This window comes from Priestia sp. P1_B12_1 (genome assembly GCF_056406695.1).
Genome location: NZ_JBFTZR010000001.1, coordinates 167,151 through 281,558, shown reverse-complemented (window position 1 = coordinate 281,558; position 114,408 = coordinate 167,151). Strand labels below are relative to the sequence as shown.

General features: G+C 38.4%; 122 protein-coding genes and 2 riboswitches (2 of these 124 running past the window's edge). Of the genes, 93 read left to right on the top strand and 29 right to left on the bottom strand.

Annotation, left to right across the window (positions count from 1 at the left end; genetic code table 11):
• On the top strand, positions 1-420 hold the 3' portion of the coding sequence (locus tag AC1D0Y_RS01530) for a CcdC family protein (protein ID WP_013058766.1). 72 nt of this gene lie to the left of the window's left edge; 420 of the gene's 492 nt are visible here — the last part of the coding sequence; the start codon falls outside the window, past its left edge; the stop codon is at positions 418-420.
• Positions 421-451: 31 nt separating this feature from the next.
• On the opposite strand, the gene AC1D0Y_RS01525 is transcribed toward AC1D0Y_RS01530, so the two are convergent.
• A complete protein-coding gene (locus AC1D0Y_RS01525) occupies positions 452-877 on the bottom strand; it encodes a DUF2621 domain-containing protein (protein ID WP_477707309.1) in 426 nt (141 codons plus the stop codon).
• Between the two features lie 276 nt (positions 878-1,153).
• Between AC1D0Y_RS01525 and gabT the strand changes: the two genes are divergently transcribed.
• The 3 genes from gabT to AC1D0Y_RS01510 all read left to right on the top strand — a co-directional run bounded on the left by gabT (position 1,154) and on the right by AC1D0Y_RS01510 (position 5,484).
• Positions 1,154-2,509, top strand: a complete 1,356-nt coding sequence (gabT, locus tag AC1D0Y_RS01520; protein ID WP_014458523.1) for a 4-aminobutyrate--2-oxoglutarate transaminase — start codon at positions 1,154-1,156, stop codon at positions 2,507-2,509.
• Between the two features lie 148 nt (positions 2,510-2,657).
• The gene (locus tag AC1D0Y_RS01515; protein WP_060746012.1) at positions 2,658-4,028 is read left to right on the top strand and encodes a sigma-54 interaction domain-containing protein; all 1,371 of its coding nucleotides are present in this window, start codon (positions 2,658-2,660) and stop codon (positions 4,026-4,028) included.
• A gap of 31 nt (positions 4,029-4,059) precedes the next feature.
• A complete protein-coding gene (locus tag AC1D0Y_RS01510) occupies positions 4,060-5,484 on the top strand; it encodes an NAD-dependent succinate-semialdehyde dehydrogenase (RefSeq protein WP_060746013.1) in 1,425 nt (474 codons plus the stop codon).
• Between the two features lie 37 nt (positions 5,485-5,521).
• On the opposite strand, the gene AC1D0Y_RS01505 is transcribed toward AC1D0Y_RS01510, so the two are convergent.
• On the bottom strand, positions 5,522-5,764 hold the full coding sequence (locus AC1D0Y_RS01505) for a hypothetical protein (protein WP_028410878.1): 243 nt from the start codon (positions 5,762-5,764) through the stop codon (positions 5,522-5,524).
• Positions 5,765-5,887: 123 nt separating this feature from the next.
• Here AC1D0Y_RS01505 and AC1D0Y_RS01500 point away from each other — a divergent pair, with 123 nt between their 5' ends.
• The 3 genes from AC1D0Y_RS01500 (at position 5,888) to AC1D0Y_RS01490 (ending at position 6,940) form a co-directional block, all read left to right on the top strand.
• Entirely contained in the window at positions 5,888-6,055 is a 168-nt protein-coding gene (locus tag AC1D0Y_RS01500; RefSeq protein ID WP_014458527.1) for a hypothetical protein, read from the top strand.
• Positions 6,056-6,171: 116 nt separating this feature from the next.
• On the top strand, positions 6,172-6,657 hold the full coding sequence (locus tag AC1D0Y_RS01495; protein WP_025750238.1) for a metal-dependent hydrolase: 486 nt from the start codon (positions 6,172-6,174) through the stop codon (positions 6,655-6,657).
• A 133-nt stretch (positions 6,658-6,790) separates the two neighbouring features.
• Complete coding sequence (locus AC1D0Y_RS01490; RefSeq protein ID WP_477707308.1) at positions 6,791-6,940, top strand: hypothetical protein; 150 nt, start codon at positions 6,791-6,793, stop codon at positions 6,938-6,940.
• 19 nt (positions 6,941-6,959) lie between these two features.
• Here the strand turns inward: AC1D0Y_RS01490 and AC1D0Y_RS01485 are convergent, their stop codons facing one another.
• Positions 6,960-8,165 (bottom strand): ATP-binding protein, encoded by a 1,206-nt coding sequence (locus AC1D0Y_RS01485; protein ID WP_028410879.1) that lies wholly within the window; start codon positions 8,163-8,165, stop codon positions 6,960-6,962.
• 240 nt (positions 8,166-8,405) lie between these two features.
• Positions 8,406-9,833 carry a cryptochrome/photolyase family protein gene (locus AC1D0Y_RS01480; protein ID WP_098331931.1) on the bottom strand — a complete coding sequence of 476 codons (1,428 nt, stop codon included), beginning with the start codon at positions 9,831-9,833 and terminating at the stop codon, positions 8,406-8,408.
• A gap of 165 nt (positions 9,834-9,998) precedes the next feature.
• Between AC1D0Y_RS01480 and AC1D0Y_RS01475 the strand changes: the two genes are divergently transcribed.
• The 12 genes from AC1D0Y_RS01475 to AC1D0Y_RS01420 all read left to right on the top strand — a co-directional run bounded on the left by AC1D0Y_RS01475 (position 9,999) and on the right by AC1D0Y_RS01420 (position 24,019).
• Entirely contained in the window at positions 9,999-10,721 is a 723-nt protein-coding gene (locus tag AC1D0Y_RS01475; RefSeq protein WP_477707307.1) for a hypothetical protein, read from the top strand.
• A gap of 251 nt (positions 10,722-10,972) precedes the next feature.
• Positions 10,973-11,665, top strand: coding sequence for a copper homeostasis protein CutC (locus AC1D0Y_RS01470; protein ID WP_014458532.1), 693 nt, complete (start codon positions 10,973-10,975; stop codon positions 11,663-11,665).
• 262 nt (positions 11,666-11,927) lie between these two features.
• Positions 11,928-13,292 carry an aspartate aminotransferase family protein gene (locus AC1D0Y_RS01465; protein ID WP_028410883.1) on the top strand — a complete coding sequence of 455 codons (1,365 nt, stop codon included), beginning with the start codon at positions 11,928-11,930 and terminating at the stop codon, positions 13,290-13,292.
• Position 13,293: 1 nt separating this feature from the next.
• Positions 13,294-14,814, top strand: coding sequence for a pyridoxal phosphate-dependent decarboxylase family protein (locus AC1D0Y_RS01460; protein ID WP_028410884.1), 1,521 nt, complete (start codon positions 13,294-13,296; stop codon positions 14,812-14,814).
• Positions 14,792-16,546 carry an IucA/IucC family protein gene (locus AC1D0Y_RS01455; protein ID WP_477707306.1) on the top strand — a complete coding sequence of 585 codons (1,755 nt, stop codon included), beginning with the start codon at positions 14,792-14,794 and terminating at the stop codon, positions 16,544-16,546. The genes AC1D0Y_RS01460 and AC1D0Y_RS01455 overlap by 23 nt, the downstream gene beginning before the upstream one ends.
• Positions 16,543-17,136 carry a GNAT family N-acetyltransferase gene (locus AC1D0Y_RS01450; RefSeq protein ID WP_253351797.1) on the top strand — a complete coding sequence of 198 codons (594 nt, stop codon included), beginning with the start codon at positions 16,543-16,545 and terminating at the stop codon, positions 17,134-17,136. The genes AC1D0Y_RS01455 and AC1D0Y_RS01450 overlap by 4 nt, the downstream gene beginning before the upstream one ends.
• Positions 17,115-18,404: a lysine N(6)-hydroxylase/L-ornithine N(5)-oxygenase family protein gene (locus AC1D0Y_RS01445; RefSeq protein ID WP_272766977.1), complete on the top strand. Its 1,290-nt coding sequence runs from the start codon at positions 17,115-17,117 to the stop codon at positions 18,402-18,404. The genes AC1D0Y_RS01450 and AC1D0Y_RS01445 overlap by 22 nt, the downstream gene beginning before the upstream one ends.
• A gap of 3 nt (positions 18,405-18,407) precedes the next feature.
• On the top strand, positions 18,408-19,565 hold the full coding sequence (locus tag AC1D0Y_RS01440) for an MFS transporter (protein ID WP_098249166.1): 1,158 nt from the start codon (positions 18,408-18,410) through the stop codon (positions 19,563-19,565).
• On the top strand, positions 19,562-21,367 hold the full coding sequence (locus AC1D0Y_RS01435) for an IucA/IucC family protein (RefSeq protein ID WP_477707305.1): 1,806 nt from the start codon (positions 19,562-19,564) through the stop codon (positions 21,365-21,367). Before AC1D0Y_RS01440 ends, AC1D0Y_RS01435 begins: the two co-directional genes overlap by 4 nt.
• Positions 21,368-21,652: 285 nt before the next feature.
• Entirely contained in the window at positions 21,653-22,555 is a 903-nt protein-coding gene (purU, locus tag AC1D0Y_RS01430; protein ID WP_060746815.1) for a formyltetrahydrofolate deformylase, read from the top strand.
• A 187-nt stretch (positions 22,556-22,742) separates the two neighbouring features.
• Entirely contained in the window at positions 22,743-23,537 is a 795-nt protein-coding gene (locus AC1D0Y_RS01425; RefSeq protein ID WP_013058746.1) for a thymidylate synthase, read from the top strand.
• Complete coding sequence (locus tag AC1D0Y_RS01420) at positions 23,534-24,019, top strand: dihydrofolate reductase (RefSeq protein WP_050691566.1); 486 nt, start codon at positions 23,534-23,536, stop codon at positions 24,017-24,019. The genes AC1D0Y_RS01425 and AC1D0Y_RS01420 overlap by 4 nt, the downstream gene beginning before the upstream one ends.
• A 277-nt stretch (positions 24,020-24,296) precedes the next feature.
• Here AC1D0Y_RS01420 and AC1D0Y_RS01415 read toward each other — a convergent pair whose 3' ends face one another.
• Complete coding sequence (locus tag AC1D0Y_RS01415; RefSeq protein WP_028410891.1) at positions 24,297-24,515, bottom strand: hypothetical protein; 219 nt, start codon at positions 24,513-24,515, stop codon at positions 24,297-24,299.
• A 231-nt stretch (positions 24,516-24,746) separates the two neighbouring features.
• Here AC1D0Y_RS01415 and ilvA point away from each other — a divergent pair, with 231 nt between their 5' ends.
• The 7 genes from ilvA to AC1D0Y_RS01380 all read left to right on the top strand — a co-directional run bounded on the left by ilvA (position 24,747) and on the right by AC1D0Y_RS01380 (position 31,520).
• Positions 24,747-26,018 carry a threonine ammonia-lyase IlvA gene (gene ilvA / locus AC1D0Y_RS01410; RefSeq protein ID WP_013084697.1) on the top strand — a complete coding sequence of 424 codons (1,272 nt, stop codon included), beginning with the start codon at positions 24,747-24,749 and terminating at the stop codon, positions 26,016-26,018.
• A 160-nt stretch (positions 26,019-26,178) separates the two neighbouring features.
• On the top strand, positions 26,179-26,430 hold the full coding sequence (locus AC1D0Y_RS01405) for a YpmP family protein (protein ID WP_013058743.1): 252 nt from the start codon (positions 26,179-26,181) through the stop codon (positions 26,428-26,430).
• 171 nt (positions 26,431-26,601) lie between these two features.
• A complete protein-coding gene (locus AC1D0Y_RS01400) occupies positions 26,602-27,444 on the top strand; it encodes a DegV family protein (protein ID WP_098249163.1) in 843 nt (280 codons plus the stop codon).
• A gap of 150 nt (positions 27,445-27,594) precedes the next feature.
• Positions 27,595-29,211: an ATP-binding protein gene (locus AC1D0Y_RS01395; RefSeq protein ID WP_253351793.1), complete on the top strand. Its 1,617-nt coding sequence runs from the start codon at positions 27,595-27,597 to the stop codon at positions 29,209-29,211.
• Between the two features lie 24 nt (positions 29,212-29,235).
• Complete coding sequence (locus tag AC1D0Y_RS01390) at positions 29,236-29,814, top strand: SCO family protein (protein WP_028410894.1); 579 nt, start codon at positions 29,236-29,238, stop codon at positions 29,812-29,814.
• A 236-nt stretch (positions 29,815-30,050) separates the two neighbouring features.
• The gene (locus tag AC1D0Y_RS01385; protein ID WP_028410895.1) at positions 30,051-30,935 is read left to right on the top strand and encodes an SGNH/GDSL hydrolase family protein; all 885 of its coding nucleotides are present in this window, start codon (positions 30,051-30,053) and stop codon (positions 30,933-30,935) included.
• Between the two features lie 12 nt (positions 30,936-30,947).
• Complete coding sequence (locus tag AC1D0Y_RS01380) at positions 30,948-31,520, top strand: YpmS family protein (protein WP_013058738.1); 573 nt, start codon at positions 30,948-30,950, stop codon at positions 31,518-31,520.
• Positions 31,521-31,551: 31 nt separating this feature from the next.
• Here AC1D0Y_RS01380 and AC1D0Y_RS01375 read toward each other — a convergent pair whose 3' ends face one another.
• Positions 31,552-32,307, bottom strand: coding sequence for a DUF4397 domain-containing protein (locus tag AC1D0Y_RS01375; protein WP_014458542.1), 756 nt, complete (start codon positions 32,305-32,307; stop codon positions 31,552-31,554).
• 214 nt (positions 32,308-32,521) lie between these two features.
• Here AC1D0Y_RS01375 and AC1D0Y_RS01370 point away from each other — a divergent pair, with 214 nt between their 5' ends.
• The 13 genes from AC1D0Y_RS01370 (at position 32,522) to AC1D0Y_RS01310 (ending at position 45,526) form a co-directional block, all read left to right on the top strand.
• Positions 32,522-32,683 carry a hypothetical protein gene (locus AC1D0Y_RS01370; protein WP_169305181.1) on the top strand — a complete coding sequence of 54 codons (162 nt, stop codon included), beginning with the start codon at positions 32,522-32,524 and terminating at the stop codon, positions 32,681-32,683.
• Positions 32,673-33,098, top strand: coding sequence for a hypothetical protein (locus AC1D0Y_RS01365; RefSeq protein ID WP_251626428.1), 426 nt, complete (start codon positions 32,673-32,675; stop codon positions 33,096-33,098). Before AC1D0Y_RS01370 ends, AC1D0Y_RS01365 begins: the two co-directional genes overlap by 11 nt.
• An 87-nt stretch (positions 33,099-33,185) precedes the next feature.
• Positions 33,186-33,371 carry a YjcZ family sporulation protein gene (locus AC1D0Y_RS01360; protein WP_075419415.1) on the top strand — a complete coding sequence of 62 codons (186 nt, stop codon included), beginning with the start codon at positions 33,186-33,188 and terminating at the stop codon, positions 33,369-33,371.
• A 153-nt stretch (positions 33,372-33,524) separates the two neighbouring features.
• Entirely contained in the window at positions 33,525-34,925 is a 1,401-nt protein-coding gene (locus AC1D0Y_RS01355; protein WP_013058734.1) for an ATP-binding protein, read from the top strand.
• A 217-nt stretch (positions 34,926-35,142) separates the two neighbouring features.
• Positions 35,143-36,612: an NAD(P)/FAD-dependent oxidoreductase gene (locus AC1D0Y_RS01350; protein WP_013084690.1), complete on the top strand. Its 1,470-nt coding sequence runs from the start codon at positions 35,143-35,145 to the stop codon at positions 36,610-36,612.
• Positions 36,613-37,221: 609 nt separating this feature from the next.
• Positions 37,222-37,376, top strand: a riboswitch (cyclic di-AMP (ydaO/yuaA leader).
• A 180-nt stretch (positions 37,377-37,556) separates the two neighbouring features.
• Complete coding sequence (locus AC1D0Y_RS01345) at positions 37,557-38,792, top strand: dicarboxylate/amino acid:cation symporter (RefSeq protein ID WP_028410897.1); 1,236 nt, start codon at positions 37,557-37,559, stop codon at positions 38,790-38,792.
• Between the two features lie 108 nt (positions 38,793-38,900).
• Positions 38,901-40,250 (top strand): aspartate aminotransferase family protein, encoded by a 1,350-nt coding sequence (locus AC1D0Y_RS01340; RefSeq protein WP_060746810.1) that lies wholly within the window; start codon positions 38,901-38,903, stop codon positions 40,248-40,250.
• The gene (locus AC1D0Y_RS01335) at positions 40,251-40,952 is read left to right on the top strand and encodes a CoA transferase subunit A (RefSeq protein ID WP_477707304.1); all 702 of its coding nucleotides are present in this window, start codon (positions 40,251-40,253) and stop codon (positions 40,950-40,952) included.
• On the top strand, positions 40,937-41,599 hold the full coding sequence (locus AC1D0Y_RS01330) for a 3-oxoacid CoA-transferase subunit B (RefSeq protein WP_028410899.1): 663 nt from the start codon (positions 40,937-40,939) through the stop codon (positions 41,597-41,599). The genes AC1D0Y_RS01335 and AC1D0Y_RS01330 overlap by 16 nt, the downstream gene beginning before the upstream one ends.
• A 13-nt stretch (positions 41,600-41,612) precedes the next feature.
• Complete coding sequence (locus AC1D0Y_RS01325; protein ID WP_060746809.1) at positions 41,613-42,878, top strand: peptidase; 1,266 nt, start codon at positions 41,613-41,615, stop codon at positions 42,876-42,878.
• A 26-nt stretch (positions 42,879-42,904) separates the two neighbouring features.
• Positions 42,905-43,753, top strand: coding sequence for a putative beta-lysine N-acetyltransferase (ablB, locus tag AC1D0Y_RS01320; protein ID WP_253351789.1), 849 nt, complete (start codon positions 42,905-42,907; stop codon positions 43,751-43,753).
• 67 nt (positions 43,754-43,820) lie between these two features.
• Positions 43,821-45,233 carry a lysine 2,3-aminomutase gene (kamA, locus tag AC1D0Y_RS01315; RefSeq protein ID WP_028410902.1) on the top strand — a complete coding sequence of 471 codons (1,413 nt, stop codon included), beginning with the start codon at positions 43,821-43,823 and terminating at the stop codon, positions 45,231-45,233.
• Positions 45,234-45,247: 14 nt separating this feature from the next.
• A complete protein-coding gene (locus AC1D0Y_RS01310) occupies positions 45,248-45,526 on the top strand; it encodes a YokU family protein (protein ID WP_013058725.1) in 279 nt (92 codons plus the stop codon).
• Positions 45,527-45,561: 35 nt separating this feature from the next.
• Here the strand turns inward: AC1D0Y_RS01310 and dat are convergent, their stop codons facing one another.
• Both dat and AC1D0Y_RS01300 read right to left on the bottom strand, forming a co-directional pair.
• Positions 45,562-46,407, bottom strand: coding sequence for a D-amino-acid transaminase (gene dat / locus AC1D0Y_RS01305; protein WP_013084681.1), 846 nt, complete (start codon positions 46,405-46,407; stop codon positions 45,562-45,564).
• 121 nt (positions 46,408-46,528) lie between these two features.
• Positions 46,529-47,566 carry an acyltransferase family protein gene (locus AC1D0Y_RS01300; protein ID WP_013058723.1) on the bottom strand — a complete coding sequence of 346 codons (1,038 nt, stop codon included), beginning with the start codon at positions 47,564-47,566 and terminating at the stop codon, positions 46,529-46,531.
• Positions 47,567-47,974: 408 nt separating this feature from the next.
• Here AC1D0Y_RS01300 and AC1D0Y_RS01295 point away from each other — a divergent pair, with 408 nt between their 5' ends.
• The 3 genes from AC1D0Y_RS01295 (at position 47,975) to AC1D0Y_RS01285 (ending at position 49,516) form a co-directional block, all read left to right on the top strand.
• Positions 47,975-48,190 carry a YozE family protein gene (locus AC1D0Y_RS01295; protein ID WP_013058722.1) on the top strand — a complete coding sequence of 72 codons (216 nt, stop codon included), beginning with the start codon at positions 47,975-47,977 and terminating at the stop codon, positions 48,188-48,190.
• A 203-nt stretch (positions 48,191-48,393) separates the two neighbouring features.
• Positions 48,394-49,080, top strand: a complete 687-nt coding sequence (locus tag AC1D0Y_RS01290) for a hypothetical protein (RefSeq protein WP_013058721.1) — start codon at positions 48,394-48,396, stop codon at positions 49,078-49,080.
• A gap of 265 nt (positions 49,081-49,345) precedes the next feature.
• Positions 49,346-49,516 (top strand): YozD family protein, encoded by a 171-nt coding sequence (locus AC1D0Y_RS01285; RefSeq protein WP_013058720.1) that lies wholly within the window; start codon positions 49,346-49,348, stop codon positions 49,514-49,516.
• 58 nt (positions 49,517-49,574) lie between these two features.
• Here AC1D0Y_RS01285 and AC1D0Y_RS01280 read toward each other — a convergent pair whose 3' ends face one another.
• Positions 49,575-50,636 (bottom strand): DUF2515 family protein, encoded by a 1,062-nt coding sequence (locus AC1D0Y_RS01280; protein WP_098249159.1) that lies wholly within the window; start codon positions 50,634-50,636, stop codon positions 49,575-49,577.
• A 117-nt stretch (positions 50,637-50,753) separates the two neighbouring features.
• On the opposite strand from AC1D0Y_RS01280, the gene AC1D0Y_RS01275 reads away from it, so the two are divergent.
• From AC1D0Y_RS01275 to AC1D0Y_RS01255, 5 genes are all read left to right on the top strand, one after another.
• Positions 50,754-51,008, top strand: a complete 255-nt coding sequence (locus AC1D0Y_RS01275) for a hypothetical protein (protein ID WP_114324454.1) — start codon at positions 50,754-50,756, stop codon at positions 51,006-51,008.
• Between the two features lie 3 nt (positions 51,009-51,011).
• Positions 51,012-51,848, top strand: coding sequence for a serine/threonine protein kinase (locus tag AC1D0Y_RS01270; RefSeq protein ID WP_272801109.1), 837 nt, complete (start codon positions 51,012-51,014; stop codon positions 51,846-51,848).
• The gene (locus AC1D0Y_RS01265) at positions 51,835-52,605 is read left to right on the top strand and encodes a sporulation protein (protein WP_028410906.1); all 771 of its coding nucleotides are present in this window, start codon (positions 51,835-51,837) and stop codon (positions 52,603-52,605) included. The genes AC1D0Y_RS01270 and AC1D0Y_RS01265 overlap by 14 nt, the downstream gene beginning before the upstream one ends.
• Before the next feature lie 235 nt (positions 52,606-52,840).
• A complete protein-coding gene (locus AC1D0Y_RS01260) occupies positions 52,841-53,467 on the top strand; it encodes a phosphatase PAP2 family protein (RefSeq protein ID WP_098249157.1) in 627 nt (208 codons plus the stop codon).
• Between the two features lie 246 nt (positions 53,468-53,713).
• Positions 53,714-54,037 (top strand): hypothetical protein, encoded by a 324-nt coding sequence (locus tag AC1D0Y_RS01255; protein WP_013058713.1) that lies wholly within the window; start codon positions 53,714-53,716, stop codon positions 54,035-54,037.
• 51 nt (positions 54,038-54,088) lie between these two features.
• Here AC1D0Y_RS01255 and AC1D0Y_RS01250 read toward each other — a convergent pair whose 3' ends face one another.
• On the bottom strand, positions 54,089-54,241 hold the full coding sequence (locus tag AC1D0Y_RS01250) for a hypothetical protein (protein ID WP_013058712.1): 153 nt from the start codon (positions 54,239-54,241) through the stop codon (positions 54,089-54,091).
• Positions 54,242-54,435: 194 nt separating this feature from the next.
• Between AC1D0Y_RS01250 and deoD the strand changes: the two genes are divergently transcribed.
• Both deoD and AC1D0Y_RS01240 read left to right on the top strand, forming a co-directional pair.
• The gene (gene deoD, locus AC1D0Y_RS01245; RefSeq protein WP_013058711.1) at positions 54,436-55,140 is read left to right on the top strand and encodes a purine-nucleoside phosphorylase; all 705 of its coding nucleotides are present in this window, start codon (positions 54,436-54,438) and stop codon (positions 55,138-55,140) included.
• Positions 55,141-55,359: 219 nt separating this feature from the next.
• Entirely contained in the window at positions 55,360-56,808 is a 1,449-nt protein-coding gene (locus tag AC1D0Y_RS01240) for a SulP family inorganic anion transporter (protein WP_028410908.1), read from the top strand.
• A gap of 243 nt (positions 56,809-57,051) precedes the next feature.
• On the opposite strand, the gene AC1D0Y_RS01235 is transcribed toward AC1D0Y_RS01240, so the two are convergent.
• The gene (locus tag AC1D0Y_RS01235; RefSeq protein ID WP_013084672.1) at positions 57,052-58,218 is read right to left on the bottom strand and encodes an FtsW/RodA/SpoVE family cell cycle protein; all 1,167 of its coding nucleotides are present in this window, start codon (positions 58,216-58,218) and stop codon (positions 57,052-57,054) included.
• A gap of 688 nt (positions 58,219-58,906) precedes the next feature.
• On the opposite strand from AC1D0Y_RS01235, the gene AC1D0Y_RS01230 reads away from it, so the two are divergent.
• The 12 genes from AC1D0Y_RS01230 to AC1D0Y_RS01175 all read left to right on the top strand — a co-directional run bounded on the left by AC1D0Y_RS01230 (position 58,907) and on the right by AC1D0Y_RS01175 (position 69,148).
• Positions 58,907-59,452 (top strand): hypothetical protein, encoded by a 546-nt coding sequence (locus AC1D0Y_RS01230; RefSeq protein ID WP_028410909.1) that lies wholly within the window; start codon positions 58,907-58,909, stop codon positions 59,450-59,452.
• 160 nt (positions 59,453-59,612) lie between these two features.
• Positions 59,613-60,068 (top strand): hypothetical protein, encoded by a 456-nt coding sequence (locus AC1D0Y_RS01225; RefSeq protein WP_028410910.1) that lies wholly within the window; start codon positions 59,613-59,615, stop codon positions 60,066-60,068.
• 141 nt (positions 60,069-60,209) lie between these two features.
• Positions 60,210-60,836 carry an FMN-dependent NADH-azoreductase gene (locus AC1D0Y_RS01220; RefSeq protein ID WP_014458563.1) on the top strand — a complete coding sequence of 209 codons (627 nt, stop codon included), beginning with the start codon at positions 60,210-60,212 and terminating at the stop codon, positions 60,834-60,836.
• Positions 60,837-60,966: 130 nt separating this feature from the next.
• Positions 60,967-61,179, top strand: a complete 213-nt coding sequence (locus AC1D0Y_RS01215) for a hypothetical protein (RefSeq protein WP_081085303.1) — start codon at positions 60,967-60,969, stop codon at positions 61,177-61,179.
• A 222-nt stretch (positions 61,180-61,401) separates the two neighbouring features.
• Positions 61,402-61,899 (top strand): PTS sugar transporter subunit IIA, encoded by a 498-nt coding sequence (locus AC1D0Y_RS01210; RefSeq protein WP_013084668.1) that lies wholly within the window; start codon positions 61,402-61,404, stop codon positions 61,897-61,899.
• A gap of 37 nt (positions 61,900-61,936) precedes the next feature.
• Positions 61,937-62,764 carry a PRD domain-containing protein gene (locus AC1D0Y_RS01205; RefSeq protein WP_028410911.1) on the top strand — a complete coding sequence of 276 codons (828 nt, stop codon included), beginning with the start codon at positions 61,937-61,939 and terminating at the stop codon, positions 62,762-62,764.
• A gap of 178 nt (positions 62,765-62,942) precedes the next feature.
• Positions 62,943-64,322, top strand: a complete 1,380-nt coding sequence (locus AC1D0Y_RS01200; RefSeq protein WP_060746804.1) for a sucrose-specific PTS transporter subunit IIBC — start codon at positions 62,943-62,945, stop codon at positions 64,320-64,322.
• 505 nt (positions 64,323-64,827) lie between these two features.
• Positions 64,828-65,646, top strand: coding sequence for a membrane protein insertase YidC (gene yidC, locus AC1D0Y_RS01195; protein WP_013058701.1), 819 nt, complete (start codon positions 64,828-64,830; stop codon positions 65,644-65,646).
• A 101-nt stretch (positions 65,647-65,747) separates the two neighbouring features.
• Complete coding sequence (locus AC1D0Y_RS01190) at positions 65,748-66,953, top strand: TolB family protein (protein WP_060746803.1); 1,206 nt, start codon at positions 65,748-65,750, stop codon at positions 66,951-66,953.
• 35 nt (positions 66,954-66,988) lie between these two features.
• On the top strand, positions 66,989-67,498 hold the full coding sequence (locus tag AC1D0Y_RS01185; RefSeq protein WP_098249151.1) for a GNAT family N-acetyltransferase: 510 nt from the start codon (positions 66,989-66,991) through the stop codon (positions 67,496-67,498).
• 119 nt (positions 67,499-67,617) lie between these two features.
• On the top strand, positions 67,618-68,460 hold the full coding sequence (locus AC1D0Y_RS01180; RefSeq protein ID WP_028410915.1) for an ATP-binding cassette domain-containing protein: 843 nt from the start codon (positions 67,618-67,620) through the stop codon (positions 68,458-68,460).
• 1 nt (position 68,461) lies between these two features.
• On the top strand, positions 68,462-69,148 hold the full coding sequence (locus AC1D0Y_RS01175) for a hypothetical protein (RefSeq protein ID WP_014458572.1): 687 nt from the start codon (positions 68,462-68,464) through the stop codon (positions 69,146-69,148).
• A 27-nt stretch (positions 69,149-69,175) separates the two neighbouring features.
• Here AC1D0Y_RS01175 and AC1D0Y_RS01170 read toward each other — a convergent pair whose 3' ends face one another.
• The 3 genes from AC1D0Y_RS01170 to AC1D0Y_RS01160 form a co-directional block, all read right to left on the bottom strand.
• The gene (locus AC1D0Y_RS01170; protein WP_098579852.1) at positions 69,176-69,994 is read right to left on the bottom strand and encodes a glycerophosphodiester phosphodiesterase family protein; all 819 of its coding nucleotides are present in this window, start codon (positions 69,992-69,994) and stop codon (positions 69,176-69,178) included.
• A 128-nt stretch (positions 69,995-70,122) separates the two neighbouring features.
• Entirely contained in the window at positions 70,123-70,746 is a 624-nt protein-coding gene (locus AC1D0Y_RS01165) for a class F sortase (RefSeq protein ID WP_028410918.1), read from the bottom strand.
• Positions 70,743-71,552, bottom strand: coding sequence for a DUF4397 domain-containing protein (locus AC1D0Y_RS01160; RefSeq protein ID WP_028410919.1), 810 nt, complete (start codon positions 71,550-71,552; stop codon positions 70,743-70,745). Before AC1D0Y_RS01160 ends, AC1D0Y_RS01165 begins: the two co-directional genes overlap by 4 nt.
• A 258-nt stretch (positions 71,553-71,810) precedes the next feature.
• On the opposite strand from AC1D0Y_RS01160, the gene AC1D0Y_RS01155 reads away from it, so the two are divergent.
• The 5 genes from AC1D0Y_RS01155 (at position 71,811) to AC1D0Y_RS01135 (ending at position 75,716) form a co-directional block, all read left to right on the top strand.
• Positions 71,811-72,701, top strand: coding sequence for a YitT family protein (locus AC1D0Y_RS01155; protein ID WP_013058693.1), 891 nt, complete (start codon positions 71,811-71,813; stop codon positions 72,699-72,701).
• 224 nt (positions 72,702-72,925) lie between these two features.
• The gene (locus AC1D0Y_RS01150) at positions 72,926-73,681 is read left to right on the top strand and encodes an alpha/beta family hydrolase (RefSeq protein WP_098331947.1); all 756 of its coding nucleotides are present in this window, start codon (positions 72,926-72,928) and stop codon (positions 73,679-73,681) included.
• A gap of 105 nt (positions 73,682-73,786) precedes the next feature.
• Positions 73,787-74,155 carry a GntR family transcriptional regulator gene (locus tag AC1D0Y_RS01145; RefSeq protein ID WP_013058691.1) on the top strand — a complete coding sequence of 123 codons (369 nt, stop codon included), beginning with the start codon at positions 73,787-73,789 and terminating at the stop codon, positions 74,153-74,155.
• Entirely contained in the window at positions 74,152-75,021 is an 870-nt protein-coding gene (locus AC1D0Y_RS01140) for an ABC transporter ATP-binding protein (protein ID WP_098331948.1), read from the top strand. The genes AC1D0Y_RS01145 and AC1D0Y_RS01140 overlap by 4 nt, the downstream gene beginning before the upstream one ends.
• Positions 75,021-75,716, top strand: coding sequence for a hypothetical protein (locus tag AC1D0Y_RS01135; RefSeq protein WP_028410924.1), 696 nt, complete (start codon positions 75,021-75,023; stop codon positions 75,714-75,716). The genes AC1D0Y_RS01140 and AC1D0Y_RS01135 overlap by 1 nt, the downstream gene beginning before the upstream one ends.
• 38 nt (positions 75,717-75,754) lie before the next feature.
• Here AC1D0Y_RS01135 and AC1D0Y_RS01130 read toward each other — a convergent pair whose 3' ends face one another.
• The gene (locus AC1D0Y_RS01130) at positions 75,755-76,357 is read right to left on the bottom strand and encodes a DUF3885 domain-containing protein (RefSeq protein WP_013058688.1); all 603 of its coding nucleotides are present in this window, start codon (positions 76,355-76,357) and stop codon (positions 75,755-75,757) included.
• Between the two features lie 231 nt (positions 76,358-76,588).
• Here AC1D0Y_RS01130 and AC1D0Y_RS01125 point away from each other — a divergent pair, with 231 nt between their 5' ends.
• Positions 76,589-76,957: a hypothetical protein gene (locus AC1D0Y_RS01125; protein WP_060747116.1), complete on the top strand. Its 369-nt coding sequence runs from the start codon at positions 76,589-76,591 to the stop codon at positions 76,955-76,957.
• A 6-nt stretch (positions 76,958-76,963) separates the two neighbouring features.
• Here AC1D0Y_RS01125 and AC1D0Y_RS01120 read toward each other — a convergent pair whose 3' ends face one another.
• From AC1D0Y_RS01120 to AC1D0Y_RS01110, 3 genes are read right to left on the bottom strand one after another with little or no spacing between them, the layout of a single operon-like run.
• A complete protein-coding gene (locus AC1D0Y_RS01120) occupies positions 76,964-78,091 on the bottom strand; it encodes a Ger(x)C family spore germination protein (RefSeq protein WP_477707303.1) in 1,128 nt (375 codons plus the stop codon).
• The gene (locus AC1D0Y_RS01115) at positions 78,088-79,191 is read right to left on the bottom strand and encodes a GerAB/ArcD/ProY family transporter (RefSeq protein WP_477707302.1); all 1,104 of its coding nucleotides are present in this window, start codon (positions 79,189-79,191) and stop codon (positions 78,088-78,090) included. The genes AC1D0Y_RS01120 and AC1D0Y_RS01115 overlap by 4 nt, the downstream gene beginning before the upstream one ends.
• A gap of 21 nt (positions 79,192-79,212) precedes the next feature.
• Complete coding sequence (locus tag AC1D0Y_RS01110; RefSeq protein WP_016765285.1) at positions 79,213-80,643, bottom strand: spore germination protein; 1,431 nt, start codon at positions 80,641-80,643, stop codon at positions 79,213-79,215.
• Positions 80,644-80,761: 118 nt separating this feature from the next.
• Here AC1D0Y_RS01110 and AC1D0Y_RS01105 point away from each other — a divergent pair, with 118 nt between their 5' ends.
• The 3 genes from AC1D0Y_RS01105 to AC1D0Y_RS01095 all read left to right on the top strand — a co-directional run bounded on the left by AC1D0Y_RS01105 (position 80,762) and on the right by AC1D0Y_RS01095 (position 82,106).
• Positions 80,762-81,166, top strand: a complete 405-nt coding sequence (locus AC1D0Y_RS01105; protein WP_028410928.1) for a secondary thiamine-phosphate synthase enzyme YjbQ — start codon at positions 80,762-80,764, stop codon at positions 81,164-81,166.
• Positions 81,167-81,268: 102 nt separating this feature from the next.
• Positions 81,269-81,394, top strand: coding sequence for a hypothetical protein (locus AC1D0Y_RS01100; RefSeq protein ID WP_016765283.1), 126 nt, complete (start codon positions 81,269-81,271; stop codon positions 81,392-81,394).
• Between the two features lie 586 nt (positions 81,395-81,980).
• Positions 81,981-82,106, top strand: a complete 126-nt coding sequence (locus tag AC1D0Y_RS01095) for a hypothetical protein (protein ID WP_013058681.1) — start codon at positions 81,981-81,983, stop codon at positions 82,104-82,106.
• 148 nt (positions 82,107-82,254) lie between these two features.
• On the opposite strand, the gene AC1D0Y_RS01090 is transcribed toward AC1D0Y_RS01095, so the two are convergent.
• Together AC1D0Y_RS01090 and AC1D0Y_RS01085 are read right to left on the bottom strand one after the other, a co-directional pair.
• The gene (locus AC1D0Y_RS01090) at positions 82,255-82,797 is read right to left on the bottom strand and encodes a 5' nucleotidase, NT5C type (protein ID WP_028410929.1); all 543 of its coding nucleotides are present in this window, start codon (positions 82,795-82,797) and stop codon (positions 82,255-82,257) included.
• A gap of 139 nt (positions 82,798-82,936) precedes the next feature.
• Positions 82,937-83,614 carry a C40 family peptidase gene (locus AC1D0Y_RS01085; protein ID WP_016765281.1) on the bottom strand — a complete coding sequence of 226 codons (678 nt, stop codon included), beginning with the start codon at positions 83,612-83,614 and terminating at the stop codon, positions 82,937-82,939.
• A 345-nt stretch (positions 83,615-83,959) separates the two neighbouring features.
• Between AC1D0Y_RS01085 and pfkA the strand changes: the two genes are divergently transcribed.
• Entirely contained in the window at positions 83,960-84,919 is a 960-nt protein-coding gene (gene pfkA, locus AC1D0Y_RS01080; RefSeq protein ID WP_013058678.1) for a 6-phosphofructokinase, read from the top strand.
• Positions 84,920-84,945: 26 nt separating this feature from the next.
• On the opposite strand, the gene AC1D0Y_RS01075 is transcribed toward pfkA, so the two are convergent.
• Complete coding sequence (locus tag AC1D0Y_RS01075; protein ID WP_013058677.1) at positions 84,946-85,089, bottom strand: hypothetical protein; 144 nt, start codon at positions 85,087-85,089, stop codon at positions 84,946-84,948.
• A 158-nt stretch (positions 85,090-85,247) separates the two neighbouring features.
• On the opposite strand from AC1D0Y_RS01075, the gene AC1D0Y_RS01070 reads away from it, so the two are divergent.
• The 5 genes from AC1D0Y_RS01070 to safA all read left to right on the top strand — a co-directional run bounded on the left by AC1D0Y_RS01070 (position 85,248) and on the right by safA (position 89,462).
• On the top strand, positions 85,248-85,646 hold the full coding sequence (locus AC1D0Y_RS01070; protein ID WP_013058676.1) for a universal stress protein: 399 nt from the start codon (positions 85,248-85,250) through the stop codon (positions 85,644-85,646).
• A gap of 12 nt (positions 85,647-85,658) precedes the next feature.
• The gene (locus AC1D0Y_RS01065; protein WP_098965829.1) at positions 85,659-86,378 is read left to right on the top strand and encodes an NAD-dependent protein deacylase; all 720 of its coding nucleotides are present in this window, start codon (positions 85,659-85,661) and stop codon (positions 86,376-86,378) included.
• Positions 86,379-86,492: 114 nt separating this feature from the next.
• Entirely contained in the window at positions 86,493-86,723 is a 231-nt protein-coding gene (locus AC1D0Y_RS01060) for a YuzI family membrane protein (protein WP_098965831.1), read from the top strand.
• 612 nt (positions 86,724-87,335) lie between these two features.
• Positions 87,336-88,700, top strand: coding sequence for a hemolysin family protein (locus tag AC1D0Y_RS01055; RefSeq protein WP_028410931.1), 1,365 nt, complete (start codon positions 87,336-87,338; stop codon positions 88,698-88,700).
• Positions 88,701-88,838: 138 nt separating this feature from the next.
• A complete protein-coding gene (safA, locus tag AC1D0Y_RS01050; RefSeq protein ID WP_074677042.1) occupies positions 88,839-89,462 on the top strand; it encodes a SafA/ExsA family spore coat assembly protein in 624 nt (207 codons plus the stop codon).
• A gap of 40 nt (positions 89,463-89,502) precedes the next feature.
• On the opposite strand, the gene AC1D0Y_RS01045 is transcribed toward safA, so the two are convergent.
• On the bottom strand, positions 89,503-90,609 hold the full coding sequence (locus tag AC1D0Y_RS01045) for a mechanosensitive ion channel family protein (protein WP_025750169.1): 1,107 nt from the start codon (positions 90,607-90,609) through the stop codon (positions 89,503-89,505).
• 291 nt (positions 90,610-90,900) lie between these two features.
• Here AC1D0Y_RS01045 and AC1D0Y_RS01040 point away from each other — a divergent pair, with 291 nt between their 5' ends.
• Positions 90,901-91,866 (top strand): bile acid:sodium symporter family protein, encoded by a 966-nt coding sequence (locus AC1D0Y_RS01040; protein ID WP_098965836.1) that lies wholly within the window; start codon positions 90,901-90,903, stop codon positions 91,864-91,866.
• Positions 91,867-92,008: 142 nt separating this feature from the next.
• Positions 92,009-92,461 carry a CBO0543 family protein gene (locus AC1D0Y_RS01035; protein WP_028410934.1) on the top strand — a complete coding sequence of 151 codons (453 nt, stop codon included), beginning with the start codon at positions 92,009-92,011 and terminating at the stop codon, positions 92,459-92,461.
• A gap of 63 nt (positions 92,462-92,524) precedes the next feature.
• Here the strand turns inward: AC1D0Y_RS01035 and AC1D0Y_RS01030 are convergent, their stop codons facing one another.
• Both AC1D0Y_RS01030 and AC1D0Y_RS01025 read right to left on the bottom strand, forming a co-directional pair.
• A complete protein-coding gene (locus AC1D0Y_RS01030) occupies positions 92,525-93,958 on the bottom strand; it encodes an alanine/glycine:cation symporter family protein (protein ID WP_060747121.1) in 1,434 nt (477 codons plus the stop codon).
• A 277-nt stretch (positions 93,959-94,235) separates the two neighbouring features.
• Complete coding sequence (locus tag AC1D0Y_RS01025) at positions 94,236-94,856, bottom strand: LysE family translocator (protein ID WP_013058667.1); 621 nt, start codon at positions 94,854-94,856, stop codon at positions 94,236-94,238.
• A 221-nt stretch (positions 94,857-95,077) separates the two neighbouring features.
• Between AC1D0Y_RS01025 and AC1D0Y_RS01020 the strand changes: the two genes are divergently transcribed.
• The 4 genes from AC1D0Y_RS01020 (at position 95,078) to AC1D0Y_RS01005 (ending at position 98,500) form a co-directional block, all read left to right on the top strand.
• Positions 95,078-95,560: a GNAT family N-acetyltransferase gene (locus tag AC1D0Y_RS01020; protein ID WP_098526120.1), complete on the top strand. Its 483-nt coding sequence runs from the start codon at positions 95,078-95,080 to the stop codon at positions 95,558-95,560.
• Positions 95,557-96,483 (top strand): DMT family transporter, encoded by a 927-nt coding sequence (locus tag AC1D0Y_RS01015; protein WP_098433268.1) that lies wholly within the window; start codon positions 95,557-95,559, stop codon positions 96,481-96,483. The genes AC1D0Y_RS01020 and AC1D0Y_RS01015 overlap by 4 nt, the downstream gene beginning before the upstream one ends.
• Before the next feature lie 24 nt (positions 96,484-96,507).
• The gene (locus AC1D0Y_RS01010) at positions 96,508-97,446 is read left to right on the top strand and encodes an MBL fold metallo-hydrolase (RefSeq protein ID WP_334037223.1); all 939 of its coding nucleotides are present in this window, start codon (positions 96,508-96,510) and stop codon (positions 97,444-97,446) included.
• 202 nt (positions 97,447-97,648) lie between these two features.
• Positions 97,649-98,500 carry a VOC family protein gene (locus AC1D0Y_RS01005; protein ID WP_286127689.1) on the top strand — a complete coding sequence of 284 codons (852 nt, stop codon included), beginning with the start codon at positions 97,649-97,651 and terminating at the stop codon, positions 98,498-98,500.
• A 474-nt stretch (positions 98,501-98,974) separates the two neighbouring features.
• Here the strand turns inward: AC1D0Y_RS01005 and AC1D0Y_RS01000 are convergent, their stop codons facing one another.
• Positions 98,975-100,360 (bottom strand): protoporphyrinogen oxidase, encoded by a 1,386-nt coding sequence (locus AC1D0Y_RS01000; RefSeq protein ID WP_477707301.1) that lies wholly within the window; start codon positions 100,358-100,360, stop codon positions 98,975-98,977.
• A gap of 221 nt (positions 100,361-100,581) precedes the next feature.
• On the opposite strand from AC1D0Y_RS01000, the gene AC1D0Y_RS00995 reads away from it, so the two are divergent.
• The 6 genes from AC1D0Y_RS00995 (at position 100,582) to AC1D0Y_RS00970 (ending at position 106,289) form a co-directional block, all read left to right on the top strand.
• Complete coding sequence (locus AC1D0Y_RS00995) at positions 100,582-101,907, top strand: metallophosphoesterase (RefSeq protein WP_060747126.1); 1,326 nt, start codon at positions 100,582-100,584, stop codon at positions 101,905-101,907.
• Positions 101,908-102,065: 158 nt separating this feature from the next.
• Positions 102,066-102,488, top strand: a complete 423-nt coding sequence (locus AC1D0Y_RS00990; protein WP_060747127.1) for a GtrA family protein — start codon at positions 102,066-102,068, stop codon at positions 102,486-102,488.
• A 37-nt stretch (positions 102,489-102,525) separates the two neighbouring features.
• Positions 102,526-104,211 (top strand): DUF6044 family protein, encoded by a 1,686-nt coding sequence (locus AC1D0Y_RS00985; protein ID WP_477707300.1) that lies wholly within the window; start codon positions 102,526-102,528, stop codon positions 104,209-104,211.
• Between the two features lie 12 nt (positions 104,212-104,223).
• Positions 104,224-105,213, top strand: a complete 990-nt coding sequence (locus tag AC1D0Y_RS00980) for a glycosyltransferase family 2 protein (protein ID WP_098965845.1) — start codon at positions 104,224-104,226, stop codon at positions 105,211-105,213.
• A 108-nt stretch (positions 105,214-105,321) separates the two neighbouring features.
• Complete coding sequence (locus AC1D0Y_RS00975) at positions 105,322-105,762, top strand: hypothetical protein (RefSeq protein ID WP_098331956.1); 441 nt, start codon at positions 105,322-105,324, stop codon at positions 105,760-105,762.
• Positions 105,763-105,842: 80 nt separating this feature from the next.
• Positions 105,843-106,289 (top strand): GNAT family N-acetyltransferase, encoded by a 447-nt coding sequence (locus tag AC1D0Y_RS00970; RefSeq protein ID WP_098334035.1) that lies wholly within the window; start codon positions 105,843-105,845, stop codon positions 106,287-106,289.
• Between the two features lie 12 nt (positions 106,290-106,301).
• On the opposite strand, the gene AC1D0Y_RS00965 is transcribed toward AC1D0Y_RS00970, so the two are convergent.
• The gene (locus AC1D0Y_RS00965) at positions 106,302-106,598 is read right to left on the bottom strand and encodes a hypothetical protein (protein WP_028410946.1); all 297 of its coding nucleotides are present in this window, start codon (positions 106,596-106,598) and stop codon (positions 106,302-106,304) included.
• Between the two features lie 121 nt (positions 106,599-106,719).
• Positions 106,720-106,821, top strand: a riboswitch (SAM riboswitch).
• A gap of 69 nt (positions 106,822-106,890) precedes the next feature.
• On the opposite strand from AC1D0Y_RS00965, the gene AC1D0Y_RS00960 reads away from it, so the two are divergent.
• The 3 genes from AC1D0Y_RS00960 to alaP all read left to right on the top strand — a co-directional run bounded on the left by AC1D0Y_RS00960 (position 106,891) and on the right by alaP (position 109,208).
• The gene (locus tag AC1D0Y_RS00960; RefSeq protein ID WP_028410947.1) at positions 106,891-107,229 is read left to right on the top strand and encodes a hypothetical protein; all 339 of its coding nucleotides are present in this window, start codon (positions 106,891-106,893) and stop codon (positions 107,227-107,229) included.
• Between the two features lie 100 nt (positions 107,230-107,329).
• Positions 107,330-107,488: a DUF1540 domain-containing protein gene (locus AC1D0Y_RS00955; RefSeq protein ID WP_081085322.1), complete on the top strand. Its 159-nt coding sequence runs from the start codon at positions 107,330-107,332 to the stop codon at positions 107,486-107,488.
• A 316-nt stretch (positions 107,489-107,804) separates the two neighbouring features.
• Positions 107,805-109,208 carry an alanine permease AlaP gene (alaP, locus tag AC1D0Y_RS00950; RefSeq protein WP_025750149.1) on the top strand — a complete coding sequence of 468 codons (1,404 nt, stop codon included), beginning with the start codon at positions 107,805-107,807 and terminating at the stop codon, positions 109,206-109,208.
• 70 nt (positions 109,209-109,278) lie between these two features.
• Here the strand turns inward: alaP and AC1D0Y_RS00945 are convergent, their stop codons facing one another.
• Together AC1D0Y_RS00945 and AC1D0Y_RS00940 are read right to left on the bottom strand one after the other, a co-directional pair.
• The gene (locus AC1D0Y_RS00945) at positions 109,279-111,372 is read right to left on the bottom strand and encodes a TerD family protein (protein WP_477707299.1); all 2,094 of its coding nucleotides are present in this window, start codon (positions 111,370-111,372) and stop codon (positions 109,279-109,281) included.
• 244 nt (positions 111,373-111,616) lie between these two features.
• A complete protein-coding gene (locus AC1D0Y_RS00940) occupies positions 111,617-112,015 on the bottom strand; it encodes a GNAT family N-acetyltransferase (protein WP_477707298.1) in 399 nt (132 codons plus the stop codon).
• Between the two features lie 112 nt (positions 112,016-112,127).
• On the opposite strand from AC1D0Y_RS00940, the gene pdxR reads away from it, so the two are divergent.
• Both pdxR and AC1D0Y_RS00930 read left to right on the top strand, forming a co-directional pair.
• Positions 112,128-113,537 carry a MocR-like pyridoxine biosynthesis transcription factor PdxR gene (pdxR, locus tag AC1D0Y_RS00935; protein ID WP_477707297.1) on the top strand — a complete coding sequence of 470 codons (1,410 nt, stop codon included), beginning with the start codon at positions 112,128-112,130 and terminating at the stop codon, positions 113,535-113,537.
• Between the two features lie 22 nt (positions 113,538-113,559).
• Positions 113,560-114,069 carry a hypothetical protein gene (locus tag AC1D0Y_RS00930; RefSeq protein ID WP_336063493.1) on the top strand — a complete coding sequence of 170 codons (510 nt, stop codon included), beginning with the start codon at positions 113,560-113,562 and terminating at the stop codon, positions 114,067-114,069.
• A gap of 60 nt (positions 114,070-114,129) precedes the next feature.
• On the opposite strand, the gene AC1D0Y_RS00925 is transcribed toward AC1D0Y_RS00930, so the two are convergent.
• A protein-coding gene (locus AC1D0Y_RS00925; RefSeq protein ID WP_477707296.1) for a poly-gamma-glutamate hydrolase family protein crosses the window boundary here: on the bottom strand, positions 114,130-114,408 show its end. 441 nt of this gene lie beyond the right edge of the window; only the last 279 of its 720 coding nucleotides appear in the window; its start codon lies off the right edge, out of view — the gene reads right to left on this strand; its stop codon occupies positions 114,130-114,132.

The following is a 114,408-nucleotide window of genomic DNA, read 5'->3' as shown; positions in this document are numbered from 1 at the left end:
GATAAACCAACGAATGCAAAAAAAATTATACTTCCGCCTTTTTTTATGAGTACGGGAGCGTTAATGTTTATTTTTCCAATGTTTCGAGTAACGGGTGCAGAACTGCTTGAGGCGTTAATAGCAGGCATGATTTTCTCAATCCTGTTAATTAAAACGTCTAAATTTGAAATTCGTGACGATCATATTTACTTGAAGCGTTCAAAAGCTTTTGCATTCATTATTATTGGTTTGCTTATTATTCGAATTGCAATGAAAATATATTTAAGTTCTTCAATTGATGTTGGCCAGCTTGGCGGTATGTTCTGGATTTTAGCATTTGGTATGATTGTACCTTGGCGCATTGCGATGTACACATCGTACAAAAAGCTCGAACGAAAGCTGCATAATGATCGTCTTGCTAATACAACAATATTAAACTAAAAAAGGTGGCTACGCAGCCACCTTTTTTGATTTAAAATAAATGCTGATAGGGGACGGCATCTATTTTTTGTTTTTTTAATGTTTTTAATAAAAATTTATGATCACGTTTAGGCGTAGCTAAAATGTATCCACGTACGATTAAGTCTTCCGTTATAGAGGCTGCTTGTTCCTCAATTGCGAGTTCCCCAATTTTCCCCGCGATTTTTTGTTTGGCTACATCGCGAAACAGTTCAGGTACTGGTTCAACAAGAACGGTTAATAGCTGCTTTTGATCAGCTGACCAAAGGTGGACGGTTTTGGAAAGATAGTGATCTTGCCAATCAAGCTCAGACATGCCGTCTTCTTTTGGTAAGCGCTTTAAAAACTTCCTGAACATAAAAAATCCGCCGATAGCAAACATGCTCATTAAAAAGACTACCCAAAATAAAATAACCCATAAAAACCAGCCCTCTAGCATATTTTTCACTCCTTTATAAAGAGGTCACTCCTAATATTACTATATTTATACATTTATTATAAAAGTCTTGTTCCTTTTATGGCAATATAAAATTCCTGTACTTTGTGCGAGAGGGAAGTCGTTTTTGACTCATCGATAAGTTTATATAGACTCATTAATGAGTGAATTATCGTTAGAATTGTCTAAAAATGCTTATTTTTCAGCTTTTTAAAAGTTGGCACGTTTTTTGCATATAAACTAATTGAAGAATTATTTAATATGAGAGGAAGATAAAAAATGAGTCAAACTTTTAGCAAAGTAGCAACAAATTTACCGGGAGAAAATGCAAAGCAATTATTAGATAGAAGACACCGTGCCATTCCGAAAGGTGTAAGTTATGGCATTCCGACATTTGCTGATACGGCTGAAGGGGCGATCGTTAAAGATGTCGATGGCAATACGTTTATTGATTTCGTAGGCGCAATTGGCACAATCAATGTAGGACACAGTCATCCAAAAGTAAAAGAAGCGCTTCACAAACAAGTAGACCGCTTTATTCACACAGGATTTAACGTAATGATGTATGAGTCATACGTAGAGCTTGCAGAAAGATTAGCAGCAATTGCGCCTGGTGAATTTGACAAGAAGGTATTACTTTTAAATAGCGGAGCAGAAGCTGTAGAAAACGCAGTGAAAATTGCTCGTAAATATACAAAGCGTCAAGGAATTATTTCCTTTAACCGCGGTTTCCATGGCCGTACATTAATGACAATGACAATGACAAGTAAAGTAAAACCATATAAATATGAATTTGGACCGTTTGCTCCTGAAGTATACAAAGCTCCATATCCTTATGAGTATCGCCGTCCACAAGGATTATCAGTTGAAGCATACGAAGATTTCATGATTACAGAATTTAAAAACTTCTTAAATACAGAAGTAGCACCGGAAACGATTGCAGCTGTTGTAATGGAGCCGATTCAAGGTGAAGGTGGCTTCATCGTTCCAGGTAAACGTTTTGTGCAAGAAGTGTATCAATTATGTAAAGAACACGGAATTTTATTTGTATCAGATGAAATTCAAGCAGGATTTGCACGTACGGGCCGCTACTTCGGTATTGAACATTTTGACGTTGAGCCTGATTTAATTACGGTATCAAAATCACTAGGAGCTGGCGTACCAATCAGCGGTGTCATTGGCCGTGCTGAAATCATGGATGAATCTAATCCTGGTGAGCTTGGCGGAACGTACTGCGGAAGTCCTCTTGGATGTGAAGCAGCCTTAGCTGTACTCGATATCATTGAAGAAGAAAAGCTAAACGAACGCGGTGAGTACCTTGGAAAAGTAGTAACATCACGATTTGAAAAACTAGCAGAAAAATATGACTGTATCGGTGATATTCGCGGATTAGGTGCTATGTCTGCTATCGAGCTTGTAAAAGATCGTGAAACAAAAGAAGCGGACAAGGAGCTTACACAGCGTATCGTAAAAGAAGCAAACAAGCGTGGATTATTACTGCTTAGCGCAGGAGTATTTGGAAACGTTCTTCGTATCTTAATGCCAATTGTTATTACGGATGAGCAGCTGGAAGAAGGCTTAGCTATTTTTGAAGCAGCACTAGAAGCAAGCGTGCAGCAAACGGTTGAAGTATAAGAGAAATTGAGGCATGAGTGAAGAGAGGGCTCTTCACTCATTCTTCATGAATCACAAAGAATGGGTATGTTTGGACACTCTATTTATAGATTTTTCATTTTCTGATAAAATAAAATAATAATTATTTTTTGACGAAAAGGTGATTCAAATGACCATTCATAAAAAGCATATTCAGCAAATTAACGACGAACTTTACGATATATTTGAGTCATCATTTGATGAAATCTTTGTAACTGATGCGAATGGATATGTGTTAGTTGTAAATTCAGAGTGTGAAAAAAACTATGCTTTGAAAGTGGAAGATTTTATTGGAAAGCACGTAAAAGAACTGCAGGAAATGGGTATTTTTTATCCTTCGGCCACGTTAAAAGTGATTGAATCCAATCAAGCGATTGAATTGGTTCAAAAAACAAACTCCGGCAGGTATCTTCATGTGCGGACAAGGCCGGTATTTACAAACGACGGTCATTTAAAAAGCGTTATTAGCTATTCACGAGATCTCACAGACTTGATGGAATTAAAACGAAAAGTAGAAGAGATGGAAGAACAGCTTGAAAACTATAAAAAAGAGTTAAACGAAGCCGTCGATTTAGAAGGCATCGTGACAAAAAGCGAAGCGATGAAAAAAGTTTTTTCAACCATTCAACGAGTTGCTTCTGTAAATACAACCGTTCTTTTACTTGGAGAAACAGGAGTAGGAAAAAGCAGAGTAGCAAAACTGCTTCACCAGCTTAGTACAAGAAAACAGCAGCCGTATCATGAACTTAACTGTGCAGCGCTACCTGAACAGCTTATTGAATCAGAGCTATTTGGCTATGAAGGCGGCACGTTCACTGGAGCATTTCGAGAAGGCAAAAAAGGGATCATTGAGCTTTCCAACGAAGGCACGCTTTTTCTAGATGAGATTGGTGAACTTTCTCTTTCAGCACAAAGTAAGTTGCTCCACGTGTTGCAAGACCGTACAATTCGTCCCGTGGGCTCAACAAGAGCAGTATCAATAGACGTACGAATCATTGCTGCTACGAATCAAAATCTAGAACAAATGGTGGAAGAAGGAAAGTTTAGACGTGATTTGTACTATCGGCTGAACGTAGTGCCGATCACCATTCCTCCTTTACGAGAGCGAAAAGAAGATATTCTGCCGCTTGTCTATCAGTTTCTTCACCATTTTAATACAGTATACGAACGTAATGTACGTTTATCACCAAAGGCGTTAGATGCGTTTTTAGGACAAGAATGGAAAGGAAACGTTCGTGAAGTGGAAAATATCATTGAGCGTCTGGTTGTTACAGGGGAAGAAATGATTACGCTTAAAGATTTGCCTTTTGCAAAAGAGTTTGCTATCGATCCACCTGTCCATACGCTTCCTGAAATGATTGAACATGTGGAAAAAGAGATGGTCATAAAGGCGTTTGAACAACATAGGTCGTCTTACAAAGTAGCGGAACAGCTTGGTATTAGCCAATCACAAGCGAGTCGTAAAATTCGAAAGTACGTTTCGGACAGCACAGAACACTGAGTAGATAAATTTAAGCAGGGAGTGAAGAAATATGAAGCAAGCAAACTTATATATTAACGGAGAATTTGTTTCAGCAAATGATACATACGAAGTGGTAAATCCAGCAACAAATGAAGTAGTGGCTACTGTTGCAAAAGGTGGAGAAAAAGAAGCGAAGCTAGCAGCAGATGCTGCCTATGAAGCGTTTCAAACATGGTCTAAAAAAACAGCAGAAGAGCGCGGTAAATTATTATTTAAATGGCATCAGCTGATCGAAGAACACACCGACGAACTTGCTGAAATAATGACAGTCGAGCAAGGCAAGCCTCTTAAAGAAGCAAAAGGTGAAATTGGCTATGCCAACGGATTCGTTTCATGGTACGCAGAAGAAGGAAAACGCATTTACGGAGAAACAATCCCAGCTTCTTCTCCTAATAAACGATTATTTGCTCATAAGCAGCCTGTGGGAGTCATGGCAGCTATTACACCTTGGAACTTCCCGGCAGCTATGATTACGCGTAAAGTAGCGCCAGCTTTAGCAGCTGGATGTACAGCGGTTATTAAACCGGCAGAACAAACGCCACTAACGGCTCTTCGACTAGCAGAGCTGGCACAGGAAGCGGGTATTCCAAAAGGCGTAATTAATGTAGTTACGGGAGATGCAAAAGCGATTGGAGAAGCGTGGCTTCAAGATGGACGCGTACGTAAACTATCGTTTACGGGCTCTACAGAAGTAGGTAAACTGCTAATGCGCGGAGCAGCTGATACGGTTAAAAAAGTGTCTTTAGAATTAGGCGGACACGCTCCGTTTATCGTAACAGCAAATGCTGATTTAGATAAAGCAGTAACAAATGCAATTGCTTCTAAATTCCGTAACGCTGGTCAAACATGCGTATGTACAAACCGCATCTACGTGCACGAATCTGTTGCTAAATCGTTCGCAGAGCAGTTTGCAGCGGCTGTTAGTCAGCTGAAAGTCGGAAACGGCTTAGAAGAAGGTACGGATATCGGACCTCTAATCGATGAAAAAGCGTTAGAAAAAGTAAAGCGCCACTTAGATGATGTTGTAGCAAAAGGAGGAAACGTCTTAACTGGAGGGGCTGTACGCGAAGAAGGAAGCGGACTTTTTGTTGAACCTACGGTTGTAGATGGTGCAACGGACGATATGCTTTGTATGTACGAAGAAACATTCGGGCCAATTGCTCCAATTGCGACGTATCAAACAGAAGAAGAAGTTATTCGCCGTGCAAATAACTCGCCTTATGGATTAGCAGCTTACGTGTTTACTGAAAATATTTCAGAAGCTATTCGTATTGCTGAAGCTTTAGAATATGGTATTGTAGGACTAAATGATGGACTACCTTCTACACCACAAGCGCCGTTTGGCGGCTTTAAAGAAAGTGGACTTGGACGTGAAGGCGGACATTACGGAATTGAAGAATATTTAGAAGTAAAATATATTTCTTTAGGCTTTTAACAAAAAGTGATTTCGCTTTCCTGCGAAATCACTTTTTTTAGTAATAGTACACGTGGGGAATTTGTGCATGGATTGATTGGAAATTCATGAATAAAAAACAAAATTCTTCTAGAGTACAGCATTCAAGATCTTCGCAATCGTGAGAGTTAAAAAAATCTTCAAGTATAGTTGCCTCAACGTCTTTAAATAACCAGTGGTGTTCAACATCCTCAAAATTGCCGCGATAAACCTCACTTAACCCATAGAAGTCGAATATATCTTCCAACTGCTTCTGTTGCATAGCCATCCCTCCTCTTCCTAGTATAAGAAAAAGAAAGAGATATTAAACAAGCCGTCATACTACTTTGTTTTTTTCATAAAATCTCGTATAGTTAATAGTAATGACAAGCAAAGGAGTTTCGGTATGTTTACATATATCACGTTATTTGGTTTTCTTGGATTCGCTGTGTATTCGAGTACGTGGATTTATTCTATTGTCAAAAAAGATGGAAGAGCAAAGAAAAATGGAAAGGGTACTCTTATTAGTTTTCTTGTGATGCTTATTGGGTTAGTCGGTCTGCAGCTTACGTAATCATAGATTATTTTGACATTTTTACCACCTTCACTTATAGTTAACGTTGGGCGAACATATGTGTGATTTTGTTCACAGTGCTTGCCTTAAGTTGAAAAAGAAAGAAGGTGGCATATTTGAGATATCACACACATATTGCAACATCGATTGCTGCCGGTGCCGGCGTGGCTATAACAGGAGACGCTTCGTTTACATTTCCTTATGTTGTAGGCATCGCGATTGGAGCACTGCTTCCTGATATTGATGAACCAAATTCATATATTGGTAGAAGATCTCTTGGTCTCGCAAAAATAATTAAATCTATTTTTGGACACCGAGGTATTACGCATTCTATTCTTGCAAGCGGACTTATTTTTTATTTACATACGATGTATGACAACGACTTTACATTAGGAATAGCCTATGGATACGCTTTTCATATTCTTGGAGATTTCTTTTCTAAACGAGGGGTACCTTTTTTCTCACCTCTTAGCAAGAAGAAGTTTAAGCCTCCTTTAACATATGAAACAGGTAGCGGAGCAGAGACGCTCATCTTTTACCTGGCAGTAATAGGAAGTTTCTATATGCTTTATAAGTATCAGCTGTACACTCAGCTGTTTTAAAGGAAGAAGAGGCTGGGACAACAGTATGTTAGCTGAGGTGAATGACGAACCATTGATCAAAATATTTGATCGGTGGTTCGTTTTTTATTGGAATGGTGAACGTAGGTCTTATCTGTTTAGTTGCTTCTAGCGGTTGATTGGAGGGCAAGGCGAAGACTCCTGCGGGAAAAGCAGACTAGATGAGACCCCGCAGGAGCCTAGCGGCGAGAAGGCTGATGGCCGCCCGCTGAAAGCGAAGCCTCGTACGGGTATCAGCAGTGGTGTAAAAAGCCATTTATACTAGAGCATTTATCTAATTTGTTTTAGACTTCCACTACGTAAAGTTCAGTCGTTTTTATAGGAAGGGTAATGGTAATACTTGTGCCGTCATTTTTTTCACTGGCTACATGAAAAAAACCATTATGTTCGTTAATAATTTTGTTGCAAATTGTTAGTCCTAGGCCTATTCCTCGTTCTTTTGTTGTATAAAAAGGCTCTCCTATATGAGGGATACGCTTTGAATCAATTCCACATCCATTGTCTTTTATCACAATACACAGCGTTTCTCTCGCTGATTTTTCAATCGATACCGCCAGCTTGCCGCCGCTTTCCATCGAATCAATGGCATTTTGTATAACATGAATAAATACTTGGGTTAGCTGTGTTTTTTGTCCACTAACGAGCAGGGGATGTTCTTTTGGATAATGACGAATGATGTGGATGTTTTTGACTCCAGTAGCCGGTTCAAATTGTTTTAATACCTCATCTAACAAGTCGGTAATAACAAGGTTGTCTGTATATACGTACTCTTGTTTAGCTAAACTCATAAACTCTGAGATGATATGTTCAATTTGTGAAAGTTCATGCTGAATGAGATCTCGATAAATCATTGTTTTTTTCGGCTGCTGTGTCTCACTGAACAGTTGTATAAACCCTTTAATGGTTGTTAAAGGATTTCTAACCTCGTGTGCGATACTTGCAGCAAGGTGACCAATGACAGAAAGTTTTTCTGAATTTCGGATCTTTTTCTCTGCTTGTCTTTTTTCTGTTACGTCTCGTGAGACAAATACAAATCCTTCGATTTCTCCGGTGGATGTAATAATTGGAGCGCCTTTACATTCTAATAAAACGATGGTGCCGTTCACGTGAAACTTTCGATATTCAAATGTGGAAGCATCTTTTGTTTTGCTCATGTTAGCTAAAATAGTCGAGATTATGTGTTTATCTTCGGGATACGCATTGATAAGCACATGTTGTCCAATAAGCTCATCAGGATAAACGCCTAACGTTTTAGCGTAAGAAGGAGAAGCGTATTCATAAATGCCATCTTCAGTAATAGCACATACTAAATCATGGGTATGAGATAAAATAGCTTGATGCTTTGGTTCATTGTCATCCGTAATGATTCGATCTTTTAATGGATAAAAAAGCTGATCTTCTTGGTTCGTGAAGGTGTGCCGAACTTGAGTGCCGCACATTCTGCAAAAATTATAATCTTCCTTATAGTTACAAGAAGGACAAACGGGCATCGAATCACTCCAATCAGATCTATGCAATGAGAGAGTTCTCAAGCATATATAATCATTATTATATATTCAAATTATAGGAAAAAATATGAAAAATCAAATGTGCTATATGGAGGGGAATAGGGCTTGAAAACCCTATAAAAAGATTTCAAATACATGTTTTTAGTTGTAAATAGATGAGAAAGGGAATTTTTTACACGTTTAAAAAATTCAGCACATCAAATAAGAGGCGTGATTTACCTCTTATTTGATATGCTGATAATGCTCTAGCGCTCGCTCTCTAGCTGCTTTATGATCGACAATTGGAGTCGGGTATGTTTTATTAAGTGTAACGTTTGCTTTTTCTAATACGTCTGCTGGGGCCTCCCAAGGTTTATGAATATAAGAAGAAGGAATATCCTTAAGCTCTGGAAGCCACTTTTTAATATATTCTCCTTCTTTATCAAATTTTTCTGATTGAGTAATTGGATTAAAAATACGAAAATATGGCGCGGCGTCTGCTCCTGAGCCTGCAACCCACTGCCAGCCCATTGTGTTATTAGCTAAATCTGCGTCTACTAAGGTATCAAAAAACCAATTGGCTCCGTGTTTCCAATGAATTAAAAGGTGCTTTACTAAAAAGGAAGCAGCTACCATTCGAACTCGATTGTGCATAAACCCTGTTTCCCACAGTTCCCGCATTCCGGCATCGACAAGGGGATAGCCGGTTTTTCCATTTTTCCAAGCTTGAAGCTCTTCATTGCCCTCAGCCCACTGAAATTGCTTGAATTTTTCATTAAGCGGTTCACTTATAGTGTGCGGGAAATGATAAAGCAGCTGATAAGCAAAATCTCTCCATATAAGTTGACGAATAAACATTTCAGCTTGCTGTTCAAAAGCATCGGAACCCACTTTTTCAGCTTTAGTTCTCAAATAATGATAAAGGACTCGAGCTGAGAGCTGTCCTGTAGCAAAATAAGGAGATAGAAACGAATTTAATGCTTCAGCAGGAAAATCTCGTCCTTTTTCATAATGAAGCATCTTATTCTTTAAAAACGTTTTGAAGACATCAATAGCGCCTTTTTCCGTAGCTTCCCACGTCGACTTAATCGTTTCATCCCACGGTATGCTTGGAAGCAAATCGAGATCTGAGACTGAAAGGGATTCAACCGGTTTAGAGGAGGCCTGTATAGAAGTAACTTTTTTTACAGAAGAAGATACGGAATGTTTTTGAGAAGCTTTATAATAAGCTGTAAATACTTTATAAGGATCTCCATTTTCTTTTGTGATTTTCCAAGGTTCATGAAGGAGAAATCCCTCAAATGTGCGAATATTTATTTGTTGCTTTGAAAAAAAAGCTTGAAGCTCTTTATCTCTTTTTAGCGCATGTGGTTCATAGCGTCTATTCCAATAAATATCTTGTGCATTTGTTTCATGGAGTAATTTTTGCAACACATCTTTAGGGTTTCCTTTTTGTACAACCAGCGTTCCTTTTATTTTTTCGATTGAGGTTTTAAAGTCATTCAGCGCATGGTGAAGCCACCATTTACTTGCACTTCCCATTGAGCTTTCTTCATAGTCGTCATGGATATAAACAGGTACAACCATTCCTTCTTTAGCTGCTTGAAATAGAGCTGGGTTATCAACCAGCCGAAAATCTTTTCGAATCCATACGATAATGGTTTTATTCATCATGTGCCACCTTTCTATCTGCAATTTGCCTCGATTATAGCTTTTTTCTTATACGTTCTACAATTTTGAATGTGTAGAAGGCCTATTTTCTTATGGACGAATTTCAGATTGATGGTAAAAAGAATAACGTAAACAGAGTAAGAGAATGGGAAGGAGCCCTTAAAAATGAGAAATTCGTATGGAATGAAACAAACCGGACAACCGATATCCAATCCATATATGCAAGCAGCACCTAAACCTGCTAAAATGCCGCCTATGCCTTCTGCAAAAGAAATGCAGGCAATGCCAATGCCGGTGCAAGAAGGCGCAAATCAAATGCCAATGCACGGAGAAATGCCGCAGATGAAAGATGCAATGCCTTCGATGCATGGAGGAATGAATCAAATGCCAATGCAAGGCGGAATGCCGCCGATGGAAAAAGAAATGAATCAAATGCCAATGTACGGAGAGCTACCGCCAATGCATGAAGGAATGGGTCAAATGCCGATGCACGGAGGAATGCCGCCAATGCATGGAGGAATGGGTCAAATGCCGATGCAAGGAGGGATGCCGCCAATGCACGGAGGAATGTGCCAAATGCCGATGCACGGGGGAATGGGTCAAATGCCGATGCAAGGTGGAATGGCGCCAATGCACGGAGGAATGGGTCAAATGCCAATGCACGGAGGAATGGGTCAAATGCCGATGCACGGAGGAATGGCGCCAATGTACGGAGGAATGGGTCAAATGCCGATGCAAGGTGGAATGGCGCCAATGCACGGGGGAATGGGGCAGATGCCGATGCATGATTGCGGATGCCGCGATTTCTCAGCACCGGTTGGTCACCAGCCGCCTCATTCTTTAAATGATTGGATGTTCATGCAACAACCAAATCCACGTTCTTTTTAATAAACCCTTTACCCTAGATAAAAGGGATGTATTTTTGAATCTTTAGTATAAATATAGAATTTTATTAATTGAAACGTCATGAGAAAAAGAATAGTTCTTACTCTTTTTCCATGACATTCAATTTTTTGAAAATATTAATCACATCTTTTGGGTGTTTTCTTACATAAGAGAGTTTGGTAGAGTTTTTTAAGTATAAATACAGGGAAAAGAAGGCAAAAGCTCTATATTAAAGGGGAAAGGGTGTTTTTAGAATGATATTAGAAGTCACAGCTGCAACCTTACATGATGCTAAAGTTGCCCAGGAACATGGTGCCGATCGTATAAGCCTTGTAACTGGAATCGGTGAAGGCGGCTTAACCCCAAGCTACGGTTTGATGAAAAAAGTGAAAGAAACGATACATATTCCAATATTTGTGATGATTCGTCCACATAATCAATCTTTTCAATATGATGAAGACGATTTGCAAACAATGATTGAAGATATTCACTATGCAAGAGAAATTGGCATTGATGGAATTGAAATTGGCTGTTTAACGGAAGACAAAATTATTGATGAGCAAGCTTTAAAGCGACTGCTGGATGCGGCAGGAGAAATGAATGTAACGTTCCACTTGGCATTTGATGAAATCAGTGATCAAGAAAAGGCGCTTGAAACGCTTTTAAGCTATAAGCAAATTCAGCGTGTCATGACTTCAGGAGCGGATAAAAGTGCACTAAACGGTATTCCTCATATTAAAAAACTGTTACGAAGAATGAAAGATAAAGATATCATTTTAATCGGGACAAAAGGGCTGAAACCTGAAAATCTTCAAGCGTTCTTATCCGTTACTCCCGTGAAAGAAATTCGTATTGGTTCAGGGGTTCGAGTGAATTGTCAATATACGAAACCGCTTGACCCAAGGAGTGTAAAAGCTGCAAAAGAAACGATGAATAAGCAAAAGTAACAGAAGTGCTACAAGAAATTGTAGCACTTTTTTATTTGGAAATAGAAAGGGACTTATTACATAGTTTTCCCTAATTGGAAAACATCATAAAAACCTTTGAATCCTTGATACATAAGAGAAATGCTGTGTTTTCCCGACTTTAGAGTGAAGTAGGAATAATTTCATATTTTCAGAATAATCATTGACAGTGATAATCATTATCATTTATTGTTGTAATTGTTAATGAAAATCATTATCAATTGAAAAAACAGGAGGATATGATATGTCAACGTCAACGAAACAACTTACATCAAACGAAATGCTGCTTGCTATGCAAAATGAACGTGAATCCAATGCAAGGTCTTATCCTAGACGCCTTCCTATTGCAATTAAACAAGCAAAAGGCGCTGTGATTACGGATATGGATGGAAAAGAGTATATTGATTGTTTAGCCGGAGCCGGTACACTTGCTCTAGGTCATAACCATCCCGTAGTTCATGAAGCAATTCAAGACGTTTTAGCAAAATCTATTCCTTTACATACATTAGATTTAACAACGCCTGTGAAAGAAGCTTTTATCGATGAAGTATTCGCTAGTTTACCAGAAAACTTTGCAAATAAAGCGAAAATCCAATTTTGCGGTCCAACTGGAGGAGACGCGATTGAAGCGGCTTTGAAGCTTGTAAAAACAGCAACAGGCAACCGAACGATTTTATCTTTTCAAGGGGGATATCACGGCTCCACGCACGGCACGTTAAGCATCAGCGGTACAACGAGTCCCAAAAAACACATTCATGCGCTAGTACCCGATACACATTTTCTACCTTATCCATATGAATACCGCTGCCCATTTGGGGTAGGTGCTGAAGGTCACACGTACATTAGTACATACATTGAAAATATGCTGGATGATCCTGAAAGCGGAATTGTTACTCCGGCGGGTGTTGTAGTAGAAATTGTACAAGGAGAAGGAGGCTCTGTTCCGGCGCCGATTCCATGGTTAAAAGAGCTTCGCAGAATCACAAAAGAACGAAACATTCCACTTATTGTAGATGAAGTTCAAACTGGAATTGGACGAACAGGAAAGCTGTATGCATTTGAGCACGCTGATATTGAACCGGATGTATTAGTACTATCTAAAGCAATTGGAGGCAGCCTTCCTTTATCAGTCGTTCTGTATGATAAAAGGCTGGATCAATGGGAAGCGGGTGCACATATCGGCACCTTTAGAGGAAATCAGCTTGCGATGGCTACAGGACAAGCCACTCTGCAATTTATAAAACAAGAAAACTTACCTGCACATGCTCATGAATTAGGAGCTTATATTCAGAGTCAGCTAAAACATATTCAAAAGCAAGTACTTTCAATTGGCGATGTACGCGGAAGAGGTTTAATGCTGGGCGTTGAAATCATAGACGCAACAAAGCCGGCTAATAAAATCGGCAGTCATCCTGCAAACGGTGAGTTAGCTAAGCTGATTCAAAAAGAATGTTTCGACAGAGGCGTCATTTTAGAAGTGGGCGGAAGACATGGTGCTGTTATTCGTCTGCTTCCTCCATTAATTTTAACGAAACAACAAACCGATGAAGTGTTAACGAGATTTGAAGAAGCGATAAAAGCAGCAGAAGAGAAGTGGGTGAATAAATAAAATGGCGCCGTTTGAAAAGTGGTTTTTATCATCATCCAAAGAAAGCCTCGAGAATTATGAAGCGATGATAGGCGGAATGACAGAGATGATTAAACGTCACTACCATACACTAAAAGCCCCTTATACTCACATAGACATTCACGAACTATCGAACTTAGTCAATCGCTCGGTCTATTTTAGCGAACACGAACAGCCGCTAGAAGATCTGTTTGATGACGTACAAGCTGTAGTGATGGATCATTCGCTTCATATTTCGCATCCCGGGGCAATGGCACACTTGCATTGCCCTCCGATTATACCGGCCCTTGCTGCGGAAGTGATGATTTCTGCTTTGAATCAATCTATGGACTCGTGGGATCAAAGTCCGGCAGCTACGTATATAGAAGATCAAGTGATTGATGAATTAACACAACAAATTGGTTATCCAAGCTCTGCTTCCGGCGCTTTTACAAGCGGAGGGACTCAGTCGAATTATATGGGACTTCTGCTTGCTCGTAATGAGTATTGTCATGCTGCATTTTCAATTGATGTTAGTGAAGAAGGTTTACCGCTCCAAGCTAAAAAACTGCGGATTTTCTGCTCGGAAAAAGCCCACTTTACGGTGCAGCAATCTGCAGCTCAGCTTGGACTGGGCATGAATGCAGTGGTGAGTGTAAAGTGCAATGAAAGGCACGAGATGGATATAGAAAATTTAGAAGAAGCAATACGGGAAGTCAAAGCACAGGGAAACCTTCCTTTTGCTGTTGTAGCAACGGCAGGTACGACGGATTTTGGAAGCGTAGACCCTCTTTTTGAAATAAGTGCATTAGCTAAAAAAGAAGGGCTTTGGCTTCATGCTGACGCCGCTTATGGAGGAGCGCTGCTGTTTTCACATAAATATCGTAAACGCTTAAAAGCTCTTGAACGAGCAGATTCTATTACGATGGATTTTCATAAGTGGTTTTATCAGCCGGTAAGCTGCGGGGCATTTTTGCTGAAGAATTCAGCTATGTTCAAACACATTCAGCTTCATGCCGATTATCTAAATCCTGAAGAAGATGAGCATGTACATTTGGTAGATCGCAGTATTCAAACGACCAAACGATTTGACGCCTTGAAGCTATGGCTGACTTTCCGTGCAGTAGGTACAAATGAGTATGGGAAAATGGTTGATCATACGATTGAAACGGCTAAGCAAACAGCTGAACATTTACGAAAGCAAAGGAATATTGCGGTGTTAAATGATCCTTATCTGAACGCGGTTGTATTTCGCTATGTGCCAGATACTTTATATGGTGATTGTCAAAAACAGCAGCATTATGAAAATAAGTTGAATCAGCGTATTCAGCAGCACTTATACGAAAAAGGCACTTTTATCATGGCAAAAACCAAGCACAAAGAGCAGGCATATTTAAAGCTAACGATGTTAAATCCTATGATTACAGTTGATTCTGTTGCCACTCAGTTAGAGGAAGTCGTGGCTTTAGGAAAAGAGTTGGAGAAAAAGGAGGAACGATTACGTGAACGCTCAGTTATCGGCTAATTTTATTACGATGCAAAATATTATTAATTGCTATATTCGAGAAACAGGTAAGGGAGTATGGCAGTCCGTTTCAGAAATAAAAAGCGAGGAAACGCTCGTTCTTAGACTAGAAAAACAGCCGGTAACTCTTTACTTTCCAGTAAAGTACCGTTCAGCTACCGGACGTCACTTGTTCTTTCCGGTCTTTTATTATCGCATTCAGAAAGAGGAGCTCAAGGAGTTAGATGTCGTCACTCTTTTGGCCTTTCTTTTAAAAGAAGTAACAGATCATTTACTACAGGTAAATGAGCTAATTGTACGTGTGCTACTAAGCTATGAAAATATGAAATTGTTCATTGAAAAAAGACAGAAAGAGTTAGAAACGTGCTATAAATGGGACAAAACGTTCTTAGAATCTGAGCAGTCATTGCTTATTGGCCACCAGCTGCATCCGACACCTAAAAGCCGTCAAGGGATATTACCTGAAGAAGAAGAGGTGTTTGGGCCTGAAGTGAACGGCAAATTTCAGCTTCATTATTTTAAAGCACATAAATCGCTTGTTGCAGAGCAGTCCGCCGGGAGTCAAACCACATCACAGCTTATTAAAGAGCAGTTGAAAAAAGATAAGAGGGTTTCTGAAGAATTCATACAGTCGCATTGCCAAGCGGACGACTATTCACTTATACCTATGCATCCGCTGCAAGCTCGTTATCTTTTAGGAAAAGAAGAAGTGTGTGAATGGATTCAAAAAGGCAGGCTTGCTTATCTAGGGCCACATGGTCAGCCGTTTTATCCGACTTCGTCTGTTCGAACCGTATACAGTGAAGATGCAGATGTAATGTACAAATTTTCTATTCCGGTGAAGATTACGAATTCACTGAGAGTGAATAAACGTAAAGAATTAAGCAGAGGTGTAGAAGTGAGTCGTTTATTGCAAAAGGGATTACAGGCTGAGCTTCAAGAAAATCATCCGGCTTTTCAAGTGATTGAAGACCCTGCTTACATCACGCTTGGAACAAAGGAGCTTGGGTTTGAAGTCATGGTTCGAAGCAACCCTTTTCAAGGTGAGCATGGGAACCGTACAACGCTCTTAGCAAGTTTATGTCAAGATCACGTGTTTGGGAAAGCTTCTCAAATTGAAAATATTATTAATCATATTGTTTCAAATGAAAATAGCACGAATGAAGACATAAGCAAGCGCTGGTTTAAACGCTATTTAGATGTTTCTTTTCATCCTATGATGTGGCTTTACACTCAAAAAGGAATTGCGCTGGAAGCTCATCAGCAAAATTCCGTTATTAAACTTGATGAAAACGGATATCCATCGATGTTTTACTACCGTGACAACCAAGGCTATTACTTTATGAAATCAAAGGAACAAGAGCTTCGCAAGCTGCTTTCTTCCTTAAACGGAGAAAGCGATACGGTATGTGATGACGCTGTAGCAGAAGAAAGATTTCGTTATTACGTATTATTTAATCATATTTTAGGATTAGTTAATGCTTTTGGGGCAGCTGGCCTCGTTCAAGAGTCAGATCTGCTATTGATTCTGCGACAAGAAATCGAGATGTACACAGAAAAAGATCATACGAGGCTTGTTTCATCGATGTTAGAAGAGAAAGTGCTTCCTTGCAAAGCCAATTTCTTAACGCGCGTTCATGATATGGATGAGCTGGTAGGCTCTCTTGAAACGCAGTCTGTTTATGTAAATGTTGAAAATCCTCTGTACGAATCTGCAGGTGTACGGGTATGAAATCGGCATTACAAGCGCAGTATCCTTTTATGATTCAGCAAAAGGAGCAGAGCATCACCTTTCGCTCTGTTTCTTTTGCAAAAGATTTCGAACGGCTGTACAAGTGGATGCATGAACCGCATGTTATTCCGTATTGGAATTTAAATATTTCAAAACAGGCGTATGAGCAGCATTTAAAAACATTTCTCGCTGATTCCCATCAAAAACTGCTAATTGGAGAAATTGACGGTGTACCTATGAGCTATTGGGAATCTTATACGGTTGAAGGCGATATTATCAGTAACTATTACCCTTATGAAAAAGGAGATCAAGGGATTCATTTATTAATTGGAGAACCTGATTTTTTAGGAAAAGGCTATATTTATCCGCTCCTTCTTAGTTTACTAAAGCACAAGTTCGAGGTAGCAGATACTGCTAAAGTAATAGCGGAACCAGATATACGTAATGAAAAGATGATTGCAGTATTTAAAAAATGCGGGTTTCAATTTATGAAAGAAGTGTCGCTTCCTGATAAAACAGGCGTACTGCTGAAATGTGAAAGAAAAGTATTTGAAAGAAGGTGGAGCGAATGGAACAACGGGACATTTTAGACGTAATTGGAGTAGGAGTTGGTCCATTTAATTTAGGATTAGCAGCTTTAATTGATAAAACAGATTGTACATATAAATGTTTTGAACGAAAAAATGAGTTTAATTGGCATCCAGGAATGCTTTTAGAAGGGACAACTCTTCAAGTTCCGTTTATGGCAGACGTGGTCACGATGGTGGATCCGAAAAGTCCATACACGTTCTTAAATTATTTGCATGAGCATGAGCGCTTATATCAGTTTTATTTCTTTGAGAAGTTTCATATCCCAAGAAACGAATACAATCACTATTGCCGCTGGGTAGCAAGCCAGCTGAGCGGGCTTGAATTTAACAGCACAGTAAAAGAAGTCAAAATGTATGAAGATGCTAAACCATACTACGAAGTAATAGTTGAAAAAGAAGGAAAGCTTCATACCTATTACAGCTATCATCTTGTAACCGGAGTAGGTACACAGCCCGTAGTGCCAAGAGACTTTCAATCAGTAGCCAGCGATACGTTCTATCACTCCGCTCATTATAAAATGAATCGTGAACAAACGCTGAAGGCTAAAAGTATAACCGTAATTGGCTCGGGTCAAAGCGCAGCTGAAATTGTCTATGACTTACTTCAACAGCAGCCTGAATTTGATTACAAGCTAAATTGGTATACGCGCTCAAAAGGGTTTTATCCTATGGAGTATTCAAAGCTTGGCCTTGAACATTTTTCACCGGATTATACCCGCTATTTTTATAGATTGCCTCAAGAGAAAAAAGAGAGCGTTTTACAAAATCAAGCTCTTCTGTATAAAGGAATAAGCTTTGAAACGATCGGTGATATTTATGAGTTGATTTACGAACGAACGATTGGCGGGAAAGAAGTGCCGCTAACAATGCGCGCGCTTACGGAACTTGCAGGCGTTGAAAAGACAAACGACACACATCTTCTTACTCTTCACCAATACGAGCAGGACTCGTTTGAAAAAGAAGAAAGTGAAATTGTCATTATGGCTACTGGCTATCATGCAAAAGAGCCTGCTTTTATGGAAGGTTTAAAAGAACATTTGCTATTCGATGAAAAAGGACAGCTGAAAATTAGCGAATCCTATCAAGTTGAGATGAAGAAAAAAGGCGCTCCGCTATTTGTTCAAAACGGAGAGCTTCATACACACGGGGTTGGAGCACCAGACTTAGGTTTAGGCGCTTATCGAAATGCTGTCTTGATTAATCAAATTGCAGGTGAAAACGTGTACAAAATATATAAAAATACTGTCTTCCAAAAGTTTGGATTTTAAGAGATGATTTCTCCGCGCTTTGTTTTTATCTGTTTGTTTATGACCATGACGTCGGAAGTGTTATTATCACCATTTTATCCACAATATTTTACAAATGCTTTCCATGTAGATGGAGTTGCAATGACGTCTTTTTTTATTATTTGCTGCCGGATTGTGGTCATTGTTATGACTCCTTTATGGGGAATGCTGCTTAAGAAGTGGAAAGTAAAACATATAACCGTAGCGTCACTTCTAATGACAGCCTTAATTAAAGTCATTCTGAGCGAAGTTTCTACTTTTTATGGATTTTTAGCCGCTTCGTTAGTATTACTTGTGTTTCAAAGCAGTTTATATCTTTTGTACCCATATTTAGTAGGCGGCATGAAAAATGGACAGAAAAAGGCAAGTGCTGCAACAACCTATGTATTTATTGTTCATACGGCTATTATTGTCGCTAGCTTGTTTGGAAGTACAATTATTGCTTGGGAAATGCCGCTTAAAGTATATCAGTACTTTGCTTTAGCTGATATGGTACTGGCCTTATGGCTTATAACAAGAAAAGCTTCATCTTTAAAAAAAGAAAAAACACCAGCATACATTCAAAGTATAAACGAGCCTATTTTTTTCTATTTGCTGGCTATTTTCTTTTTTCACCTTGGACACAATGTCATTCGCCCTTATTTTACATTGTTTACAAGTGACACATATGGCATGAGCAGTCAAGGCAGCGCTTTGTTATATGTGATGCCGAGCATTATGGCGATCATCTTAAAGCTTACGGTACCTACAAAGCTATTTAATGGCAAAGTTATACCGCTTTTTTATGGCGTAACGGGTGCTAGTGCTTTACTGCTATGTTTGCAAGCATATGCCGATCATCTCAGCATGTTTATTATAAGTCGAATTTTATATGGAGCCGGATTTTATCTCAGCATGGTTATACTTGATATCTATTTATTTCAAAAAAGCAAAGAAGGAGCTGCTTACTATTACAGCTGGCTTATTGCTGTTCAAAATATTGCCCTGCTGATTGCACCGCTTTTAGCACTAGAAATCAGCAAAGTGAATTTGGCGCTTCCTTTGGCAGCTGGTGCCGCTGCTTTGCTAGCTGCTAGCGCTGTAATGCCGCTGCGTAATAAAACAATCCCTATTCTAAGACAAGTAAAGGAGAATGAAGGATGAAAATCAAACAAACGAATCTTTCCGTATTTAATAAGCAATCATGGGAAAAAGCAAATCGACAGCTTTTAGCTAAAATGCTGCAGGAATTTATGTATGAACATATTATCGCACCGAAGGAACTGCAAAAGCAGGGGGAGATTTCCACCTACCAGTGGGAAGACCACCGGGGTGTTACGTATACATATCAAGCGAAACAGCGATTGTTTGACAGTTTTTCCGTACTGCCAGAAAGTATTAAGCTGACATCTAAAACGTCAACCCCTACATTTTCTGAGGCCTTGCAGCTGTTAATTAGCCTATCTGAAGACAAAGGAATGTCTAGCTCAACCGCAGGCCACTTAGCAAAAGAATATTTTCATACATTAATAGCAGACGTGCATTTGCAAAAACGAAAATCAGCTGATGAATTAGCAGATATGGATTATGCAGAGCTAGAAGGTGAAATGATGGGACATCCTTGGATTACATATAACAAAGGCCGCATCGGATTTGGCTATGATGATTATCTGCGGTTTGCACCTGAGCAAAAACAAAAAATTCAGCTTTCATGGATTGCTGTAGCGAAGCAAATTGCTTCGTTTCATTCATTAGATACCCTCGGCTTTGATGATGTTATGAAGCAGGAGCTAAGCGGCGAGAAGCTAGCTGAATTCGAAAAAGAATTAACAAGCCAAGACCTTTTAGCAGCCGACTATTACTATATTCCCGTCCATGAATGGCAGTGGATGAACGTGATTGTTTCTTTATTCGCTGAATACATTGCAAATAACTTAATTGTTCCGTTAGGAGAAGGTGAAGATCAATACTTGCCTCAGCAGTCGATTCGTACATTTGTGAATACAACAAATCGAGATAAATATCATGTAAAGCTTCCCATGAGTATATTAAATACGCTTGTGTACAGAGGCCTTCCAAGTGAGCGGACGGTAATTGCTCCTCAAGTAACTAAGCACATAAAAGGCATACGAGATCGCGATGCGTTTTTAAAAGATACGTGCAAAGTAGGACTTTTAGGTGAAGTGGCTACGTTAAACGTAACTCAGCCAACGTTTGCTTCTATTAAAAACGCGCCTTATCAGTATTTAGAAATGCTGGGAGTCGTTTGGCGTGAAAGCATCTATCAAGAGTTAGAAGAAGGAGAGTATGCGATTACGCTAGCTGCGCTTTTACATGTTGACAGTAAAGGGAAAGCTTTAGTTTCGTCGTATATAGAAAAGTCGGACTTAACTCCTGCCGAGTGGATCGATGCGTTAACCAGCGCTGTGTTGCCGCCGCTTCTTCATTACTTGTATCAATACGGTACTGTATTTTCCCCGCACGGTCAAAATACGGTATTAGTTCTCAAACATAACAAGCCCGTTCGAATTATTATGAAAGATTTTGTAGATGACGTGAATATTAGCGATCAGCCGTTTGAAGAACTGCAGCAGCTATCTTTTGAATTAAAAGAAGTGCTGCGCAGCGAAGAACCGGAAGGACTGACGCAGTTTATTTTAACAGGGTTATTTGTTTGTCACTTCCGCTATTTAGCAACTATTTTAGAAGAGCATGAAGGCGTAGAAGAAGCGGACTTTTGGAAAAGTGTACGAGCAGAAATTTTACATTATCAAGCATCATTTCCACATTTAAAAAAACGATTTGAACTGTTTGATTTATTACGTCCGACCATTACGAAATTAACGTTAAATCGAAATCGAATGTTTGATTACGGATACGAAGATGACGGAGATCGTCCTCACGCAAGCGAATATGGCAAGGTACGAAATGCCTTGCATGAAGTGAGTGAAAAAGCTGTGCAATAATAAGGAAAAGCCGCTGGTATTGTGCTAGCGGCTTTTTTATGGTTAATTCAAAAGCAGGAAACGAAGGGGATGAGCTGCAGCACTTTAGGAAACACTCATTTTATGTATGTGTAGAATATAAAAGTGAGTGAATAAACGATTTGATGTAGTAGATGTTAGAACAACAAATACACAAGCCGAAGCCAACGTTTCGGCTTTCTTTTGTCAAAGCACTATTTCAATGTCGCATCGCTACAAGGATAATGGTACAATTGTCTGTATATTTAAAAAAAGAGAGGGAATTACATGAAATCGCATATTCAAAAACATTTAACTTCATATAAAGAGAAATATAAAAATCGAGGTCGGCTGCTAATTAGCTGTCCAGACAAACCGGGTATTGTAGCCGCTGTGTCTACGTTTTTACATGAGCACAGTGCAAATATTGTAGAATCAAGTCAACATTCAACGAACCACGAAGGGGGTATGTTTTTTATCCGTTTCGAATTTGAATGTGAGGATTTATTAGCTAAAGAAACAAAACTAGAAGAAAGCTTCAAAAAAATTGCCGATACGTTCTCAATGAACTGGCAGTTTACATATGCTCATAATTTGAAAAAAACAGCTATTTTTGTGTCAAAAGAGCCTCATTGTCTACTAGAGCTGCTGTGGGCATGGGAAAGCGGAGATTTGATGACAGACATCGCTGTCGTTGTGAGCAATCACGAAGATGCGCGCGAAGTGGTTGAATCATTTGGTATACCGTTTAAGCATATACCGGCGACAAAAGACATTCGCCAAGAAGCAGAAGCCAAACAGCTGCAGGTATTAAAAGATTATAATATTGACGTGATTATTTTGGCGCGTTATATGCAAATTTTAACGCCGACTTTTGTGGCTGAAAATCCGTATCGTATCATTAATATTCACCATTCATTCTTACCGGCATTCATTGGAGCACGTCCATATGAACGCGCATATCAACGAGGTGTAAAGTTAATTGGTGCTACGTCTCACTATGTAACGGACGACTTGGATGAAGGACCAATTATTGAACAAGATATTGAACGCGTGAACCACCGTGATGATGCGGATGACTTAAAGAAAAAAGGCCGCTTAATTGAACGTACGGTGCTCGCACGTGCTGTGAAATGGCATTTAGAAGACCGCATTTTAGTGCATGAAAACCGCACAATTGTATTCAATTAACAAAGACTAGGCTATTAAAAAGTAGTTTAGCCGAAGGAAGATCCGAACGATGAATCGAGATTCTTGAGAGAGAATGAAATTCGTTCGGATTTTTTTATGGTCATGGTAAACGTAGATTTAGTTGTTTACTTAGCTCGTGAACACTTATACAATAGAAAAGGACTTTTTAATAAAGGAAGTGTCGGAAGTGAAACAATATCTTGAACTTTGCGAGCATGTGTTAGCAAATGGAACAAAAAAAGAAGATCGGACAGGAACAGGTACAATTAGCACATTTGGCTATCAAATGCGTTTTAATTTACAAGAAGGTTTCCCGGTATTAACGACAAAAAAACTTCATTTGAAATCAATTATTCATGAACTGCTTTGGTTTTTACAAGGAGATACAAACGTTAAGTATTTACAAGATAACGGCGTGCGCATTTGGAATGAATGGGCGGATGAAAACGGGGAACTTGGACCTGTGTATGGTCATCAGTGGCGTTCATGGCCAACTCCGGACGGAGAAAAAATTGATCAAATTACAAATGTTATCAATCAAATTAAAAACAACCCTGATTCTCGCCGCTTAATGGTAAGCGCCTGGAATGTGTCTGATGTAGACAATATGGCTTTACCGCCGTGTCACTGCTTATTTCAGTTTTACGTAGCGGACGGCAAATTGTCTTGTCAATTGTATCAGCGCTCAGCTGATATTTTCCTAGGCGTACCGTTTAATATTGCTTCATATGCGCTGCTTACAATGATGGTGGCACAAGTGTGTGATTTAGAGCCAGGTGATTTTGTTCATACGTTTGGCGATGCGCATATTTACAGCAATCACATTGAACAAGTAAACCTGCAGTTAACGCGTGAGCCTCATGCTTTGCCAAAAATGAAAATCAATCCAGACGTAAAGTCAATTTTTGACTTTAAATTTGAAGACTTTGAGTTAGTAGATTATAATGCGCATCCTCACATCAAAGGAGCTGTGAGCGTATGATTTCCCTCATTGTCGCAATGGATCAAAACAGGCTGATCGGTAAAGAAAATGATTTGCCATGGCGTCTTCCTGAAGATTTAAAGTATTTCAAGCGCATCACAACGAGTCATACGATTGTAATGGGAAGAAAAACATTTGAATCAATTGGGCGCCCGCTTCCTAATCGCGAAAATGTGGTTCTTACGCGTCAAAAAGATTATCAACAAGAAGGAACAACCGTTATTCATTCAGTTGAGGAACTAGAAGCATTAGATGCTGAAAAAGAAGACGAGCTCTTCGTGATTGGCGGAGCTACTCTGTATGAGCAAACATTAGACGTTGCAAACCGACTTTATATTACGCATATTGAAGAATCCTTTGAAGGAGATACACATTTTCCTGCGATTGATTTGAGCGAATGGAAAGTTATTTCGAAGCAGCAAGGAATTAAAGATGAAAAAAATCCCTACACGTATTATTTTACCGTATACGAGCGAAGCTGATGGCTTTTGTTTATAAAAAACGCGAGCCTGGTACAAAAGTATGTCAGTTGAAGAAAGATCCGAACGTTGAATCGTTCGGATCTTTTCATTATGAGGGTGAAGGTAGATTTCATGTATGTAGGTGCTTTTAGCAGGTGATTGGAGGCTCACCGCCCGCCCGCGGAAAGCGAAGCCTTGCATGGAAATCAACTGCGGTGTAACAAGCGCCCCCTACTAGCTAGCACCTATATTCCATTTATTCGTCTTTAGATTGATTTCGTTATGTTTCAATCTCTTTTTATATTGATTTTAATTGCTTCATCATTTCGTGGAAAGCCGCTGGGCTCACAAACTGTTCAGAGCTCCAGTTAGCTTCAATCCATTGAATCAGCTCGCTTGGTGTGTTAAAAACTTCTCCGCTCGTATCTGCTTTGCGAAGCATGTATCTACCGTTTTCTTCATCTGCAACTATTTCGCACGGAACGGCACTTTCATGACTTTGAAGCGAAAACTCCATTTATTCCACAACCTTTCTTGATTTATACCTGTTATCGCATCAGCTGCATGTAGAAAGTATGGGCAATTTTGTAAGTCTATTTAGCGTTTGCTAAACATATGTAAAGTATGTGGACAGTAAAATAGTTGGAAAAGTTTTTTTAGTTATTATTAATGAAAAATAATGATTTTTCTAAATTTTTTGTGATATAATGTACAAATTAATAATGGTAGAAGAGGAAGGAAGTTGGTTATGAAACAACAAGTAGATAATCGAACAAAACACGTACATTTAGAGGACATCATGATTGCAAATCAATTGATTAAAGATGTTGTTGTGCATACACCACTACAGCGTAATGACGTTTTGTCTGAACGATATGAATGTAATATCTATTTAAAACGTGAGGATTTACAGGTGGTGCGCTCATTTAAAATTCGTGGTGCGTACAATCGAATCAAAAAGTTATCCCCAGAAGAATTAGAAAATGGAATTGCCTGTGCAAGTGCAGGAAACCACGCACAAGGTGTAGCATATGCGTGCCGTCATTTAAATATCGATGGTAAAATCTTTATGCCGAGCACAACGCCGCGCCAAAAAATTAATCAAGTGAAATTTTTAGGCAAAGATAACGTAAAGGTCGTACTAATCGGAGATACGTTTGATGATTCTTATGAACAAGCTATTGCGTGCAGTGAAGAGGAACATCGAACATTTATTCACCCATTTAATGATGTAGACGTTATTGCAGGACAGGGTACAGTAGCCGTTGAAATGTTCAATGACTGTGAAGATGAAATTGACTACGTATTTGCGGGTATCGGCGGGGGCGGATTAATTTCCGGTGTCGGCACATACGTAAAAAGCATCTCGCCTCAAACAGCTGTGATTGGGGTAGAACCAGCAGGCGCGCCTGGCATGCAGACATCTTTAGCAAATGGAAATGTAGTGACGCTACCGGCAATCGATCCATTTGTAGACGGAGCAGCTGTTAAAACAGTTGGAACGCTTCCGTATGACATCAGTAAAGAACTTGTGGACGATATTGTAGTTGTTCCTGAAGGCAAGGTTTGTACAACCATTTTATCTCTATACAATGAAAATGCGATTGTAGCAGAACCAGCAGGAGCTCTTTCGATTGCTGCTCTTGACTCATACCGTGAGCAAATTAAAGGGAAAACGGTTGTTTGCGTCATCAGCGGAGGAAACAATGACATTGGACGCATGCAAGAAATCAAAGAACGTTCGATGATTTATGAAGGATTACAGCATTATTTTATCGTTAATTTTCCTCAGCGCGCAGGAGCTCTTCGTGAATTTCTAGACGAAGTGCTTGGACCGACAGACGATATTTCGCGCTTTGAGTATACGAAAAAGAATAACAAAGACAGTGGACCAGCACTCGTAGGAATCGAGCTTAAGCATAAAGAAGATTATTATCCACTGATTAATCGTATGGATAAAAAAGGATTCCCTTATACAGAAATTAATAAAGAAAGCAACTTGTTTCACTTATTTATTTAAATAGAAGGTCATTTTAAAAAGGAATGCTTCATCAACTGTCGAATAAGTTGATGAAGCATTTTTATTTTAAAAATATTTGTATTTTCTTTTTATTTTATCAAGACAGAAAGTGCCTCAAGCATTATAATAAAATAAACGGGTAAAAAGAGGGTTGATCGCCTTGCTATTAAAAAGCCTTGAATTTAAACATGTCAGTGGTCAAAAAGTAAAAATTACTGAAATTCCAGTTTTAGAGGAAAATAGCACGTTTCGGTTCATGTTATCTGCAAAACTTGATTTATTTATTAGACAAATCACGAACGAATCAGTTCCGAAGCAAACCTACTCGTTTCAAGAATATTTAAAACGCGTGTTGAAATGGAAAGATTACGAACAGCTCTTTAAGTCTCATGTATTAAAACATAATGCATAAACGTAAAAGTTGACTTTTCTGAATATTTCAGCAGAGTCAACTTTTTTTTTGTTAATATAAAAGGTTGAAGATGCGTTTTATGAATTAGCAAAACTTGCATTCTATTATAACTATATTGTTGTAAGCGTTCATGTTATACTAGTCTGCAATGCATCTTATAGGGGTGAACACATGGCGAAAATTAAAGTGGTAACGGATTCAACAATTGATTTAACGTTGGAAGAAGCTGAAAAGTACGGTATTGAGATGATACCTTTATGTATTAACATTGATAATGAAACGTATTTAGATCGCGTGGAATTAACGCCGACAGATTTTATTGAAAAAATGAAAAATTCAAAAGAATTACCGAAAAGCTCTCAGCCAGCTATTGGTTCTTTTGTTGAAGTATATGAACGATTAGTTAGTGAAGGGTATGACGTCATTTCGATTCATATGACTGGGGGAATGAGCGGAACTGTTCGAGCAGCTGAAAGCGCGGCTCAAATGGTAGAAGGAAACATCACCGTTGTTGATTCTATGTACATTACAAAAGCTCTTTCGTTTCAAGTCTTTGAAGCGGTGAAAATGATTGAAGATGGGCATACAGTAGAAGAAATTGTCACGCGCTTGGAAGAGGTGCGTCAAAATACGAATCTTTTTGTCGTAGTTGATACGCTTGAAAATTTGGTTAAAGGTGGACGTATTGGACGAGGAAAAGGATTGATCGGTTCTCTTTTAAATATTAAGCCGATTGCTTCTCTAGCTGACGGAGTATATACTCCTGTTGCTAAAGTGCGCAGCCATTCTCAAGTTGTTAAGTTTTTAACAAAACAGTTCGAAGAGCATACAGAAGGAAAAAGTATTAAAGGAGTAGGGCTAGTACATGCAGATGGATTTGGACTCGCCTCTAAATTAAAAGAATCAATTGTGAAGGCAAGGGGCTATACGCAATTTTCAATTGAAGATACGACGCCTATTATCTCGACGCATACAGGTATTGGTGCAATTGGTTTTATGTATTTTGCTGAATAAAGTGGGTTGCTTTTTGCAAGTCACTTTTTTGGTTTTCTCTTTTTTGGAAAAAGGGGAAAGAGAAGTGGACGAACGTATGATATAATAGAATCAACTTTCTACCAGCGAATGCTGTGCTGGTTACTATTCTTTTGAATCCGGAGTATACCGATGAAAAAATATATTCGAAATTTGAGTGTGTTTAACAAAACGGTTTTATTTTCTACTTTAATTGTAGTTGCCCTTGGAGTCATTTCTTTAGCCATTAGCTATCAAGTTCAAAAAAAGATGGCAAAAGAGACACTAACGCAGCACGCGTTAATTATGGCTGATTTATGGAGGGAGTCTTTATCTAAACAAGACGTAATAGCAGCAGTGGATTCAAGGAACGGGACGATTCCTGAAAAAGACGAGCTAGAAAAGCAGTTTAGAAAGATTTATGAATTGCATCCGTCGTACTTGCAGGGATATATTATGACGACCGAAAAATTCAAGTCGCATGGAAATAAGATTATCGTAACAGCGAATAAGAAAATTAAGCAATCACTAGAGCCGTCCATGATTTATTATGGAGGAGAAGAATTTTACAAATCATTTAAGCAAGCAGAACAAGAAAAGAAGAATATCGTAACATCTACATACAAAGACGAATTCGGGACGTGGATAACCGTTTTATCGCCTATTACAAACAGCTCTGGAAAAGTCGTGGCTATTCTTGGTGTAGATATGGATGCAAGCGCTATCTATATCTACCAAAAACGTTTAATTGTGGCTTTGATCGTTGCGTTTACGATTTTGTTTACCTTCATTATTGTTATTCAAGACTGGGGACTAAGGCGATTAATGTCGCCCCTAGGGGAATTAATAGAAGGAATTCAAGCAGTAAGTCAAGGGAAGTTTGATGTGAAGCTGACACATGAAAATGATTCTGAGTTAGGGAATGTACACACAAGATTTAATGAAATGACCGAGCGGCTTCAGCAGCTTTTTCAACAAGTGTCAGCAACAAAAGAACAGCTGAACGTAGAAACGAATTTCAGTCATTCAAAAGATGGAATTGCTAAAGCGATTGATGAATTAGAAGTTATTATGGAAAAAACGAGGATGCAAAAGGAATTGCAGCGAGCAGAGAAAATGAATGCAATTGGTCAATTAGCTGCTTCTGTAGCGCATGAAATTCGAAATCCTATGACGGTGGTAAAAGGGTTTTTGCAGCTGTTTCAAGATAACACAAAGCTTTCAAACACTGAATTAAGTTACATTCATCTTATGATTAACGAAATGGACAGAGCGGAAGCGATTATTCATGACTATTTATCTTTAGCCAAGCCGGATGTTCATCAGCATCGTTTTATTAACTGCTTAGAGTGTGTTACAAGCTTAGTAGACTTATTATCTTCTTATGCTTTGTTAACAAACAATATACTCATAGAATTAGACGCAAAAGAAGAGATGTATGTTCGCGGCAGCCGAAACGAATTGAATCAAGTTCTGCTTAATATTATGAAAAATGGAATTGAAGCTATGAGAGCTGGAGGAACGCTTCGAGTAGGACTTTACAAGCGAGAAGGGCATGTACATATTCAAATTGAAGATACTGGTATAGGCATGACCAGTGAACAAGTGAACCGGCTGGGAACAGCGTTTTATTCTTTAAAAGAAAAAGGAACAGGGATTGGTCTAATGGTTTCTTATCAGCTGGTCGAACAAATGAATGGAAGAATTGAAGTGGAAAGCATACCAGGAAAAGGTTCAACGTTTACCTTGATTTTCCCTAGCTATGACTAAACTTTAACCGTGCAGGAGGAACATATGAAAAGCTGGTCTTATAAATTGTTTTTTTTACTGTTCATTAGTTGTATGATGTTAGCAGCCTGTGGTTCCAAAATAGAAAATCCGCTTAATTGGAAGATGGACTCTTTTTCTTACGTTAACCAAGATCAAAAGAAAGTAGGGCTAAGTCAGCTGAAAGGGAGCGTCTGGATAGCTAACTTTATCTTCACAAGCTGCGAAACCGTATGTCCCCCAATGACGGCTCATATGGCTAAATTACAAAAAATGGCCAAGGATGAAGGGCTGAATGTTCGCTTTGTTTCATTTAGCGTAGACCCTGAAGTCGATACTCCACCAAAAATGAAGGACTATGCGACTAAATTTGGCGCTGATTTTTCGAATTGGGATTTCTTAACGGGGTATAAACAAGCAGAAATTGAGAAGTTTGCGCTGGACCAATTTAAAACGATTGTGAAAAAGCCGCAAGAAAATCCGCAGGTTATTCACGGTACAGATTTTTTTCTAATTGACAAAGATGGAGTCGTTCAAAAATCTTATCAGGGAGTGACTGACCCTCCTTATGAAGATATGTTAAAAGATATCAAAACCCTTCAGTAAGAGCTATAAATCCGTCAAAACTATCCGTCAAACACAGCTATCTTTATAGTGATGTGTTAGCGGATATTTTTATGAAAGAAACATGCTTATCCTTTTTTTTACATATACTATATATAAGAAACGTAGTAAAATATCAACTTGACATAGTATGATAAGATATAAAGATATAGTTATTCAGAGCGGTAAGCAGTATTGCTTGTGACAGCGAGAATACAGCATAGTTAGTAGGTGTTATGATGAGAAAATGGAAAAGTATAGTGATAAGCAGTATAAGTGCGGTGGTGTTAGCAAGCTGTTCGACGACGACTTTTTTGCCAACGGACAATAAAGAAGAAGCCGTTCAGAAAGAAGTGGATTTAACACCTAAAAAGCATATTCCGAAAGGATTTTTTCCTGTAGATTTAGATATTGTAGCCATTGGTGACTCATTAACAGAAGGAGTAGGAGATGAGTCTAAAAAAGGCGGTTATGTACCATACTTAACTAAATACCTTTCTAAACAAAATGAAGTGCAAAATGTACGAACAGAGAATCTAGGTAAAAGAGGAAATCGGACGGATCAGCTATTAGCGAGGTTAAATCAGCCGGGAGTAGCAGCTGAAGTATCAAGAGCAGACATCGTTTTCTTGACGATTGGCGGCAATGACGTGATGAAAGTGGTAAGAGATTACTTTTACAATATCTCAATTAAGACGTTTGAATCACAGCAGTCAAAATATGAAAAACGTCTAAATGACGTGTTTTCACGTATACGTAAGCTGAACCCTAATGCTCATATTTATTTAATCGGTTTTTATAATCCATTCTTTAAATCGTTAAGTGATGTGAAAGAAATTAATGTTGTTATTAATGAATGGAATGCGGCAAGCGAGAAAATTGCTTCTCAATATGATAATGTAAGTTATGTAAAAATTGATGATATTTTTTATGATTCTGACGTAAATTTATTAGGGAAAGACGAGTTTCACCCTAATAAAAAAGGGTACAAACTAATGGCTGAACGCATTAGTAAATCAATGGAGGAAGAAGATCCTCTCGTTGGAGACCAGAAAAAGGAAACAGCAGAAGAAGTTACATCTGATGAAAAAGAGAAAAACACGAAAGAGAGTGGGAACGAGTAAGGAGATTGTTATATGAAGAAGTGGAAAACCCTATTTATCGCGTTATTAGGGATTAATGTTCTAGGGGCTATCCTTATTATTGCGTTTATTTTTCAACCGGTTGACAAGGCCAATCCAACTCCCTCTGAAAAAGTAGAAGGAGACGCAGAACTAACAATTTTGGCTAAAAAAGCCGACTTAAATGTACTGATTGATAAATATTTAAAAAAAGAATTTAAGAATCAGCCGCTTAACTACAAAATTACTCTTACTGATGTAGTAAGAGTAGACGGTACGATTCAAGTATTCGGCGATGATATTAATATTCGAATGACATTTGATCCAATCGTACAAAAAAATGGAGATATTGTGCTTGAACAGCAGTCGCTTTCTGTTGGAAAGCTGCAGCTTCCTGTCCGCACAGTTCTTCGATACGTAAATAATAACTTTGCGCTACCAGAATGGGTAACGATCGATCCAAAGAATGAATCAGTATACGTAGCGTTACAGCAGATGAAGTTAGAGAGTGATTTTGCTGTAAAAGTACAAAAGTTTGATTTAAAAAATGATGATATTCGCGTACGTTTAATTTCGCGCAGTGAATAAAAAAACCTTCCAATTTGGAAGGTTTTTTTCGTTAACGATCTTGGGAAATCAGTGCTTCTAATGCAGGACGGTTCTTAGCAAATCCGACGGCATATACCGTATATGTTCGATTCGGACGAAGGTTCAGTGCCGGGATTTCGAGTACTACATTTTTGGTTCCTGCTATGCGCACACTAAGTTGAACATGCATGGGGGACAAAGGCAAATATTTTGTGACTTCTTTAAACTGCACTCCAGAAAAAATGACGTCTCCGCCTCTAGCCGCAATATCCACAGCAGGAGCATCAGGAGAAAGATGAACAAATCGAAGCTTTGTTTCTCCACTTGGCACATCCGTATTGTCATAGATAAATAATAAATCAAGCTTGTTTAGCTCATCTACCGCCGCTACCGTGTAATTTTGGTTTCCTTCAAATGTAAATGATTCCGTTAAAACAGGTCTTCCCGTTTCTCCAGCGGGATAAATAGAAATTGTATATCTTCCAGGTTCTTGTAATTCAATATAATCTGTTTCTTGTTTATAAGTTAAATTGCGAATCACTCGTTTGTTGTTAATATAAATATCTACAGATGGAGAATCTGGAGAAGCGTGAAGTATACGAATTTGCGGCGGATTTACGCGCAGATTCGTATTTTCAGAAGAAGTTAAGATGGCCTGCTGGATATAGTACAAATGCTTTTGATAATAATGAATATGCTTAGATGGATCACTATACTTATAGTAGTTAGCTAGAAAATCGTATTTCATTGCTTTTTTAATATATTGATCAAAGGAATAATTAGCCATATGTTCAGCTCCCTTATTGTCGGAGTATAAAAACATTTCCATACGTAACCAAACATATGCTCAAACTCATAATTTATGCCGATCACTGATCACTCCCGAGACCTCCAAGAAGAAACAATGAGCCAAATGCCCTCTATGTGCATATACTGAATCAAATTATTGACTGAAGGCTTATTGTACGACCGAATTTAGTATAGGAAAAAGGAGTGAGAGCATGCGCGATTTTTATGCTCGGATGCTACGGTTAATTATGTTAAGTTTTTTACTGCTGCTACTTTTAATTCAATTTACAGAGCGCTCTACTTCATTTAATCACATTACCCCCGTGCTAAATAAAGTAACCGAGCGAATTGAGCTGATTACCTATGATCAATAAATGTATGTTTTCCGCGTTTCGATATGTACTTGTTCTTTATGCAATTTGCTTTACATTTGTATTTGTTAGTACAGTTCCAAGCCTATTTGGTTTCACCGTGACCGTTCAAGAAACGGATTATCACCACCTGCATCGCGGAGATATAGTTGTCTTTAGAGACGAATCATCTTCTTCAAAAAATGAACTTGTACTGGCCCATAATCAAGAGCTTGATGTACTGGTTACAGCTCAAAGAGATTCTTTGCCTGCTTCTTTTAAAGTGATTGGAAGCTACGCATACCATCTCCCCTATATAGGGGTCATTATTGAGTTTATGAAAAATTTTACTACGTTACTGGTGATGGGAAGTATTTTACTTTTGTTGTTTTCGTATACGCTGCAGCCTAAAAGGCGAATATGGCGTAAGAGAAAGTGAAAAATGGGCGAATGCACATACAGGACAATCAACTAACGCATATAAAGTACAGTGTACGAAATGAAAAAAACAAGAGGAGAGATTGCTATGTATAACTACGATTGTTACGACCCATGCCATCACGGAGGCTATCACCACCTGTATGATACTTGCCATTATCCAATTAGCTATCCAATTGGCGGTTATCATCATTGTGGAACGGGCCAGTCATTTGCATTAATTGTTGTGCTATTTATTTTATTAATCATCATTGGCTGTACTTGTTTTTGCTGATTAGGCCTCATTTGCTCGCATGTGCGAGCTTTTTATAACAGATGGAAAAGGACAAACTTACATATAAATTGTTTAAATAATAAAAAAATTTTGCCAAATCAACATTTACCATATTATACTATAGCTAGTAACTCAATAAGCGAAGGTGAATATATGGAAAAGGAAAAAGTATTTCAACAGCTATTTTCAATGTCATTTACACCAATGCTCGTAATGAATATGGATGGAGATATCCAAATTTTAAATGAAGCGTGCTGCCACCTTTTTAAAACGACGGAGGAACGACTTCTTTCCTGTAATGTATTTGAAGAGCCAAATCGCTTTTTTATTGAAAAGCATGAAGTGGAACCGTTAAGAAAGCAAGAGGAAGAAGTTGTTTTACTTAAGAAAAAAGTAGATCAGCAGTTTCCGATGCACATCCATATTCAGCGCACGGAAGGGGATATTCCGCTCTTAGTTGTTCAGTGGAAAGAGTTTTCCTCAAGTATTGAAAAGCAAGAGGAAGTCATTCGGAAAATGAAGCAATATAAGCAGTTTGTCCAGCAAAGCCAAGATGCATTTATTGTAACAAGAGAAGGCAGAATTCAATATTTGAATCCCGCTGGTGTTAAACTTCTTGGCGGCGAGAAAAAAGAAGAGTATATCGGGCGTCCTTGGCTTCATTTTATTCATCCCGAACATTTAGAAATCGTAAAAGAACGAATGGTTCAGCTAATGAACGGAATGTCGGTGAGGCCGCGTGTTGATGTGAAACTATTGACTAAAAAAGGAGTCGTCATTATTGAATCTTCGGCAACCAAAATTAAGTTTGAAGGACAGGATGCCATTCAGTATATTATTCGCGACGTAACGGATCGAAAAAAATATGATGAAATGGCAAGCAAATCTGAAAAGCTTACAATGGTGAGCAAGTTAGCGGCAGGAGTAGCACATGAAATTCGTAATCCAATGACGGCGATTAAAGGGTTTATTCAGCTGTTAAAAGCATCAAAACAGTATAATGAAGAATACAATGATATTATGCTTGAAGAATTGAATCGCGTCGAATCCATTATTCAAGAATTTTTAACGCTGGCCAAGCCTAAAATTGAAAATTCATACCACCCAAAAAGTCTCAATCAAATCATCCGTCACGTGACATTACTATTAGATACACACGCCAATTATAAAAACTGTCGTATTATTAATGAAATTAGTGATGAGATTACAATCTTTTGTGAAGAAAATGCGCTTAAACAAGTTTTTATTAATTTAATTCAAAATGCGCTTGAGTCAATGAGCAAAGGTACAGTTAAAGTCACCGTTGAGAAAAGAAATGAATACGGCATGGTCATTATCGAGGATGAAGGCTGTGGAATTGATGAGCAATCTTTAGCCCGGCTAGGTGAACCGTTTTATTCTACGAAACAAACAGGAACGGGGCTAGGGTTAATGATTAGCTACCGAATAATCGAACAGCATCAAGGGCATATTTCATTTGCGAGTAAAGTAGGAGTAGGAACAAAAGTAGAAATTGCTCTTCCGTATATTAAAGAACCAGTGAACATTTCATAGCGCTTGCTATTCGTTCACTGGTTTTTATTTGATTGAAATAAAAACGAATGTTTTTTTATTTTTTTATTTTAATGTTCGTGTATATTGTTGACTAAAGGGTTTGTTTTTGATATATTATCAAATGGCTAGAAAATAACCGAATGATAATAAAAAAAGAAAATTCGGTCAATAACTTTTATCTTTTACCCGAAGAAAAAAGATGATGGGAGAATGTACAATGAACTCAAATTATGATGTTATTGTGGTAGGGGCAGGACCCGCTGGGATTTTTACTTGCTATGAGTTAACGTTAAAATTACCGGAAGCAACTATTTTATTAATCGATAAAGGACACGATATCTATCGACGTAATTGTCCGATTCTTCAGAAAAAAATTGAAAAATGTCCGCCTGCGGTTGGCAAAAAAGAGTTTGCTGGCTGTTTGCCTGCTTGTTCTATCACAAATGGTTTCGGTGGAGCCGGCGCATATTCAGATGGAAAATTTAATATCACAAGTGAATTTGGAGGCTGGATGACGGATTATCTGTCTGAATCACAGGTGGTAGATTTAATTAAATACGTGGATGAAATTAATTTAAAACACGGAGCAACCGATACGATTACGGATCCGTTAACTGATAAAGTTCGTGAAATTGAAAAACGCGGATACGCAGCAGGATTAAAGCTATTGCGTGCCCAAGTGCGTCATTTAGGAACAGAGCAAAATTTAGAAATTTTAAAAAGCATTTATGAATATTTAAAAGAAAAAATTGATATGCAGTATAAAACGGAAGTAGCCGATTTAATAACAGAAAAAGAAGATGGTCAGCATATCGTGCGCGGTATTGAATTGAAAAATGGTGAAAGAATTACGGCTGATAAAGTGGTGGTTTCACCAGGTCGAGACGGCTCGAAGTGGATGAGCGACTTACTAAAAAAACGTCGTTTAAAAATGATTAACAATCAAGTGGACATCGGCGTTCGAGTAGAAACATCCAACGTTGTTATGGAAGAAATCAACAAGCACTTGTACGAAGGGAAATTCATTTACAATACGTCCGTAGGTACAAGAGTTAGAACGTTTTGCAGCAATCCTTCAGGACATGTGGTAGTAGAGAATCATTCAGGTATTATGTTAGCAAATGGACACGCATACAAAGATCCGAAGCTTGGAAGTCAAAATACGAACTTTGCGCTGCTTGTTTCTCATAAATTTTCGGATCCATTTGATCAGCCGAACGAATATGCGCACGAAGTATCAAGATTAGCTAATATGCTGTCAAACGGGGGCTTAGTTGTTCAAAAGTATGGAGATATTTTAAAGGGCCGTCGTTCAACAGCGACTCGAATTAAAGAGGGCTTTTTAGAACCAACGTTAAAAGAAGCTGTACCGGGTGACTTAGGCTTAGTGCTTCCTTACAATACGATGAAAAGCTTAATTGAAATGACAGAAGCACTGGATCATGTAACGCCTGGGTTAGCATCTGAACATACGCTGTTTTACGGTGTGGAAGCGAAATTTTACTCAGCCCGTCCGAAGTTAAATGATAAGTTTGAAACTGAAATTTCCGGTTTATACGTGGGAGGAGACGGAGCTGGTATTACGCGAGGACTCGCGCAGGCAAGTGCGTGCGGTGTGTGGGTAGCGCGTGACATTGTTGAAAAATTAAAGAATCGCAAAGCAAGTTCTGAACCTGTTACTGTATAAAAAAAGAGGCCGTCACGGCCTCTTTTTTTATATGTGTTAAATAACGAAAGCGAATAAGTAAAAAGTAAAGAACTTATACCCATACCCCTCCAACTCCGATAGTTTTATATGATAATTACTCGCTCCTTTTTTAAAAGGTATTACGGCATCCATATTTCTATCGTGAGCAGAATTAAATAGAATAAGGCGAATTGACAATGTCCATTTATTTCTATCAACAAATTCAGTGAAATTTTAGAGAATTTATATCAAGCAATACAAGGATAAAATCAACAGTTGGAAAGAGTTATTTTTTGTTGAGTAAAATATTTATGAAAGCAGTAAAGTACGCGGATATTAGAATAATTATGCAAATTTATGAATGTAATTTAATGAAAAGAAAGTTCACTTTACAAACTATTTTTTGAATTAATTTTTTATCCATTAGATTTTAAGTCTTGTTAAATAACTGTTTGTGGTTTATTGAAATATGATGTAAATATTTTGAAATATAACAATGCTCAACTTTTTATGATAAAATCCTGCATTATTTTTGAATAAAAACTTGACAGAAACATATAAAATGAATTTTAATTAAAGTAAGAATTATTATCATGCAAAAATATTAAAGAAAATTATTTGCTTAATCTCTTTTGTTTTATAAGAGAACGGGGGACCCATATTTGTGCGTAGTGTACTTGGGGTGAATCTTGAATAAATCAAGTAGGGTAACTCACGTACCCGAATCCGACAGCTAACTCCGTAAGCATTCAGTGAGGGAATAACAGGTCTATGAAACCATGATATTCTCATGGTTTTTTGTATAGATAAAAATATTCCTAAACTATTAATCTGAAAATTTTTAATATATTGTATATTTTGAGTGTTATCGCTCTCAATGCATGGTAAAATAAGTATGGTAGTTAGAATCATTCTAATATAATTTATTTGCGGGAGGTAAATCTATGAAGCTATCGACAAAGATTATTATCGCGCTGATTGCTGGTGCTGTTGTGGGAGTGTTGATCAATGCTTTTGCTCCAAGTGCTTTTGCTCCGCTGGACAAGTACTTGTTTACACCGCTTGGCCAAATTTTCTTAAGCTTAATTAAAATGCTTGTTGTACCAATTGTGTTTTTCTCTATCACGTTAGGTGTAGCAGGTTTAGGAGATCCTAAAAAACTAGGAAGAATCGGGGCTAAAACAGTTTCCTACTTCCTAGTTACAACAACCGTTGCTATTATTATTGGTTTAATTTTAGCGTATGCAATTAAACCGGGTACGTTTGGATCTTTTGATACAAAAAACGCTTCTTTTGAAGCCGAAAAAGCACCGCCGGTTGGAGAGACATTCTTAAATATGATTCCAGTCAACCCAATCCAAGCGATGGCTGAAGGGAATATGCTTCAACTTATCGTTTTCTCTATCTTTATCGGTTTTGGTATTACGATGCTTGGAAATAAAACAAAAGGGCTTTACAATTTACTTGAGCAAGGCAATGAATTGATGATGTATCTTGTAAATCTAGTGATGAAGTTTGCTCCTTACGGAACATTTGGACTTCTTGCAACCGCGGTTGGAAGTCAAGGCTGGGAGGCAATTAAAGCGATGGGGCTGTACATGATTGTAGTCGTGCTCGCACTGTTTATCCATTCGATTGTAACATATGGAGGATCAGTCGCTCTTATGGCGAGACGTAACCCTATTGAATTTTTTAAAGGTTTTGCTCCTGCGATGACAGTTGGATTCAGTACATCAAGCAGTAATGCAACGCTTCCGATTTCAATGAATGTGGCTCAAAAAAACCTTCGTGTCCCGGAGTCCATCAGCAGTTTTGTTCAGCCGTTAGGTGCTACCATTAACATGGACGGGACGGCAATTATGCAAGGTGTAGCGACTATTTTTATTGCACAAGTATACGGTGTTGACCTGTCGCTGGGTGCTCTTGTGACGGTTGTATTGACAGCGGTGCTTGCTAGTATTGGTACAGCAGGTGTGCCGGGAGTTGGTCTCATTATGCTAGCAATGGTATTGAGTTCGGTTGGCTTGCCTGTAGCAGGTATCGGATTGATTATTGGAATTGATCGCTTGCTTGACATGCTTCGTACATCTGTAAATATTACGGGAGACGCTGCGTGTGCCGTTATTGTGGCTGAGTCAGAAGCAAAGCGTATCGATAAATCTGTAACGCAATCAGCTTAATAAGCGTAAAAGCTCTAGCTATATGCTAGGGCTTTTTTTATTGGCAAGAAACTCTTCGTTTCAGCATACAGTTTAATAAGAGTGTATGTTTGAAAGGAGAGTGCGGAAATGAATAAAACTCATGTAATAAAGCCGCTGCTCGACGACGACTACCCAGTTATTTCATATGGAAAAGGAATTTATTTGTACGACCAAGATGGAAAAAGGTACATAGATGCTTCGTCGGGGGCAGTTACAGCAAGTATCGGACACGGCGTAAAAGAAATTATTGATGCGATGACCGATCAGGCACAGAAAGTTGCGTTTGTATATCGGTCGCAGTTTACAAGTGATCCAACAGAAGCCTTAGCTAAGAAACTATGTGAATTAAGCAGCAATCATTTCCAGTGGAGCTTTTTTGTTAACAGCGGGACAGAAGCGACTGAAACGGCTATGAAAACGGCAATTCAGCATTTTCAAGAGCAAGGAAAGCCAACCAAAACAAAGGTTTTGTCACGCTGGATGAGCTATCACGGTATTACAATAGGAGCTCTGTCTATGTCAGGGCACGTTGGAAGACGAAAACGCTTTTCGTCTTTGCTTGAAGATTATCCTTCGGTTTCGCCTCCTTATTGCTATCGATGTCCGTTTCATCAAACCTATCCATCCTGTAATCTTGCTTGTGCACACGAATTGGAAACAGTTATCAAACGAACCGGCCCTGAACATATTGCTGCTTTTATTACCGAGCCCATTGTAGGAGCAGCCGGAGCAGCCCTTACACCTCCTCCTGGCTATTATGAAGTGATAAGAGAAATTTGTGATAAATATGATGTGTTATGGATTGCGGATGAAGTCATGACGGGAGTTGGGCGTACAGGCGTGATGTTTGCATATGAGCACTGGGGAGTTAAACCAGACATTATGACGCTTGGAAAAGGAGTGGGAGCAGGATATACACCAATAGCCGTTACGTTAGCTAGCAGCAAAACGATTGAACCTATTATGAACGGATCCAAATTAATTATGAGCGGACATACGCTAAGCGCTAATCCGCTGTCATCCGCTGTAGGGATAGCTGTTTTAAGCTATATTGAAAAGCATGATCTTGTTCAAGAAGCAGCGCTGAAAGGAGACTATTTAGTAGGGAAATTGAAGAAACTTCAGCTTCTTTACCCTATCATTGGGGACATACGTGGTAAAGGCTTATTAGTTGGTCTTGAGCTTGTGCAAAATCCAAAAACGAAGGAGCCTTTTTCATCCTCTGAAAATATGACAACGCGCGTAATAAGTAAAGCCCAAAAAAATGGTCTTCTCCTTTATCCTTCGCAAGCAGGAACAGACGGAGTCGAAGGAGACGGTATTATTATTGCGCCACCATTTACGATTACTCATCGTCAACTTGATGAAGCGGTCGATCTGCTTTCGAAAACATTGCATGAAGTGCAAAATGAAAAACAGGGAAATGAGGTGGAATGAGTGACAAAGGTCGAAAACTCATTTCAAAAGATTACAACTGTGGAACAAGCGATTGAATACGTGGATCATGCTGCTACGCTGATGATAGGAGGGTTTGGAGGAGTAGGCAGCCCGCCTTCTCTCATTGACGGTCTTATTGAAAGCGGAAAATCAAATTTTACATTGATATGTAATGATTCAGGCTTTCCTCATATTGGTGCGGGAAAATTGGTAAGCCAAGGAAGAATTCAAAAGCTGATCGCTTCTCATATTGGATCGAACCCAGTGGCTGGAACGCTGATGACAGAAGAAAAGCTGAAAGTTGAGTTTTCTCCTCAAGGAACGCTTGCTGAACGGATTCGAGCGGGAGGAGTTGGACTCGGAGGAGTACTGATTGATGTAGGAATTGAAAATGACATTATTCAATTTGGAAAAGAAAAAGTGGAAGTAGACGGCAAGACATTTTTAGTTGAAAAACCACTCACAGCCGATGTAGCTTTTGTATATGCAAAAAAAGCAGATCCATTCGGCAACTTGCTTTATGATAAAAGCGCTCGAAACACTAATCCATTAATGGCTATGGCAGGTCGTATCACTATTGCTGAAGTGGATGAAATCGTTCCTCTTGGGGACATTGACCCAGAGAACGTGATAACGTCAGGTGTATTTGTGGATTATATTGTCCCTTCAAAAGGAGTGAATTGGAAATGGGTTTGGGAATAGATATTCGTCATCGTATTGCAAAACGTGCTGCGGCTGAAATCAAAAACGGCATGATTGTTAATTTAGGGATTGGCATTCCTTCTCTTATTCCTAATTATGTACCAAGCGCTGTTCATGTGATGTTTCATGCTGAAAACGGAATTTTAGGGTTAGGATCTTCGCCTCCTTTGGGTGAAGAAGATGAGAATGTCTGCAATGCAGCAGGCTATCCAACAACTACCGTTCACGGGGCTTCATACTGTGATAGTGCTACAGCCTTCGCGATGATTCGAAAAGGATACGTCGATATGACCATTCTTGGCGCGTTAGAAGTGAGTGAAAAAGGGGATTTAGCTAATTGGATTGTGCCAGGTAAGCGAGTTCCTGGGATGGGAGGAGCGATGGAATTAGCTCAAAAAGCGAAAAAAGTCATTGTGCTAATGAATCATACGAGCAAGACAGGAGAACCGAAGCTGGTTAAGACGTGCTCTTTACCTCTGACTGCTTCGGGCTGCGTGGGATTAGTTATTACAGATAGGGCGGTTTTTAAAGTAGAAAAAGATGCGCTTCTTCTAACAGAGTTAATGTCTCCTTATACCGTAGAGGATATTTTGAGTTCAACAGAAGCGACAGTTCGCCTGAGTGATCAATTGATTACGATACCATAAGGAGGACCCTTACATGAACATACAGCAATCTATTCATAACTGGATGACAGAGCATCGTCAAAGTGCAGTGCGTTTACTCAAGCGTTTCGTAGAAGAAGCAAGCGTACAAGGTTCTGAAAAGCATGCGCAGGCAATTGTCATTGAACGCCTTCGACAGCTGCAGTTAGATATTGATATATGGGAACCGGATGAAAAAATACTTCGCAGCCATGAAGCTTTTGCCTCCAATCGTTCTACTTTTCGAGATAGTCCAAATGTGGTAGGCGTGTTAAAAGGGAAAGGTGGAGGGAAATCCATCATTTTGAATGGGCACATTGATGTAGTACCACCCGGAGATCTTTCACAGTGGACGGAAGACCCTTATACGGCTGTTGTAAAAGATGGAAACTTATATGGACGCGGAGCAACGGATATGAAAGGAGGAAATGTGTCATTACTTTTAGCTATTCAAGCGTTGAAAGAGCTAGATATTTCACTAAAAGGAGATGTTATTTTTCAAAGCGTAGTAGAAGAGGAAAGCGGAGGTGCAGGAACACTTTCCTGTGTACTTAGAGGGTACAAAGCAGATGGTGCCATTATTCCAGAACCAACCAACATGAAGATCTTCCCTAAACAGCAAGGCTCCATGTGGTTTCGAGTCACCGTGCATGGAGTAGCAGCACATGGAGGGACTCGGTATGAAGGCGTGAGTGCGATTGAAAAAGCAGCTGTGGTGCTTAAACATATTGAGGGTCTTGAAAAAGAGAGAAACAGCCGAATTACCGATCCGCTCTATAATAAAATTCCCATTCCCGTGCCGATTAATATCGGAAATATACAAGGAGGAACGTGGCCTTCTTCAGTCGCTGATCAAGTAATATTAGAAGGCAGGATAGGAGTTGCTCCGCATGAAAAAATGAAAAATGTCAGAGCAGAAATGAAATCCTGGCTTGAACTTTTGCATCAGCGTGATGAGTGGTTTGCTGAGCACCCTGTCGACTTGGAATGGTTTGGGGCCCACTGGCTTCCCGGTGAAATTGAATTGGAGCATCCGCTTATGACCTCTCTTTCGTCCTCTTTTTATCAAGTGAAACAGAATCAGCCGATCATTGAAGCATCTCCTTGGGGAACGGACGGAGGGATACTGTCACAAGTAGGGGATATTCCAACAGTTGTTTTTGGACCGGGAGTAACAGAAGTGGCCCACTTTCCGAATGAGTATATTTGTATTCAAACGATGCTTGACGCAGCGGAAATTATTGCTCTCACTGTAGCAGACTGGTGCAGTATTGCAGACTAAGCTAAAAAGGGAGAGGATACAAACAAATGGGGAAACAAGAAAATGTTTGTCAGCCAACCTTTGCTATGACTCTTTTTTTAGATGAATATAACAAGCGTCTGAGAATAGATGATTACCGGGGAAATGTGAACGATATTTACAGCTATATATATAAAGAAATTGATAAGAAAACGTACGAAAAGTGGATTATAAAAGTACGTGCTGAACATCTGTTGGACTGGATAAGCTTGGGATTTTCTTTAGAAGCAACTGTTCCCTACTATTTTAACGGAAGCGACGCGTATCTTTTATGCTACTATACGTCTCAATCCCGCCGAGACAGCGGGAAGACGTTAAAAGAAACAGAGCTGCTTCAAGATGTGTTGAATTTGCCGACATCTGATTATTCTTCTTTATCGAATCAACTGATCATGCGCCGAGCCATTTCATCTGACGCTAAACAACTTTCTCAGCTCTACCGTCAAATCTTCACAGTGTATCCTACTCCCCTCTACGAAGAAGAGTATCTCTCTAATTTGCTTCAAGAAGATAGCTTGTTTTATATCATAGTTGACAAGAACGATATCGTTAGCGCTGCTTCTGCTGAAATTGACTATGTCTACCACAATGCTGAACTAACGGATTGTGCGACTCTCCCTGCTTATCGAAAGTATGGATTCATGAAGCATTTATTAAACGCACTAGAGGCGGAGCTAAAACAGCGGCATATTTTTTGTGCATACACAATAGCGAGAGCGCTTTCATTTGGGATGAATGCTTCTTTTCATCAGCTTGGGTATATCTATACGGGACGATTAACGAATAATTGTTACATTTATAAATCGTTAGAAGATATGAACGTGTGGGTGAAGGATCTGTCAAAAAGTAAAGGGTGAGAAATAATTAACCAATTTATGGGCTGTAACATATAACAATAGTAAATCTTCATAAAGGAGCGATTGTATGTTATATGATTTATATAAGCCGTCCCGACATTGGAAAGACATTGAGTTATGGAAAGATGTTCCTGAAGAAAAATGGAATGACTGGATTTGGCAATTAACAAACACAATTCGAACGTTAGATGATTTAAAAAAGGTCATTAACTTAACTCCTGAAGAAGAAGAAGGAGTACGCATTTCAACCAAAACCATTCCGCTCAATATTACGCCTTATTATGCATCTTTGATGAATCCAGATGATCCTCGCTGCCCCGTCCGTATGCAGTCTGTTCCGGTTGGCAAAGAACTTCATAAAACAAAATATGATCTAGAAGATCCCCTAGATGAAGACGAAGATTCTCCAGTGCCAGGGTTGACTCATCGCTATCCTGATCGCGTTTTGTTCTTAGTCACCAATCAATGTTCCATGTACTGCAGGTACTGTACTCGAAGAAGGTTTTCAGGACAAATCGGAATGGGCGTTCCAAAAAAGCAGTTAGATGCTGCGATTGCTTATATCGCCAAAACACCTGAAGTACGAGATGTACTCATTTCAGGCGGTGATGGCTTGCTGATTAATGACAACATTTTAGAATATATTTTGAAGAATTTACGAGCTATTCCCCATGTGGAAATTATTCGGATTGGCACAAGAGCACCCGTTGTGTTTCCGCAGCGAATAACAGAAAATTTATGTACCATTTTAAGGAAATATCATCCAGTATGGTTAAATACTCACTTTAATACATCCATTGAAATTACGGAAGAGACAAAAAAAGCATGTGAAATGCTTGTCGATGCAGGCGTTCCAGTTGGCAATCAAGCGGTTATTTTAGCTGGGATTAATGACAGCGTAGCTATCATGAAAAAGCTTATGCACGATTTAGTGAAAATACGCGTTCGTCCTTACTATATTTATCAATGTGATTTGTCAGAAGGAATTGGACATTTCCGCGCACCTGTTTCCAAAGGGCTTGAAATTATGGAAGGGCTGCGAGGTCATACGTCTGGCTATGCTGTTCCAACGTTTGTTATTGATGCGCCGGGAGGAGGAGGAAAGATTGCAGTTCAGCCAAACTATATTATTAGTCAAAGCGCAAGTAAAGTTGTTCTGCGAAACTTTGAAGGAGTGATTACGACGTATCCGGAGCCAGAAAGCTATGTGCCTGGGCGTGCAGATGATTATTTTCGCGCTGTTTATCCAGCATCGGATGCTAAAGATTCTTCCATCGGCATCTCGGGTCTTATGAATGATGCTCAATTCAACCTTGTACCGGAAGGGTTAGGGAGAGTAAAAAGACGTAAAACATATGAAAGTGACAGTGCTCACGAAAGTCTAAAAGATAAACGTGAAAAAAGAGATGAATTAAAAGATAAAAAGTTTAAAGCTCAATTGAAAAAAGACGTTAAAAGCGACGATGCTCCATCATCTTAAGGAGGTCCTGTAATATGACTGTTCAATGCGCATGGTGCGAAGAAGAAAAAGCGGTAGAAACCACCAATACCGCATACTGGGAATTGCCAGATGGAACGAGAAGTATTGAAATTACTCATATGCCATGTATCAGCTGTTCAGGTTGCGGGATGTCATATCAAGAAGAAGAGATCATAGAAGAAGTGGAAACACAGCTGCTTCTTGTCGATACAAAAAAACTTGATGAATCCATTCGGTATGATGAACTATTAAAAGTGCCAAGATTATTAAAGCGCAACTACTTTAAATTCTAAAAAGCCGCCCCTTATTTTGTAAGGGGCGGCTTTGCTTATTGATAAGCCTTTGTTCCAGCAGTGCGCAGGCTGTAGGCGTGTTTTAAAGCCACTGTAACAGGACGGAAAGTTGGAAGTTCGACTTCGTCTATTTTCGAAACGGGCAAGAGGCCAACAGACGTGCTCGTAATAAAAACTTCATCAGCGTCTTTTAAAAAGGAAGGAGTCATATTTTGTTCGCGGATTTGAATGGCTTGTTCCTGCGCACATTCCAGCACGTTAGCGCGCGTAATACCGGATAGAATTTTTCTTGTGGCAGGAGTCGTGAACAAGACGTTGTCTTTTATCGCAAATACATTGCTGCTCGACCCTTCGGTTATGTATCCGTCTTTTACTAAAATAGCTTCTTTACATCCTTTAGAAGCCGCAGCTTGTTTGGCCAGAAGGTTAGGAAGTAGGTTCAATGATTTGATATAGCAATTAGCCCATCGTTCGTCTTCCAAAAGAAGCGTGGAAATGCCTTTTTCATAGGCTTCTTCAGGTGTTTGGCGAGGGTGGCGTATTGTGAGTGCTAATTGTGCAGGTACATCGGGAAATAAATGATTTCGAGGAGCAATCCCGCGCGTAACTTGAATATAAATATCAGCGTCTTTTAACGTTGATTTTTCCATTGCTTGATGAATGATGTCCTTTAGCTCTTGTCTTGAAACCGGCAGCTCGATAAAGATTGCCTTTGCACTTCTTTCTAAGCGGTCTAAGTGACGTTCAATTGAAAACGGAACTCCTTTGTATACGCGAATAAATTCATAAACACCGTCTCCAAATTGGTGACCGCGTTCATCAATTGGAATAACAGCCTCATTAATATCTCTAAACTCTCCAGCATAATATGCTAATTCCATCTTGAAAAACTCCCTTCCTTTAGATATTAAAACGTTAACATAAAATTCAGCAAAATGAAATTATTTACTTGGTTTCTCCAAAGAAAATGAAAAAAGTCATACTCCTTTAGGAGTATGACTTTTATGAAAACGTACGTTTGAAAGCTAATGAAAATTTCTGAATGGCTTTTTTAGGTGTAACAAACTGAACGATGAGCTTAGTACCGGTGATGAACCAATCGACGATACGGCTGCCGAGAAGCATCGTTACTAAAATGGACAGGGCGATTAAGACGATAATTCCCCATGACGTTGGCTCCAGACTTTTTGAGAAGTCAGTTGTAAAGAACCATTTTAAAATGAAGCCGTGCAATAAATACACGTATAGGGATCGCTGTCCAATGCTTGTTAAAGCAAAACCGCGCGTTGGAATTAAAGCCATAAAGGCAAAAGATACAAGAAAAGCAATTCCATAGTGAGAAACGCGCATTAAAAATTCGGCCACATTGTCGTATGTGTTCGTTCCATACAGCATATCTGTGTAAGCCGTGTCGTCTAAGAAAGAATAGCTTCCAATTAATGTAACTAGTAATACGATGGATGCAATGATTCGATTTCGCGCTGTCAAAAGATTTGTAAAAGGCTCTTGTCGCTGTGACAAATAGTAGCCTAAAAGGAAAAACGGGAAGAAGACAAACATTCGGCTAATGCTTAGAATTTTATCAAATCCGTCAATATCAATGAAGCCCATTGCAAGTCCAAGCGAAATAGAGACAGTTAAGCTAATCCACATCGGGAATTTCGCAAAGAAAGGAAGCATTAATTTCCAAAAAATTAAGCTCAGTAGAAACCACATTGCCCATCTAGGAACCAAATATTGAAGCGTGTACGTTTCATCTGTATAAAGCACACTATAATATAGGGTATAGATAGTTTGGAAAGCTAAATAAGGAAGAGCCACCTTTGTAAATATTTTTTTGTAATAGCCTTTTTTATGAAAATTTTTTGAGAAATAACCTGCTAGTAAAATAAAGACAGGCATATGGAAAATAAAGATAAAGTGATAAATGGACAGCATTCCGCTGCTATCTGTTCGGTACGGAGAAATCATGTGTCCAAATACAACCAAAAAAATTAATACAAATTTAGCATTATCAAAGTAAGCATTTCGAGTATTCATAGTATTATTTTTCCTCAACATATGCTGATGTAAACCTCCCACCAACAAGATTTATTTAAATGGCGATTATTGTTAGAATAACCTTTCACTACGGAATTAAAACATGAATTCTTCTTTTTTGCAATTACATAAAGGCTTGAGAAACCTGTCGAATCAATGTTTTTGTTATAAAAACGATGTGTTTTTGTTACAAATGTCTTTTTGAAAAAAGAAAAATATTGATATAACAATATTTATTCGTTACGCTAATAGTGAAATTTGTTTTGCAACTGTAACATGAATTTAATATTTTTTGTCCGGTAAACCACTTATATTGCAGTGTTCGACATCTACATATCGCAGAAGAAAGTTGTAGATTTCTTGAAAAAATGATAGAAAAGATACACATACCGCTGGAGGGGGAGTCCGATGAAATCCTTTTATCACTATATAATGAAATTCCGATCAAATAAAAAACATGATCGGATGGGAGAGTTTGCGCGAAGTGCTTATGATGATCACAGCTTCCCGAAATCTTCAACAGATTATGACGAACTGAGTTCTTATTTAGAACTCAACGGACATTATTTATCAAGTATGACCGTATTTGATGAAGCATGGGAGCTTTATCAAAATAATGCGTGAGAAATAAAAAAAGCAGGCTGATGGATATCCATCAGCCTGCTTTTTTTATTTCTTTAGCTCATGCACTAAGCAGGAGGGAAAATGATAGAAGGCAATAGATAATAAAGGCTTGGTTCTAAAGATGTTATACTTCCCCTTTTTTAGTTACTGCATATAATATTGTAACTTTTCAGTAGGTGTATGTTTACTAAGGAGGTGCGACGATGGCAGGGAAGAAAAAACCTAAATACGGAATTGGTGAAACAGTCGTTGTAACAATATACGGGACCGTTGGCACTATTACCGATATAAAAGTGATGGATGGGATTTTTGTATACGAAATCAACCATAGTGAAGGCCTTTTTTTAGAAGATACAATTGAGCTTCTAGAAGAATATGAAGGTCAAATATTAGTACAGGAAAGAGTAGAGCTTGAATATAAATTTTTCTTCGGCGATATCGTCCAGGTTTTTAATTATGGAAAAGAGTTATTTAAAATCATTGGTATTCGAACAGAAATATGGCGTTATAAAGAGGATTCATGGGAAGATATTGTCTATGAATTGTCACGTGTAACAGATGGAGAATGGCTTGAGGCTAGTGAAGAAGAACTCATTCTCGTAACTCCTCATGAGGAAACAGAAAATTACGCTCAAAGTGTTGATATGTTGTATTTAGGTAAAGAAATTAAAAAGACGGAGTTGCTACCAAAGATGAAAAAACAAAACGGTTCTGAAAAAGAAGAAGTGAGGTTAACTAAAGAAAAGCATGAGATTATAAACGGTCTTTTAGATGTGTACAATGATTATAAATTTTTGTATGAGCTTTTTGAAGATGAAGAATACGCTGAAGTCATGAACTTAGTGCTGAAACATTTAAAAAAGATAGCAAAATCCGAACAAGGAAAATAGCAGGTAGATGCCTAATAAATAAAAGATAGCCGAGATAGATCATTACATCTCTCTTAGCTATCTTTTATTGTGTATACGGCGATGGTAATGAAAAAAGAATGGGTATAATTACCTTTCTATTTAAACTGCTGAAATTTTAGACATACTATTGCCGAATTGTTCATAAATGTGTATAAGGTAAAACTTCAAGCAGAAGATGGAGTGAACCTATTTTTAAGAAAAATAAGGTACGCTAATCCGTTCAAACGGGATAAGGAGTGATATTGTGAAAGAAATCGAAGTGGTCATTGATACGGAAGAAATTGCGGAGTTCTTTTACAATGAACTAGTCAAGCGAGGCTATGTTCCCGCTGAAGAAGAGCTAGGCGAATTAGCGGATATAACTTTTGATTATCTCATTGATAAATGCATTATTGATGAGCAAGATGAAGAATAAAAAGATAGATACATCTGTAACGACGGGGAAACTCGTCGTTTTGTTTATGAGACAGCGGCTATGAAAAAGGGTTAGCAGCTTTAATAGCAGATTGCACTTTTATATGATGCTGAAGAGGAATTTTTTTAACGGAAGAAGCGGGAATAGACTCAAGGAGAGAAAATATGCTTTCTTCTTCAAACCACTCATCTTTTCTTAAAAAAAGGTGTACGCGGTCTCCCCAGCTCATATTTAACGTCGGGCTATACAGCTTTTTGGAATGAGTTCGATTTTTTGTAAATATATCTGAATTATAATCGCTTCGAGACCCTGTGTGGGGGTGTTTAAGGCTAAATGTATAGATAGAATCATGCAAGTTTGAATAAAAAAGAAGAACGTATAAAGTTTTTCCCACTTCAATCCGTTTTAAGACAGACTCGAAATGATACACTTTTGTGCCACTTAAATCAATGTTATTACCTGAATAATAGGGAAAGACGATTTGAGTCATACCGAGAAAGTTTTGAGTGTGAAACTGCCAAGAGTGAAGAACATCCCGCTGAAACTCTTTTTTAAAGAGAACATTTTTTTCGATATGATACTGTTCGTTCACAATCAGAGCTATTGATAAGAGTGTTTTGTTTCTATGCTGCCAAAAGTCATTCCAAACAGTTTTCATAAAAGAAGATATGTGAAAAGCGGAGAGTAAATGAAACAGATTGCTGTTTTGTTCTTTGCTTTTTTCATAGAGTAACAGCTGAGCGTAAGCATCATGAAAAATGGCGGAATTGGAATGTTCTAAAAACAAGAAGTACGCGTGCTGTTTTTCTGGAGAAAGCAGGGATTTTATTAAGGTAGTGGAGAGATCTGTCATGTAATAGCCGCCGTTTCGTGAAACCAAGTGTGCTAAAAAAGCCCAGTGAATTTCGGGATGTTTTTGATAATAGTCTAAATAAGCTTGGGTACGTGTAACATTGTTTTGATTAGCTTTTTTTACTTTTTTTCGAATCTCTTTAATCAATTTTACGTCTTCTCCGATAAAAGACAGCGGGAGGGTAGCAGGAGGTTTGAGCTGCATCATCTGCTGCAGGCGAAGAATATCCTCCAATTTAATGAGGGGATTTGTGTTAGTAGAAGTCATGTTAAGCCTCCTTTGAAACGTTTAACTATATAAAAAAAGGGTAAGGGACTTTTTGAAACCTTTATAACATTTCGTACGTATAAAGGGTAACAAATGTTAAGAAAAGAGGTTTTCTTTATGTTCAGAAAAATTTTTGAATCATTAACTGGATCTAAACATCGACGCTACAGCAGCAGCGATCGACACTATCGACGTCCTCGTCACTACAGCAGCAGTGATCATCATTACAGACGTCCTCGTCATCATAGCAGCAGTAGCGATTATAAGCGAAGCAAATATTATGACAGCCACAGTCATTCAAAATATGGACACCACCACTATAAGCGCAAACGTAAAAGCGGAAGTTTCTTCTCAAGCTTTTTCTCAAGTTGATTTATGGTGAAAAATCGAATGTTCAAACACCTTCATCGCTGGCTAATTGACCGTCCTTTTAAAAAAGGAAAAGTCATTTGCGGGCGCTATGAAATCATAGATGTACTGGGAATGGGAAGCTATGGTATAACATATGTTACTAACGACATTGTGCAACAAAAAAAGGTAGTCGTAAAGCAGCTCCGTAAAACGAAGCAGCGCACGTCCCAGGGGCTGAAGTCTTATCATTATGAAGCAAAATTGCTGTCTCAATTAAATCACCCTCAAATTCCTTCACTGTATGAAGCTATCGAAACAGATGAAGGTTGTTTCTTAGTGATGGAGTTGATTCAAGGGAAAACGTTTGAAGATTTAATTTTTGAAGAGAAGTGCGTGTATACGGAAGAACAAGCGCTTAACATTTTACTTAATATTCTAGACGTAGTTTCTGCTATTCATGAGCAAGGAATCGTTCACCGTGATCTTCGTATTCCAAATATTATTGATGTTAACGGAACCATCTGTGTTATTGACTTTGGTCTTGCTAGATTTTTAGGGGACCATGAAGAAACAAGCACCCTTATAGAAGAACAGCAGTTGATGAGACAAACATCCGCTGCAAGCGATATCTATGCACTTGGTCATTTTCTTTTATTTTTATTATATTCTGGTTATGAGCCGACGGAAAAACAAGAAAGAAGCTGGGAACAAGAGTTACATTTGTCCGCGCCTATTAAGACAATCATTCAAAAAATGCTGAGAGCAGATGAATCGTATGAAAGCATTAAAAGTTTACAAAAAGATATTTATGACTATATAAATAGTAAGAACTCAGGGAGGGGAAAGTATGGCGCTATTTAATAAAGCGTTAGCCCGCATTGGAATTGGTGCAGCGCGAGTGGACGCTAAGCTTGTCAATGATGAATTTCGTGCTGGTGAAAAGATTGAAGGGATTGTTGAAGTGTATGGAGGCAATGTTGAGCAGAAAATTGACAGCATCTATCTGCGTCTATTCACAACTTATGTAAAAGAAAGGGACGATAAAAAATACAAGCAGGATATTGAGCTCAATACGTTTAAGATTAACGACCCGTTCACGATTCAACCATCTGAAACGAAATCTATTCCTTTTACCTTTCAGCTGCCTGATGATACGCCTGTTACATTAGGGAGAACCCGGGTTTGGGTGGCGACGAGCCTCGATATTAAAGATGCCGTTGATCCGTCAGATATTGATCATGTAAAAGTGCTTCCTAACCTTATGGTAACAAGCGCAATTGAAGCTATGGAACAGCTTGGCTTTCGCTTGCGCCAAGTTGAGTGCGAAGAAGCCCCTCGCCGGATGAGAAAAAGACTTCCTTTTGTTCAAGAATTTGAATTTGTTCCAAGCGGTGGAGTGTACGCTGGGAAAGTAGATGAAATTGAAATCATCGTGCAGCCGAGCGGCTTGCATGACTACGATTTATTTATAGAAGTAGATCGACGCGCCAGAGGGTTTGGCGGCTTTCTATCTGAAATGCTGGATGCAGATGAGTCGCTCGTTCATGTTCATGTTTCTGAAAAAGAAATTCCTCAGTTAAAAAATATATTAACCAATATTATTTCACGCTATAGCTAACGTGCATAGCTCTCCTTTATTTTTCGTATATTAAAGACAGTAAAAAGAAAGGAGAGAGGTATATGCCGCAATCAAAGCAAACGAAAAAAATAAACATAAAAGAGGAATTTTCGGCTGAATTTGTCGTTCATCAAGCTCCTAAGCCAGAAGACTATATTCAGCCAAAACGTGTGAATAAGTAAAGCATGTAGAACGCTACATGCTTTTTCTTTTAATAGGTTGGAGGAAATAAAAAATGGTAAATCGCACTACAAAATATTCTCTATTTATTGTATCGCTTTTAGCTTTCTTTTTACTCATTTTATTTACGTTTAATACACCTTGGGTGAAACAGCTTGACTTTAATGTACTTCATACCATTGAAGGATGGAGGACGGACACGTTAACACCCATCATCATATTTATAACAACCGTAGGATCTTGGTATGTCACTGCGCCAATATGGTTTGCAATTATAGTATTTCTTCTTTATAAACGAAAAGGATTGCTCGCTTTATATATCACGCTCGTTTTTTGGGGAGTTCGCGCTTTAAATTGGGGATTGAAGGAGATTTTTGCAAGACCAAGACCTGATTGGAGTCAAGTCGTTCCCGCCTCTCACTATAGTTTTCCAAGCGGACATGCCATGAACTCAATGGCGTTTTACAGCGGAGTACTTTTGTTAATATGGATGTATACAAGAAGCAGAGCCGTTAAAACGGCAGCTGCATGCGTAATGGCTATTGTTATTTTATTAATTGGATTTAGCCGTTTGTATTTAGGCGTACACTTTTTAACGGATATACTAGCAGGATATTGTTTAGGACTTGCTTGGTCCTTAGGAGTCTATCTCTTTTCTAAACGCCTATATAACCAAAAATAGGAGCAATGGTTACATTTTTTTCGTTAATATTTCATTTTGTTTAAGTAGGCCTATTGATTCATCCATTCAAAAACAACTAATGATAAAATGGGAAACAAATATTTTATGTACATGTTTAATAAGAAAAAACTAGTAATTTCGACAAAAAACGTTTTGATTCGATAAAGGATTTTCGGATTTTATCACTAATTATATAAGAATACATGACGTAAAAGAGTAAATACTTGCTTTTGGGTGGAGGGAAGAATGTTGAGTGTGTGGACCACAATAAAAAAACAATTTAATATTAGCACAGAATATGATGTAACCATTATGCAAACAGAAGAAAAAGGCGAAAAGCGCGGATATAAGCCTGTCCATCGTCTAACGATTACAGCATTCGATCATCAAGACGCAGCAACACAAGTATTTCAGATGTTTAATATTGCTGATAATTTGCCAAAAGATTGTGATGCGAGGTTTATCAGCACAGGCGATATTTTATTAATTGATGAAGGTACTCGAGGAAAGTATTACTACAAGCTATGGACAGACGGCTGGCAAAAAGTGAACCGCCTGCACGTACGTTAAACATAAGGTAAAAGCGACCTATCTGGCCGCTTTTTATTTATATGTTGACCCTTAGTAATCACGAGTATGATGGCCAGGGCCATTTTTTCGGTTTGTTGCTGAATATTCATCTCCATGGGCTTCATGTTCTGCTATAATTGCTTCTTTAGGAATATGATTATTCTTTTTAGGCGAATTAATTCGATTGCGATGCTTTTTCCCCATACATATCACCTCAGCTAACATTAGTAAATCCCTTGCGCTATTAGCGTACCCTTATATAAAAAGACATACTACGCCATTTTTTGGGCCGTATGTCTTTTTATTTTTGACGCATAATGTTAGAAGTAAATAGACAAGCAAGGGATACAATATGGTATAGTGAAAGCGTAAGATTTTTTACATATAGGAGGTACGAAATGAGCGTACATATTGGGGCAAAACAAGGTGATATTGCAGAAACGATTTTACTTCCAGGTGATCCACTTCGTGCAAAATACATTGCAGAAACGTTTTTAGAAGATGTAACTTGCTATAACGAAGTGCGCGGTATGCTTGGATTTACAGGAACATATAAAGGAAAGCGCGTTTCTGTTCAAGGAACAGGAATGGGTGTACCATCAATTGCTATTTATGTAAATGAACTAATGAATGAATATGGTGTTCAAAACCTAATTCGCGTTGGTACATGCGGAGCAATTCAAAAAGATGTAAAAGTGCGTGACGTTATTTTAGCCATGTCTTCGTCAAGTGATTCACAAATGAACCGTGTTAAATTTGGTCCTATTGACTATGCACCGACAGCTAACTTTGATTTATTAAAGCGCGCTTACGATGCAGGTGTTGAAAAAGGCCTTCAGTTAAAAGTAGGAAGTGTATTTACATCTGATCAATTTTACAATGAAGACGGCCAGCTAGAAAAATTGGCAGCTCACGGCGTATTGGCAGTTGAAATGGAAACAACGGCTTTGTATACGCTAGCCGCTAAATACGGCCGTAATGCTTTATCGGTTTTAACAGTAAGTGATCACATTTTCACTGGTGAAGAAACAACGTCAGAAGAGCGTCAAACGACGTTTAACGATATGATTGTTGTTGCGCTTGAAGCAGCAATTAATGAATGAACATAATTTCATTTCGTTTATTTGCTGAATGGCAGCGAAAAGCTGCGGCATAACAAATGAAAAGACGAGAAGCAATCAAGCTTCTCGTCTTTTTATTTGTGAAAATTAATTGTTTCCAAACGGGAAATTGTATGGTACGATTTGATACGTTAAAAACGGCTTTGATTTTCGTGAAAGTCGAAAATCGTATAAAAAATTCATAAGAGGTGATAAACCATCATGATGGCAAGTATTAAACAGCAGTGGTTTTCAAACGTTCGAGCAGATATTTTGTCTGGGATGACAGTTGCTCTTGCGCTTATTCCAGAAGCCCTTGCTTTTTCCATTATCGCCGGTGTCGATCCCATGGTTGGCCTGTATGCATCTTTTTGTATGGCAATTGTGATTGCTTTTACAGGCGGAAGACCAGCTATGATTTCAGCTGCAACAGGAGCAATGTCTTTATTGATGATTAACTTAGTCAAAGATCACGGCATTGAGTATTTATTTGCAGCTACTGTTTTAACCGGAATTATTCAAATTTTACTTGGTGTTTTGAAAGTAGGAAGGTTTTTATCATTTCTTCCTCAAACAGTTATGATTGGATTTGTAAATGCGCTAGGTATTTTAATTTTTACAGCACAGCTTCCGCATTTTCAAGGAGCAAATTGGATGATGTACGCAATGGTAGCCGGAACGCTGCTCATCGTCTATTTGTTTCCGCTCATGACCAAAGCAATACCATCTCCGCTTGTTGCCATTGTCTTGATGACGATTGTAGCGATTGTCTTTCATTTAGATTTAAAAACGGTAGGAGATATGGGGAATATTACGCGTTCGCTGCCGGTTCTTCACTTTCCAAAGGTTGATTTATCAGTGGAGACACTGCTTATCATTTTACCTTATTCGCTTCCTTTGGCGATTGTAGGCCTACTTGAATCTATGCTAACGGCAACGGTACTGGACGAAATTACAGATACGCCCTCGAATAAAAATAAGGAAGCGCGCGGTCAAGGCATCGCTAATATTGTAACAGGTTTCTTTGGAGGAATGGCTGGCTGTGCCATGATTGGACAATCTATGATTAATGTAAAATCAGGGGGACGTGGAAGGTTATCTACTTTAGTCGCCGGAGTCTTTTTATTGTTCTTAATTATGGTGCTTGGCGATGTTGTTAAACAAATTCCAATGGCTGCTCTTGTAGGCGTTATGTTTATGGTAGCCGCGGGTACATTTGATTGGCAGTCCCTTAAAGACTTAACGAAATATCCACTATCGGATGCTATTGTAATGGTTGTTACGGTGGTTATTGTATTGTTTACACATAACTTAGCATTAGGAGTAATGGTAGGTATTGTTTTAAGCACCATTGTATTTGGCTGGAAGATGGCTAAAATCAAAACAACTTCACAAACAGAAGGCAATATGAAGCAATACAGGGTTTCAGGGCAATTATTTTTTGCCACGATCAGCTTCTTCATGGATGAATTTCAGTATGAAACAGACCCGGATACCATCATTATTGATTTTAGTTCTTCTCATATATGGGATCAATCGGCCGTGATCGGCATCTCAAAAATTATCGATAAGTACGAGCGATTGAATAAAAAGGTTATTGTAAAAGGACTAAATGAAGACAGTAAAAAAATCGTAAGGCAAATTGGCATAACGTCGCTGTCGAACAAATAAAAGGTGTGCAGTAGCACACCTTTTTTACTTGTTTCGTTTTAGTAGCTGTACGAGCCAGGTGGAAAAAGAAGTTGTAGATGAAGGTACGGATGTCTGTTTTAACAAAATAGCATAGGCTTTGCGCCGATATTGGTAATCAAGCATGCATATCTACTCCTTTTAAAACAGAATTTGGAAGCGTTTTCTTTATTGTAGCATGCTTAATAGGGAGATAAAAGAAAAAAGAGAGACCATCGTCTCTCTTTAATCATTTCCAAACATATAGCGTTTGTGATGCCATGAGATTCCAAACATCAGACCCATTGCAAACATGTTCCCCATCAGTGAACTACCTCCATATGAAATAAAAGGAAGTGGAATCCCGGTAATAGGCAAGACTTGAATGGTCATACCGATATTTTGAAATACGTGGAACGTAAGCATTGAAATAACGCCTACACATAAGTAAGAATTGAATTCATTTTTTGTTTCAAGGCCTAGCTTGATCAAGTAATAAACGAGTACGAAGAAAAGACTAATAACAATGCTGGCGCCGATAAAGCCAAACTCTTCTCCAATAACCGCAAAAATAAAGTCGGTCTGTCCCTCTGGCAAATAGACAACTCCATTTCCGATTCCTTTACCGTTTACCATTCCAGATCCAATTGCATCTAACGATTTCTTTAAATGATAGCCCTCTCCCGAACTATATGACTCAGGATCAAGCCAAGAATAAATACGGCCAAATTGGTATTGCTTAACCCCTAGATACTTTTCTAATAGGCTAGGTGCATAAACAACAAGTCCCAAAATGACAGAACCAACCGCTGTAATACCTAAAAATGCAGGCGCGATGATTTTCCAGCTTACGCCTGAAACAAATACAAGTCCAACCGTGATTGCTAAGAACACAAGAGCGGTACCTAAGTCAGGCTGCTGCATGATTAATAATAAAGGTAAAGCAAGTACAGCACCCAGTTTACCAAGCAGTAAAAAGTCTTCTCTTACTGTCCGGATACGATATTTTTCATTGTGTTTAACAATGACCGTACTCAGTGTGATAATCAAAAACACTTTCATAAACTCTGATGGCTGTAACGAAAAGCCGGGAAGTGTGAACCAACTTTTTGCCCCGTTAATTTCTCTGGCAATGCTTGACGGAGCTACTAGTAAAAGAAGCAATAAAAAGTTCCCAAATCCATAAAAAACCCACGTTAGCTTTTGAAGCTGATCGGAGTCAAAACGCATGACAAACCCTATAATCACCATTCCGATTATATAAAAAACAACTTGTTGCGCTACGAAGTTCTTATCATACTGCCCAATTTTTTCAGCACTATGGATTGCCACAACGCTTACGCAAAACAATAGGAAGATTAGGAAAGCCAAGTTCCAGTCAAATCTACTAACATTTCTTTGATTTTCACCCATATTATTCACCTGTCACTATTAAATCTCATTCTTTCTTTATGATAAAAGAAAAATGCTGGTTTTTAATGCAAAGTCGATTAATGAAGAGTCGCACTAACCCCACTTTGCAGTTTTTGCTTTGAATATAGACTTGCTAAAAGTAAGAAAAGATATGTCGCAAGCTGCGTTACCATACAGCCTTTTATTATACATGAATTATTCTATAACATAAATAGGAGAAATGATAACAATTTCTTTTTTCTAAAAACTCTATTTGCAGGGATTTATTCAATTCATCTTCTTTATCTCCTTAAAGGTTAATATGAAAACATACTATAGGAATTTATCTTTTTTTGCACGTGAAAAGATAAAGAAACGTGTATATATATAACGAAAGAAAGGGCAAATAGTTTCATATGAACGACTGAAAAATTCTAAACTGCGAGGACTAAATCTAGCAAGCTATACATATGAATAATAGTAAAGATAAGAGAAAGTGTTCTACACTATCTTTTTCTACATGCAGACATTCAACTTCTTAGCACTCCCACAAGTAAACAGTTGAGACAAGAATATAATTATATTCGACTTTCTTGCTGATGAACGAACGTATGGAAGGTATATGGATAGATTACCGAATCAGAGACATAGGATATTAGGAAAATAATAGATAGAGATTAATAGAATCATAACGTAGAGAGGTGTGTTTATGATTATAGGGGCAAGTGTGACAGCATTTTTATTATTATGGTGGACAATTTTTTATAGCGGGCGCTACTATCATTATGTTTCAGAGCCTGTTGGCAAAAGAATTTCCCTTCACGTAGGAATACATGTCACCTTAGTGGTTGGAGTGAATGCATGTCTCTGGCTTGAGCAGCCGCTGCTTTTTTCTAGCATTTTAGCAGGGTGTGCAGGACTAGGAGCCGGATGGTTTGTAGGGATTCCTTTTTCGGTAAAAAGTATGTTAAGTGGAATAATGGGAGGCATAGGAACGGGTGTTAGTTTTTATATCTCTATGAGCATGTGGATGGAACAATTTAACTGGCTATCTTTTTTATTGATAGGAACGAGCGTTATTTTTAGCGGAAGTTCGTTATTTCAAGTGTTAAAATCGATTCCGTCATTTGAAAAGGTACTGGTAAAAATGTGGATTCAACATCCTTTTCTGATAGCTCCTATTTTGATTACCGTATTTTGGCTGTATAATTTTATTGAAAAATATTTTCCTCAAGCAGATCCAACACGCAAGTAGTTTCCGTGTTGGATTTATTATTTCCTCCGATAAGACTCCCCTTTAAGTTTACCAAGTTTAACATCGTTTAACTAGTCTATAGAAGGTAAAAGTAGACATTCACCTATCTTCATTATGATGCATATTGTAACGTACCAAGCATTATAAAGGGGGAGTGCGTATGTATCCATATCAATACGATCCACGTTTTCAAAATTTGTTTCCACCTGGAGGAGGCCAAGGGTTTCCATCGTTTCCACCTGGAGGAGGAGGCCAGGGGTTTCCATCGTTTCCACCTGGAGGAGGAGGTCAAGGATTTCCACCGCCGCCACCTGGAGGAGGGGGCCAAGGGTTTCCGCCACAGGGAGGGGCTCAGCCGCCTTCAAGTCCACCGCCAGCTTTTACACCTGCACCAAAGCTAGGTTCAGGAGGTCCATCACTTTATGCTGTTGACCCAGGCGCTATTTCAGGATGCTTATACCGATATACCTATATATGGCCGAGAAATGGTCGGCCTTACTGGTTTTACCCAACCTTTGTAGGCAGACGCTCAGTTGCAGGATATCGCTGGACAGGATCTTTCTGGGTGTATGCTGGGGTAGATGTAAATCAAATTCGAGAATTTCAATGTGTATAAAACTCCGCTTGCGGAGTTTTTTTTGTGCGAAAAGGTTGACGCATAAAAAATGACGTTATATAATAAATCTCGAATTAAAGATAATTTGTTTAGTAATATCTCGAATTAATAATAATATACACTTTTTAGGAGATGACATTTATGGCAAATGTATTATATGTAAAAGTAAATCCGCAGGTTGATGAAGCATCATTTTCAACTCGTTTAGCACAGGTTTTCTTAGATGAGTATAAAACAGCAAACCCTACTGATACAGTGACAACGCTTGATCTGTATAAAGAAACAGTTCCGTTCATTGATGGAGATGTTTTAGCAGCATGGGGAAAAGCTGGAGCTGGTGAAGAATTATCAGCTGTTGAATTAGAAAAAGTAACGCGTATGGGTGAATTAGTAGAGCAATTTTTACAAGCTGACAAAGTTATTTTCTCAGCTCCAATGTGGAACTTAAGCTTTCCTCCACTAATGAAAGCATATATTGATAACATTTTAATTGCAGGAAAAACGTTTAAATATACTGAAAATGGTCCAGTAGGATTAGCTTCAGATAAAAAAGTAGTGTTACTAGAAGCTCGTGGAGGGGTTTATTCAGAAGGCCCTGCAGCAGAGCTAGAATTTACTCAAAGCTATTTACGTACAGTGATGGGCTTCATTGGGGTTCAAGATTTCCAACTGGTTGTTGCAGAAGGTATGGCTTACACACCAGCAGAAGCAGACAATATTCTGGCAAAAGCATCTGAAAAAGCAAAAGAAGTTGCGTCAACGTTCTAATCTCAAAAGGCTGGGACAAAAGGATTTTAGACGAAGTGAAAAACGAACCACTGATCAAGATATTTGATTAGTGGTTCGTTTTTTTTGTTACGGTGAACGTAGGTTTCATGTTTGTAAGTCTTTCTAGCAGTTGATTGGAGGGCAAGCCGAAGACTCCTGCGGGAAAAGCGGAATAGGCGAGACCCCACAGGAGCGTATGCGACGAGGAGGCTCAGCATCCCCCCTCGGAAAGCGAAGTCTTGCACGGAAATCAACTGCGGTGTCAAAAGCGGTTCGGCCCATGTATACGAGTTGTTCGTCTTTAGATTGGATTCATTTGTTTATGTCTCAACCTCTTTTTTAGGTTTAAAATTCAATATCCACTCTTCAGAAGATGTATAAAGGGTTACATGAAGTGCGGCATAGAGAACGCACTTTTTATGAAAACGCTCATACATTTTTATTTACAAGACAAAAAAAGCATGGTTAAATAATGACCATGTTAACGTAACATCGGGATAGGGGAAGTTTTTCCGCAGAATCATTGGGGTATGCTACAAGTACAATCTAAAAAAGGGTGATTGAGATGTTTAAAAAATTATTTGGTAATAAGACAAAATCAAAAGAAACAACCGTTCTAGCTCCGCTTTCAGGTAATATCCTGCCAATCAGCGAAGTACCAGATCCAGTGTTCGCACAGAAGATGATGGGAGACGGTTTTGCAATCGAACCTTCAGAAGGACAAGTTGTTTCACCTGTTGCTGGGGAAGTTGTTCAGCTTTTCCATACAAAACACGCGGTAGGCTTAAAAACAGAAGCCGGTACGGAAGTATTAATACATATCGGCCTTGAAACAGTGGCAATGGAAGGCGAAGGATTCGAAGCTCACGTGGCACAAGGTGACAAAGTAAGCGTAGGAACACCTCTTATCACATTTGATTTAGCGCTTATTCAAGAAAAAGCGAAAAGCATTATCACACCAATCGTTATTACAAACAGTGATGCAAGTGAAAGTTTCGAAATTTTGGCTCAAGGGACAGTTCAAAAAGGCGAAACGGCTTGTGCAAAAGTAACGATGAAGTAATAAGCAAGGCCTTTTCCTTTAAGAAAGGAGAGCGCATTTGAAGATTTTAAAAGTATTAAATAACAATGCCGTTGTCTTTAAAGAAGGCGGAGTTGAAAAGATTGCGATGGGTCCCGGTATCGCTTTTCAAAAAGGCAAAAATGATCTTATTAATGCTGCGAAAGTGGAGAAAGTCTTTGTCATGAAAGAAGAACAGGAAAAGTTTCAAGAACTATTAAAAAACCTTCCTGAGGAGCATATTCAAGTGGCGGAAGAAATCATTTCGTATGCGGAGCAGCAGCTTTCTGCGACGCTAAGTCATCATGTGCATATTGCTTTGAGCGATCATTTGTCCTTTGCTGTCGAAAGGATAGCCCGCGGAATTTCCATACAAAATAAATTACTTAATGAAATTAAATCTCTCTATCAGCCTGAGTATGCAATAGGAGTATGGGCGCTTCAGCATATCAAAAAGAGACTAGATATCACGATGCCGATTGACGAAGCAGGGTATATTGCGCTTCATATTCATACGGCGAAACTGAATTCACCGGGCATGCAGCAGCTCATGATGAATACAACGATTATTAATGAAATGGTTACGATTATAAAAAAAGAGCTGAATATGGAGATTGATGAAAACAGCATGTCCTATCAGCGGCTGCTGACTCACTTGCGCTTTGCGTTAAACCGTTTAGCGCAAAATGAACCTTTTCATGAGATGGATGAAGAGATGCTTGACGTATTAAAAGTCAAATATAAAAAATCGTATCAGTGTGCTGAAACGATCAAGCAATTTGTCAAAGATGAGTACGAAATTAATTTTCCAGAAGCGGAGCTAGGATATATCACGCTTCACATTTGCCGAATAGAGCAAAGAATATAGAAAAAAACATTGACGAATATTGTTGCTTTGAGTACAATGAAAGCGTATTAATTGAATAATCGGGATTGTGACTGGTAAAGCAGGCAAGACCTAGAATGCGCATGAAGGACAAGTATGTCTTTTATAAGCGTATTTTAGGTCTTGCTTTTTTTATGACATACAACAAGGAGGAAGTAAGATGGACGTAAAAGAAATTGCTAAAAAGCTTGTTCCGCTTTTAGGAGGAAAAGAAAATATTGCTAGTGCTCAGCACTGTGCTACGCGTTTGCGCCTTGTTATTCGAGATGAAAGCAAAATCGATCAAAAAGGTTTAGATGAAATAGAAGATGTAAAAGGGGCTTTTTCAAATTCAGGACAGTTTCAAATCATTTTTGGAACCGGTCTCGTTAATAAAATTCACGCTGCTTTTATGAAAGAACTAGGCGCTGAAGAAGCTGCTGTCCCAGCGGATCATCAAGACGAAATGAAAAAGAAAATGAACCCATTTGCCCGTTTTGCTCGCATGCTTTCCAACATTTTTGTTCCGATTATTCCAGCCATTGTAGCCAGTGGTTTACTAATGGGGCTGCTCGGGATGATGAAAGCGTTCCACTGGGTCTCAGAAGATAGCGCGTTGTTTGTGTTGTTGGATATGTTCTCAGGCGCAGCATTTATCATTTTACCGATTTTAATCGGGTTTTCAGCTGCAAAAGAATTTGGTTCAAATCCTTATCTGGGAGCGGTTATCGGAGGGATCTTAACGCATCCGATGTTATTAAATCCGTGGACATTAGCAGATGCTAAGCCAGAATATATGGATTTGTTTGGTTTAAGTATTCCGCTGATTGGCTATCAAGGTACGGTCGTTCCGATTTTATTGGCTATCTACGTTATGAGCAAAATTGAAAAGGGACTCCGGAAAATTGTGCCGAATTCGGTTGATTTACTTGTTACGCCTTTTTTAACTGTTATTATCACAGGCTTTGTGTCACTTGTGTTTATTGGTCCTTTCGGTCGCTATATTGGAGATTTAATTTCAATCAGCCTTCAGTCTCTATACGATGTAGCCGGAGTGTTTGCAGGAATTTTGTTTGGTGGCTTATATTCGACCATTGTATTAACAGGCTTGCAGCATAGTTTTCATGCTATTGAAGCAGGACTGCTTGCTAATCCGAAGATCGGCGTTAACTTCTTACTTCCTATTTGGGCCTGCGCGAATGTGGCGCAAGGAGGAGCAGGGCTGGCTGTTTACTTTAAGACGAAAAATGCCAAAACGAAAAAAATTGCGATTCCAGCGGCTATTTCTTCCTTCTTAGGAATTACAGAACCAATTATTTTCGGCGTCAATTTAAGACTTCGCAAGCCATTTATTGCTGCGGCTATAGGCGGAGCAGCCGGGGGAGGCTACGTTGTACTTATGCACGTAGTAGCCAACGCATACGGCCTCACAGGCATTCCAATGATGGCCATTGCTGCACCGCTTGGTATGAGTAATTTAATTCACTATATCATTGGTATGATTATTTCTGTAGGTGTAGCATTCGGCGTTACATGGTTCATGAAGCTAAAAGAAGACTGAGAACCATCGGTAAGCATAAGAGAATAGAGAACGGTATTAGATTTGCTCATCATATTTTATGGTGAGCAAATTTTGTGTCGTAAATATGAAACTTTTTAAAAAGTAATACGTAGAACAGTCAAAGAGATAAGTTGATGTTGTGTAACAGGAACGTAAATGCTACACTACATATATTGGATTGTACTATTATAGTCAGAAAGAGAGCTGGCACATGGAATTTTATCACGATCTTTTTCTATATGCGCCGTATTTATCTGCTTTCGTTTTATACATCCTTTGTTATTATATGCTTCGTGAAGCTAGGTTTACGGCTTTTCATGCGGAACCTGTCACCGACCATGTGAATGCAGGGATTGACCCTTCAGTATTAACAATATGGAAAAGACGAAATGTATTTATACATGTGTATAGAAAAACACCAGTTAAAGAGAAGAATAATGATGAAGAAGATCCTTTCCTTCTGAAAAACACTTCATACATTTAGTCATTATTAGGAGGAAAGAATATGAAAAGAAATAAAAAATTATTATTGCTTGGTTTAATGGGAGCGCTTCTTTTAGCTCTAGCCGGCTGTAGCAGCACGAAAACACCAGTAACCGCAACAAGCGGCGGGTTCTGGGATCATTATTTTGTTTACCCTTTATCTATGGCATTAACGAAAATTGCTGAATGGGCAGGCGGAAGCTATGGTCTTTCTATTATCATTGCGACGGTTATCATTCGTTTAGTTCTATTGCCGCTTATTTTAAAGCAGCAAAAGAGCACGATGGCTATGCAAGCACTTCGTCCAGAGATGGAAAAGATTCAAAAGAAATATGCTGGTAAAAAAGATCCTGAAACACAGCAAAAGCAGCAAAAAGAAATGATGCAGCTTTACCAAACGCATAAAATTAATCCGGTTGGCGGATGTTTGCCAATCTTTATTCAAATGCCTATTATTATCGCGTTTTATAATGCCATTGCAAGAACGCATGAAATTGCGCAGCATTCATTCTTATGGGTAAGTTTAGGGAAACCCGATCCTTACTTCATTTTACCGGTAGTTGCAGCGATTACGACATTCTTACAAATTCGTGTAAGTATGACGGATGAAATTCAACCTCCAATGAAAATGATGATGAACATTATGCCAATCTTCATCTTAGTAGCAGGGATTTCACTTCCATCTGCTCTTGCATTATACTGGGTAATCGGTAACTTATTCGGAATTGGACAAGGTTACTATTTGAAAAAACGTATGAGTTTATTGAAAGAAAAAGATGCGGCTAATAATACAGCACAAGCTAAAACAAAGCCATCACCAAAATCTAAGTCAAAATCATAATATACAAAAAGCGCAGCTATTCGCTGCGCTTTTTTATTTTTTCAAAAATGTGATGAGATGAGGAGATTTGTGTAACGCTATAAAAAAAGACAGGAGTGAACATGGTGAAAAAAATAGCGTTATGTCTGCTTTTTCTTATGTTGTTCCCTATGCAAATAAATGCTGCCACTACAGTGAAGGTCAGTTTTATACGGCAAGGAAACCTATGGATATATGATAACGGTACCGAAAGGCAGTTATCCTATGCCCGTCATGCCTCTATGCCTCAATGGTCATCACATGGAGATATAGTTGCTTATTCAGAAAATGATTCTTTAATGATTGCACCGTTAAAAGGAAAACCGCTACTAGTTGAACATGATGTGACTCATTATCAATGGTCACCGGTTGCTGAGGAACTTGCGTATATTTCGAATGGAATCTTAGTATATTACAACGTTAAAACGCATGAAAAGAAGCGTGTAGCCGTAGGAGTTGATCAGTTTTCATGGTTTCCAGAAGGAGATCGATTTTTAATTACGTCAGCTGCTGCGCTGACGCCCACGGGATGGGGACCGGTAAAGCTATATACAGTGAGCAAATATGCAGGGTTAGACGTAAAAAAAGTGGAGGCTTTTACGACGCTGCCAGCAGAAAATGATTCGTTTTTTGCGTATACAACAAGCAGCTTCAAATGGTCTCCTAACGGTCAATGGATTAGTTTTATCGCTATTCCAACGGCTTCGATGTCTGCAGATGCAAATAAGCTGTGCATCATTACAAAAGAAGGAAAAGCTTTTCAAGTAGTGGGAGATATGCTTAATGTATCTAATTGGTTTAAGTGGAGTAATGAAGAGCAAGTACTGGCATTTATTAATGGGGAAGGAAGATTTGCCACTGAAAATAAAAAGTTCACTTTAAAAGAGATGCCGGTTTTTAAAGAACATGTGTTTACTCCAAAAGGCTTCGCAGATTGGGATTTTACTTGGACAGAAAAAGATAACATCATCATTTCACGTGTGCCTGAAGCAGGGTGGTCGAATGATGAAAAAAAGAGGCCACTGCCTTTTTTGTATAGCATGAACGTAAAGACTAATAAGCAAAGTCAGTTCACATTTCCGCAAAAAGGCTTAGGAGATTATGCACCTGTTTATCATAAAGCAACGAATCAAACGATGTGGATTCGTACAAATCGAAAACAAGCAAATCTTTTAACACGCGTAAAAGATACGAAAAATGATAAGGTACTTATTTCAGGCTTAGACCTGCCGGGAAATTATTATGAGCTGTATCGGTGGAATGAAGTATTTAGCGTGTACAGCCCTTAATAGCTAATTAAAACATAAGAAACTAAGGTGAAAAAATGAATATACGTTTGTTGGTAAAAGAAGACGCTGACGTGTACTTTGAACTCCGTCTTCGTGCTTTAAAAGATCATCCCGAAAGTTTTATTTTAAGTTATGAAGAAGAATATGAAAAAGAAATTGCTGATATCCGAAATTATTTTCCAAGCAGCCAATCAGAATTTGTAGTAGGAGCTTTTATGGAAAAACAGCTTGTGGGGATCGTGGGGTTTCAGCAGCAAAAGCCTTTAAAAGTTCAGCATAAAGGAGATATTTGGGGGATGTACGTAGCCCCTGAAGCAAGGGGGAAAGGTCTTGGAAAGAAGCTGTTAAAAACCGCTGTTGAACAAGCTTTTTCCAAAACGAATGTTTTGCAAATCTACCTGGCCGTCGCTGCTAAAAATGAAGGAGCAAAAGCCCTATACAAAAGCCTCGGTTTTACTTCTTATGCGTATGAAAAAAGAGCTCTTCAAGTAGATGGTGAATTTATCGATGAAGAGCATATGGTATTGTTTATAAAAAGCCTTTGATCATATCAAAGGCTTTTTTGTACGGGAAAAATTTAGCTGAAACGTATAGAGATGGAAGCACATTCCCCATAAATATGCTATGATTTAACATATAGGATTATGGAGAGGCGAGGCAGCAGATGGAAAAACTGATTGAATTAAAAAATGTTGCAAAAGTATACAAAAAACATACCGTATTAGAAAACATTCACACGACCCTTTATAAAGGAGAGACTGTCGCGATTGTTGGAAAAAACGGTGCCGGAAAAAGTACGTTTTTAAAGTTAATTGGCGGATTATCGAAACCGACTAAAGGGACAATTCACCTTCATAAAGAAACCGGTACGCCTGGATTTGTGGTGGAACAATTTCCTCAGGAGCTCCGTTTTACGCTAGCAGGTTATTTGCAGCACATGGGACGAATTCAAGGATTGTCTAAGAAAAAGCGCACCTCTAGAATTGAAGAGCTGCTCGAAACTTTCGAAATGGTAGAGTTTAGGCATGAAGAAATCATTTCTTTTTCAAAAGGAATGAAGCAAAAAGTCAACATGATGCAAGCGCTGCTGAGTTCTTCTAAGCTGCTATTGCTTGATGAACCTCTATCAGGATTAGATGCTCGTGCTCAGCTAGAAGTAGAACGAATTTTTACAAAGCTCAAAGAACGAGGGATGACTATTGTATTTACGTGTCATGAAGAAAGGCTCATTCATGCTGTAGCGGATCGTGTTATCACCATTGGCTCACAGCGTATTTTAAAAAATGAGCGCGTTCAACTCATTGAGCATTTAACGGTCATTGAGGCAAATGTCATTCTCAATAAGCCGCTTCGTTTATTAAAAGAAAAGTGCACGAAAATTGAACAGCACGGAAACTACTGGATTTTTTATATAGATAAAAAATATGTAAATGAGTTTCTTGCAGAATTGCTTGCTGTTCAAGCTGAAGTTGTAAAGCTATATCATATGGAAAGGGAAGAAATTTAAGATGGGTGCATTGATTCGCTATCATTTTATTACATACATTAAATCGTATCGATATATTCCGCCGCTTGCACTTTATATTATTTCGCTGTGTATGAACTATACATATAGACCGAACCCGGTGCTTGATAGCTTTTTTAATACGGCACTTTTCCTCTTTTTTCTAACCACTTGGTTTACGATGTCTCTGTTTCACGCGGAAGATTCCAGTCAAGAAGTTATTACAAAACTTCATGTAGGGAAAAAGAACAAGTACTTTATAAGCAAGCTTATTAGCTGTATGCTGCTGTTTACATTTTTATCAGCGGTTTCCATTGCTTATCCCGTGCTGCTTGATATGTTTGAAGTGGATATATCCACTAAGCAAATGGTGTTCGGGTTTATTATTCACTGGACGTTTAGTTTGCTTGGTATGAGCATAGGCCTTGTTTTCACAAGAGATGTTGTAAGAGAAGGCAGCTTATCGTGGTTTGGACCTCTCTTTATTTTAATCGTTACGCTTGCAGCGGCAGGCGTTTCATTTCCGTATCAAGGAGGGGGACTGCTGCTGTATGTATTGCCGCCCGTATCTGCAATCATTCAATTTATTAACGAAGGATTAAACAAATTTTTGGTGTTTGGCTGGGCTTTGCTTTATGCCATAGCATTAATTAGCCTGTACTTGTGGAGAGCGAATAGAAGAGATGTATAAAGAATAAACACTTGCCGCGGCAAGTGTTTATTTATTATGAAGCACGTTATAAAGACGATCCGGGTAATTAGTAAACATGCCGGTTACGCCCCACTCGATAAGCATTCTCATTTGCTTTTCATCATTTACTGTATAAGGATGAACGTCTAAATCATATGAGCGAGCTTTTTGTACATATGACTTTGTCAGCGTGTTTGCATTAGGACCGATGCCGTTCGCGTACGTTTTGATTTGTCTGAACTGCTGATCTGTTAACATATTGGTTTGCTTAGAACGAATCAGTTGAATTAGTTTCATAGTAGGTCGGTATCGATGGACGGTTTTTAAGCTTTCAGGACTAAATGATTGTACAATGACGTGATTGGTATGAATGTTGTACTTAGCCATCAGCGTCAGCAATTCCTTTTCCATACCTGGATATTCATGAGGAGATTTTGTTTCAATATAATAGTTTGTTCGATTGCCAAACGTACGGAATATTTCTTCTAAAGTGGGAATGACGGCTTTTTTATTACCTTTTCCTGCGTTCAAACGCTGAAGCTGCTTCACTGTATACTGTTTTACATATCCTGTTCCATTTGTCGTTCGATCAACTTTGTAGTCATGAATTGCTACAAGCTGCTGATCTTTAGACATGTGAAGATCAAGTTCAATGTAATCCGCTTTTTGTTGAACGGCCGCGAGATAAGATTGCATCGTATGCTCTGGCTCGTATCCTGATGCGCCTCGATGAGCAATAATGGCTACGTTTTCTGCTTGAGTAGAAGCTGCCTGCGTATGTATAAACATAAAAATGCCGCATAAACAAAGAGTGAGTGAGCTTACAAACCACCATTTTCGTCTCATATCAAAACTCCTTTTTATTGAGGGGTCGTGCATTAGTTTACTAGTGAGATGTTGTGTTCATATTAAGGCTGTGTAAATATTTAAATAAAACGAACCAGTATGTAATTAAAAGTAATAAACGCCGATGTTTAGTGAGAAACATCGGCTGTTTTTTCCGGACGGAGGCTTGTATAAATAACGAGCCTGCGCTCATGAGTTTTCTGTTTATGATCAAACGTTCCCGTACAGGTGATTAAATTAAGCTGGTGTTGAAAAGTTGGACCGAAAATCTCTCTGATAGGAGCAGAATCTCGGGGATAAGAAGCTTTATTCGTAACAACGAAGGTCAGCTGATCCCCTTGCTGATCGGTTACAAAAATTTCGTCTCCTTTTGTGAGCTTGTCGAGATGATAGAAGATAGCGGGTCCTTTTTGATCATCAACATGTCCTGCAATGACCGCATTTCCTTCCTCTCCGGGTCTTGCTCCAAGCTTAAACCAAGCTACATCATGACCATTATCAGGAACGCTCATTTCACCTTGGTTAGTAAGGCCCATTCCTTTTATAAAAGCCTTAATATGAAGCTTCGGAATAATAAGCTGAGATGGAAGAGGCGTAGAAGCAGTTCCTGAAGATTGCAAGGATTGAGCTGATTTTGTTTCAGCCATCTTCACAACAAAATCCGTCGAGCCGTTTGCAATTGCTGATTGGGCAAACCAGCTGCTCATGAATAGTATCAAAGAAAAGGTGAAAACCCCTCCTATCCATTTCATTCGCTTTCGTATCCTCTGTGACGACGAACAACAAATATAGCGACTGCTCCAATTCCTAATAAAGTAAGAACTGGCACAATTGAATTATAATTATCCTGTGAAGCACCGCCCATACCTGTTTTTGGCATTTCGGAAGGCATAGCCGTATTATCTTTTAATAAAAGCGTTTCAAGACTGTCGGCTTTGTTAATAGCGAGCACCGTGTAGACCGTGTTAGCTTCTAAATTAAGGTTTGGAATGTCCAGTACTTTTTTGTTGTCTTGACTAGTTGCAATGGTTAAATCATAGGTTCCGGCATCTACTTCAGAATAATTTGTCATTTGTTTAAAAGCAGTGTCTTTAAACAAAGTAGGGCCGTGATTAATACCTACATTAACAGCGGGAGCATCTGGAGAAAAGTGAGCAATTCGAATTTTACTCTTTCCTTTAGCTACGTTCATATCATCTTGAGCTACTTTTAATTCCAAGTGTGCAACTTGGTTAATAGCAGCAAGAGTATAGGCCTTGTTTGCTTCGACGGTTACATTAGTGGAAATGACAGGTTTTTCTTTTCCTTTTGTACCTATGGCATATACCTCTATTTTATGAGACCCCGCAGGTACTTTAAGGTAATCTGTCACATCTTTAAACGATGCGCCGACTACGATGCTTTGATTGTCCACATATATATCTACTTCAGGTGCATCAGGTGACGCATGCACAACTCGTATCATCGCCTCCTGCACAGCTGCAGAAGTGAAACTATCTGAAAAAGCTAGCAATAAAACTGCGAGTAAAGAAGCAGCAATAATCTTTACACGGTTCATAACGTTTTACTCTCCTTTTAATCTAAGTTTGTCCTGTTAGTCCCGTATGAAAAGTGGTGAGCATTCATTCACTTTTGAACGTACTCGGGCATTTATTCACTTGTTATCATCTACAATTTTATCCAATATATGCATAATTTATTTCATTAGATGAAATTTTTGTAAAAGGCCAGGTAAATAGTTTGAATTTTGTGATAATATTAAAAAAAGGGTTTGATTAGTAGTTGATGTCTCTATTACAAAAGGAGGGGAAGTTATGTGCTGCAAACGAATCATGAAATAAAAAAGGTTGTTCATCGTTCGCTATCAGCTAAAATGATTGTAAAGCGCATGCTGTTTATTTTAGTGGGAGCCCTTTTAATGGCCGTCGGGCTAGAATTTTTTCTTGTCCCTAATGAGGTTATTGACGGTGGAATTGTAGGTATATCTATTATTTTATCCCACTTAACGGATGTTCAAATCGGCTTTTATATCTTCGTATTAAATCTTCCATTCTTTTTTATTGGATACAAGCAAATTGGGAAAACATTTGCGCTATCTACGCTTTTAGGTGTTATCATTCTATCCATTGCTACCTCTATTTTTCACGACTTGCCGGTCTTAACAGGTGATCCTCTTTTAGCCACTGTGTTTGGCGGAATTGTTCTAGGTGTGGGAGTAGGAATTGTTATTCGGTACGGAGGTTCGCTAGACGGCACCGAGATATTAGCTATTTTATTTAATAAACGTACGCCTTTCTCCGTAGGTGAGACGATTATGTTTTTTAATTTATTTATTTTGGGAAGTGCCGGTTTTGTATTTGGCTGGGATCGCGCTATGTATTCTTTAATGGCTTATTTCATTGCTTTTAAAACAATTGATATTGTGATTCAAGGGTTAGATGAGTCTAAGTCAGCTTGGATTATCAGCGAACAATATGAACAAATTGGCGAAGCAATTCTTGCTCGTTTAGGGAGAGGCGTCACGTATTTAAATGGGGAAGGGGCGTATACGGGAGATGATAAAAAAGTCATTTTTTGTGTAATTACCAGGCTTGAAGAAGCAAAGCTAAAAGCGATTATCGATGAAATAGATCCATCTGCTTTTTTTGCCGTAGCAGCTATTGCTGAAGTTAGAGGAGGGAGATTTAAGAAACGAGATATTCATTAGTGAAGGTTGTCTGCTAATAAGGCTGTCCCGTTATTACATGCAGCAGCCTTTTTAATTTTCTCTTTTTGTTTCGAGTATATGGAGTGGTTTATGTCACTTCTGCTGCGTCCTGCTTTGGGCATATCGAACCTCTCTTTTTTCTTGTATATCTTTAAAACAAACATGTAAAATGTCTAAAAGATATAAAAAGAGTACATAGTAAAAAAACAGAAAGAGGGAGTGACATGAAAAAAACGTTAAAAATAGTAGGAGTCGGTCTTGCCGTTCTTGTTGCGGTAACCGTGGCTTTTTTTGTCATATGGTCAGGTTTTGATTATGAACCTTCAAAGCAGCTTCACTCACTAGTAGATGAGAAAAAAGTAGTGAAGAAAGACAATTATTACGTATTCAAGCCTCAAACGAACAAAGAGATAAAAGCCGGCTATATTATTTATCAAGGTGCTAAAGTAGAACCGTTAGCATATGGCTATTATGCTCAGCAAATTGCAAATGAAGGATATCTTGTTGCTGTTGTAGATTCTCCGTTTAATATGAGTTTTTTTAGTCAAAACAAAGCGACGGATATTGTGAAGAGCTATCCGAAGATTTCCGCATGGTTTATCGGAGGGCATTCCCTTGGAGGAGTGAGTGCAGCCTCTTATGCGTATGATCATCAAAACTCAATAAAAGGCTTAGTTCTTTTAGCATCGTATCCGATGAATAAAAATAATTTTTCAACTTCCACTTATCCTATTTTGTCTTTAACCGGTGAAAAAGATGGTTTGTCGACGCCTGAAAAAATTAAAGAAACCAAGCATTTACTTTCAAAAAATACGGAGCTGGTTCAAGTAAAAGGAGCTAATCACGCACAGTTTGGAATGTACGGGAAACAAAAAGGCGACAACAAAGCCAGTATTTCCCCTAAAGAGCAGCAGGATGAGCTAGTAAAAAGAACGGTCAAGTGGTTAAACAGTCAAATAAAAAAGTCCGCCAGTAACTAACTGACGGACTTTTTTATTTTTTTTGGAAATAAAACTTGAAAAAATAACCAGTTAGTTATATAGTTAGTTACATGAGTAATGAACCACTTAAGTGAGGTAGTCAAAATGAAACAATCATTAGATCATCAGCGACCAATTTTTCAACAAATCAAAGAAACCATCGAAGAGAATATTTTGAATGATGCTTTTCCAGAAGAAGAAAGAGTACCGTCTACGAATGAATTTGCCAAAATGTATCGCATTAACCCTGCAACAGCAGCTAAAGGGATTAATCAGCTAGTTGACCACGGAATATTGTATAAAAAGAGAGGGATAGGGATGTTTGTATGTGCGGGCGCCAAAGAAGTATTGCTTACACAAAGAAAAGAAGAATTTTATAACCGTTTTATCGTTCCCCTGAAAAAAGAAGCACAGCATTTGGGGATTACGGTAAACGAGTTAAAAGAGCTGTTAGACAAGGGGGAAATAAAATGAATATAGAAGCGCAGCTGTTAAATAAATGCTATGGATCTAAACAAGTGTTAAAAGACATTTCACTTACGCTAGCACAAAATAAAATATACGGGTTGCTAGGTAGAAACGGAGCGGGCAAAACGACTCTGATGCAAATTGTAGCCGGGCATATTCCAGTTACGACAGGAGAAGTAAAAGTAGGAAATCAATCTCCATTTGAAAACCGCTCTGTTTTGCAAAACATCTGCTTAATTAACGAAAACGGAAATTTCAAAAAAACATTAAAAGTCAAAGACGTGCTAAAAATTGCGTCACTTTTTTATCCTTATTGGAGCCAAGAAGCTGCTGAGAGGCTGATGGAAGAGTTCGATTTAGATTGTAATATGAAAGTGAAAGCATTATCTAAAGGTATGGAATCAGCATTAGGAATTATTGTTGGGCTATCTTCTCGAACGAGCATCACAATCTTTGATGAACCTTATATTGGGCTTGATGCTGCTATGCGAGCGCGTTTTTATGAGCTTTTATTGGATGAATATGAAGAATATCCACGCACGTTCATTATCTCAACGCATTTAATTGATGAGGTAAGTAATTTATTTGAAGAAGTACTTATTATGCAAAAAGGAAAGCTGATTCTTCAAGATACGGCAGAAAATTTGCAGCAGCGCTGTGTAAGTGTGAAAGGACCTAAAAGTCAAATTGAAGAATATGAAAAAGGAAAGCAAGTAATCCATGAACAAGTATTCGGAGGAGAGAAAAAAATAGTGCTCTTTAACGAAGATATTTATGCTGAGGAGCTTATCGACAGTTCATTTCATGTAGAAGCTGTTCACATACAGGATATTATGATTTATCTTACAGCAAATCGTGGAGGTGTAGCGTAATGAAAGGACAGTTTGCCGCCATTAGTTATTCGCTCTACGTTGAACTAAAGTATTTAATGATTCGCTTTTGGACGATTCTGTTAGCTTTTGTTGTAGTAGATATTTTAGTTTTCAGTCAGGTGAATGAGCATCTCCTATTAGTAACAAGCATGCCGCAGTACATCTTTTCAGGTATTGTAAGTTTTATTATCATTCGAAAAAGTTTCTCCTTTTGCTTAAAGTTAGGAGCTACTCGTAAAGCATATCTTTTAACGATGACCTGTGTTTTTGCTTTATTTGCAATTGTAATGTCACTTATCAATGTTGTGATCATGAGCATTTCAATAAAGGTGATTAATAGTTTGAATTTAATGAATGTTCAGCTTTATTATGCGAGTGACTTTATCTTTCATGACCCTACTGTCGCTATTCATTTTTTAACGGACGCTGTATTTATCTTTTTTATTACAGCAGCAGCATGTTTGCTCGGCAGCATCGTTTATAAATTCGGGCAAACAGGAGGGATGATCACCGGTGCTGTTTTAATCTTACTATTTACCATTCCAGTGACAAAAGAACCGGTTATTCATTTTATAAAAAGCTTTTCGAACGGGTCGTTGTTACTTACATTCGGAACAATGGTTATCACAAGCTTCCTATTCTTTCTTATCAACTGGCTGTTTTTAAAAAAAGCGTCTCCTGTCCATCAAGCCTAATAAAAAAGCAATCATTCCTTTACTGAATGATTGCTTTTTTATTGTACTTTTTTTGAACAAGCTGCATCAATATCTAGAATCCAGTCGTGAAACTTTTGCTGAAGAAGTTGAAGAGAAGACTGATTGTTCGATACAATGTCCAGTCCGCGCTCGTCGTATAGGTGGAAGATGGTTTCTTTATTCAAATTCACAATGTAACACTCTTCTTCAATAGCCGGATGAATATGAAGATCACGGTTAGCAATTGATTGCAAAAGAAGCTTTTCTTTCACATCATTTGTTTTGCAGGCAATAATATACTCAGCGTTATTTAATAATGCTACGGATTGAACTTCTTGTTTCTTCAGGCGAGAGCGAATGAATTTTTTAATAGCTGTTTCTTTTTTCTTTTTTAAAAGTAAATCATCCTGTGCAGCATTCGCTTTGAAAACAAGTAACAGCTCATCATTTTTTTCATGGAGTGTCTCAAAAATTTCATAAGCGCGTGCGTACACATTTTTCATGTATTCTCGTTCCCATACGCCTTTTTGATTGGTAAGCGTAAAGCGGATGCCTGCCGGCGCGTTATAAAAAAGAGGTCTTTTCATTTGAACATTTGGAAACATTGTTGTTAAGTATGATTGAAGCCGCATTGTAGTCATACGCAACACCTCATTTAGTTTAGTCCTGACTTAATATGTTGAGTTTAGTCTATCACGTGATTAGCTAAATTTGTAAAGAAGTAATGTTATTTAATCAAAAGGTAACCAAACTGTTATATTTTGTTGATTTTGCATTATTTCTTTACACAACCTTTGCGGATGAACAGGTTTTTTCATACGCCTGTCGTATTACTTAACGTAGTAACGACGTGAAGAAAGGATGATAATACGGTGAAAAAACAGCTTGTTCTTATTTCAATTATTACAGCTGCTTTCTTTGTGCTCATTTTTCACAAAACGATCTTTCAAGAAGGTAATCCTCTTCCTATTGCATGGAGTATTGTAAAATTAAAATCTTCGGGTGAAGATGTTGTTCAAATATCCGATAAGCCTAAAAGGTATCTCATTCATTCAAATGACTACTTAACGTTTATTAAGCAAATGAAAAAGAAGAAAGTGAATTTTCAATATCAAGATGATAAAAAATTTTATTTTAATAACGACGATGAACGCCAGCTGTTCGTCAGCAAAAACTATACCGATAAGTTCACGATTATGGAACTAAAGAAAAAAGAGCTGACTGAAGCTGGCGTTGAGTAATAAGAGCTAATCTCTGCCCTGTGTTCCAAAATCTTTAATTTGAACATGAACATGATAGTCGATTGTCGACCGGCTAAATATTTCATCCCATTCATGCTGATGTTTTTTCCAAAAATGAGGGTGATGAATTCGTACGTAATCATGCAGGTCAATCACATCAGCTTTGTAGTTGTTTTGCAATAAGCGGATTGTTTTTTCTGCGTCTTTTCGAATAATTTTTTCTATTTTTTTTTCGGTGTTCTTTACATTAGAGGCGGCAAGAGCCTGTTTTGAAGTCTCCCAATCTTCTGATAGCCTGCCGCTTGTTTGAACGTTGATGTCAAAATGAACGGAGTGATTTGAATCAATGCGGGCCTTCACATCTTGTTGAACATCTCCAATTTCATAGGAAAAGGGGTATGGACCGTGTTTGCCGTAAATAATTCCGCCTTTAATATTCCCCGTTAACCACGTTAAAGCCTCCACTTGGTGCTGAGTTAAGGTGAATTTTGCTTTTTTATCTTTTATGATTGCCGCGCCGTCTATTTCAACGCTGTTTTTAATTTTAGAAAGCCGCTGTATTAAAAAGCTTTGATCTGTTTTTAACTTAGCCGATAGCTCTCCCATCGTTAGGGGATTTAGAATTTTATTCGTTTTGAATTTATTGTAAACAAGCTCGTAAATTAAGTTTACAGGCGGTACAGACATTCCTTGAATCGTTAAAACGTTTTTAGCATCGCCTTTTGTAACAAAGGCAAGGCTGCTGCGCCGTATTTCATTATCACGTACAAACTGATTGATAAGCGCATCAAGAGGGATGGTCTTGCTCGCTTTTTCTCCTATTAAAAGTGCTCGCTGATGCTGGCTGTATATAGGATCAGATTTCAGCGAAATATTTCGCGTGATTTCATGAATTGTAGGGCCAGCGGTTGTAATGTTTTTGTATGGAATGGAAGAGGACATATTTCCGGATTCCGTTTCGGTTAACGTTTGATGAGTCAGCACAAGCTGATTTTTTCCTGTTTTTGGTTCGATTTTCGGTGTAATATCCATTGCCACTCCTATAACAAGAGCAAGTTGTTCAATATTTCGATGGCTCATACAGCCGCATAATAAAAAAATGGTCATCACGACAGGAAGACATTTTTTCGTCATTTGAACACAACCTTTTTTATTTTCATTAACATGCTGAAAAAAAGAGGGATAACCAAAAATGTCACTAAAAATGCCCAGCCTAGAACAGTTGAATAATTCGACACGTCGCTTGCTGTTTTGGGCGCTAAAGAGCTCATAAATAAAACAGGCACAAGAAAGATAATATTAGTAGTTGATCGGTTTTTGAAAATCTTTTTTAATCCTGAAACAGCTAAAAAGAAATACATTACAAAGGTTAAAAAAAACTGAAGAAGCCAGACAATAAGTAAAAATAATTCAAGCCTCTCAAAGAAAATTCCTTTTACTTCATGCGTCTGAACAAATTCAATCGTAGGCCAGACGGTCGTTTTTACCTCCGGAACGGATAACGCGCCGACAACTAATACGTAAGTGATAATATATAAAAGTAAAGGAATAGAAAATCCGATGATAGAAACTTTTCGTAAATGATTTTTGTTTTTCATATGCTTTGGAAGAAATACAATCGTTTCAATCCCTAAAAAGGAAACAGAGACGGTTGTAAAAGCAGCAAGAAGCGGGCTGAATCCATCGGCTAACACGGGCTGTAAGTTTTTTAAATCGACCATTCCGATACTAAGAAGATATAAGATAAGAAGAATGATGACCGTGACAGGAAAACATAGGGCCATTACTTTTCCAATAGAATTAATACCGCCAGTGATTAAATAGACGCCTGTCAAAATAAACGAAAGGATAATTAACTCAATGGGCATCGTTTCCAGTAAATAGAAATGGATCATTTCTGCCATAGCTCTTACTTCAAAACTTGCTACAGATGTGAAATAAACGACTATAGCGAAGTTGAAGATATTTCCAATCAGCTTGCCGGTTACTTCTTGCGTGAAGTCAAACATACAGCTGATCGTAAAATATTTAACCATCCAGACTAAAAAAAGAACAATTCCAATAAACAAAAGGCCGTCCATAATAAGTACAATCCATCCGTCTGCATTATTTGTCTGGTTTGTAATGCTGCTTGGCAGTGTTAATAAACCGACGCCCAGCATGGTTGAAGAGATAATTGAAATGGCATAAAAGTCTGAAAGAAGCTTGCTTGATTGTGACTGTGATTGTTCCATATGGTCCTCCTTTTGTCAGTTTTATTTGGCTTTATTTTTAGACTGTTTTAGACTTTTGTTTGGGAGACGAATATAAGAATCTTTCCACGCTTTTTTATTTAACGCAAAAAACGGTTTGAAGTAAGCCATACCAAAACTTTCGAGCTTGGTTAGATGAATGACGAGAACAAGAAAAAACATGGTAACTCCGTATAGTCCAAAGATTGCTGCAATCATCATAGATACGAAACGCAAAATTCGAAACGAAAGGCCAATTCCGTACTGAGGAACGGTAAAGGACGCAATTGCCGATACAGATACAACAATAATCATAACGGAGCTAACGATATGAGCTTCCACCGCTGCTTGACCAATCACAACCCCGCCTACAAGTCCAACTGTTTGTCCGACAGGAGTAGGGAGACGCAGCCCGGCTTCGCGTAATAATTCAAGCGTCACTTCCATGACCACTGCTTCGATAAAAGGAGAAAAAGGAACGTTTTCTCGTGTGGCAGCAATAGTAATAGCTAGCTCAGTCGGAAGCAGCCCTTGGTTAAACGAAACCAGTGAAATATAAATAGCTGAAAAGAATAGGGTAATAAAAATAGACAAGTACCTTAGTAGTCTTAGCAATGAACCAGCTATCCATCTTTCGTAATAATCATCGGGTGATTTCATAATCATATCGAAAGTTGTAGGCACTAAAAGAGCAAAAGGAGAGCCATCTACTAAAATGGCTACTCGCCCTTCATTCACCGCAGCGAGAACACGATCCGGTCTTTCTGTATTTTGTACTTGAGGGAACGGTGAGTAAGGTGCTTCTTCTAAAAATTCTTCAATCATTCCTGAATCTTGAATGTTATCTAAAGGAATGTCTAATAATTTCTCTCGGACTTGATTCACGATGTGAGTTTGACAGTGTTTATTATGAAAAACGATACTTGTTCGATGTTCCTTTGTATTTCCAATATAAATGTCTTCAATAACCATTTCTTCTTCGGTAGAACGCTGCCTTAAAAGACCAAGGTTTTCATCTAAGTTTTCGATAAGAGCAATTTTAGGGCCACGCACTACTTTTTCTGTTGTAGGTTCACTTAAAGAGCGCTGTTTGGTCATAGACATATTCAGCGAGTATGCCGTGGTGCTTTCGCTAATGAACAGCAAGGGCTGACCTTTAAAAAAACACGAGATCGCTTGCTTGTATGTATAAACTTCTTTGTCTTTAATGACAGAAATAAATGAATCGATGTCATCGAGTGTTTGCGTTTCACTTTTTGCTTTTGTCTCAACAACATGCTGAGTAAGATTATCAAGTTTTTCTCCGTCTACTAATCCTTGGAGATAAATAATACATATATATTTTGTGGGAGAAAGCCATAATTTTTTGGAACCAACATCTGTATTTTGACCCACCAAATCTAGAAACGTTTGAACGGTGTAGTCTGCATTGGGCTGAAATTTTGAATCGAGCATAAATAAACTCACCGCCTGTTGTGTTAATGAGTTTAGTGTTTACGATGTGAAAACGAGTTATGCGAAAAATGTGGAAGAATAGAAAAGATATGTTATGGTAAAGAAAAGAGGTGATGGTATGCTACATTCATTTACGTTAAAAACGAATAAGCGTGACGAAATGATTGACGTGACGAGTCAGGTACAAGCATTAATAAGAACAGAAGGATTAAAAGAAGGGGCTGTAGTTGTTTACTGTCCTCATACAACCGCTGGTATAACAATTAATGAAAATGCGGATCCGGATGTAAAAACCGATATGATCCGACGTTTCGATGAAGTATATCCTTGGGAACATAAGTTAGATCTTCATATGGAAGGAAATACGGCTGCGCATCTCAAAGCGAGCACCGTCGGCTCCTCTCAGCATATAATCATTCACGATGGGCAGCTGCTGCTAGGAACGTGGCAAGGAATTTATTTTTGCGAGTTTGATGGACCAAGGACTCGTACGTATTATGTGAAAATTTTATCCCTACAATAACTTTTTTTCATACTCATTGTCCAACTTTCTTTTTAAAGTTGTTATAAAACAAAGTTTAGTTAATATAAATGTTATATAACAGTTAAAGGGAGAGATTGAACAATGGAAAAGATCGGTGCAGAACAAGAAACAGTGAAAAAAGAAAACGAAAAAACAAATTTTACATGGGTGGAAGAATACCCAACTATTTTAGACATTGTCAATGAGTATTACAGTACGTGTCGATAAATAAAGTGAAGAGACAAAATTATTTTAATTGAAAGAAGATCCGAATGAGTTTGATTCTTGCTTGAGAATTTAACGCGTTCGGATTTTTTCATTGGTAGGGTGGACGTAGGTTTCGTGTAGGTAGACGAGCAGGCTCATCGGCCGCTGACGGAAAACGAAGTCTTACACTGAGATCAACAGCGATGCAACAAGCAGTCGAGATCATTTATCTCACTTGTTCGTCTTTAGGTTGGATTGATTTAGTTATGTCTTACTATCTTTTTTTATAAAAAAAGATATAATAGTAGCAATTTTCCTAAAAGGTTTAATATAATAAATATTAGGGTACTAAATTGTATGAAATAAAGATAAAACGCATCGTTTCATACTATTTCCTTTTTTACCGCTAGTATAGCCTTGAAGAAAAAGTTTCATTTGATATACTAACTATACGCTTAGTCTTTAAAAGAAAGATGAAGATTCATTGTCATTGTTACACGCAGTGAATGAGCTGCCTTTGCTTGGCGAAAACGTCGTACAAACAAAGACAGATAGCGAATTGTTTTGGGTGCGTTCATTTAGTTCAAAACAGGGAGGCGATTAGTCTATGTTACTTGTACGTATGGCCATGATTGGTTTCTTTTCATTAACAGCCATATCATTGTTTTCTTTTCAGTCCGTTGAAATTATCCATGCCATTATGGACTTTTTCTCATCAGCTGATAAGTACTAAAAAACTATATTTTTTTAAATAAAAAGCGGATAACCCTTAGGGGCTATCCGTCAAAAACCGCCCAAAAGGCGGTTTTTTTATGCTTATAGCTGTGCTAACAAACGCACTGCATTCATTCTCTGATGACAAAGTCCACGTGTTTTTTAACTTAACATTCGTTAAAATAAGTATTTACGTACTGTTCAAACTGAAGCCAATCGTCCACGCGTGGGACATTTACTTCTTGGTTATACGGGTAGCTCATGGCAACAGCATGGCGACCTGTAGCTTGAAAAGCCTTCAAATTATGCGGTGCATCATCAAATAGCAAGTCTCCGTATATTTTATCTTTTTGGTGTGTAAACACGATATTATATTTTCCGATAAACGGAAGGTGTTTCTCAACCCACTGCTCTTTTTCTGTATAAGCATAGGTACGGCTGCTTGTGACAATTAAAATGGAAAACCTCTCATAAAGTCGTTTAAGAACCTCAACAGCATGAGGGAGAGGTTGTAAATGTAAAAAAAGCCCCGGCTGATCGAGGTAGTCATAAATTTTCGTGCCGCATTCCGGCTTTACATACTTTTCTGATTCCCAGCATTTTAACTTTTCAACCGATAAGCTGTCGCAATAATCTTGGTTATATTGGTTATGCCAATCCGTCATAAGATCACAAATGACAGAATCCATGTCAATTAAAAGGGTGTGCATTTATTCAACTTCCTTTACAGTATTCATCTACACGCTTGGTTTTGCAATGTAATGTGCTGTTTCTACTATACCAAATCTTTTACATGCATAAAAAGAGCAAGCTGCATCAAAATCGCACAGCTTGCCCTTTTTATAGAAACTACATTCTTTTAGCACCTAAATAGCGTTTGCTCCAATAGCTCTCTTTTAGAGAAGAGATGCTCACACCTTTAGATGAAGAGCAGTGAAGAAATTGGTTATTTCCTAAATAAATTCCTGCATGAGAAGGCCCTTTTGTATAAGTTTGGAAGAACACAATATCTCCAGCTTTTGGACTTGAGACGCGCGTTCCTTTTTGATAAATTTGAGCTACTGTTCGAGGAAGCTGAACCCCGCCGCCATGTTTGAACGCATAGCCAATAAAACCGCTGCAGTCAAAGCCGCTTGGCGTTGTTCCACCCCAGCGATATCGAACGCCCATATACTGTTTTCCTTTGTTAATCACTGCGTTAGGGTTATAGCGCGCTGAGCTAGAAGGCGATTTGCCCTTTGCTGAAACGCCTAGTTTAGCATACGTTCCTTTTCCGACAATACCATCTGCTGCTAGTCCATTTTTGCGCTGAAATGATTTTACAGCAGAAGTTGTAACAGTCCCAAAGTATGTAGTCGTATTTCCTTTAAAATAACCTTTATTTTTCAACGTTTGTTGTAGTTGTTTAACATCTTGGTGATTCATGCCTTGGCGAAGCGTTTGGTCGCCTAGAGCCGCTTGGCTGACAATCGGGCTAGTAGAAACAATAACGCCAGCAAGCGTAAGAGCTGCTATTACTTTTTTCATAAAACTAGTACCCCCTGAAAATTTTTCCTGATTTGAGTAAATTCATCATATCATCTTTCGACAGTGTTCTACGTTACAATTTCATTACATATATGAAAAAAATGAAATATAAAGGTGAATATAGTCTTATAAAAGCTGTAACTAAAAGGGTTCTTTAGATGTACAATATTGCTAGAAAAACTTTGAATATTTGACGGTAAATAACTAAAAGATATGAAAAAGTATGTACATTTAAAATTTAACAAAGAAATATGTTGTGAATTACTACACAAAAAGTTCGAACTCGGGTAAAATGTAGAACTATAATATAGTAGTCATGTATGTGACTTTGATGAGGTGAAAGTAATGAAAAGAATAGGTGTATTAACAAGCGGCGGAGATTCTCCAGGTATGAATCCTGCGGTTCGTGCTGTTGTGCGTAAAGCAATTCATGAAGGTATGGAAGTTTACGGTATCTATCAAGGATATCAAGGGTTAATAGAAGGAAATATTAAAAAGCTAGAAGTTGGAGATGTTGGTGACATCATTCAACGCGGTGGAACTATGCTTTATTCTGCAAGATGTCCAGAATTCAAAACAGAAGAAGGGCGTTTAAAAGGTATTGAAAACCTTAAGAAGCACGGTATTGAAGGCTTAGTAGTTATTGGTGGAGACGGATCATACATGGGAGCTGTAAAACTAACAGAGCTTGGTTTCCCTTGTATTGGTATTCCAGGAACAATTGATAACGACATTCCAGGAACAGATTTTACATTAGGATTTGATACGGCTCTTCATACGGTTATCGATGCAATTGATAAAATCCGTGACACGGCGACTTCTCATGAACGTACGTTTATTATTGAAGTTATGGGTCGTAATGCAGGAGACATTGCTCTTTGGTCAGGTCTTGCTGGCGGTGCGGAAACAATCCTTATTCCAGAAGCAAAAGACGAGTTCCAAGAAATGGTTGACCGTTTGAGAAAAGGACAAGAGCGCGGTAAAAAGCACAGCATTATCGTAGTAGCTGAAGGTGTAGCCAATGGTAATGAAGTAGCGAAGCAGCTGCATGAAGCTGCAGGTATTGAAACGCGTGTAACAGTATTAGGACACATTCAGCGTGGTGGTTCCCCAACTGCTCAAGATCGTGTGCTAGGAAGCCGTTTCGGCGGTCGTGCAGTCGAGCTTCTGCTAGAAGGTAAAGGCGGCCGTGCAATCGGTATCCGTAAAAATGAAATTGTAGATTATGATATTATGGAAATTTTAGGTGAACCTCACCATATCAATGCTGATATGTACCGTTTATCTAAAGAGCTTTCAATCTAATCACAGTATGGCTGAGGCGAAACTTCTTATATGGAAGGAGTTTCGTCTTTTTTTGATTGCATCCCTGTTCCTTCGCAGTGTTTGCATGTTTTCATGTAACCGATACCAGGAATAACGGCTAGCTTTCCGAGTCCTTTGCAAAAGGTGCAAATTAATTCAAAACCAAACATCGTTCTATCCCCTCTGTACAAGTTTTCTTTCAGTTTATCATAAAAGTAGACAAATAATTTTAAAAATTATAGAAATAATCAAAAAAATGATTACATTTGAACAGCGAGTGATATAGTAAAGAAAGAAGACCATTTTACAAAAGAGGAGAGGAAGCGTGATGTTTAAACGAATTTTACTTGCCTCAGATGGCTCAGAGCATGCAGCTAAAGCAACAGAAAAAGCTGTTCAGCTGGCTCAGCTGACGGAAAACAGTTTTATTCAAGTTATTTATGCAGTAGAGGGTGATTCAAGATTAAAATCACTTAGCCGCGACGAGGAACGGGAAAGTCGGATACATACAACAGATGAAATTTTAAAGCAAGGAAACGTGGAGTATGAGATTACGTTTATGCACGGAGACGCGGCTAAAACAGTGATTCAATTTGCTAATCAAAATTCATTTGATCTTGTAGTAATAGGAAGCAGAGGGTTAAACCCTGTAAAAGGTATGCTGCTTGGAAGCGTTAGTTCTAAGATTGCACAGCAAGTAACGATTCCTGTGCTAATTGTTAAATAGGAGAGAAATGCAATGGTAAAACAGTACAAAGAGTTAAAACAGCTTATTGATGATGCTAAACACATTTGTTTTTTTACGGGAGCAGGAATGAGCACAGAGTCGGGTATACCTGACTTTCGCTCTCAAAACGGCTTATATCGCCAAAACAAAAGCTTTGTGGACGTGGTAGCTGCTGACTTCTATGAACAGTATCCTCATGAATTTTGGCCGCTGTTTAAAGAAATTTTTCATATTAAAATGCTGCATCAGTATAAAGCAAATACGGGCCATCGCTTTATTGCTGAACTAGAAGAAGCCAAAACCGTGCATGTAATTACGCAAAATATTGATGGCTTGCACCAAGATGCAGGAAGCACGAACGTTTTTGAAATTCATGGGTCCATTAAGAGAGCTCATTGTCCGAGCTGTAAAAAAGAGTATGACTTAGCGTATTTAAATCAGTCAGCTCTCCCGCAATGTACAGCGTGTGAGCGCCTTTTAAAGCCAAATGTTGTTCTTTTTGGAGATGCCATTCATCAGTTCGATGAAGCAGTTACAGCAGCGCTGTCATCTGATTTATTCATCGTGCTTGGTTCATCGCTTGAAGTAGCACCGATTAATCAGATTCCGCTGCTGGTGAGCCGGTACAACCGTACAAACATGGTGATGATTAATAAAGAACCTACGCATTACGATTATTTGTTTGATTTGGTTATCTATGGTTCCATTGGACAAGTGGTCGCAAATTTATAAGCGTCTATGCATGGACATAGCGCTTTTTTAGCATTTAGTGATAAAGTGTAGGGATGTATCATATGGTGTAGTACATCATCCATTCGCTAATGGATAGAAGGGATGTTTGCGCATATGAGTGGAGGCTTGAGAGTTTGTCTCTTCATTGTTGGTATTGCACTCAAAGTGACGGCTGTTTTGACTTTGATTTTTGAAATGAATCTTGTCCCTATTCACGGAAGGAGTCTCACTTATTATGCTGAAGCGATAGGTATGAAACTTCCCATTATCTGTTTTGTCTTTGGTTTTTTTTGTGTAGCAGCAAGCTTTTATTTACCTGCTAAAAATCGCCGAACCAGTAAATAGCAAGGGCAGGAGACTAACTAAAACGTTTGACTGCAAAGTTTTTAACATTTAAAATAAAGTCAATAAGTCTAAAAAGAAATAGGATAATTATTCCTTAATCTTTTTAGATATACGGAAATAGAGGTGATTGGATGGGGCAGTGTACCACGTTGGCGAAGTAGCATTATATGCACCAGTGTCAAAGCGTACAATACAGTATTATACAAACCAACATTTGCTTCACGCATATCGCTCTTTATCACATAATCGCTCTTTTAAGACGTTAACAGACTTTAACTTTATAAAGATTGGAAACTACTAAATTTTTTATAAATGAATGGAAGAGAGAATCAGCGCTGAAGCAACATCATGAAATGAAGCGATGTGAGCCATTGCTTCACATCTAGAACAGCTGAATAAAGAATGACCTGCTACATTAACGAGTGAAACTTGAGATAAGGAAGAAAGACTGGCAGTTTTGCTCCATATAAAAATGTTTATACATTTATCATGTGATTCCTCCTTATATACACTTTTCCAAGTGATCAGTACAGGGATAGAGTTCTTTATCCAAATTTTTTATTTTTTAGGAGGTGAGTCCTTACTCGTTTTTAAACGAGCTAAGGAACTTGATTGGACATATTTAACTTGATTTTACTAGCGGTACTGATTGCATTAACTGCTTTTTTCGTTGCTACCGAGTTTGCGATTATTCGCGTGAGGAGTTCCAAAGTGGATCAGCTTATAGCAGAAGGGAGCAGCAATGCAAAAGCTGCGAAGCAAGTTATTTCAAATTTAGATGAATACTTATCTGCGTGTCAGCTTGGTATTACGATTACTGCGCTGGGAATTGGTTGGTTAGGAGAGCCTACACTTTCGCATCTCCTCTCCCCATTACTTGATCAACTAGGGATAAGCGGAGCTTTAACAAAAGTACTATCTGTTGCGATTTCTTTTGCGGTTGTTACATTTATAAATGTTGTGGTCGGAGAGCTTGCTCCGAAAACATTTGCAATTCAAAAAGCAGAGAAAGTCACTTTATTATTTGTTCGTCCGCTTATACTCTTTTATAAAGTAACCTATCCTTTCATTTGGCTATTAAACAGTTCTTCTCGTTTAATAACAGGGTTATTTGGTCTAAAGCCTGCTTCAGAAAATGAGCTTGCACACAGTGAAGAAGAGCTTCGCATCTTGTTATCAGAAAGCTATAAAAGCGGTGAAATCAATCAATCGGAGTTTAAATATGTAAGTAAAATTTTTGACTTTGATGATCGCGTTGCCAAGGAGATTATGGTGCCGCGTACGGAAGTCGTTTCGATTGACCAGGAAGATACGGTCGAATACATCCTTGAGATGGTCCAAGAAGAACGGTTTACCCGCTATCCGGTCATCGATGGAGATAAAGACCATATTATTGGAATGGTCAATATGAAAGAGATTTTAACCGAGATTGTCATGAACAACAGCAAGGAAAAAATAGATTTAAAACAGTATATCCGTCCTGTTATTGAAGTAATTGAATCGATTCCTATTCATGATTTATTGCTTAAGATGCAGCGTGAACGCATCCATATGGCTATTTTAATTGATGAATACGGTGGAACAGCAGGGATTGTAACAGTAGAGGATATTTTAGAGGAAATTGTCGGTGAAATTCGTGATGAATTTGATGCGGATGAACTTCCATTAATTCAGAAAGTCAAACCGGATCATTATATTGTAGATGGAAAATTACTGGTAAGTGAGCTTAACGAGCTACTTGGCACAACAATTGATGATACGGATGTTGATACAATTGGAGGCTGGGTCTTGACGGAAAAATATGACGTCAAGCAAGGAGAAAGCCTTAGCTTTGATCAGTATGACTTTACCGTTACAAAAATGGAAGGCCATCACATTCAATATATTGATGTGATCAAAAAACGTCAGGTGCATCAAAGCACAGATGAAGCGGTTAATGTGGCGGACATGAACCAGTCACAGGCTTTATCTTCATAATAAGAAGGCGCATTGCGAAAGAGCAGTGCGTCTTTTTGTTATAGAAAAGTGTGCGGAGAAGATGACAAAGTCATATGATGGAACTATGGGATAATATTACCGCTATGAATCTTGAAATCAATTTGCTTTAATAAAAGTATGAAAACTCTATCAAAACTTTTATTAGTAACATTGTTGTCTGTCACTCTAGCTTTTGGTCTTAATAACACTGCGCAAGCAGCAACCGTACATACCGTTCAATCGGGAGATACGATGTGGAAAATAGCAGTAAAATATCAGGTTGGCGTTTCCGAGCTGATTGAAGCGAATTCTGCTATTAAAAATCCTAATTCAATCTACCCGGGACAAAAAATTACCATACCAACAGATAAAGCAGGAAGTTCATACGAAGAGCAAGTGGTTCAGCTAGTGAATCAAGAACGCGCTAAAGTAGGGCTTAAGCCTTTAAAATCTAATTGGGAAGTAGCTCGCGTTGCTCGCTATAAATCGCAGGATATGATTGATAAAAACTATTTCAGTCATACATCGCCTACATATGGAAGTCCGTTCGACATGATGAAGAAATTTGGTATTACATACAGTACAGCAGGTGAAAATATCGCTGCTGGACAAGCAACTCCAAAAGAAGTGGTTAACGCATGGATGAATAGCGAAGGTCACCGTAAAAACATACTATCGAGTCAATTTACCGAAATCGGAGTAGGTTACGCTAAAGGCGGAAGCTACGGCCATTACTGGACTCAAATGTTCATTTCAAACTAAAAAAGAAAGGAAAAAAAGCTGACTACTAAGTCAGCTTTTTTTAGCTTCGAGCACTTTCTAGAAATTCTTTTGGATTGCCAGAAAGCTTTCCGTCCTGCTCAACGATGAGTGTGCGCGTAGGGAAAGCAAATTCTACGCCTTCTTCTTCAAGAATGTCCATAATTTCGAAGTTTATATTTTCTTTTACATCTAAATAATCAGCAAAAACGGTTGTATTTGTAAAGAAATACAGATAGATATTTAGACTAGATTCATAGAAGCCGTCAAAATTTACAAGAATCGTTTCATTGTGAATTTCTTCGTGTTCAGTCAGCATCTTTTTAATTCTTGCCACTACGGTTTCTAACTTTTCTTTTGGTGTATTATAATTCAAATTTAAATGAAAGGCAATTTGACGTTTCCCCATTTTAGCCCAGTTAATAATAGGTTCATTAGAAAGAGTAGCATTTGGAACCGTTACGACTGCTTGAGCGAACGTTCGAACTTTGGTGCTTCGAAACGTAATATCTTCTACAACGCCTTCAACACTAGGTGTTTTAATCCAATCTCCAATGGTAAAAGGCTTTTCGGTAATAATTACAATTCCGCCGAATAAATTACTAACGGTGTCTTTTGCGGCTAGGGCAAAAGCAAGACCACCTAATCCAAGACCCGCTACAAAGCCGTTTACGTTAAAACCCCATTCTTCTGCGATGATGGAGATAGAAAGCATAACCACAACGATGCGGATGAACTTTTCAATAAAAGGAATAATGATTCGATCCACTTGGATATCAAAATTTTTGGCAAACGTTGCAAAAAATAAATTGGTAGAAGCAGCTAAATTATACAAGCCCCATCCTGCAAGGCCAACAGAAGCTGAACGAACTAAATGTCTTTCCGTGTCGGCTGTTAAAACATCAAAGGGAAGATAGGGAAGAGCAAGCTTGAAACCAATAATCACAAAAATCCAGCGCAGCGGCTTTTCAAAAGCTTCTAAAACGCTCGTAATTAAATTGATTTTTTTATTTTTGACAAAACCAATAATAAACTTAAACAAATAAGTCGTGAAAAGCTTGCGAAGAATTAAAAAGATCAAAAAGATCCCAATCGCAATCACGATTTTTTTCCAATCATCTAACGATGACAGAGACTTCAAAAAATCCATACAATCCTCCTAGTTACCAAAACTGTGCTACAGTCCATTTATATCCGTCAATTGAAAGCATTTCTATGTAGAGTGTTCTTTACCCTAAATTCATGCTTTTTAAAAGCTTCTTCCCTATTAAAATAGCACAAAAATACCTGTAAATCTATTTAAGTGATAATTATGAATATATCTCTTTTTAGTAAAAGAGACAGGCAATAGTCTGAAAATAAGTTGTATAATAAATAGGTGATATTATAAACGTTAATTTATCTTATTATTTATTTAAAACGTGCGTTGGAGGGAGAAGCTTTGTTAAGTCAATTAAATAGAATGCTAGAAAAATTGATGCCGTTTATTACGCCTGTCAGCTTGCTCATAGGAGTTCTTATCGGTTCGTCCTTAAGTCAGTATACCTTCTTAATTCCATGGCTTTTCGCATTAATGACGTTTGCCGGAAGTTTGAATTCAAACTTTCACCAGTTAAATGCCACGATACACCGTCCATTTCCAATCATTATGGCCCTGTTTGTTTTACATATTTTTATGCCAGCGTGGGCTTGGAGCGTTGGCCAAGTGATTTTTCCACATGATGTATTTACAAGCACGGGTCTTTTGCTAGCAGCGATTATTCCAACAGGAGTGACTAGTTTTATATGGGTCTCGATTTACAAAGGAAGCATTCCTCTTGCGCTATCCATTATTTTAATTGATACTCTTTTAGCCCCGCTTATCGTTCCTTATACGCTTTTATTGGTGGTTGGAGACACCGTGCATTTGGAAGCGCTAAAGTTAGTCAAAGATTTATGTTTTATGATTGTCCTTCCATCTTTGTTAGGCATGTGCTTAAATCAATATACAAAAGGAACAATTAAGCAGACATTAGGACCAAAGCTGGCACCTGTTTCGAAAATAGGGCTAAGTGTGATGGTTATGATAAATGGGGGAGTGATTGCACCTTATTTAAAACATATTGATAAAAAACTGCTGTTTATTATCGTGATCGTCTTTTTAATGAGTTCAGCTGGTTATTTCTTCAGCTGGATGATTGGCAAATGGCTAAGATGGGACCGAGCAAAAGTTGTGACGCTTACGTTTTGTGGAGGCATGAGAAATATTAGCGCCGGAGCCGTGTTAGCCGTATCTTATTTTCCAGCTCCCGTTGCTGTACCGGTTGTGCTGGGAATGTTATTTCAGCAGGTATTAGCTGCTTTATCGGGGCGTTTAGTTCAAAACTATTACGAGAAAAAAGATGCTGAATTTGTTTCATCAAAATGAAGAAGCAAGAGACGAACCTAAAGTAAGCACTCTGTTTTAATGATAGGAGATAAGGGGCTTGTACGCTTGCTGCGTTCAAGGTAACGAGATGATTAGAAAAAGGAACGGTGTGGCATACTAGAAACAAAAAGGTCGGATATTTTTGCTTATCAATATAGCGCTGGCGTTTGTTTTACCTTGGATTTTTGGAACACTCTATTTACATCCTAAAAATCGTCGTTTACTGCCTTTAGTAGGAACTGCTTTTTGCGTTTTAGCAATCGTTATTAATGAATTAGGGAGCTATTATGGTTTTTGGAAACTCCGCACTTCTTTAGAAAATGAAGCATTAGAAGCGCTGCCTTTTAATTTAGGCGTCTATCCTGTATTGGCCAGCTATATGATTTTTTTAATCCAGCGAATTGGAAAGCCTCATTTTTTTGTTTTTCTTATTGCGCTGTTTACAACATTTTTGGAAGGAACGTATGTGCATATGGAAAGAGTTACATACGGAAACGGATGGAATCTCGGCTGGACATTTTTTTCCTACTGGATTCCGTACGGCGTGATTTATTTATACTATAGGTATTTGGTTAGTCTTAGACTGCTTCACTAGAAGAAAGAGAAAGAAGTAAATTTGCACAATAAAAAAAGCCGTGAATATTCACGGCTTTTTTTATTAGATCGCTTCTTTCGAGCTAGATTTATCTTTTGAATGATCCCATGCATCAATATTATCAAGTCCAGAAATGCTGTCTTGGTAGAAGACAGGGTCTTTTCCAGCTTTCTTTTGGGCAAGATAATCTTTCAGTGCTGCAAAAGAAATTTTCGAGAGCAAGAGAATCGCGATTAAGTTAACCACTACCATCAAGCCCATAAACAGGTCTGCTAAATCCCATACAAGCTGAATTTGAGAAATAGAACCGAACACAATCATTGCAAGTACAGCAACACGATAAGTCATCAGCCAAGCTTTATTTGTGTTCAAGAACTCAATATTTGTTTCTCCGTAGTAGTAGTTACCAATTAATGTACTAAAAGCAAATAGGAAAATCATAATTGCAAGAGCACCTGTTGCCCAAGAACCAATGTGAGTGCTTAAAGCAGCTTGTGTTAACTCAATACCGCTTAAATTTTTATTTGTATAAGTACCTGAAAGCAAAATGATAAAGGCAGTACTACTACAAATAATAAGCGTATCTGTTAATACACCAAATGCTTGAATCAACCCTTGTTTTACCGGGTGGCTTGTTGTTGCAGCTGCGGCTGCATTCGGCGCACTACCCATACCCGCTTCGTTTGAGAATAATCCGCGTTTAATTCCTTGCATAAGAGCTGCTCCAAGAGAACCGCCGGCAATTTGATCGAAACCAAATGCATTTTTAACGATTAACGCAATAAGAGAAGGCATTTCTTGAATGTTCATGATAATAATGAAAAGTGCTACTGCAATATAGGCAACAGCTAGTACCACAACAATGTATTCTGACATTTTTGCAATACGCTTAACTCCGCCAAAAATAATGGCAGCGAAAGCCACTGTCATAATAATTCCTAACACTAAACGATTTGTTCCGAACGCATTTTCAAACGCAAGAGTAATCGTGTTTGATTGTACAGCATTAAAAATTAAGCCGAATGATAAAGTGATTAAGACAGCAAACAGTCCGCCCATCCAGCGCTTCTTTAACCCTTTTTCCATATAGTAAGCCGGTCCGCCTCGGAAGCCGCCGTCTTTGTCTTTTACTTTGTATATTTGTGCTAATGTACTTTCGATAAATGCTGAAGCTGAACCGATAACGGCAAGCACCCACATCCAAAATACAGCACCAGGTCCCCCTAAAGCGATCGCAATCGCAATACCTGTAATGTTCCCCGTACCAACGCGGGCTGCCATACTGATACAAAACGCTTGGAATGGCGAAATTCCGTCTTTAGAAGAGCTATCCGCACCTTCTTTTAATACACGAACCATTTCTTTTAATAACCGAATTTGTAAAAACTTTGACCTGAATGTAAAAAACAAACCAAATGCAATCAGCATCGCAATCAGTAAGTAGGACCAAAGAAATTCGTTGATTGAACTAACAAAACCTTGAACTACTTCTTGCATAGTTTCACCTCTTCATGAATTATAGTAGAATAATAATAAAAAACGTGAATTTATAGAATTTTCCCTCTATTTAGATAGATCTCCCTATTTCCCCGCTGTTTTTCTTCATTATCCTTGTCGAATCTTGTTGCTAAATCTGAACCTTATATATATATAAAATAATAATTTTGGTCTTTTGTCAACTAACCTCACATGGAAAAATAGGGTGATATGACAAATGAAGCGGGTATGAAAAGGCGATAACAGCAGGGATGAAAGAAATTTCAGTTTGTTTTACTTAATTGTTGCTAGAAAATAAAAGTTTTAGGCCAAGTACGCCAAAAACCGTTCCTTTTACATATTTTAATGTGTGCTGAAAGATACGGCTTTTTTTGACTTTTTTCCCAAGGCCAGAAGCAAATAGCGCAATAAGTGAAAAGATGATGAGCGTTTCGGCGATAAAGATGATACCAAACAAAATCATTTGCAAACTTACATGTCCAAGAGACGAATTAACAAACTGCGGTAAGAACGTAATGAAGAAAATAGCTACTTTTGGATTGGTTAAGTTGCTAACAAATCCTTTTCTAAAGTGATGGTGCTGCTGAACGTTTTCTGTTAATTCCAACGGACCGCTTTTCTCGCGAAACGATTGGTAGGCTAAAAACAGCAGGTACAGAACACCTACAACCTTTAGAATCGTAAAGGCAATAATTGATTTTTGAAAGATAATTGATAGCCCCACTGCGGCTAAAAGAGTATGTACAAATGTTCCCGTAATAGATCCTAATACGGTTTTGATGCCTGCTTTGACGCCTGAAGCAATACTTTGTGTCATTACGAAAATCATGTCTTGTCCTGGTATTAAGACAATGATAAGTGACACGGCTATGTAAGGTATAAGCCAAGAAAATGTCATGATGATTCCCTCCCAACAGAATTTTAACCATTTCGACAAAAAGTTCTCAAGAGTGTGTGCTAATGAATTAATAGATTAATGGAGTAAAGTTAAGAAGGTGTAAAAGCGTAAAAAGAGGTTATTCTCCTTAATAAAAATCAATAAAAGGTGTAGGAAAAAAATAGGTGGTGTTGTATAATAATTCGATATACTTAATTTTTATAGAAAGAGGGTAAAAATTTATGAAGTACTGTTTAGCACAGCCGGAGGACGCTGCTACAGTTCACGATCTTATGCTACAAGCCTTCTCCGTCTATCGCGATTCTGTCCCACCATCTAGTGCTCTTGATGAAACAATCGAATCTATTATGCAATCGTTAAAGTACGAAAAAGAAGCTGTCATTTTATACGTCGAAAATAAGCCGGTAGCGATGGCGCGTTTTACGCTAGAAGAAACGAGCTTATATTTTTACCGGTTGTCTGTTATTCCTGCTTTTCAAGGAAAAGGAATGGCTAAACAGCTTATTCAATGGTTAGAGATATATGCCAAAGAGTGTGGCAAGGAAAGTTTATCATGCAAGGTGAGAATGAGCGTTTCTCGTAATATAGCTTTGTATGAATCAATCGGCTTTTACATAGAGGAAAAAGAAATCGTACATAGAGACGGAGTGAATATTCCCGTAGTAAATATGAAAAAAGAGATTTTAAAAGGAGTCATGGCATGAATAAATCAACTCTTCCTTTACCGCCTCCTGTCTTTCTTTTAATCGGTGTATTAGCCGTTTCTTTTTCTTCTATTTTAATTAAATGGTCGGACGCGCCTGCTTCTATTTTAGGAATGTATAGACTGCTGTTTACGGTCCTTTTATTTTTACCGTTTTTACCATGGAGGAAAATGAAAATTCTTTTTAAAAACAGCACGGTAAAAGAATGGCTAATGCTAGCTGTATCAGGCGTGTTTTTAGGGCTTCACTTTCTGTTTTGGATGGAGTCTTTTTCACATACAACAGTTGCTAGTGCTATGATTTTGACTGCGCTTGAGCCGGTCTTCGTAGTGATAGGAGCTTATTTTTTATTTAAAGAAAAAACAAGCAAAGTAGGAATCATCAGCATTTTAATTGCTGTTAGCGGCTCGGTAATTATTGCATCGGGAGATATCGGAGTATCTAAAACGGCTCTTTACGGAGACTTACTTTCTATTTTAGGTACAGTAGCTGTTTCTGTTCATATGCTTGCGGGGCAAGAATTATGCAGGAAAATGCCTTCAATCATCTATAGCTTCGCCGTTTTTTTAATCGGTGGCCTGGTTCTATTTGTCTACAATATTTGTACAAACGTATCGCTGACTCATTATGACCCAAAAGATTGGTGGATTTTTTTGCTTTTAGCGCTTATTCCTAATATTTTTGGTCATGCCTTATTTAACTGGCTGTTAAAGTACGTAGGTGCTACGACAATTTCAATGGCTATTTTAGGAGAGCCAATTGGTGCCATCATTCTCGCTTATTTCTTGCTTGGAGAAATGACAACTGTTTCTCAGCTAGTCGGAGGGATGATTGTGATGATTAGTGTGATGATCTTCTTAAAGTACAAAGCAGAAGAGCCAGAAAAAGTCATGGCTCTTCAAGAAAAGTCCAATATCAGCTAATTGGATAGGCAAGCAGCACCGAGTATGATACAGTTTATTTATCATTATTTACCATTTGATAAAGAGGCTTTTATTAAACTACATAAAGCGGGTGTAAATATGCTGAAAAAACTAACGGACCATGTTTATTACTTTCCTCATTCTCAAGAAACGGATCGGCCGGTGCTCGGGCTTATATGCGGGGAGAAGTATAGTTTCATCGTAGATGCCGGGAATTCTCCTGGTCATGCATCATTATTTTTAGAAGAAGTTGGAAAAATGGGCGTCCCTCCAATCAAAGGAGTAGCTATTACGCATTGGCACTGGGATCATACATTTGGCATTCATGCCATGAACAAGTATACAATCAGCCATCATCTAACGAAGAAAAAGCTGGCTTATTTAAAGACACTGCGCTGGGACGATGATGCCTTGGATAAACGTGTTCGGGAAGGTGAAGAAATCGAATTTTGCCGGGACATGATCAAGAAAGAAATGCCTAGTCGAGAGACGTTAATTTTACAGGAGCCGGACGTAACGTTTCATCATCATATGGAAGTTGACCTAGGTGGAATCACTTGTTGCATTCAGCATATTGGGGGAGTACACGCGCAGGACTCGTCCATTGTCTACATACCCCAAGAAAAAGTCCTGTTTTTAGGTGATTGTCTATGTCCAGATTTTTATAGCGGTGACTGGAGTTATGATAAAGAAGACTTTGAGCGGATTCAAAGAGAGCTTAAAAAATATGATGCGCAGTATTATCTCTCATCTCATTTTGACCCTGAAACTCCTGAGGAACTTTGGCGAGATTTAAACCAATTGAGTGCGATTGGAGAAATTGTAGGAAATGAAGTAAATTTAGAAAAAGCATGTTTTCAGTTTGAATGTGAAACGTATAAAAAACCAACAAATGAGCAAAAAGAGAGAATACAGTATTTTGTTAATGGAAATGTCAAACGCAAAAGCAGAGAACTGTTTTGATAGTTTATGCCTAATGATAAATAAGCCCACCTGTTCATACTATGTTATGAGCAGGCGGGCTTATTCAATTGGTTGTGCAGTGATATAAGTTTTAAGTTATGATAGTAAAATAAATAACTTGACGAAATAAAGTTATAAAAATATAATAAGTTACATAAAGTAAGTTGATTAAAAAATGATATATTCAAAAGGAGAAATAATCATGAACTTTCACCGTGCCCCTCATGTATTTGTTGGGAAAGTAAATTTAAAAGTAGAAAATTTAGAGCGTTCACTTGCTTTTTATCAGCAAATAATCGGGTTTAAACTTTTAGGGAGAAAAGAGAACAAAGCTCTGTTAACAGCTGATGGACGCACGGCGCTGTTATCGATTGAACAGCCGGAAAACGTTACAGCAAAACAGCCTCGTACAACAGGCTTATATCATTTTGCTCTATTGTTGCCCACTCGTTCTGATTTAGGAAGTATACTGCAGCATTTGTTAAATAGCGGTTATCCGCTTCAAGGGGCGTCTGATCATCTAGTGAGCGAAGCGCTGTACTTGGCAGATCCAGATGGAAACGGCATAGAGATTTATCGAGATCGTCCGTCAAGTACATGGGAATGGAATAACAGTGAAGTAGTAATGGCTACAAAACCTTTAGATGCAGAAGCGATATTAGCTGAAGGAAACGGTAAACCATGGACAGGATTACCTTCTGCTACCTTAATGGGACATATTCATCTTCACGTTTCTGAATTAGAGCAAACGGAAAACTTTTATCGAAATGGATTAGGTTTTGAGGTTGTGAGCAATTACCATAATCAAGCATTGTTTATTTCAACTGGGCGCTATCATCATCACATCGGACTAAACGTTTGGAATGGAATTGGAGCGCCTAGTCCTCTTGAAAGCAGCGTTGGTTTAGCGTCATTTACACTTGTTTTTCCAGCTGAAGAAGAAAGGGAGCAGGCAATAAATAAGCTTCGTGAAATCGGAGCAGCTGTGTCTAAAGAAAACCAAGATTTCATCACAAAAGATCCATCAGGCAATATAATTAGATTAGTCCTTTAACATAAAAGCTGCCGCAATTGGCAGCTTTTATTTATCGCAATGTTCGTCAAAATAGGAAAGAAATGTACACTTTTTTCTCAAATAGTAAGATGATAATGGCGAAAACGGTGTTATTTTCAGGGAAATAAACGAAGAGTCTTACGTTTAAAAAAGTTTGTAAACAAGCGGGCGTGGGAATAAAATACATATCAAGCATCATTTCTTATCGTTATTGAATTTTTATATAAAGTCTTTTCATATAAAACCTTGAAAGAAGGGAGCGGAAACCTGTGAGATATAAAGTGAAACATTGGCTTAGATTAACTTCAGACGAGCGCTATCTTGTATTGTTTGCTACTGCTGCTTTGCAAAAAGAAAAGCGATAAAAGAGTTGTTAATAGTAAGGAAAGTAGCTTTATATGCTAACGAAAAGGTAATAAAAGGCCTGAAAATAATATATTTATTTTCAGGCCTTTTATTGTTTTCAAACCTTTTTTAAGTCAACTGTTGTGAGATAGCTTCAGCCGTTTGTTTGCCGTTTGTTATACACGCTGCAATGCCTACTCCATAGTAAGAACAGCCAGCTAATGTAATAGCGGGGTGCTTGTCATGGAATTTTTGAGTCAAGCTGCGTACAAGTTCACCGTGTTTAAGGTGATAGGTAGGCATCAACTTATCCCAATTGGTTACGTCGCTTTCAATAGGCTCCTCTTTGATTCCTAAGCTGTTTTCAATGTCCTTTTGTGCCACTGCTAGCAGCTCTTCTTTTGACATCGTCCGCAGGCTGTCAAAGTGGTGACTCGTACTTTTATAAAACAGGCGAACTAACAAATTCCCTCGCTTAGAAGTGTGAGCCCATTTTTTGCTCGTCCACGTGCAGGCATTGGCGATTAAGTTGCTTGATTGAGAGGCAATAAACCCGGTGCCTTCAGTGGGAAGGTATTCGTCTGGAACGTCATAGCCGATGTATACGCTAATGAGAGAAGAATCTTTTAACTGCTCAAAGTCTTCGTTTAATTCGGGATCGTTCAACAGGTGCTGAGCAGCCGTGTGCGGTGTAGCTAACACCACATAATCTGCTGAATAGGCTTGCCCCGGCGTACTGATTTGGTAACGTTCACCGTTCCGTTTTATGCTGGTGGTTGGCGTATCTTTTAAAATTGTTACATCAGAAAGCTCTTCTTCTAAGCGGTGAATAATCGTTGATAAACCTTGTTTAAACGAAATGAATTTTTTATTTCCTGCCGTTTTAAATTTTTTTTCATTGGCTCCCATTCCCTTGATGATGCTGCCGTACGTGTTTTTATAGTCGAGCAGATACGGGAGAGTCGAAGAAATCGTGAGTTTGTCTAAATCGCCAGAGTAGACGCCCGATAAAATAGGTGCAATTTGCTTTTCTACTAGCTCTTCTCCTAAAAAATGTTTTAAAAAGAGTCCAATTGAGCTGTCTTTCGTAAACGTTGTATTTTTAGTAATTAAGTCTTTTAAAGCTGTAATTTTAGCTTTTGAAGAAATCAGCTCGCTTTTAAAAAGAGATTCCACGCTTGTTGGAATACCGAACATGGTATCTTCAGGAATTGGAAGCAGCTCATTAGCAGAGTAAATAAACGATTTGCCCGTTTCGTTATAGACTAAATCGTTTGTTAAGTACAGCTCTTCTAGCAGGGGCATAACGTTTTCTTTTCGAGCTACAATAGAATCCGCCCCTGTTTCCATAATAAATTCCCCAGCTTCACGCGTATTGATTTTCCCTCCTAGATGGGCATGTTTCTCTAGTAATAATAACTTAAGCGGGAGATTACGTTCTCGTTTTAGTTTCTGCAAATAGTACAGAGTGGTTAAGCCCGTAATTCCTCCTCCAATAACAGCGACCGTTTTCAAAATATTCACTCCTACATTTTCAACAATTAGTCTGTAATATACGAAAATCATACCACTATGACTAGGAAAAGTGTAATGAATTGATTGTGAACATAGTGTGTGCAAACACGAAAAGAAATATTGAAACTATACGATTAGATATTTTGAAATTACATAAAATAAAAGCTCATACACGTAGAGAAAATGACTGAGACGCAGCAGTGAAGAAAGGAGGAAGCATCATGCTCGGCGGTTTTATGGAAACGCTGAAAAAAGACTGGCTCGCTTTAGTATTAATAAGTGTTCTTATATGCGGTATTACCTTAAACGTACGAGCCGAAGAGAAGAGCGGACGAAGCGGATACATCGAACCAAAGCTAGTTTTTCCTGTGATCAGTGATGTTCATATTAAGGAAACAGGAACGCTTGATTTGCGTACTTTTCAACATGCATTAACGCAGTTAAATGAACAGGCACCGAAACAAGATGCATTTGTAGTAGTAGGAGATTTGGCTGATACCGGCGCGTTAAAAGAATACGACCGCTTTTTTTCTATTTATAATCAAAATAAACAGCCGCAGGCCGTATCTCTTTTTACGATTGGTAATCATGAATACCGGGACAGTGTAACCAATCAGCAAGCGCAGCAGCGTTTTTTATCTAAAACCAAAATGAAAGCTCTTTATTTTCATCAAGTGATAAAAGGATATCATTTTATCATGCTTGGAACAGAAAGCCGTCTGACCGCCGGTGATTATTCAGTCAAACAAATTAACTGGCTTGCTGAACAGCTGAAGATAGCAAAGCGAGATGATCCTAAAAAACCGATTTTTGTCTTTATTCATCAGCCTATTAACAATACACTGTACGGGAAAAACAGATGGGGGATAGAAGTGAATGAACAGCTTCTTTACAATACGTTAAAACCTTATCCGCAAGTCATTACATTTTCTGGTCATACCCACCATCCGTTGGACGATCCTCGTACTATTTTTCAAAGAGATTTTACATCTCTTGCAACGTCTTCTGTTCGGTATATATGGCCTGGTGCCGGATATTTACAAGGTGAACTTCCTCCTGGCTACCGAGATGTGAGTCAAGGTCTTCTTGTAGAGGTTTATAATCGAAAAGTAGTCGTTAAAAGGCGGGATTTTCACGCAAATAAGTGGACGGGAGAAGCGTGGGAAATTAACATACCTGCAGATGCAAAAAAGTTTCACTACACGAATGAACGAGATTTAGTAAAACCGATTTTTCTTCCAAGCTCTACTATTTCTGTTATACAAGAAAAAGCTTCATCAAATCAGCTTTATATCCAGTTTACGCAAGCTGTGGATAATCTGATGGTTCACTCTTATCGCATTACCGTCAAAAATAAAGAAACTGGAGAAGTGGTCAAAACATATAATGCATTTTCTCAATATTACAGCGATCCTGTTCCGGATGTTCTAAGTCTTCCATTATCGGGTTTGGAGCCCCATACTGCGTATCAAATAGAAGTAGCGGCAGTGGATGCGTTTGACAATCAAAGCGACCAAAAATTAATCATTGAAGGCTCTACTAAATAGCTAAAAGAATCCCGATTTTTATTGATTCTTTTAGCTTTTTTTCATCTGTTTTTAATGTTATTTTCATTAGATTTTTAAGTGGAGTTGCTACACTGAAACTGTATTTAAAGTCATAATATGTAATTTTCATGAAAGTATTAAAATCAAAAGGAGTTTGTATGAAAGGATCTTTTGTACGTTTTTTAGTAGTAGGGCTGGTCAATACAGCAGTAGGTCTTTCCATTATGTATGTGCTGCTTCATATGTTTCATCACTACTGGGCAGCAACGTTTATCGGAAACGCAGCAGGAGCAGTCGTCAGCTACGTGTTAAATCGAATATTTACGTTTAAAAGCGGAGTTCATTTATCTACAAGCATACTGCGTTTTATTTTGGTTATTGGCGTTTGCTACGGCTTGTCTTACTATATTGGACTGCAGTTCTCCAGCTGGTTGTTGCATCAACTTCCTGCTGCTGTGCATCCGTTCAAAAAAGATGTCGGTATATTAATCGGAACAGGTCTGTATACGCTTTTAAATTATACGGGTCAAAAATACTTTGTATTTAATGCAAAAAAAGAAGCAGTCGTTGTACACGATTAACTTTTAGTAATTATGAAATGGAAATAGGTGTTAACAGATGAAGAAAGAAACAGCTATGAATAAAGAAAAAACATTGCTTATTATCGCTTTCCTTTTACTGCTTGCGTATGTATCCCCTATGTTTTTGCTCGGGGAAAACTCACATATACGCGTGCATGACAATTTAGACTCAAATATTACGTGGTATAAAGTTCTGCATCGAAGCGGAGAGCTGTTTGGCTCCAGTCATGCCGTATTGCCTCAAATCATTAACGGATTGCCGAGGAATACGTTTGGAACAGAATTCAGCGGTATTCAGTGGCTGTATGGTTTGTTTCCTACCATGCTGGCGTACAGCCTCAGCCAAACGATTACGCGTGTATTTGCTTTAATTGGAATGTATTTATTATTAAAAAAGCACTTCATTAAAAGCGAGGATGCTTATGCGATTCGAGTGCTTGTATCACTTGCTTTTGCACTTACGCCTTTTTGGCCTTCGGGCATGCTGAGTACATTAGGACAGCCGCTGGCGCTGTGGGCATTTTTAACCATTCGAAACCGCGAAGGAACGTGGAAGGAATGGCTTACACTTTTACTGCTTCCGTTTTACTCGAGCTTTGTGCTAGGATTTTTCTTCTTTTTAGCGGCGATGGGGCTGCTATGGCTAAGAGATGCGGTGAAAAAACGAACGTGGAATATTCCTTTTTTAAACAGTATTGCAGCGATGACCGCTGTCTTTCTGCTCATTGAATACCGGCTTGTTGATTCTCTTTTATTTCCAGAGGCCCCGACGAGTCGAAATGAATTTTTAAGCTCTACTCTAAGCTTTGGACATTCCGTTCGCCTTGCTTTTAAGAACTACACGCTTGGGCATACGCATGTAATGACGCTTCATACTTTTGTCATTTTGCCGCTTTCTTTTATTGTACTGTGGATTGTTGCTCGGAATCAGAAAGGAAAGCTTGAAAAAACGTTTTTGCAGTTATTTATTCTTAATCTACTACTGTCGATTTGGTATGCGTTTTGGTTTTATAAAGGATGGGAGCCGCTAAAAGAAAAATATCAGCTTTTTAATACATTTAACTTTGCTAGATTTCATTTTTTACGCCCGCTCATTATTTATTTGATGTTTGCCGTTGGGGGCTATGTTTTATGGAAAAGGGGCAAGGCGTGGAAAAAGTTTGTGTGGGTGTGTTTGGTTTTACAGCTGCTTGTGTTGTTTATAGCGAATCCTGAACTTTATTATCGCTACAATCACGAGCCGTCAGTCAAAGAATTTTATGCTGTCCATCAATTCGATGAAATCAGCAGATATATAGGGAAACCTCAATCATCTTATCGGGTAGCAAGCATTGGGCTTCATCCATCAATTGCTCAGTATAACGGCTTTTATACGCTAGATACGTATAACAACTTCTATCCGTTAACGTATAAACATGAGTTTCGCAAAATCATTGCCAAAGAGCTTGATAAAAATAAAAAGTTAGAAAGTTACTATGATCACTGGGGCAACCGCTGCTATGTGTTTGTTAGCGAGCTAGGGAAAAAATATGATTACCGAAAAGACTCAACGAAAAAAATCCGTCATTTGCAGCTTAATATCAGCCAATTTAAAAAAATGGGCGGTCGCTATATCTTTTCAGCTGTGCCAATCGAAAATGCTGAAAGTGACGGTTTGCACTTTTTAAAAGCGTTTAACGATAAACAGTCCGCTTGGAAAGTGTATGTATATGAAGCAAAGTAAGGGGGCAATAACATGAACAGACCTATTTTAACAATTGTTGTTCCATGTTACAACGAAGAAGAAGTATTCACAGAAACATCTTTTCAATTAACTACTGTAATAAAAGAACTGATAAATGAACGTCTTGTATCAAGTGAAAGTACCATTTTATTTGTAGACGATGGAAGCAAAGACAGCACGTGGTCGCTTATTGAAAAAGAAAGCTGCAGCAATTTGTTTGTAAAAGGGTTAAAGCTAGCGCGGAATGTAGGACATCAAAATGCTTTGCTGGCAGGACTAGAAGCAGCCCATAAGCAATCTGACTGCGTCATTTCCATTGACGCAGATTTGCAAGATGATATCAGCGTTATTCGTACTTTTGTAGAGAAATATTGGCTCGGGTATGAAGTCGTATATGGTGTTCGAGACAGCAGAGAAACCGATACATTTTTTAAACGAACCACGGCAGTAGGGTTTTACCGTTTTATGAATAGGCTAGGAATTCAGCTCGTTCAAAATCACGCCGATTTTCGTCTCATGAGCAAACGTGCTCTTGGTGAACTTATGAAATATAAAGAAGGCAACGTCTTTTTACGAGGCCTTGTACCATTAGTAGGATTTCGCTCCACGGAAGTCACATATGACCGCAAAGAACGGACAGCGGGCGAATCAAAATATCCCCTAAAGAAAATGCTTGCTTTTGCATTCGACGGGATTACATCTTTTAGCGTAGCGCCGATACGCTTATTGACGCTGCTTGGAGGAGCTTCTTTTCTCTTTAGTATTGCGTTTGGTATTTATGCGCTGCTTCAAAAATATTTAGATCATACGCAAATCGGCTGGACGTCTCTTATTTTATCGATTTGGCTTGTAGGCGGCCTGCAGCTAATGGGAATGGGTCTTGTGGGAGAATATATTGGCAAGATTTTTAACGAAGTGAAACAGCGTCCTAAATATGCGATTGAAAGAGATTTATATACAAAACACTCATTAGACAAACAAAAAGATTTGCTTATGCATTAATTTAAGAAGCTTCTCCTAAATGGAGAGGCTTTTTTGTTAAAGCGTTTATCATAATTTTTAAGTGAACAGGAAATGCTACTACTAAAATTTCTAAGGAGATCAGAATCTATGAAAAGACTATTTTATACAGTCAGCACTTTTTGTTTTGTTTGGCTTGCTTTTGCAGCCATTCATGTCAGCGCTCTTTCGATTGAGAAGCTTCCAATGAAGAAATCATCTGAACAATGGTCGGTTGAACTCACAAAAGCGAGCATGACGGGAGATAATCAGCTAAAGTGGAAAAATAACGTCTATCATACATATGGATTAACCGTTGAAAACATTGGAAAAGACGTAGAGCGCGTGCAGGTCCAAGCTTTTCGGCACGAAGGAAAAAATAAGGCGAAATACAGCTTGTTTTCTCCTATTGAACGGTCTAACTTAAGCAAAAGCGGTCAGCGTTTTCGCTATGCGAATTTTGCAGTTCCTGGAAAAGCGGCAGGTTTAGACATTATGATTAACTGGACGGACGAACAAGGTAGTCATCAAGAGCATTTTGAATTTAAATAAAAGTCTTCGCTTAGGCGAAGACTTTTTTTGCAGGAATTTATCCTCGTATGTGGAAAACGAACACGAAAGGAGAGATCGTAATGATTGCAAAAGCTACTGAAGAAGAAATACAAGAAATTCGGAAAAAATCTGCTGATGCGCTGTTTGAAGGAACAATGAAGCAGTTTCATCCGTCAGCAGAGCGCGTAAATGAACTAGTTGGTAGTGCCCTTGAAAAAGGCTGTTATTATTTAGTTTCAAGACAAGAAAATAAACTCGCAGGCTGGGTTCTTATCGGCCCATCTGCCGACTTCTTTTCAAAAGAAGAAATTGGCTTTATCTACGAATTATATGTTGTACCGGAATACCGCGGGCAAGGTCTAGCCAAGCCATTAATGCAAAAAGCAATTGATGAATTGTCTATCAAAGGATACCCTGAAATCAGACTCAGCGTTCATGCTGGGAATTTTGCACAGCATGTGTATCGTGAACTTGGCTTTGTAGATAAACAAATATCAATGAGCTTCCAAGTGGCAAAACGTCCGTAACGTTGATGAATGTCAGCGAGTCCATAAAACATAAGATGTTATACATGCGATGAGGTTCGGTAATGAAAGTAAAAGTAAATAAGTAGCCCAAACGGAACCTTTATCTAGTACTTCAACGGCTCCTCCACCTGTATTGTCTGAGGAGGGGGGATCTTCAAGCGCGTTCATAATCAAAGCCGCCGCTGCTAAAATAATCCCTCCAATACTTCCGGTTGTTTTGACAATTGCAATATGGAAAGTAGATGAAAAAGCAATAGTAAGAAGCAGCAGCAGGCTTCCCAAAAAAGCAGATAACAGATATCGTTTCATGTGCTCACCATCCTTTATGAAAGCATACCATATTTTACTTCTTTTTTCTTTTTATTGAAAAGCTATTGACATAACCTACAAAACATATTAGAATAGTCAGAAATAATTTAAAAACGAAATATTCTTATCTAGAGAGGTGGAGGGACTGGCCCTTTGAAGCCTCAGCAACCACAATTATTGAATGGTGCTAATTCCAGCATAGCCTAGCTCTGACAGATAAGGAGAGGAATCTTTTTCTATGATGAAACCCTCTTCTTAGGAAGAAAAATTTCGTGTAGAAAAGGTGATGACATTGAACAATAGACAAACAGCGTTAAGCACTGATGATTATTTAGATCTATACTTATTAGCCAAAGAAATAAAAGACGAAACGTGGCAACAGGAAATTTTAGCTGCGCTAAAAACGCAGCAAAATCGTTCATTTGAAGACAAACAATCCGCCCTCGTTCAAGAGATATGGGAAGATTTTAAACAGTTAAATGAAGATATTTCTTTTACGTATCGCTTGATTCAAGAAGAGCCAACTAACGAACAATTTCAGGCTAAATTAAGCCGCTTGAGAGAACGGCGGATCACGCTGAGCCGTGAGTTATATTTAGCTAAAAAACAGTATGTTGAACACACGCAATAAAAAGATCCGCTTGAGAAACAAGCTGTTTTTTTGCGTGTGAATGTTAGAAGCGCCATATTTCGGGTAGTAAATAGATAAGACAAGCAAAGGAGGGATAACAGTGGCCCAAGGTGTATTATGTGAAGTGAATGAGTGCATGTATTGGAAATCGGGGAACAAATGCAGTGCAGAGTCCATTTACGTTGTGAGTCCTGAAAGTAGTCACCATGTTTCTGATATGGAAGAACCTGGCTGTAAAACTTTTGAACCCGCGAGATAAATGCTAGTTTTTATAAAAAAGCATAAAATGAACGATGCGCTGACGGAGTTGAGTCGGCGTTTTTCTATTTTTTGAAAATACTATTACTTAAGTGCAATAATAAATACATAGTAAAAAAGCAGTGCCTATGTCTAATTGTGCGTTTAAACAAAATGATAAGATAATTTTTTTGTTTTTCGACAAAAGAAAAGTGAGAGAAAGGTGATAAAATACAAATATACAGCCTAGCTGTCTTTTAGCACAAACTTATATGAAAGCGCTAACAAAAAGGCTGTGTTCATCTCGTTTTGACAGATTGGAAAAAGGGGAGACGTTTATGCAGGGGAAAACTCAGGGGAAAGAATTGAAACGCGGGTTAGAAGAAAGGCATGTGACGCTGATGTCCTTAGGAGCAGCCATAGGGGTAGGGCTGTTTCTTGGATCTGCATCTGCTATTAAATTAGCAGGGCCAGGAATATTATTGGCGTACGGATTTAGCGGAATGATTATGTTTTTTATTATGAGAGCACTTGGAGAAATGGCGATTCAAAAACCTGTTGCAGGTTCATTCAGCAAGTACGCACGCGACTATTTAGGGCCGCTTGCTGGTTATTTAACAGGTTGGAACTACTGGTTTTTATGGGTTGTAACATGTATGGCTGAAATTACAGCCGTTGGTATTTATATGGGATATTGGTATCCAGATGTACCAAACTGGATTTGGGCGTTATCGGCGCTTGTCATCATGACAACGGTTAACTTCTTAGCTGTTAAGGCATATGGTGAACTGGAATTTTGGTTTGCACTTATTAAAATTTTAGCGATTGTGTTAATGATTGCCGTTGGATTATTAATGATTGTGTTTGGAATCGGCAACGGCGGCGTTGCGACTGGTATTAAAAATTTGTGGGACAACGGCGGACTGTTCCCGAACGGATTCAAAGGTATTTTGCTGTCGCTGCAAATGGTCATGTTTGCGTATTTAGGAATTGAAATGATCGGCGTTACCGCGGGAGAAGTGAAAAATCCGGAAAAATCTCTAGCAAGAGCGATTGATTCTGTCTTTTGGCGTATTCTGATTTTCTACGTCGGTGCGTTATTTGTCATTATGTCGATTTATCCGTGGCAAGAGATTGGTTCACAGGGAAGCCCGTTTGTATTAACATTTGAAAAAATCGGCATTCCAGCGGCGGCTGGTATCATTAACTTTGTTGTACTAACAGCAGCTCTTTCTTCTTGTAACAGCGGTATTTTTAGTACAGGCCGTATGCTGTTTAACTTAGCAGAACACGGAGAAGCGCCAAAAGGATACGGCCAGCTTACAAAAGGCGGCGTACCGGGAAAAGCTGTTTTAGCATCAGCGGGTGCGCTATTAGTCGGAGTAGCGTTAAACTACATTGTGCCTGCCAAGGTATTTACGTGGGTAACAAGCATTGCAACATTCGGTGCGATTTGGACATGGGGAATTATTTTGCTTTCTCAAATTAAGTATCGCAAAACGTTAAAAACAGGTGAAGAGGCAAAGCTGAAATATAAAATGCCTTTATTTCCATTAACATCTTATGTGTCACTTGCATTCCTAGCGCTGGTGGTGGTTCTCATGGCATATAATCCAGATACAAGAATTGCAGTTGTCATCGGACCATTATGGTTTATCGGTCTTATTATCGCGTACTATGCAAAAGGATTCCACAAACGAAGTCAAGGTTCAGCTGGGACTGAGCAAAAGCTAGTGAAATAAAAGAAAAGACCTCTTTCTTGGAAAGAGGTCTTTTCTTTTATTTTATTTGTTCTTAATTTCCTATAAATAATTAGTTTAGGTAGGTTTCAATAATTGTTTCAATATCATAAGGAGTAATACCTTCATCAAGCGAATAAATAGTGTCAGCTTTTTGTTTGTCATAGACAAGTGTTCCTCTAGCTTGTGCGTGAAATGAAAAAAGATCATAAAGCGTTGGCTTCAAAAGCTTTGTCATGGCTTTTCCCATAAGAGAGACAGATCCATTGTTTTGTTCAAGATTATTTTGAAATTCAACATGATGATGCAGTGAAATATCCGTCCAGATTAATTTTCGCTCTTGTAAATCAAAAATTAAAGGGATGGAAATGGTGGAATCACTAGCAAGATCTACTTTATTTTGTACGGTAGAAGGTTCGAATATTTCGCCGGACTCTACGTGCTGTCTCATCATCCATCCTCCAAAGCATTCAGGGAGCATAACAAAAGGTTGAATGGAAAATGAATAAACGTTCATTAATACATAACGGCCGCCTTTTTTTAGAACAGTAGGGATATGCAAGTCAATAAATTCACATGCTCCCTTAGGGGCAGATGTAATATCTCCGCTGTGGAAAGCTTTGAAGCTTTTTGAAGATAAGTTTGTATAGGAAATATGCTCTTTATACAGCCAGTTTTCATCGTAAATTCCGGCAGATAAATCAATATCTACATTACCAGTGTGTTCACCATTTACAAAGCCTTCTTTCCACCAAATGAAAAAACGAAGCGTGTCGCCTTCAGGTATTGTTAATTTACTGCCGCGGCTAATCGTTTTTAACGTTTTACTGCTTGAACGCTGTGAAAATGGTATAGTTTGTTCATGCAAACGTTCATCAACCCATACATTTCCAAGAGGTGGCAGCTTGGCAAAACGGTCATGTAAAGCATCTTTGCATGCATTTATTACACCTTCACAAAGATCCTTACGAAGAGAAGGTAAGGGATTATCAAGCGCCATTACTTTGGACACATTCCCTTTAGGAAACACTACGCGCATATCTTGTTTATGATGTCGATGCTTCATATGAGAATAGAGCTGAAGCAGTACTGGCGTAGAGACATGATGAGCGACCGTTGCAAATGCTGTAATAATAGAAGCTGCTTCTTGTTCCCCAGTAGATAAGCGCAGTAAATGGTCAATTCGTCTAGCAAAGTCACCTGGACGTTTTTCTAAAAGTGAAACTGCTTTTGAGACGTCTTTTTGCTCGAGTGCTTTCTCTACTTTACTATAGAAGGTCAATGGTTTTTTATGATTTCGAACAGCATCGAATCCTTTAGCAGCGCGAGGAAATCGATGTTTGTATTCCCCAGGATGTAAAATTTCACCTAAACGAATCCACTTTACTTTATAGCGAAACATATCTTCTTCTATGTTTGAAGTGCTTTCTAGCAGCTGCAACAAGCTTCGACGCTCAAAACGACTAAACTTCTTAAATAAAGTGGGTGATGAAAGGCTAATATCTCCATCAGATAAAGCGGTTGCCAAACGTAAAACGTCTGTTGCTGTTTTAAAATAAGAAGACAAGACATCAATAGGTAGTTTTTTTGTTTTAATTAAAACTGAGCTAACAAATGCACCATTTTCTTTTTGAGGAATGACTTCTGGAAGTAGGTCTAATGCATGTAAATGGACAAGCGACCATTCAATGTCTGCTCGATCCGTTTGCGATAATGAGGTATTGGCACCAATTAATTGACTCATCATAAGGCCGAATTCTTCATCTGTTCCGAGGTCAATAATCCGCAAATCTGTAGTATCTAACAGTGGTAAAACATCTTGTTTTTCACTGTTTGGTAAAATCCCACTCAGATAGTGAACCACGGCATTTATGTATAGTTCTGCTTCCGACGCTTGCATGACTTCGTTTGGAAAGTTAGGATACATCGGTTTATATTTGACATGAGCGCCAACAAGTCTTTTTAAAGATAAGAGAAGCTGCTCATAAAAAGACATAAATTCGTAGAACGAAAGAGTGAGTAACCGATCAATTAAAGAAGCTGAAGCTGTAAATCCTAATGCCTCAATGTTTTTTAACATGGAAGCTACATAAGCAGGAGCTAATATATCTGATCCTTGATTTATAATTACTTTAGATTGTCTTCTTAAAAAAATATCGTTTTTCATTCAAACACCACCATGTATGATTTGCACAGAAAAAGCCAGGCGCTGTGCTTCCTGACTTTGAATATATGTATAGTTAGGTTAATGGATTGTTAATGGATTAAGGAAAGGGATACCTCTAAATTCTAAGAGTTGGATGAGAAGGAAGAAGTATCATAGCCTTAATCTTTGAATATTGTACCATCATATTGAAAAGATGTAAAATAATAATAGTTTAGTAGGGCAGGAAGTTTTTTGTCTTTTTTACCTATCGAATTCTCCCAATTTTAAACCCATTATCAATTTGATGAAAGCCGGCTTTTGGATAGTAGTTCATAGCAGAAGGAGCTGAAAGTAAAATCAGCGCGGTTTCTTCGCCGATTTCTGATTGAACATGTTTGATGAGCTGTGTACCGATTCCTTGCTTTTGATAGTCTTTTACAACAGCTAAATCCGATAAATAGCAGCAGTAGCTAAAATCTGTTAACGCTCTGGCTATGCCAATAAGTTCGCTGTCGTTCCAAGCGGTAATAGTAAGAGAAGCGTGATCAAGCATTCTTTGAATACGATCAAGATTTTGTGCAGGACGTTTAATGCCGGAATGTACAAATACTTCAGCAGCTTGTTCCGCACGGATTGAGACGTTGGTTTTATAAGTGATAGTCATTGCGTCATCTCCTTAATTTATAAGATATAGTCCAGTATATGAAGAATCTGAACTGAGAGGAAGTGTCAGAAACAGCGAATTTAATAGTATCAGTTAGAAAGGAAAGAACACTATGTTAGAGTTAATGCCTTTGCTTGATAAAAGAAAAGCAGATCCCTTGTACATGCAGCTTTATATCTACATAAAAAAACAAATTCAAAAAGGTACCATTCCGCCTCATGAAAAATTGCCTTCTAAACGAAAGCTAGCTCTTCATTTAAGCATTAGCCAAAATACGGTTGAAGCGGCTTATGTACAGTTAGAAGCTGAAGGCTATATCGAGATACTAGCCAGGAAAGGAGTATTTGTAAAAGAGATAAAAAATGAAGTTGTGCTTCAAGAACTGCCTCCAGCCTATGTCTCTTTACCGCAAGAAGACCGGAAATCAACTGTCATTGACTTTAGCCATGGAAAGGTAGACGTAGAAAAATTTCCGTATAACACGTGGAAAAAGCTAACGGTTCAAACTATTTATCATGATGAAAGCCAGCTTTTTTATAGCGGACATCCACAGGGCGAACATCTTCTTCGTCAAGAAATTGCAGCGTATCTTTATCATTCAAGAGGAGTGCGCTGTACGGCGGAGCAAATTGTGATAGGTGCAGGTACGCAGTATCTTATGTGGCTGCTTTCTGTCACGCTGGGGAAAGAAAAAATAATTGGGTTTGAAAATCCGGGTTTTCACCGAACGAGGCACGTTTTTCAAGAACAAGGCATGTCAGTTATCCCTATTTCTCTCGATAATTTTGGCTTGAAATTGAAGGAACTGAAAGAAAGCGGAGCGGATGCGGTGTACATTACGCCGTCTCATCAATTTCCTATTGGGATGGTCATGCCGATTGCAAGAAGACTTGAACTACTAGAGTGGGCGGCAGAAACGAACAGCTATATTATAGAAGATGACTATGACGGAGAATTTCGCTATAAAGGAAAACCGATTCCCGCGCTTCAAGGATTAGATCAAGACGATCGCGTTATTTATACGGGTACGTTTTCAAAGTCTTTGATGCCTTCTCTTCGAATAAGCTATGCCGTGCTGCCACACCGGCTTCGTACAAGCTATATGAAGCACTGTGGACTTTTTAAACAGTCTGTTTCAAGACTTCATCAGTATACGCTTTTTCTGTTTATGAAAGAAGGGCACTGGGAACGTCACTTGAATAAAATGAGAACAGCATACCGCAAGAAACAAGCGCTGCTGCTAGATTGCTTGACTACTATTATGGGAGAACGTGTAGATGTTATTGGAGAACATTCTGGGTTGCATATTCTTCTTAAGGTGAAAAACGGAATGAGTGAACAGAAACTAATTGAAGCAGCTGCCGAGCAAGGGGTAACGATTTATCCAACGTCCATTTATTATCATAGTGCCGGTGACAACAACACGCCTTATGTATTGCTTGGGTTTGCCGGACTGTCTGATGAAGAAATAAAAACAGGTGTAAACCTGCTGTTTAAAGCTTGGTTTGAACAGCAGGATTGAGAGATATGCTAGGGGGGTTTTTATGAAAGTAAAGCGAAAATTATTTGGTTTATGGACAGGAGAGCTTACGGCAGCTTTAGTGTTTGCTGCGCTGTGGGTAGGGTACTTAAATGAGTTTTCTCATCTAAGTTTTTACTTAACAACATTTTCTAGTGTGTATGCTTTTATCATACTTGAGTTTATCTTGTTTCAAGGAAGCTTATACTGGTTTATGAAATGGAAGCGAGTGAGGCGAAAAGAAGATTCTCATTTGCCCTCTAGCTACATTCAGCTGTTTCTGCTTTTTAAAAAAATGAATAAAATTCTTCTTGCGTTAGGTTTAGGTGTACTCGTGTATCACTGTGTGCAGTTAGGGATTAACGGGCTTGCTTTTTTTCTGGGTCTTTACGCGTTTGCTTGGCTTGAATATATTAACTACTATGTGATTAGGCTTTCTTATCAAAGTCCAAGTGAAATCAAGGAGTTTTTTGAGCTGAAAAGATTTAAACGGTCTATTTTAGCAAGAGAAATAGATAAGAACCAGCGCGTTTGATTACACAGACTGCGCTGGCTTTTTTGTCTGGAAATCAAGGAATAGGCAAGAGTTGATAAGTTAGTGAACTTGAAAGTAAAGGAAAGTTTGATAGGAAGAAGATGCTTCTTGTAAGGAAGTGACAAATGTATGAAAAAGCGGTGTCACATTCATGCGGTTATTTCTCGACCAGTCATGGTTTGCGAAAAATGATTTCCTTAGTTCGGCTGTGAGTTCAAGCTGTACTCCGGCTTTTAGCAAATTATCATTCACAATATTTTGTTCGCTTGTTCCGGCAATGTCAGAAGGAGCGTCACGGACGGTAAAGCCGTGTTTGCGAAGCGCTTGCTTCACCAGCTC

Coding starts and splice junctions, on each gene's coding strand:
- AC1D0Y_RS01060 (WP_098965831.1), top strand. CDS start 86,493: ATGAGTGGAGGCTTGAGAGTTTGTCTCTTCATTGTTGGTATTGCACTC.
- gabT (WP_014458523.1), top strand. CDS start 1,154: ATGAGTCAAACTTTTAGCAAAGTAGCAACAAATTTACCGGGAGAAAAT.
- AC1D0Y_RS01325 (WP_060746809.1), top strand. CDS start 41,613: ATGAACATACAGCAATCTATTCATAACTGGATGACAGAGCATCGTCAA.
- AC1D0Y_RS01445 (WP_272766977.1), top strand. CDS start 17,115: ATGGAACAACGGGACATTTTAGACGTAATTGGAGTAGGAGTTGGTCCA.
- AC1D0Y_RS01005 (WP_286127689.1), top strand. CDS start 97,649: ATGAACTTTCACCGTGCCCCTCATGTATTTGTTGGGAAAGTAAATTTA.
- AC1D0Y_RS01330 (WP_028410899.1), top strand. CDS start 40,937: ATGGGTTTGGGAATAGATATTCGTCATCGTATTGCAAAACGTGCTGCG.
- AC1D0Y_RS01380 (WP_013058738.1), top strand. CDS start 30,948: ATGAAGAAGTGGAAAACCCTATTTATCGCGTTATTAGGGATTAATGTT.
- AC1D0Y_RS01075 (WP_013058677.1), bottom strand. CDS start 85,089: ATGTTTGGTTTTGAATTAATTTGCACCTTTTGCAAAGGACTCGGAAAG.
- pfkA (WP_013058678.1), top strand. CDS start 83,960: ATGAAAAGAATAGGTGTATTAACAAGCGGCGGAGATTCTCCAGGTATG.
- AC1D0Y_RS01100 (WP_016765283.1), top strand. CDS start 81,269: ATGGAAAAGATCGGTGCAGAACAAGAAACAGTGAAAAAAGAAAACGAA.
- dat (WP_013084681.1), bottom strand. CDS start 46,407: ATGGAATTAGCATATTATGCTGGAGAGTTTAGAGATATTAATGAGGCT.
- AC1D0Y_RS01065 (WP_098965829.1), top strand. CDS start 85,659: ATGGTAAAACAGTACAAAGAGTTAAAACAGCTTATTGATGATGCTAAA.
- AC1D0Y_RS01300 (WP_013058723.1), bottom strand. CDS start 47,566: ATGAATACTCGAAATGCTTACTTTGATAATGCTAAATTTGTATTAATT.
- AC1D0Y_RS01135 (WP_028410924.1), top strand. CDS start 75,021: ATGAAAGGACAGTTTGCCGCCATTAGTTATTCGCTCTACGTTGAACTA.
- AC1D0Y_RS01150 (WP_098331947.1), top strand. CDS start 72,926: ATGAAAAAAACGTTAAAAATAGTAGGAGTCGGTCTTGCCGTTCTTGTT.
- ablB (WP_253351789.1), top strand. CDS start 42,905: ATGGGGAAACAAGAAAATGTTTGTCAGCCAACCTTTGCTATGACTCTT.
- AC1D0Y_RS01400 (WP_098249163.1), top strand. CDS start 26,602: ATGGCGAAAATTAAAGTGGTAACGGATTCAACAATTGATTTAACGTTG.
- AC1D0Y_RS01265 (WP_028410906.1), top strand. CDS start 51,835: ATGGCGCTATTTAATAAAGCGTTAGCCCGCATTGGAATTGGTGCAGCG.
- AC1D0Y_RS01165 (WP_028410918.1), bottom strand. CDS start 70,746: ATGAAATGGATAGGAGGGGTTTTCACCTTTTCTTTGATACTATTCATG.
- AC1D0Y_RS01440 (WP_098249166.1), top strand. CDS start 18,408: ATGATTTCTCCGCGCTTTGTTTTTATCTGTTTGTTTATGACCATGACG.
- AC1D0Y_RS01260 (WP_098249157.1), top strand. CDS start 52,841: ATGGTAAATCGCACTACAAAATATTCTCTATTTATTGTATCGCTTTTA.
- AC1D0Y_RS01190 (WP_060746803.1), top strand. CDS start 65,748: ATGGTGAAAAAAATAGCGTTATGTCTGCTTTTTCTTATGTTGTTCCCT.
- purU (WP_060746815.1), top strand. CDS start 21,653: ATGAAATCGCATATTCAAAAACATTTAACTTCATATAAAGAGAAATAT.
- AC1D0Y_RS01210 (WP_013084668.1), top strand. CDS start 61,402: ATGTTTAAAAAATTATTTGGTAATAAGACAAAATCAAAAGAAACAACC.
- AC1D0Y_RS01415 (WP_028410891.1), bottom strand. CDS start 24,515: ATGGAGTTTTCGCTTCAAAGTCATGAAAGTGCCGTTCCGTGCGAAATA.
- AC1D0Y_RS00940 (WP_477707298.1), bottom strand. CDS start 112,015: ATGACTATCACTTATAAAACCAACGTCTCAATCCGTGCGGAACAAGCT.
- AC1D0Y_RS01345 (WP_028410897.1), top strand. CDS start 37,557: ATGAAGCTATCGACAAAGATTATTATCGCGCTGATTGCTGGTGCTGTT.
- AC1D0Y_RS01375 (WP_014458542.1), bottom strand. CDS start 32,307: ATGGCTAATTATTCCTTTGATCAATATATTAAAAAAGCAATGAAATAC.
- AC1D0Y_RS00975 (WP_098331956.1), top strand. CDS start 105,322: ATGAAAAGACTATTTTATACAGTCAGCACTTTTTGTTTTGTTTGGCTT.
- AC1D0Y_RS01180 (WP_028410915.1), top strand. CDS start 67,618: ATGGAAAAACTGATTGAATTAAAAAATGTTGCAAAAGTATACAAAAAA.
- AC1D0Y_RS01235 (WP_013084672.1), bottom strand. CDS start 58,218: ATGGGTGAAAATCAAAGAAATGTTAGTAGATTTGACTGGAACTTGGCT.
- AC1D0Y_RS01010 (WP_334037223.1), top strand. CDS start 96,508: ATGATACAGTTTATTTATCATTATTTACCATTTGATAAAGAGGCTTTT.
- AC1D0Y_RS01230 (WP_028410909.1), top strand. CDS start 58,907: ATGATTATAGGGGCAAGTGTGACAGCATTTTTATTATTATGGTGGACA.
- AC1D0Y_RS01105 (WP_028410928.1), top strand. CDS start 80,762: ATGCTACATTCATTTACGTTAAAAACGAATAAGCGTGACGAAATGATT.
- AC1D0Y_RS01280 (WP_098249159.1), bottom strand. CDS start 50,636: ATGACTTCTACTAACACAAATCCCCTCATTAAATTGGAGGATATTCTT.
- AC1D0Y_RS01175 (WP_014458572.1), top strand. CDS start 68,462: ATGGGTGCATTGATTCGCTATCATTTTATTACATACATTAAATCGTAT.
- yidC (WP_013058701.1), top strand. CDS start 64,828: ATGAAAAGAAATAAAAAATTATTATTGCTTGGTTTAATGGGAGCGCTT.
- AC1D0Y_RS00990 (WP_060747127.1), top strand. CDS start 102,066: ATGAAAGGATCTTTTGTACGTTTTTTAGTAGTAGGGCTGGTCAATACA.
- AC1D0Y_RS01480 (WP_098331931.1), bottom strand. CDS start 9,833: ATGAATAAAACCATTATCGTATGGATTCGAAAAGATTTTCGGCTGGTT.
- AC1D0Y_RS01465 (WP_028410883.1), top strand. CDS start 11,928: ATGTCAACGTCAACGAAACAACTTACATCAAACGAAATGCTGCTTGCT.
- AC1D0Y_RS01160 (WP_028410919.1), bottom strand. CDS start 71,552: ATGAACCGTGTAAAGATTATTGCTGCTTCTTTACTCGCAGTTTTATTG.
- AC1D0Y_RS01140 (WP_098331948.1), top strand. CDS start 74,152: ATGAATATAGAAGCGCAGCTGTTAAATAAATGCTATGGATCTAAACAA.
- AC1D0Y_RS01295 (WP_013058722.1), top strand. CDS start 47,975: ATGAAATCCTTTTATCACTATATAATGAAATTCCGATCAAATAAAAAA.
- AC1D0Y_RS01475 (WP_477707307.1), top strand. CDS start 9,999: ATGAGAAATTCGTATGGAATGAAACAAACCGGACAACCGATATCCAAT.
- AC1D0Y_RS01365 (WP_251626428.1), top strand. CDS start 32,673: ATGATCAATAAATGTATGTTTTCCGCGTTTCGATATGTACTTGTTCTT.
- AC1D0Y_RS01015 (WP_098433268.1), top strand. CDS start 95,557: ATGAATAAATCAACTCTTCCTTTACCGCCTCCTGTCTTTCTTTTAATC.
- AC1D0Y_RS01250 (WP_013058712.1), bottom strand. CDS start 54,241: ATGGGGAAAAAGCATCGCAATCGAATTAATTCGCCTAAAAAGAATAAT.
- AC1D0Y_RS01145 (WP_013058691.1), top strand. CDS start 73,787: ATGAAACAATCATTAGATCATCAGCGACCAATTTTTCAACAAATCAAA.
- AC1D0Y_RS00970 (WP_098334035.1), top strand. CDS start 105,843: ATGATTGCAAAAGCTACTGAAGAAGAAATACAAGAAATTCGGAAAAAA.
- ilvA (WP_013084697.1), top strand. CDS start 24,747: ATGAAACAACAAGTAGATAATCGAACAAAACACGTACATTTAGAGGAC.
- AC1D0Y_RS01340 (WP_060746810.1), top strand. CDS start 38,901: ATGAATAAAACTCATGTAATAAAGCCGCTGCTCGACGACGACTACCCA.
- AC1D0Y_RS00930 (WP_336063493.1), top strand. CDS start 113,560: ATGAAAGTAAAGCGAAAATTATTTGGTTTATGGACAGGAGAGCTTACG.
- AC1D0Y_RS01510 (WP_060746013.1), top strand. CDS start 4,060: ATGAAGCAAGCAAACTTATATATTAACGGAGAATTTGTTTCAGCAAAT.
- AC1D0Y_RS01485 (WP_028410879.1), bottom strand. CDS start 8,165: ATGCCCGTTTGTCCTTCTTGTAACTATAAGGAAGATTATAATTTTTGC.
- AC1D0Y_RS01095 (WP_013058681.1), top strand. CDS start 81,981: ATGTTACTTGTACGTATGGCCATGATTGGTTTCTTTTCATTAACAGCC.
- AC1D0Y_RS01225 (WP_028410910.1), top strand. CDS start 59,613: ATGTATCCATATCAATACGATCCACGTTTTCAAAATTTGTTTCCACCT.
- AC1D0Y_RS01085 (WP_016765281.1), bottom strand. CDS start 83,614: ATGAAAAAAGTAATAGCAGCTCTTACGCTTGCTGGCGTTATTGTTTCT.
- pdxR (WP_477707297.1), top strand. CDS start 112,128: ATGTTAGAGTTAATGCCTTTGCTTGATAAAAGAAAAGCAGATCCCTTG.
- AC1D0Y_RS01070 (WP_013058676.1), top strand. CDS start 85,248: ATGTTTAAACGAATTTTACTTGCCTCAGATGGCTCAGAGCATGCAGCT.
- AC1D0Y_RS01130 (WP_013058688.1), bottom strand. CDS start 76,357: ATGACTACAATGCGGCTTCAATCATACTTAACAACAATGTTTCCAAAT.
- AC1D0Y_RS01370 (WP_169305181.1), top strand. CDS start 32,522: ATGCGCGATTTTTATGCTCGGATGCTACGGTTAATTATGTTAAGTTTT.
- deoD (WP_013058711.1), top strand. CDS start 54,436: ATGAGCGTACATATTGGGGCAAAACAAGGTGATATTGCAGAAACGATT.
- AC1D0Y_RS00995 (WP_060747126.1), top strand. CDS start 100,582: ATGCTCGGCGGTTTTATGGAAACGCTGAAAAAAGACTGGCTCGCTTTA.
- AC1D0Y_RS01385 (WP_028410895.1), top strand. CDS start 30,051: ATGAGAAAATGGAAAAGTATAGTGATAAGCAGTATAAGTGCGGTGGTG.
- AC1D0Y_RS01220 (WP_014458563.1), top strand. CDS start 60,210: ATGGCAAATGTATTATATGTAAAAGTAAATCCGCAGGTTGATGAAGCA.
- AC1D0Y_RS01240 (WP_028410908.1), top strand. CDS start 55,360: ATGATGGCAAGTATTAAACAGCAGTGGTTTTCAAACGTTCGAGCAGAT.
- AC1D0Y_RS01500 (WP_014458527.1), top strand. CDS start 5,888: ATGTTTACATATATCACGTTATTTGGTTTTCTTGGATTCGCTGTGTAT.
- AC1D0Y_RS01435 (WP_477707305.1), top strand. CDS start 19,562: ATGAAAATCAAACAAACGAATCTTTCCGTATTTAATAAGCAATCATGG.
- AC1D0Y_RS01030 (WP_060747121.1), bottom strand. CDS start 93,958: ATGCAAGAAGTAGTTCAAGGTTTTGTTAGTTCAATCAACGAATTTCTT.
- AC1D0Y_RS01025 (WP_013058667.1), bottom strand. CDS start 94,856: ATGACATTTTCTTGGCTTATACCTTACATAGCCGTGTCACTTATCATT.
- AC1D0Y_RS01360 (WP_075419415.1), top strand. CDS start 33,186: ATGTATAACTACGATTGTTACGACCCATGCCATCACGGAGGCTATCAC.
- AC1D0Y_RS01200 (WP_060746804.1), top strand. CDS start 62,943: ATGGACGTAAAAGAAATTGCTAAAAAGCTTGTTCCGCTTTTAGGAGGA.
- alaP (WP_025750149.1), top strand. CDS start 107,805: ATGCAGGGGAAAACTCAGGGGAAAGAATTGAAACGCGGGTTAGAAGAA.
- AC1D0Y_RS01275 (WP_114324454.1), top strand. CDS start 50,754: ATGTTCAGAAAAATTTTTGAATCATTAACTGGATCTAAACATCGACGC.
- AC1D0Y_RS01020 (WP_098526120.1), top strand. CDS start 95,078: ATGAAGTACTGTTTAGCACAGCCGGAGGACGCTGCTACAGTTCACGAT.
- AC1D0Y_RS01090 (WP_028410929.1), bottom strand. CDS start 82,797: ATGCACACCCTTTTAATTGACATGGATTCTGTCATTTGTGATCTTATG.
- AC1D0Y_RS01310 (WP_013058725.1), top strand. CDS start 45,248: ATGACTGTTCAATGCGCATGGTGCGAAGAAGAAAAAGCGGTAGAAACC.
- AC1D0Y_RS01525 (WP_477707309.1), bottom strand. CDS start 877: ATGCTAGAGGGCTGGTTTTTATGGGTTATTTTATTTTGGGTAGTCTTT.
- AC1D0Y_RS01390 (WP_028410894.1), top strand. CDS start 29,236: ATGAAAAGCTGGTCTTATAAATTGTTTTTTTTACTGTTCATTAGTTGT.
- AC1D0Y_RS01170 (WP_098579852.1), bottom strand. CDS start 69,994: ATGAGACGAAAATGGTGGTTTGTAAGCTCACTCACTCTTTGTTTATGC.
- AC1D0Y_RS00965 (WP_028410946.1), bottom strand. CDS start 106,598: ATGAAACGATATCTGTTATCTGCTTTTTTGGGAAGCCTGCTGCTGCTT.
- AC1D0Y_RS00980 (WP_098965845.1), top strand. CDS start 104,224: ATGAACAGACCTATTTTAACAATTGTTGTTCCATGTTACAACGAAGAA.
- AC1D0Y_RS01515 (WP_060746012.1), top strand. CDS start 2,658: ATGACCATTCATAAAAAGCATATTCAGCAAATTAACGACGAACTTTAC.
- AC1D0Y_RS01395 (WP_253351793.1), top strand. CDS start 27,595: ATGAAAAAATATATTCGAAATTTGAGTGTGTTTAACAAAACGGTTTTA.
- AC1D0Y_RS01270 (WP_272801109.1), top strand. CDS start 51,012: ATGGTGAAAAATCGAATGTTCAAACACCTTCATCGCTGGCTAATTGAC.
- AC1D0Y_RS01255 (WP_013058713.1), top strand. CDS start 53,714: ATGTTGAGTGTGTGGACCACAATAAAAAAACAATTTAATATTAGCACA.
- AC1D0Y_RS01120 (WP_477707303.1), bottom strand. CDS start 78,091: ATGACGAAAAAATGTCTTCCTGTCGTGATGACCATTTTTTTATTATGC.
- AC1D0Y_RS01460 (WP_028410884.1), top strand. CDS start 13,294: ATGGCGCCGTTTGAAAAGTGGTTTTTATCATCATCCAAAGAAAGCCTC.
- AC1D0Y_RS01420 (WP_050691566.1), top strand. CDS start 23,534: ATGATTTCCCTCATTGTCGCAATGGATCAAAACAGGCTGATCGGTAAA.
- AC1D0Y_RS01115 (WP_477707302.1), bottom strand. CDS start 79,191: ATGGAACAATCACAGTCACAATCAAGCAAGCTTCTTTCAGACTTTTAT.
- AC1D0Y_RS01350 (WP_013084690.1), top strand. CDS start 35,143: ATGAACTCAAATTATGATGTTATTGTGGTAGGGGCAGGACCCGCTGGG.
- kamA (WP_028410902.1), top strand. CDS start 43,821: ATGTTATATGATTTATATAAGCCGTCCCGACATTGGAAAGACATTGAG.
- AC1D0Y_RS01290 (WP_013058721.1), top strand. CDS start 48,394: ATGGCAGGGAAGAAAAAACCTAAATACGGAATTGGTGAAACAGTCGTT.
- safA (WP_074677042.1), top strand. CDS start 88,839: ATGAAAACTCTATCAAAACTTTTATTAGTAACATTGTTGTCTGTCACT.
- AC1D0Y_RS01185 (WP_098249151.1), top strand. CDS start 66,989: ATGAATATACGTTTGTTGGTAAAAGAAGACGCTGACGTGTACTTTGAA.
- AC1D0Y_RS01470 (WP_014458532.1), top strand. CDS start 10,973: ATGATATTAGAAGTCACAGCTGCAACCTTACATGATGCTAAAGTTGCC.
- AC1D0Y_RS01450 (WP_253351797.1), top strand. CDS start 16,543: ATGAAATCGGCATTACAAGCGCAGTATCCTTTTATGATTCAGCAAAAG.
- AC1D0Y_RS00945 (WP_477707299.1), bottom strand. CDS start 111,372: ATGAAAAACGATATTTTTTTAAGAAGACAATCTAAAGTAATTATAAAT.
- AC1D0Y_RS00985 (WP_477707300.1), top strand. CDS start 102,526: ATGAAGAAAGAAACAGCTATGAATAAAGAAAAAACATTGCTTATTATC.
- AC1D0Y_RS01355 (WP_013058734.1), top strand. CDS start 33,525: ATGGAAAAGGAAAAAGTATTTCAACAGCTATTTTCAATGTCATTTACA.
- AC1D0Y_RS01045 (WP_025750169.1), bottom strand. CDS start 90,609: ATGGATTTTTTGAAGTCTCTGTCATCGTTAGATGATTGGAAAAAAATC.
- AC1D0Y_RS01505 (WP_028410878.1), bottom strand. CDS start 5,764: ATGCAACAGAAGCAGTTGGAAGATATATTCGACTTCTATGGGTTAAGT.
- AC1D0Y_RS01110 (WP_016765285.1), bottom strand. CDS start 80,643: ATGCTCGATTCAAAATTTCAGCCCAATGCAGACTACACCGTTCAAACG.